The sequence below is a fragment of the Acetobacter thailandicus genome (genome assembly GCF_011516655.1).
Taxonomy (GTDB): Bacteria; Pseudomonadota; Alphaproteobacteria; order Acetobacterales; family Acetobacteraceae; genus Acetobacter; species Acetobacter thailandicus.
In genome coordinates, this window is record NZ_WOSV01000001.1 from 1 (window position 1) to 115,343 (window position 115,343).

Here is a 115,343-nt window from a genome sequence, read left to right on the forward strand (position 1 = left end):
CGCATGAAACAGAGAGGAGGCTTTTTGTCCGATAATACTGTTGATCACGCTTATTGTCCTGATCTGCTCCTGGATACGCATATCCAGACCCCTTGGGAAAATAATACCAGAGCTTTTTAGCTCGCTTTTTACTTCATCTTCTCTTTTGGGATCAGAAGAACTGAAATACTGCCCAGAAAGACCATGGCGGCAAACAGCCATATAACGCCTGCCATACCACCAGTCATGCTACGGGCATAACCCACCAGTGCTGTTGCAAAAAAACCTGCAATGTTAGCAACTGATCCGGCAAGTGCCAGGCCTACAGCGGCACTATTTCCTTTCAGCATAAGAGAAGGTAACACCCAGAATGGCGGCAACGCGCCGAGAATACCCATATTCGCAACGGTAATGCAGGCAATAGTCATTGCAATATTACCTGCACAAAATGGAATACAGGCCATAGAAAGACTGCCAAACAGAATGGGAAGAACAATATGCCAGCGACGCTCACCGTGCTTATCAGAGCTACGACCAATTACAAACATACTGATAACAGCGCCAATTTGTGGAATAGCACTCAGACAGCCGATTTCAAGTGTTGAGCGTATCCCTTCATCATGCAGCAAAGACGGTGTCCAGAAAGCAATGGTATATAAACCAAGCAGAAGTGTACCATCAACGACACCCAGCAACCACACCCATGGGTTACGAAACGCCGCAACAATGCTGCTTGTCATACTCACTTTTTCTAAAATTGCAGGGTTAGCTGCATACAGTGTATCTACATCCTGTTTATTTAACCATGAAGCTTTCTCTGGTGATGCTGGCAGCATCAGAAAAACAGCAATACCGATCACAACAGGAGGCGCAGCCTCCCAGAAAAACAACCAGCGCCAGCCTTCATATCCCCCTACACCATTCAGACTTTGCATTAACCAGCCAGACAGAGGACCACCAATCACACTGGCAAGAGGAATACCGGCCATAAAAACTGCTGTAACTTTTGAACGGTAATGCGGTGGAAACCAGACAGCCAGATAATACAAAACACCAGGCATAAAACCAGCTTCTGCAATTCCAAGCAGTACACGCAAAACGTAAAACTGCGTTGGTGTATGCACAAACATCATGGCACCAGAGCATAAACCCCAGGTAATCAGAATCCGGGCAATCCAGTTTCTGGCACCAAATTTAACCAGAAAGAGATTACTGGGCACCTCACACAAAATATAACCAAGAAAAAAAAGCCCTATACCCAGCCCATATGCGGCCTCACTCATTCCCAGGTCAGAAAGCATCCTGAGTTTTGCATAACCAACATTCACGCGGTCAAGATATGAGGCAAGAAAGCCAAGAAACAGCAAGGGCAGGATACGCTGCGCCATTTTTGCATATAGCCTGTCTTGTTTCTGATCAGAACAGGCCTCCTGTTCATAAACAGCTGTATTTTGCATGAGCGCTCCAGAAAATATCGTGTACCAGATTGGTCCGAAAAAACGACCTGCTACGCCCCAGGACTTATTGTTTCGGTAACGATATTATCTTAGCGTACACACGATTAATGTGAATAATATATTTTGATTATGAAACATTAATTTTTGTTACATAAAAACGAAATTTATTGAAAAATAAACTAAATGATAAATTTTATATCATCATGATAACGCGATAAACCCCTTTACCTGCTCTTAATATCGGCTGGTAAAGGGGTTTATCTTTATTAAGAGCTAAGTATATCCCTCGCCCTTAATCAGTAATTTTAATACGTACCCGAAAGCAGAGCGCCGCCACCTGGTGCAATTGCTTCAAGCCTGAGCGCTTTTAACATTGCATATGTTGTAGCAACAGCCGCACTTAAAGCTGGTTTACCGGTCAACGCTTCAACAGCAGAAATAACTGGCAGAGATGGCATCTGCACACAGGCCGAAACCACAACAGCATCAGCCTCCTGATAGCGTAACCCTTTAATAATTTCTGGCAGGCGCTGACAATCATGACGGCCAACATCAAGATTGTCGGGTATTTCAAGTGCTACGTAATCGATAACTTCAATACCCTCACGAGTAATATAATCGACAACAAGCTCCGTCAGGGGGCGCATATAAGGTGCTACAACTACAATTTTCTTTGCACCAAGCACTTTAAGACCATCAATCAAGGCACCCGCACTGGTAATAACCGGTGCAGGATGGCCATTTTCAACCGTTCTTTCATGCAGCCTTTTTTCTGAAACGCGATGATAACCAGGCCCCATCGACATTGTTGCAACAAGACAGGCATAACCCAGCACATCAAGTGCGGCATCACTCAGCTCAAGCGCACAACGATCTGACTGCCCATCCATCGCAGACAGCTCATCTTTACTCACTGTTTTCATACGCATACGTGACGAATGAAACGTAAAACGTTCAGGACGAATAGTTTCACGCAGACGAATCAGAGCAGGAATTTCAGTTTCCATTGTGATGTTAGAACTCGGAACAATCTGCCCGATACGGTAAACTGGTTTCATAAAAACACCTTAATTAATATGCAGGTTCCGGCTCTGATTCTCGCCGTTTATACCCACTTTCAACATTAACAGGTCACAACATGCAGGATTATCTGACAGAAACTGCCTTGTAAAAACCCTCTTCATTATCCCAGGGAATCATATGGCCGGCATCCGGGACGTGAACAATTTTAATAGCCGGATTCAGACCTGAAATTTCTTCTTCATCTTCTTTCTGAATAACACCACCGCGAGTTGCCACAACCAGAAGGGCCGGAACACTCAGATGTGGTAAATCCTGATGAATGTCTTCTGTGTGAAACTTTTCAAACGTAATACGCGTTGCCAGCTCATCACAGGTGTGCAGCCATTCAGCACGCAGCTGAAGCTGCTCATCTGTCCAGGTCTGACAGAAACGACGCATATCTTCAGCGCTCATTCCCAGACGTGAAAGACGAATAGACTCTGTATACCAGTCAAGTTTTGCAGGATAAGCACGACGACCAGGACCACTTACAGGTGGGTCAACAAGCACAAGCTGCTTCAGCTCAGAAGGTTCTTTACGCGCGGCACGAATGGCAATACGTGCGCCCATAGAGTGACCCATCAGCGTCACGTCTTTCAACCCAAGAGCTGCAATAAAAGCCAGGGCATCATCTGCATAACTATCGAGATCATAGTTCAGGTCAGGACCGGTTGAAGAAAGCCCCCGACCTCTTACATCAAGAATATATACATCATACTCTGCAGCCAGACGCTCCCCTACAAATCCCCAGGTGATAGCCGGACTGGTAATACCAGGGATAAGAACCAGCGGCTTACCTTTACCACCATAACGCAGATAATGCTGACGAATGCCATTAGCATGCACATTCGCGCCATACATCAAGTTAGATTCATTCATTATTCTGACCTTACTTTTTACTGAGCGTCAGAAATACGTGACAGTAAGGTCTCAAGCGACATCACATCACCGCATTTCTGCGCCATATCAAACAAATTAGCTTCATGCGGACCAATGGCTCGATCTCCTACACAATCGGAGACAATCACCGGGCGGAAACCTGCCTGCATGGCATCAAGCACACTGGCACGCACACAGCCTGAAGTTACGCACCCGGCGACAACCACTGTCTGCACACCATGCGTAACAAACCAGGCTGCCAGAGGTGTACCGGCAAACGCTGACGGTACCGTTTTACGCACAACATACTCACCCGGGAGCGGGGCCAGTTCAGGCACAATAGCTGATGCGGGATTATTTTCCGTCAGCCCCAGCATGGAAGGGACTTTCATGGAAAAAATATTTGCATCAGAGCCATCATCGGCAAAAACAATGCGCGTGTGAGCTATTTTCCAGCCATGATGACGGGCCTCTGCCAGCAAAGTGCGCGTACGCTCCATAGCCTGAGGGATGTTGCCCCCGCCAAAAGCATCAGGATCAGCAAAGCCATTTACAAAATCAACAATAAGTAAGCCAATACCACCGGCAATACCGATTTCGTTGCCAAAACCCTGTTTTTCATAACGGGCTTCATCACGCTGATGTCCGTTTGTCATGCGTAGTCTCCTGTCAGTTTGCCGTCCTGCACAACGGTTTCATCATCAATTTTTACTGTGCAGTTGCGCATTGGAATATCAATGTGACATGCCGTATCACGCTCACCACCAGCTTCGTTATTCGGGCCGGTTGACCACAGGAAGTTACCTGCACAGGCCCGCGGGTCCATACCAATGCTGGCTTCACCATCATAAAAGCCCATAACAGCCCAGTGCGCACGGTTTTGCAGGCCCCAGCCAATATGCGAAATCGCAAAAACTTCCGGGTCGTTAAAGCTTTCCATATAATCGCGCAGATGCTCTGCTTCAAAACCACCCTCAATGGCTTTTACGTAACCATTTTCCAGATGACAGGTGATAGGTGACGTAATGTAACTTTTCTGCGGCAGTAAAATATCACCTGGTGCAAGGATAATTTTACCCTGAGCAGTACCCTCATTTGCCCAGGTTGCCAGGAAGCCACTCGGCCAGTGATCCCACCGGCCGGGCTTATCAACAAAACCATATTCTTCAAGAATAGGATACTGCCCCAGAGCAAAAGTTGCATCTGTTCCGGCAGATGATGTCACCGTCATAGTCTTTGCAGCTCTCAGCCGGGCTGAAGCTGTTAACACTTTCGTGCGGTCCTCCTCTGTCGGAGTCATACGCACCAGAATTTCGGGCGGCTCTACAACGAGAAGAATACGCCCGCCTGCTTCGAGAATCTCATGCTGTTCTGCTGAAAAAAGCAGCGTCATCAGATCAAGAACCAGGTCACTGGCTTTCAGCATCTCTACAGCGGCACGATTACCGGTCAGTGGCGTTTTACCCACGTAAGCCAGTGGGTCACGTGACAGAGAAGTTCCGCCATTAGATGGTTGCAAATCAAGGCGATTTGCAAAAGCACCTTTCTCCTGCACGGCCAGAATAGCACAACGCAGTGTCTGCTCGTTCGTCGCACTTGACGTCAGCAGCGTAACACTCTGACCTGCCTGCAGGTTACACAGCCCCAGAACCTGACGCCAGGACTGGACGAGTTCATAATCACTTACTGGCATGGGCATGTTCCTTTTACAAAAGGCGTTTTCTTACAGAGCCATTTTATGAAAAACTGAGATGGCATTTTTCAATGCCCTCCCTGTGCGCGAATACGTGAAACCTGACCGGTAAGATCAGTCCATGCATTTTTATCAGGTGCCATCGTGCGCCGCAGAAAAGAGAGAATTTCTGCAATCTGCCGGTCAGAGAAGACATTACGATAAGCTGGCATAGTCGTCGCCGTCTGATGCGCCGGGTCTGGTGCACCATCAAGTAAAATACGAATAATATTATCAGGATTTTCAGCCTGTATGTTCGTATTCAGTGCAAGTTGCGGACGCGCCCCATAAAGATGAGCGGCCTCACCCTCATGACAGGCCGCACAGGCTGTTTTATAAATCCTCTCACCTTCACCTTTTTCCAGTGCCTGAAGCGAGGCTGAACGCGCCAGAAACTGCTCACGCTGGCTTTGCACAGGTATAGTTGTCTGACGTGTATCGAACGAAGCAATATAATGTGCAATCGCTCTGACATCATCATCAGGCAGCTCTGACATAGCATGCACCACAGGGGCCATCGGGCCGCCAGCGGGACCATGGTTCGGGCTGAAACCAGTGCGCAGATAGGCATACAGATCACCTTCGCTCCACGGCAGAGGGGAATCTGATAAGGCTGAAAGTGGCGGGGCACTCCAGCCCTCTGCCTCACCACCAGCCAGATAATTTTTCTGCCAGCGTTCAGCTCCCAGCGCGTTACGTGGCGTATGACAGGCAGAGCAATGCCCTGCACCCTCAGCCAGGTAGGCCCCCCTGTTCCACTGCTCTGAGCGGGCTGGATCCGGTACAAAAGGTGTTGTGCGATGAAAAAGAGTATTCCACCCGGCAAGGGAGAAACGCATATTATACGGAAAACGCAGTGATGTTACGGGAGGCTGCTTTTCAACAGGCTTTTGCGACATCAGGTAAGCATAAAGCGCCTGCATATCCGTATCGTTGATTTTTGCAAAAGACGTGTAAGGAAAAGCCGGATAGAGATGCCGCCCGTCACGGCTTATACCCTGACGCATTGCCCGCTCGAACGCCGCATAAGACCACTGACCAATGCCTGTTTTGGGATCAGGCGTAAGGTTGGTCGTGTAAATTGTGCCAAAAGGCGTATCAAGCGCCAGACCACCGGCATTTTCAACGCCACCATGTGCAGTATGACACACAGCGCAGTCACCCGCAGCGGCGACCAGCTTCCCTTTTGCAATAATTTCGGGGGAGAACATGCCTGGTACAGGGGGGGCAACCGGAGCAATAGTAGCACGCCATGGCATAAGCGTTGCCAGCATACCCCCGGCTACAGCAACAGCCGTACCAAGCCCGGCACGGCGCAACAAACCTTTAAATCCCAGCCCGGCCATGGCTGGTTTTGCGGGCTCGCCCCCAAGAGCCAGAGGCGGCACCGGTGAAAGTGGAACCGGCTTTAACGGGCCCAGCGCTTCGTCAAGGCGGGCTTTCACCTTTTCCGGAGTGAACGGAGCATCACGAAAGCGCACACCTGTTGCCGCATATAACGCATTTGCGATAGCCGCAGCACTCGGCACCGAGGCGGATTCCCCTGCACCAAGAGGCGGTTCCTCCGGCCGGTTCATCAGCACTGGTTCAATTTTTGGCACGTCAGGAAACTGGATAATGGGATAACCACCCCACTCCTGACTTTCAACACCACCTTTGTCGAACGTCACCTGCTCCTGCAACGTGCGGCTGACGGACTGAATGACATTTCCCTGTAACTGGTGGCGTACACCAGCAGGATTGATCATCAGACCGGCATCCTGCCCGACTACGGCGCGGGTTACACTGACCTCACCTGTAAGACGATCCACCTCAACATCCGTAACCCAGGCAGACCATGCCGCAGGTTTACCAGGGAACGGACCATGCACATACAGGGCATAGGCAAGACCACGTCCGCTTAATGTGCGGTCAGCCGGGTCAGGACGCGGCGCTTCGGTACGCGGCTGCCACTCTGCCCGTGCTGCGGTCGCTTTAAGCAGTTCTGCCGCACGTTTATCAGGCAGATAACGCAGGCGATATTCAAGAGGGTCAATACCAGCTTCGGCAGCCAGCTCATCAATATAGCTGTCATGTGCAAAGCTATTGGGCAGAGCGGACACACCACGAAACCACGATGCACGCGCTATTGGCGGCATGTCCTTTACCGTCACGCGGGCATTGGCATACTCATAAGGAGGAACTGATGTCCGGTCCCCCATCTGTGCAATTTCAGGCACCTCAGCAGGAACTACCCCGGTCAGCACCAGCGCCAGCAGGGGAGACACGTTAGAAGGGTAACTGGTATCAAGATTATACGCGACAGGTGCTCCGGTTTCGTCGAGCCCTCCCTTAATACTGACAAGCTGTGCAGCACCTTTAGGCTCCCACACATGCTCCTGCATACGGGTAAGCTGCACTCTGACCGGCCTGCCAACAGCACGCGATAACAGCGCAGCATCGCCCCCGACATCATCTGCGCAATTACGGCCATAACACCCGGCTGCCTCGTGACGCACAATGCGCACAGAAGCAACAGGCAGACCCATCAGCATAGCAATATCGGCCTGAAGCATGTGGGGGTTTTGCGTGCCAGACCAGACAGTCAGCTCATCCGCCTGCCATGACGCTACAGAACAGGATGGCCCTATTGAGCCATGCATCTGATAAGGCCAGAAATATTCACGGTCCATACGATGCGTAACAGCGTCCAGAGCACTATCCACATCACCACGATCCAGGACAACACGCGGCTCGTAAGGGTTCTGACGCAGGGCCTCTGCCGGATCAGATAAATCCGGTACAGCAACCGGGCTCCAGGTGACTTTCAGAGCCTCGGCAGCAGCAATAGCCTGCTCTTCACGCTCTGCGACCACACCAACAAAATCACCAATGACCACAACATCAACCAGGCCTGCGATATGCGCGACAGAGGCGCGATCAACATCAAGCAGGGCACGCCCGACGAATGGCCCATGGTCGAACCCGCCATAAGGCGGCCGAATAACACGCCCGTGAAGCATGCCATCAACACGCACATCGTGCACGTAAACCATGCGGCCTGTAACTTTGTCGGGAATATCAACACGTGGCTGATTTTTACCAACGACTTTATAGTCAGCCGGTGCTTTAACCGGCGTGCTCTCATCAAGCTCCACGCGCAGGGTCATCCCCCGCACAAGGTCGCCCAGTGTTAACGCGGGCTGATCAGCCGGGCCACCTGTCAGAACACCAGATGAAAAAGAAAGTGCTGCACTATCACACCCGGTCAGCTCAGCAGCGCGGGCAAGCAAAATTTTACGCGCCTGTGCTGCTGCACGCAAAATAGGGCGTGAGGAAATCTGTATTGTTTCACTGGCAATTGTAGCACCCTGATCAGGTGTACTATCAGTATGCCCCAGCACCATACGTACCTGTGAGGGTGCAGCATCAAGCTCTTCAGCAACAATCTGAGCCAGCGATGTTGCAATACCTGTACCCAGATCAACGTGCCCACAAAAAGCGGTAACCCGGCCATTCTCATCAATCTGAACGAGCACTTCATCACGCTGAATAAAATCAGCACGGGCAACCAGACCTGCAGGAGGAAGAGATTTACGAAAAATCTGGAGTGCAGAACCCATTTACCGCTCCTCTTCCTGTTCAAGGCCAGCAGCTATCCGTGCTGCACGCATAATTTCAACATGCGTACCACAGCGACACAGATTATAACGCAAAGCCTCCTGCAAAGCTTTTTCATCCGGGTTGGGAACAGCATCAAGAAAAGCACGCAATGTCATGACCATACCATTAAGACAATAGCCACATTGCGCAGCCTGAGCAGTGACCATCGCTTTTTGCACAGGGTCACTCCCATCGGGAGAAAGTCCTTCAAGGGTCACGATGTTTTTGCATCGGCCCGCAGCCTCGACCGACACAACGCAGCTACGCGCCGCCTTGCCGTCAAGCAGCACTGTGCAGGCTCCGCACGCCCCCAGACCACAACCATATTTGGGGCCATTCAGCCCCAGGCTATTACGTAATATGGTCAGTAAAGGCGTGCCGGCAGCAGCCTCTACCTCGCATTGTTTACCGTTTACTGTCAGAAAGACGCTGGCTGCCATAACGCCCTTCTCCTTTTTCTGAAGTTACCCGATCGTCAGATCATAAATGTTATCACCATAACACCAGTAGGGATCTTCAGGCTGACGCAGCCAGGTATTCGCATTAGAAATTGTCTGCACCTTTGTCGCGCGCTCTTTGCGTGCACTCTGGTAAATGCTGAATGTGTGTGTCAGGTCAGACGTGCCAATCTCACTCAGGCAACGCGCCAGAACAGCCGCATCTTCAACTGCCATAGCTGCGCCCTGTGCCATATGTGGCTTCATCGGATGACAGGAATCACCCAGCAGAACAGTGCGCCCCTGATGCCAGACCGGCAAAGGCGGGCGTGTATTAAGCGGCCATTTTGTGACTGTTTCTGTCGCATCAATATAGCCCTGCACCATTGGATGAAATCCTTTAAATGCGGCACGGAACTCATCACGCGTACTGGGCAGCTGCCCTACAGAAGACGTCCACTCAGCCGGCTCACCTGTCACGAGGTAGAACTCATCCTCATTACGATCGAGATAATAGCAGACGATGTGACGATCCTCTGACCACCATTTAGCATTCAGATCTGCACCCAGGCTTTTTGCAGCCGCACCCGGAATAATAGCACGATGCGCGATCCAGCCGGTAGAAAGAGGGGCTTCATACCCAAACATTTTTTCGCGGATACGTGAATTGATACCATCAGAACCGATCAGAAAATCGACTTTTTCGGTAACACCATTCTCAAACTCAAGCGTTACACTCTTACCGTCATCGGTAAAATCAACCAGCTTGTGGTTATATTTTACACGCTCTGGGCTAATGCAGTTCAGCATAGCCTGATGCAGGTCGCCGCGATGGATAGTGATGTAAGGTGCACCATAACGTTCACGCTCAGCATTAAGCGGAATTTTAGCCATGACGGTACCGTCATCCCACTTACGACTCACCCAGTAATCTGGCAGGCAGGAGACACTCTCAAGCTTTTCAGCCAGACCATCGAGGGTAGAGAGAATTTTGATAACATTAGGGCCAAACTGAATACCCGCACCCAGACGGGCAAAAGCTGGTGCCTGGTCAAACAGCACAACGTCAAAACCCGCTTTTTCCAGCAGCCCTGCTGCTGCGACACCGCCCAGCCCTGCGCCGACAATGCCTACACGACCTTTATCCGACATACCGCTTCTCCTGACAGACAACAAATAACATTATATGGTGTATACGCTATATCTGAATGTTCTGATATGAAAACAAAAAGGTCAAGATGATTCTTACTGAAAAGAACTGTCTTTATACCAAATTAAGATTAATTTTTCTTTAAATAAACGAAAATATCTTCTGCTTATAACGTAAAAAACCGCGTGTGCGTCATTGCCATAGCCTGTCTGCCAGGGCATTATAGCACCTGTATATTTCACGCTAAAGTCAGGTCAGACCGTGGCCCACACTCAGGGCCTGATCTGTTTTGTGCCCTGCCAGCCAAAAGTCACGTGTCATTTGTCTTTGTAAGGTGCACACGAGTATGGAAGATAGTAAACAGTATATTCTTGATGCGCAGATTGGCTTTCTGCTGCGGCGCGCTTATCAGCGTCATACTGCTATTTTTCAGGAACACATTCCTGATGACCATCTGACATCAGCACAATTTGCCGTTCTGGTCACAGTTCAAAAACTACATACTGCCTCCCTGGTGCAGATCAGCCAGCAAACCGCCATAGATCATGCCACATTACGGGATATTGTCTCACGCCTCAAAAAACGGGGGCTTGTAAAAGTAGAGCAAAGCAAACAGGACCGCAGACAAAAACTGGTCTCACTGGAAAAAGAAGGGGCTTTGCTTGTTGAAAAAACCATACCTGTTGCTCTGCAGGTAACAGAGTTAACCCTCGCCCCGCTGACAGAATGTGAACATGTTGCCGCGCTGCATATTCTGCAGAAATTATCACTTACGAACGATTAAGATTTTATATTCTGTAATGACCTGAAATATCTTTCACAACACTGTATACCTCTTCGAGAAGTGGCCGAAAATTTTTATGATCACTTAATTTTTGTACGACTTCATTTTCGACCTCAGATGCTATTTTAAGAACATACTCAATACGTTTATTACCCTCGTCAGTTATGACGATATAATGAGCACGCCTGTCATTTTTGTCCGGCACACGCGTAATCAAACCCTGCAGTTCAAGGTTGCGCAACGTTCTTACAACTGATGATTTATCAAGAAACAAAGCTTCAGCAATATCCTTCTGGTGCATGGGGCGGTTCTGTCGTTTTAACTCAAGTAAAGGCTGCCATGTTGCATCAGTCAGACCATAAGGCAGCAACCGTATATTCAGAATATGACGCCACAAACGGGCTGTCTGATTAAGCATACGCCCCAGAGTTATCGTGTTTTTACTGCCATTATGCATCAGTTTACCTTCTCCGTTATGCCCGATATCTCCGAACCGGAGACAAGCTCTCCTGTTGCATGAGCCAGATTAGCCGCTTTTGTAAAGGCATCCGTTGTGCTCACTGCAAAAGCAGCCTGTGCCTGATAGAGGGCTGCCACAGCAGCTGAAGCATCAGTAAACGTACCGACACCATGAGCATAAGCCTGCGATGCGCTGTTATAAGCTACCTGTGCTGCATCCCGCAGGGTCTGGGCTGAGTGTACCTGTGCCAGTGCCGTTTTAAGTTCATCCAGAGCATCTGCCACCTCGCGTTCCATGCTAATCTGATCTTTAGCAAGCGTCGCATCAGCCTGTGCCTTGCGCGATTCAGCAAGGCGCACAGTGTTGGCCCTCATGCCCCCCTGATAAACAGGCCAGCTGAGCTGAAGGAAAGCCTGCCCCTGAGGCTGAGCAATCGCTGACGCAGGGGCTGCCGAAGCCCCACCGTAGGTTTTAAGCTCACCAAGATAGGCCGATACATTGCTCGCAAGAGATATTCTGGGCTTCATCGTAGCTCTGGCACCTCTTAATGCGGCATCTTCAGCGCGAACTCTTGCAACATCAGCCATAATATCGGGCCGGGCCTGCAAGGCCTGATTAATAAGGCGCTGCAACTGCTGCTCAGGTATCTGCGGCAGGCGATGCTCTGTGACCGGCTGTAATGTCAGCTCAGTCGTAGCAGGCAAGCCCAGCACCGCAAGTAAGGCATGCCAGGTAGCATGCTCAGTATCCTCTGCTTTATCACAATCATAATTCGCCTGTGCAAGGTTACGCCGGGCAATAGCTACATCAACAACTGTTGCCTCACCATGGGCATGTCGCGCATCAGCAGAACGCAACAGAACAGTTGCATGGTCTGCCGCAGCGTGTGATGCTTTCAGAATATTACGTGCTGCCTCATGCGCATAATAAGCACGAATAACCGCAAGAATAAGAGCCTGATGCACTGCCGTAAAACCAAAATTTGCGGCAAGAGCTTTTTGTTGTGCCTCCTGCACAAGAGATCTGCTATGACCAAAATCAAGCAAAAGATAGTCCAGCTCAAGTTTTGGAAAAACGGCTGCACCGTTAGATGTCAGATACCCTCGCTTTGAGAGGTAATTAGGCAACGGCAGTGCCATACGCTGGTAACCGCCCATTGCAGACAATGTAAGCTGAGGCATAAAGGCTGCTCGCGACATGCCAATATTAATTGCAGCCTGACGTGCACTTTCCCACGCAAAACGTGTATCAGGGTTGTGACGCTCGGCAATATCAATCATATCAGCAAGCCCGAGAGGCAGCGCTTTTATATCATCACCGACAGCAAGTCGTTTCTGCACTGAACGAATTTCAGAAACAGTATTTTTTTCACCTGGGCTAACAAAACCTTTTATACCTTCAGGAATTTTAAGTCCTGTTGACGGAGAAGGATGCCATGGCAGATCAGCCCGCTCAGGAGCAAAGTTACGGGTGTCATTACATCCGCACAGAAACAGCGTCAGAGACAAACTATAAAAGAGAGAAGAGTTTTTCATCATACATTTTTCATATGATATTATAAGGAAATTTCTGAAGTATTCAAAAAAGGTTTTGACCCTTCAGATATACAGTCACTGGCAGGTAACAAATTGTGTAAAATATATTGTACCCGCTGATTTAAAACAAAAAACCAGGCTTCACGCTGAGGATCATCAGGCAGATACGGAGGCTTTGGCAACTGACTGTAAAGCTGCTCTGTGCCCTGCCCGTCACTGACCCATTGTGCAAAAGTATCAAACCAGTTTTTTAGTTTCTCCATATGACCAAAAGCATCATCACTCACCGGCACATAAATATCAGCGAGAATTGCGACGGGCACGGCCAGCATCTGAATATGTGTGATGATACGGGTATCAATTTGACACACACCATCTGTATTTCTGATACCTGAAAGCTCCATCGGGGCATTTGCCATAGAGCTGCGTACTGCAGCCAGAGCCTTACCAAATTTCTCGCGTTCAATCTCCTGGGCTATATCAACCAGTTTTTCAGGATTACTGCGACGACAGATAACAAGGTCGCCAAGACCACGTATTGCACTTACTAAATGACGACGAGCTCTGTCGGTCACACTTACAGGCCAGAAAAGTGTTGCAATAATATATACAACCACATTACCGATCAGAATACCGACAACACGATCACGCCCTGCTTCCATATCAAGCGTGGGGCCATAGCCGTGTAGCAAGGTCATAAAATAGGCCAGTGCAATCTGTACTCCTGCATAAGAAATGCGCGGACTACCACTCTTCACCCATCCGGCGAGAAACGTTACGGGAATAATGGCCAGCAAAAGGTCAGTGCAATCTGTCATATAAGGCATAAACACCAGAATCGTCACAATGCCCGATGCTGCCCCTATCAGTGCCCCGATAACCCGCAAAATCATTTTGTGAACACTGTCTCCCAGCGTCTCAAGAGAAACAAGAAAGCAGGTCACAACACATGTCTGAATACCGGGCCATGACGTAAAACGTGTGATGGCATAACAAACAGATACTGACAGCGCGATACGCATGGCTGCCTGCGTATATGCAGGGTTAGTAAACGCATCGGGTTTAAAATAAGCACGGGCAGCTGCTTTTACGTCAGGTGCAAATTCATGAGCTGAAACATCCGGTTTTAATAACAAAGCTCTTATTAAAGTCAGGCAACGAGCCATTTCGAGCGCCAGAGGATAGTAAAGAGGATTGTCACGAAAAACTTCTGCCTGTGCAATAAGATCTGTTGTTTCTCTCTCCAGTGCAGGAAGAAAAACTTTACGATTGCGCAACACATCAGCACAAAGACGGGCCAGACAGCTTATATCTCGCGTAAAATCCTTATTGTGGCCAGAATATAAACGCGACCATTCAACAAAAATCATAACCAGCCGCGCCATTGTACGAATTATGGCGATACCTGTACGATGTCGCGGCAACTCAGGATGAAGTCGCGCTGTCAGATCATGTGCCTGCCTCAGTCCGGCAACACCCTCTGAGGCAAACCTGTTGACCGCAGACAAACCTTGTTTTTTTTGCACAGGGTCATCACTGCATGCACTGACAATAGCACTCAGTCGGCCGGCAAGACCTGAACGTAGAGCAACGAGAGGATCATGCCCCGCAATTTTATTAATAAAAACAAGAAGAAAAAGGGCTATGAGAAATAATACGCCAATCCATAACAAAAGATGCAGTATCGCTTCCTCTGGCGGCATAAAAAGACTATCCGGCACCACACTATCTGTTGTGTTACCAACATAGCCATCAACCAGACTACCTGCTGACTGTAACAGATCAGCATTCATCGCCATATATACGATCCAGAAAAGTAAAATATTCAGGAGTGGCCCCATTGTTGCAGCCTGCGATAAAAAACCGGCCCCCAGTGTCAGCAACAACATACATGGCAGTCTGATTGCAGGTTCAGACAAACTCATCATCAGCAAAACAATTGTCAGGCCAGTACCCACAATCATCGTCAGCCCGCCCATAAGAGCAGTACTCGCATTAGATGCGGCATCATTCCCTGAAAGGAAAAAACTAATAACAACCAGAATAGGCAGTTCGGGCACACGAAACGTTTCACCAATTATAATGGTGAGCATCGCCTGAACTAATAACAGAAGCGTATTACGCAGGCGCCCTGGTGTGGGTACCATCTCCGCCAGTAAAAGACGTATTTTCTGAGGCGGATCTCCCTCATCAATCTGTGGCGGCAGCAGTTGCCCATGTGCTCCTGACGGGCTCATGGCATAACAACCACAACAACCGTAGCACCAATACGCATGAGCTGTTCTGGTGGGTTATCGAGCAAAATACGAACTGGAAAACGCTGTGCAATACGCACCCAGTTCAGTGTACGCGGCACTTTAGGCAAGCCATCTGCAACCGTGCCCTCATCTGGCACAACCCCGGCATTAAGGCTGCCTACCACACCATAAATCGGCTGATCTGGCTGAGCCATCGCGTATACTTTGACCTTCTGCCCCACTTTAAGGGCGGCAAGCTGCGTTTCACGAAAATTCGCAATAGCCCACCAGTGCTCACTATCTATCAGCGTAAAAACAGGCTTGCCGACAGAAGCATATTCCCCCGCGGCTGTGGTCAGGCTGGTCACAATACCATCACATGGAGCACGTACCGTTGTCAGGCGCAGGTCACGCCGGGCATTACGTAAAACTGCCTGCGCTGCGGCAAGGTCGGCCTTTAAAGGCGCAACACTGCGTACAGCCTGCCGTGAGGCCAGCGCAGAACGCAGAGCCTGCTCAAGGCCGGCCTCCGCGGTTTTTGTTTCTGTGCGGGCCTGATCCCGTGCTTCGTGTGTTACAAAACCCTGGCGGCTCAGAGGCTCAAGGCGGCTCTGTGTCATTTTAGCCAGTGCAAGGCGTGCGCGCGCACTGGTTACACTGCTGGCCTCAGCCTCAGCATGTGCAAGCTGAGAACTGACCTGACTGGTCTGCACATCGATCTGAGCCTGCAGGCTGTCAACCTGAGCCTGGGCCTGCTGCACCCGGTATTCGTAAGGTTCAGAATCAATAACGAACAAAACCTGATTGCGTCTGACATACTCGTTATCCCGCACCGACATAGAAACAATGCGCCCGCTGACCTCAGGTGCGAAATGAATAATATCGGCGGTCAGATAAGCATCTTCTGTACGGGGGCGGTGATGGAGACGATTCAGAACTAACAGTCCGAGAACCACGCAGCTGAACAACGACAGAATAAGCAGAGAGACGCCCCCTGCTCTTACCGGAGAGAATTTAAAGCGTGCCATGATTCAATGCCCAAAAATCAAAAGCCAGGTAAGAAAAGTAGCCGCCAGTGCAAAGGCGATATAAGTCAGAACAGGAACAGGAACAGGAACCGGCACTGCCTCATTGACCCCGAACGCCCCGATAACGGCGCGTAATAAAGCTGAAGCCACAACCCCGAAGACACCGCAGAGCATCCAGGATGGAAAAAAAGAACCAAGGACATCCTGTAGCGGTGCCCGGCTGCACCCACTAAGCAAAACAGGCATCAGACAAAGAAAATAAGGCTGATAAGAAGATTTCTGATATTTCACGACCGGATTACTCAAGAACAGGTTGATTAGCCCTGAGGGCAAAGAATTTGAAATACAGGATAAATAATAGTTTGTTTGCAAGTCAACTAAATTTATAGCAGCGATATCCTGCAGCAGAGCCCCACACGGTCTGATCAGGCAAATATATCCTTCACTCTGCATATGTGATGGCATGCCTCTCCTTCTGATGCTTTTATAAAACGTAAAAAATTTATAGGGTTTCAGTTCGTTATCCAGCGAAAGAGAAAAATAATGAAACTCGTCAAAACAACATTAGCCATAGGCGTATTAACTTTTTATGGCTGTCTTTCCTCATATGCGGCTGAACCTGCTATCGTCCTGGATACCGCACAAATTCCATGGCAACCCGCTCCGGCAGATTTCCCCTCAGGAATCAAAATCTCTTACGTTTATGGTAACCCTGCCCATAAAGGTCCTTTTGTTATCAGAGTGTGGATGCCACCTCATTCAGCCATTGCCCCACATACGCACAGCATGGACGAAACACTGACTGTCGTTTCAGGTCAGTTCACCCATTATGTTGGTAAAACATACGACACCTCTGAAACAAAAGAACTAACAGCAGGTAGTTTTGTACATCTGCCAAAAAATATACCGCATGCTCTGCGCACAACAGACCATGAAGCTATTGTCGAGGTTGTCGGTGTCGGCCCCTTTGGTATGACCTATGTCAACCCGAAGGATAATCCTGCAGCCTCCTTAAAATAATAGCCTGCCTGACAATCAGATACAGCTGAGCTTTGACGCTCTCCTTCATGTGATGCAGCTGATAAAAAAAGCTGCATCACCGCTCCGGCTAAGCCAATCAGCTACTCAGATCCTCACCGAACACGCACCAATATATAAAATAAATAAGATGTAATAAATTTACCTCTTTTTGTTAAGACGTTGAACTGATACCTCACCGATAATAAGAATGAATCGCATTTGCGTTTATCGGTAGGATAATCTTGTGATACGCCACCATATGACCTGTTTCCGGTCGCTTCTTTTGCTCGCATCAACCTCCCTCACGATCGGTGGCAGCATGTCAGCTGCCTGTGCAGCTGAGACCGCACCTGTTCAGTCAGTAGCTGACAGCACCATAAAGAAAAAACACTATTACAAAAAAAATCTGCATAATAAGGCAGCACATTCTGCGCAGGCGCACCATAAACACAAAACTGACGAGAGTATTCTCGTGCGAGGAAACCACTGGGAGAAAGGCAGCTACACCGCACAGGAAACCAGTGCCTCTACCGGCCTGCCACTGAGCCTGCGCGAAACACCACAAACTGTGACCGTGCTGACACGCCAGCTTATGGACGATCAGCAGATCAACACACTCGACGACGTTCTTACCACCACCCCAGGCGTTACCTCCTATGCCAATGATAACGCTGGCAGGACCACTTACCGCGCCAGAGGGTTCGATATAACAAACTATAAAATTGACGGTATGCAGGTCGATGCCACAACAAGTTTTGGTGGTGTTGGTTCATCAATGAACATGGATTTATATGACAACGTCCAGATTGTTCGCGGCGCAAATGGTCTGCTGGGCGGCACAGGCGACCCGTCAGCCACCATTTACCTACAACGCAAAGCACCACAAAAATATTTTTCAGCTAATAGCCTGCTCAGACTAGGTAACTGGAACGAGCACCGCGTTATGGCTGACCTGAATGCTCCGCTGAACCGCTCGGGCTCCATCCGCAGCCGTTATGTCTTTTCGTGGGATGATACTGATACCTTCAGGGTGCGTGAGCATGTAAATCGTATTGGCGCTCTGGCCAATTTCACAGCCGATCTTTCTTCCCGTGACAGTCTCAACTTCGGCTTTCAGTATGAAAGAACCCGTAATGACGGCGCCTCATGGGGCACTAACGTACCGATCTGGTATGCTGACGGCACAAAAACTCATCTGCCACGCAGCACAAACCCTGCTGCGAAATGGAGTCAGGCTACACGCGATCAGTATACAGCTTTTATTGACTATGATCATGATTTTTCACATGGCTGGCACCTGAAAGCAGGATATATGCGCACTCAGGGCAGCTCTTACAATAATCTTGGCGTAGCAAAGATAAATAATGCGGCAAAAAGTCAGGGAGGATATGCCGGTTTCTGGAATCAGGATGGTTCAGGAGCTTATCTGAACGCACTGCATGCAGAATATGAAGATGCACGTGATAATGCTGACGTACATGTTTCAGGGCCATTGCATCTTCTGGGGCGCACACATCAGCTGGTCTTCGGGTTTAACGGCTATAATGACGAACTGACACAATACACGTTTAGCAAAGCACTGGGCAACTGCTCTATTGCTGGTGTTACCCCATATTCCGGCTGTCAGTACAGAGCAACCGGACTGCCTATTTCCAACTGGCAGACATGGGACGGTTCATATCCTAACTTTGTCACACACCGCACAAAAGCACGCGAAGTCGATGTAACGCGTAATTATGGCGCTTATGCCTCAGGGCATTTCATTCTGGCTAAAGGGCTCTCTCTTATTCTTGGTGGTCGCATAAGCAGTTATCAGGCTTATACAGGCACATATAACAAAGCCAATCAGTATTCAGGCTCAACCAGTACCGGGCAGGAAAATGCTGTACTGACTCCTTATGCTGGTATGGTCTACGATTTTACGAGAAATATGTCTGTTTATGGCAGCTACACAAGTATATATACGCCACAAACCAGTTTACGAGATGAAAATAACAAACCACTCAGCCCTGTACAGGGTAAAAGTTATGAAACCGGCCTAAAAGGTGAATTTTTTAAAAAACGACTGAATACATCTCTCGCTTTTTATCTTAATCGTCAAAGCAATGTTGCACAGGCAACAGGAGCAACCAACCTGACGACAGGCGAGGCCATTTATGAATCCGTCAATGGCGTCAAGACAGAAGGAATTGATTTTGATGCCTCCGGCCAGTTACTCTCCGGCTGGAATGTCTTTTTTGGTTACAGTTATCTTTACGAAAAAGGGTTAAGCTACCGTCAGGATCCGCATCACCTGGTACGCTTTAGTACGACTTACACCTTTCCAGGGAAAATGCATCATCTGACCATTGGCGGGGGCATTTCAGCCCAGTCAAGCACACAATGGACAACAAACCCGGGCCGTCCACTTGGCAATGGCAAATATGACAAATCAAACCTGACAGTCAGAGGTTATACACTTATCAATATTATGGCACGTTACCGTATTAACAAATGGCTTTCTGTTGCAGGGAATATAACCAACCTCACAGACAAAACCTATGTCCGGCAGGCCGGGTTTTATGATGGTATGATTTATGGTGAACCCAGAACCTTCAACTTTACTATAAGAGGTCACTACTGAAACCAGGCAATCAGGGACTGACCTGCATGAAGTCAGCCCCTGATGATATTCTTACTGTACTACCAGTAATGCCAGACTTTCTGGCGGCAGGACTATTATATTACCTGTAGCATGCACAGCTATTTGCTGTGCTTCAGGAATATGCGCCGCATTAACAAGAGCCTGCGTCTGCACATCTGTGGGCGTCGCAGGACGGTTCATCGCATTGTAAAGATCCTGTGGTGTGCCATGATGCTCATCTATAATGACAAGAGATGCTTTTTTCGTTTTCAGCCCCTGCAGATCAAAGCTCATAACTTTTTTCTGATCATGGCTGCGGTTCCACAATGCAAGACTGATACCCTGATTGTTATTACGCGTTGCCAGAATATCTGAATTTTGTGGTGACACGGGCAAACGCATATTACCCAGCTGATGCAGTAAAGCAAAAGCATTAAAAGCAGGTTTAGGTATACCGCGTGAGCTTAGTAAACCATAAGCGCCCGGCAGCTCACGGTCGGCCACACCCTGCTCTTCAAAATCATCAGAAAAAGTCCAGTAAGACATGATGGGTGCCAGACCATCACAATCGCGGATCGTTTCAGCCAGCCAGGGAGAAATCCAGGAACGTTCTGCCGTACCATTCTTCATATCCCAGTCAGCACCAAACTCCGAGATATAAAGCGGCAGATGGTGCAGAGATGAACGAGTGAGCGTTGCTCGTGCAACGCGCGTAGCATCGCATACAGTATTACCTGTATTTTCAGGACTTTTAGGAAGATTCAGCAGATCTGGCGGATCATTGGCATAAATATGTGTTGAGATAAAATCGACCGGCACGTGATAACGCACAACATGATCAATAAAATCACCCACCCAGTGAATAGCTCCGGTTGACGGACCACCAACCTGCAAAGCAGGATCAACGGATTTTATTGTTCTTGCCGTATTATCATAAAGGGCGAAATAACTCTCCATACGCGGGAAACCTACCCATGTCGCCTGATCAGGCTCGTTCCAGACCTCAAAAGGCCATTTACGAACTTCATCTTTTCCATATCTCTGCTCAAGATGTGTCACAAGCGCACGAATCAGATCATTCCACTCCTCCATATGTGCCGGGGGAGTGACATTGGCACGATACCACAACGCACCTTTACTAAAATCAGTTACTGGTTTAGGCGGCTCTGAGGCAGTCATATTCATCAGAGGTTCGAGGCCACTATTGCGCCGCAGGAGGTCACTCCCGATCAGGCTCGGCATAAATGACAGCTCAACATAAGGACGAATATGTAACCGCAGAAGGTTATCATACACAGCATCAAACTTATGAAAATTATAATGCATATGACCCTGTGTATCAGGAGCCATAATACCCATACTGTCATCCAGAATACCGTGAAAACGTACGTATCGAAAATCTGTTGCTTTCTTAGTGGCTTTTGCATTTTCGACGTAAGAGTGTGTCAGAACCAGATCTGCTCTGCCAGAGCCAAAAGCCTGCTCCCAGAAATGAGGAAACGGTTTACCGGCTGCTGTCGTATCAATTACAACAGAAGAAGATGAAGCATTCTCTGCCTGCACAGACTGTGGACGGCAAAAAAATGCAACGGCAAAACATGCGGTAATGATAGTCGAAAAATGCAACGAAAAAGCTCCCATCACCAAAAAGCATATGAATAATATAAACGAATAAAAATCAAAAAACTCATATGTCTATCGTCATCTTTTGAAAGATAAAAGTGACATATGATATTTATTCCTAAAGCAGGGAATTATGGGAGTGATTGATTTTTATTCGCACCATTATAACTATTAAAAATGTCTTTTTTCAGTTTTTTATATTAAAATTATTTATTAATATAAAAAACCAAACATTCTGAATTTATCAGATTCCCTCTGCCTCTTTACGTGCACGATTAAGTGCCTCAGCAAGGCGGGCACGTGTTGCCTGCCCCATACGGCTCATGCCACAGGCACCCCGCATACGTGAAATGGCCTCATCATCTGAACAGTCTGTTGCTATTGCCAGGCTGGCAAGGTCGACCAGCGCTGCCAGAGGCACCTTAGCCGGGTCAACCGGCTTTTCCATTGTAAGATTTTTAAAAGGCAAACGAGAGGACACAGGCAGGCGAGGCGACCAGATGAACACTCCGGCCTCATCTTCCGTTCGTTCAAATAACGCTGGTATAACACGCTGAATGCGCTCACGTATCTCCCGGCCAGCACGGGCAAAACCATGCTCTCTGGAAATATGCTGGATAAGGATATCCTCACGAATGACCCCTGCTTTATCTACTGCCTGTATAACAAGCTGTTTTAAAACGGGATCATACTCAGCCTGAAAAAAACTGGCGCCATCGGCTATGACACTGTCAGATGGCAATGAAACAGTAGCCGCAGTTTCACTGGCATATAAAGGTTCCGATATTTCGGAAGAGGCACACATATCAGCCGGAGCCTCTTCAGCTATGCCTGATACCAGCAAAGCATCGTCAGCCGCTTTCTGGTCACGTTCAGCCTGCTCTGCACGCTGGCTGCGTAATTCTTCAAGCTTTTTTCTGAGCACAGCATCAATTCTCTCCGCTTCACGTGGCGCATTTGTCCACCAGTCCGTTGACCAGATACGCAGAATAGTCCAGCCCAGATTCTCGAGCACGGCCTGACGCAGCCTGTCACGATCACGCGCTGTAGCACTGCGATGATACGTCGCACCGTCACATTCGATACCAGCGAGGAAGGCACCGGGCAGATCAGGGTCAACAACACCGAGGTCAATACGAAACCCTGAGACGCCGATCTGTGTTGCGATATGCCAGCCTTTTGCTCGCAGCATTGTGGCAACCTGCACCTCAAATACGCTGTCATATCCGCCAACCGATCCCTCATGTGCACCGGCAAGAGCTTTTGTGCCACGCTCAGCAAACAAAAGGAAACGACGCAAGTCATGTACACCTGCGGCCGATGTCCGTTCCGTCGCAATCTGATCGCCGCGCAATGACCCGAAAACAATAAGTTGTTCACGCGCTCTGGTAATCGCCACATTAAGACGACGCTCACCACCATCCCGGTTCAGCGGTCCGAAATTCATCGAGATCTTTCCTGCCGCGTCTGGGCCATATGTCAGCGAGAACAAGATAATATCACGCTCTTCACCCTGAATATTTTCAAGGTTTTTAACCAGCAGAGGCTCTGACGCTCCTTCTCCGGTGAAACGCTCGAGTGCCGGGTCTTTTCTGACCTCAGCCTCAAGAAGCTCAGTAATCAGCTTTTGCTGCTCACTGTTAAAAGTCACGACACCAACAGAGCGATTAGTGCCATCACGCATAATCCTGACTGCTTCTGCCACGACCATACGGGCTTCTGTCGGGTTTGTGTGTGAACCTCCTCGCCCTGGTTCATAAACCCCCTGTGACACAAAACGGAAAGACACTGCCTGGTCTGTCGTAACCGGCGCGGGAAAGGTCACCAGCCCTCCGCCATAATAAGTCTGATTTGAAAACGCGATCAGACTTTCATGGCGGCTTCTGTAATGCCAGCCGAGACTAACAGATGGCACACCTGCGCCCAGACACTCATCAAGGATGGAATCAAGATCCATCATTTCATCGGGGAACAGATCGTCCTCCCCGCCACGCCCCGCAGTAAAAAAATCTGTTGGTGGCAGCTGCTTAGGGTCTCCCACCACGACAACCTGCCGACCCCGCCCGATAGCACCTATCGCATCCCAGGTTGTAATCTGAGAGGCCTCATCAAAAATCACCAGATCAAATGGCTCTGCATGAGGCGGCAGATACTGAGCAACCGACTGGGGGCTCATCATCAGGCACGGAGTTAATGTACGCAACGCACCAGGCATTTTTTCTGCCAGCCGGCGCACAGGTAAATGGCGCTTCTGTTTTGCAATTTCATGGGTCAGAATTTTATATTCCGGGTCATGCCGCCTTTCTGCCTCGCCTGGAATTTTACCAGCAAGCCGTGCCCTGATCAGTTTGACAGAAAGCTCTTTCTGTCTTTCATCAAGCTCACGAAAGCGCTGAATACGCCCTTCATGCGTGGCAGCCACAAACCCTTTCAGCACCTCTGAATTACTAATGGCGTGCATCATCCACCAGCGTGCGTAATTCGCTTCAAACACAGAAAAAATCGTCTCTCGCGCCACAAGCCCCTGCTCAATAGCGCTTACTAACGGTGCGAGACCAAGCTGCTCTGCCTGATGACGCGCCTGCTGCCACGAGCACCAGTCTCGCATTTCGCGCGAGGCCTCTTGCCACCCCTCCAGCCTGACACGAAGGAGCTCAGGCCAGTGCGGGTCGGCCGGGTCAGCCAGAGTCGCGATAACACCAGCACTCCGTTCTGCCAGCTCTTCCATTACTGCCTTCAAAGCCGCGAAGGCAGACTGATAAGCTGTAAGTGCCTGATAAATCGTCCCCCCAGGAGACAAAAGATCACGCCCCTCCGTCAGCAGATTTTTTAGTGACGTGCGCGCCGAAAGAAGAGTGGCTGTATCGTCTGTACATCCTCCCAGACAGGTCCTGACCATCTGCCCCCACCGGAAAGCAGCAGTAATCTGTTCAAAATCAGTCTCTGTACCACGCCATAAAGCCCCGATCTCCGCTTTATAGGGGGCCACATCAAGACGAGTGAAAATCTCCTCCCGTTCAACCAGCTTTTCAAGGTCACTTTCACACTCTTCAGGCAGGTCGAGCGCATGCTGTGTAAGGCGCTTACGCAGTGCTTTGTGCCCCATAGAGCGAGACAGCAGCCACTTCTCATTAAGAGCACGCCACTCATTCAGCAGCTCAGCCAGAGGCAGCGTTTTTATACTCTCTTTCCAGCGGGTTTTCAGATCATCAGAAAGAGCGTGATAACGGGCAACATTCTCTTTTTCAGCCTGCACCGTATCATGAATATCCTGAGCATTTTCACTCAGCCCCCACCCAGCAATATCAGACTGCAACAAATGGGCACACAGCACTTCAATGCGGCTGAGCCGTTGCAGCGACAAATTACCTGGCTCAAGGGACAGCTTTTCAAACACTCTCTCAGCCGCTGTGCAGGCAACTGTAAGTGCCCCCAGTGTTTTACTCACTGCATCAAGCAACCCTGCCTCCCACAGAGGAGACCAGTTCGTCTGCTCCATCCCGACCAGACGTGGGGACGTGACAATGTCACCAATACGCTCGTATAAGACAGCCAGATCTTCAACAGTCTGCACCAGTCTGTCATAATCCTGCTCTGAATGAATATCAGCATTCGGCCATAAGAAAGGAATATTCTGTACTGACGCCTGATCAGCACGCAGACTGACACCAATCCCTCTGTAAGGCGTCCAGCCATTACGACGCGGTGTATGCAGATCGCGTACATAAGCATTCAGCTCATTACGAAGAGTATCAACTTTTTGCTTTACCTGGGCATAGTCACCGGCCTGAAAATCCTCAAGAACAGCCTGCGCCGCCTGAAACTGCTGTAATACCTCCATTTTACTGGTTTTGGGCGAAAAGAGATCAAGGCAGAACTCCCCTATACCCAGCTTCACCAGTCGTGCTCTCACAACCTCCAAAGCGGTACGCTTTTCAGCCACAAACAGCACAGTACGCCCCTGTGCCAGGGTATTCGCAATGATATTACCTATCGTCTGACTTTTACCCGTACCTGGCGGGCCAATAAGCACAAAATTCTCACCCGCCGCAGCACGGGCAACGGCTTTAAGCTGCGACGAATCAGCCTCCATCGGGCAGACAAGATCAGCCTCCGCCAAAGCTGTATCCAAGTCATCATGACCATCAAACCCGACAGCCGGCCCGCTCTCACCTGTCTTACTCTCTTCCTTCACACCATTAAGCAGGCGGCTGGCCACATCATTAGCTGCCAGCTGGTCACGTCGCTCGAGCAGATCTTTCCACATCAGAAATTTCGAGAAACTCAGCGTTGTCAGACTTACATGATCGCGAATTTCCCACCCGGGAATATGCCGCAGATGCAGGCGAAAAATCTCGAGAATTTTCGTAACATTAAGCCCGGCATCATCTTCGGGCAGCATGTCAGGTTCAAGTTGCGGTATACGAATATCGTAGTCTGAACGGAGCATCTCAAGCAGCGTTGCGTTAATACGCGGCTCATCACTATGCGCACGTAATGTCAGCGGAGATTTAAGGCTGACACGCTCGAGACTGACAGGAACCAGAATAAGTGGCGCCAGATAAGGCTTTGTTTTATCCTGCGGCACCCAGGCTACGGCACCGATGGTAAGAAACAGCACATTAGAGCCGCCTTCCTGCTCGGCGGCTCTCGCCTGACGATACAGCTCAACAAGAGCATTCTGCAGGGCATCATTCTCACGCTGCACTATCAGCTCGTGTCTGTTCAGTGCTTCCAGAGCATAAGCGCGCAGGGTTTCTTCATGATGTCGCTGCTGATGGATATCCTGATTGCGCGGATCCTGAGCATCCATAAAGCCGGCAGAAGAAACAAAACGCAGAGGCTTTGTCGTGCCACCTACCCGCATATCAGCCAGAATATCTTCAAGTTTTTCGGGAGCGGGACAGTCAATTTTAATCAGCTGACGGTCAGACTCCGGCAGCCTGAGCAGGCGGTTACGCCCGGTCATGTCAAGCAGACGGTTACACCAACGCTGCACCCGATCTGCCGGGCGGTCAGGCAGCCTTTCCAGCTCTTTCTCTTCGCGCAGCACAGGAGCGGCTTCGAAAACGGGCTGCCCTGCCATATCGGGAGTAACAGCACCCTCCCCGTCAGCTGCCTGAGAAGGAACCAGTGTTGAAAGCGGCCTGATACGACGCAAACGCGCACGATAGATATCAATAACAGCGCGAAATGCCTCCTCATCATCATCGCTGATATTACGCAGTGTACTTTCACCACGCTCACAAGCTACAGAGAAGCTAGGTTTCTGTGCCGCTGTGACCAGAGTGGTTTCAAACACACGCAAATCATCAAGTTTCAGACGATTGCGTATACCAGGCAGATCCTGCACGACAGAGGTCACAGCATCCTGTCCTGCCAGCCACAGACCGGCAAAAGCGTGCCCCTGGGTCAGAACAATCACTGGCCTCAGGCCAGCAGCTTCAAGGCAGGCCGCAAAAAGCACTGTGGTATCGAGGCAGGTGGCAAGTCGCTCGTCATATATCTGTGCAGGCAGGCGAATACGCTGACCACTTTCAACAAATGACGCCGGCGGGTTAACATATGTCAGGTTAAGCCCGCATACTGCACACCATATAGCCTGCGCCTGAGCCCAGACCCGGGCTTTATCGCCCTGATATCCTTCAAGTGACGGTGACTGACCTGCTTCACGTAAAATATCAGAAGCACTGCGCAGAACACGGGCGACAGCGGGGTCATTAGGTAGTACAAAAGCTGCCAGAATATCAGGAAGCCCTGCCAGCCCCCCCCACTCATTACGTGCAAGAATACGAATATCATGCGTGGTTTCTGTCAGAATCTGACCATCAGCCCGGGCTGTCAGCGTAATTGTTGCCCGCGAAGCCTCAGTCTGTGCAGCGAGCAGCGCACCGTTCAGCGCCACGTCACGATCAGGCAGCATATACAACTGCTGCGCCCTTACCTGCTGAAGATGCCAGGTGCGCGGCATAAGAAAAGCCGGATCGCAGCTAAGGGTTATGTCAACCTGCTGATAGTCATGGTCCGTGGTATTATCAAAAATCAGCTCTTCGAGAACAGGCACGCTGTTCTCCCACAGGCTTGCATTCATTGCATCCTGCACTCTGACTGTAAGAGCCGGAGCCGGGACAGGTGGAGCTATATCAGCATTTTCAGAAATCTGCTTATGCTCAGTGTCCACCGCCAAGTCTCCTCTGCACGATATATGTTTATGGTGCTGTAACAAGGCATGTCGACAGCACCATAAAGAAAATAGTCAGCGCACATTATAGAGAATTGTCTCAGACTGACCATAGCCAGCGGCAGATAACACCTCAGAGACTGTCACACCCCAGAGCCAGCGCACCGGCCATAGCACATTCTTCATCAAGGTCAGCGCTGGCACCCCCAACCCCGACAGCCCCCAGCAGCTTGCCATGACGCAGCAAAGGCACCGCCCCTTTTGCGTAAATCATATTATCCCCTTCGAGCGATGAAATACGGTTCATCACAACTGAAGCGGGCGGAATGTCACCACTTTTGCACCGTGTTGCTGCTGCTGTCAGAGCTTTGCCCTGGCAGCCATATATGCTGGCCCAGTTTGACTGATCCATCCGGGCAAATGAAACCAGTCTGCCGCCTGCATCACACACCGCTACACACACATCTATCTTCAGCTCTTTTGCACGTAACAAAGTCGCTGTCAGGGCTGTTTGTGCCTCATCAAATGTTATCATCTTATTTTCCTTAACAGGTTATGAAAGCTGTACATTTAAACCCCACAGAAACCCGGCCAGAGTATCCTCACCCGAACTGTAACCATGCTGTGTTATAGGCCGCACCAGACGCAGTCTCTGCTCAGGAACAGAGTGAATGAGAGGGTAAAATTGCAGGAACTTTTGCCAGTCTTCTGATGCATGCCGATAACTGGCTGATTTCAGAAAAAAATATGACACTGTTGTTGTTTTTTCTTGAGCGTCATAAAAAATATCTGAAAAAAAATCAGAAGGAAATTCTGCGCTGACATAAGTAGCAAGCATCACGCCACATAAAAAATCATCACCGGCTGGTGTCAGACCCCGACCAAGACCAAGCCCCTGTGCAACACCTGCGGCAATAAGATTTTTATCGCCCAGCCTTAACCCCTGCCGTAAATCTGTGAGTGACCACCCTGCGACTTCCTGGCAAAAGGGATCATTCAGAACAGCAGCCAGATACTCTGAATGTCTCTGAACACAGGCACCGTCATATAAAGCGGCCTCATAACAAACCCGCTGCCGCCAGTATTGTTCTGTTACAGGGCAATCTGATGCTATTTCAGCAGCATCAGAAAGGTTTATTATAAGTTCGCCATTACATATTTTCTGACTGTTACAAAAAATTTCACAGTTATCATCAAAATATACAGGCCATGTTTCAAGGCGCACAGTATAAGGTGTCATACGCTCTGAAACAGGAGAAAAGATAAGCATAGACCGGGCGTCTCCCTCACCCGCAAGCGCATAGACATGCCTGTCAAACCGCGCCAGAACTCTGAGCCGCTGCTTATCATACCCCAGAGCAGTCATAGCGAAAGACGCAACCGATGAGGCCTGAATAACGCTCATGCAGTTTTCAGAGCTTTTTCATCCGGATAAATCCAGGTACCAGCCTCTCCTGCAGTAATCTCTTTAATCTGAGAGAGAGAACCTATTGCGGCACATTTACCCGTTTTGCGCACAAAGTTCACAGCAGCCTCTATTTTAGGTCCCATTGACCCGCGGGAAAAAGCCCCGGTCATAAGCTGTTCGGCAGTTACTTTATGCAGTAATTTCTGTTGTGGTGTATTATAGTTTTCATAAACACCAGGGACATCGGTTGCGATAACAAACAGGTCAGCAGGAATATGTGCTGCCAGCAGGCTCGAAGCCCGGTCTTTATCAATAACAGCCTCTACCCCCTCCATCCGGTTTTCGCCTGTATCAACAACAGGTATGCCACCCCCACCGGCACAAATAACGAGTGTGCCGTTATCAAGCAGCCACCTTATAGGGCGATGCCACAAAATGCGTTTTGGCTGTGGGGACGGCATAACACGGCGCCATTTGCGGCCATCCTGACGAAAAACCCAGCCATGTGCTGCGGCCATCTGCTCTGCCTGTGCCTCATCAAACACCGGTCCGACAAATTTGCTGGGGTCAGAAAATTCGGGGTCATCTCTGTCAACCTCCACACGGGTGAGCAATGTGGCAACCGGCACATCATACCCCAGAATATTGCCCAGAGCCTGCTCAAGCATGTAGCCAATCATACCCTCAGTAGCCGCGCCCATCACATCAAAAGGGTAAGGTTCTGCTCCTTTAAAAGCATCGGCCTGCATTGCCAGAAGCCCAACCTGCGGACCATTGCCGTGTGTCAGAATAACCTGATGGGTCCGCGCGACCGGGGCAAGAGACTGCGCAGCCACCCGGGCATTGTTCCATTGTGTTGCCATGCTTAGCGGTTCACCGCGCTGCATCAGGGCGTTACCGCCCAGTGCTATCACCAGTTTCATGATGACCCTTACGTTAAGGAGGTTCTGTCAGAACCGGGAAAGTTCACATAATGCACAATAGTTCGTATATAACAACTCATTTCGATACGTTATCGTTAAGAGTGTAAAAAAAATCATAGCCGGCTATCACAGCTGAGGTCGGGAAACTGCACATTATGCAAACATTTGTTTTTTTCTGAGTGAAACGCGCTATAACGCCTTAGAAATCACCATACCTGAGCTCAGACGTCAGGCCCATCAACCTGCGCCGCCTTTTAGTCGCGCTAAAAAACGGAATGTGTTTGTGAGTAATTCCAGTGCAGCACCAGCTGACAAACCAAAAGGTGTTGTTGGCTCTCTGGCCCACGGCCTGAACATCATTATGGCGTTTAGCAAAGCGCATCCGCGCATGACGCTCTCTCAGGTGTCAGAGAAAACAGGCATGGACCGTGCCGGAGCACGTCGTTATTTGCTGACACTGGTGCATCTGGGTTTCGTTGTGCAGGACGGCAGATTATTTCAGCTCACACCAAAAGTACTTGAACTGGGATACTCTTATCTCTCATCCGTCCCTCTGACGGATAAAGCTCAGTATTACCTCGATCGAATCCGCGATCAGACCGGCTTTCCCGTCGCTCTGGGTGTGAGGGATGAACTCTATGTTGTGCATCTTGCCTCAGCCAACAGTGACGAATTTAACTCCCCCGGGCTCACTATTGGCCGACGCTTTCCCATTGCCTATGCATCAGCCGGTCGCTGTATTCTTGCAATGATGGAAAAAGCTGAGCGTGAAGCTTTACTCAAAGACATTAAGCTGGAGCCTATGTCAGACATGAGTGTTGCGACAATCAGTGCTCTGAACAAGCAGCTCCAGATCATTCGCAAGCAGGGCTATGCATTAGTCGATCAGGAAATGCAGACTGGCATACGCTCACTTGCTGTGCCTGTTTTTAATGCCAGAGGGCAGATTGCCGCAAGTTTTAACACTTTTACCTTCAGCAACCTTGTGCCTGCTGCGCAGCTCATCTCTGACGCTTTACCCGTTATGCAGGCTGCTGCTGAAGAACTTCAGGCGACTCTCATTTAATATCTTCCTTACCCTTGCTGCCCATGTGACGGCAAGGGACTCCTTTTTCCTCTGAAAATACTAATATTTTCTCACCCGGCGGGGCAAACTTCTGCCGGGATATATGCGCTTACGGTAGTCATATTTTCTCTGTTGTTCAGCGCACCATTCAGAGATTCAATAAAAAAGTTTCGTATTCGACACATTTTCTCTCTTGCAATAAATGCGTAAAATGTTTCAAATTCGCACATATGTTCACATTAAGAACTTTAGCGGAGAGTATAACCTTTGAAACAGCTTCGCGTCGGGGTTCATTACGAACCATCTAATATCGACCCCCATCTGGGCGCTGCAGAGCTGGCCCTGCAAATGACCAATGGTGTTTTTGATACGCTGGTAAATAAAACCACTGATGGTGAGTATCTGCCTGGTCTGGCTGAAAGCTTTCAGATTTCAGAAGACCAGTGCAGCTATATTTTTACCCTGCGTCGTGATGTTCTGTTTCATGATGGCACCGCTTTTACTGCTCATGCCGTTCAGGCCTCGTTTGAGAGGGCTCGTGACCCTGCCAGCAAATCACAGCTGGCAGGCAGTCTGCTGGGCAGCTACAGGTCCTGTCATATTATCAATGATTACTGCCTCGAAATTCTGCTCGACAAACCTTATGCCCTCTTTCTTGATGCTTTGAGTCAGGCATGGCTTGCCCCTATGTCAGTCAAAGCCATGCAGGAAAATGGTCCTGGTTTCATGCGGCACCCCGTTGGGACAGGTCCTTTCATCTTTGACCGCTGGGAGGCCGGAAACTGTCTGGTCATCAGGCGTAACCCGGCTTACGCCTGGGCACCACCAGTGGTAAAAAACCAGGAAAAGGCTCATCTTGATGAAATCGTCTTCAAATTTATCGCTGATGATAAAAAACGAAGTGAAGCTTTTGAGAAAAATGAAGTTGATCTGATTTTTGCTGCAAACCCGGGAGATGCAGCTCCTCTGCGTGCGCGCCAGGATACAGATGTAACAGTCTGGCCCATCCGTGGTGTGCCTGTCTGTCTTATGCTCAACATAAAGCGCACCCCCACAGACAGTCTGGCGGTCAGACAGGCTCTCAGCCACGCCATTGACAGAGACGCCCTGGTTACAGAAGTATTTAAAGGAGAATTTACCCGCGCATATGGTCCGGTCTCACAGTTTACGCTGGGTTATGAACCAGATGTGGAGACATTTTATCCTTATGATCCAGACAAAGCTGTCACCTTACTTGAACAGGATGGCTGGATTATACAGGCAGATGGCAGACGTTATAAAAATTCTGTTCCGCTGGAAGTTATTTTTTACGCTTTACCGGTTAATTTCTACCCTGAATTTGGCGATATTATCACGCGTGAACTCGCCCCTCTGGGCATAACAGTCAAAATAGAACTTTGCTCACCCCCTGCATGGATTCAGGCCGGCATGCAAGGACTGCACAATATGATCCCACAGGGAAAATATGCCAGCTCATCGCAGCTTCTGGGGTTTGTCTATCATTCCCGCAACAGTGGTGCGGGCGGTTACGGCTGGAGCAAACGCGGCCCTGAAGATTATCCCGAAATTGATACTCTCATTGAGCAGTCTGACACCTGTATCGATAAAGCAGGATATGTCCCTTTATTTAACAAGGTACAGCTTGCGGTTATGCAGGCGGCTCTGGCTGTTCCCCTGCATTGCAATGCTAATATTGTTGCTGCCCGCACAACAGTCAGCGGCCTGACTTTTGATGCCATCGGGGCCTACCCCCTGTTTCATGACACAACCATTCAGAAAAGTGAGGGCTGACTGATGACCTCCCGTATTCTCATTCGCCCGCGTGAATATCATGACTCTGTACGCCTGATGCGTGCTTCAGAAGCTATTCGTCAGGAAAGCGGCGTCACTGAAGCCATGGCTATGATGGCAACAGTTAATAATAAAAAAATTCTTGATACATCAGGCCTGTTAACTGATGCCGTTAAAGCTGCAAACCCCGATGATCTGATTATCGCTGTTATCGCAGATACGGAAGAGGCTGCTGAACGCGCCGTTGCCGCAGCTCAGTCTTTCCTGTCACAAAAAGTGCAGAGTGGGCAGCAAACACTCCAGCCGCGTTCGGTTGACGCGGCCTGCGCTCTAAACCCGGCCATTAATATGGCCTGCATTTCTTTACCTGGTGTTTATGCGTATCGCGAAGCAAAACGCGCTCTTGAGCTGGGGCTGAACGTCTTTTTATTCAGTGACAATGTCAGTCGCGAAGATGAACGTAAACTCAAAGAGCTGGCCCAGGAAAAAAACCGCCTGCTTATGGGCCCCGACTGCGGCACAGCCCTGATTAACGGTGTGGGTCTTGGCTTTGCCAATGCTGTGCGCAAGGGAAAAGTTGGCCTTGTTGCCGCATCCGGCACCGGCACCCAGGAGATTTCTTCTCTGCTTGACTGGCTGCACTGTGGTGTAAGCCAGGCCATTGGCACGGGCGGACGCGACCTGCAACACGACATTGGCGGCCTGACAATGTTGCAGGGGCTGGCCATGCTTGCCGCAGATCATGGTACAGATGTTATTGTCGTCACATCAAAGCCACCCAGCCCGGAAATTGCTGAGAAAATTATTGCATTCTGCTCACGTCAGACCAAACCTGTTGTAATTAACTTTATCGGGCAGAGTATAACCGGGCAGAAAGGCAATATTACTTTCACCTCAACCCTGGCCGAAACAGCCCTGACAGCTGCACGCCTGCTTAACTCCTCCTGCGAGCTGCCGCATCTGAGCAGTGCTGACACAAACAAGTTTATGCAAACCGCACGTGCTGCACGCAAACCATCGCAACGTTACCTGCGTGGCTTATATGCTGGTGGTACCCTTTGTTATGAAGCGCTGTTTCTGCTTCGTGAACAACTGGGCGGTATCTACTCCAACCTGGAGCACGGCGCATATGAACTGAAAGACCTCTTTAACAGCAAAGAGCATACCATTATCGATATGGGTGAGGATGCCTATACCGAAGGGCGCGCTCACCCGATGATCGACCCCTCGCTCAGAAATCAGCGTATCCTCAGAGAAGCTCAGGACCCGGATGTGGCACTCCTCCTCCTCGATCTTGTTATCGGCTACGGCGCGCATGAAAACCCGGCTGCACAACTGGCAGAAACCATTACACAAGCCCGCGCCATCACACAGGCAGACGGGCGTGATCTGCCAGTGATTGTTACAATCTGCGGTACAGAAAACGACATACAAAATTATGAAAAACAAGCCGAGCAGCTATGGGCTGCCGGTATTCTTGTCGCAGGCAACAATGCTGAGGCCGTCACACTGGCTGGCCATTATCTGGAGACACTCAATGACTGAGCAGCAACCCTCTCCTTTATTCGAACAAACTCTGAGTGTGGTGAATATCGGCATTGACCTCTTTGCCGAAACACTCAGGCAGCAATCGGTCGATGTTGTACAGGTGCAGTGGAGCCCTCCTGCCACGCAAAATGAAGACCTGATGAACCTGCTCGACTCTCTGCTCTGATTCACTCTCCTCTGTTTGCGGAAAAAAATACCATGTCTGCCCTGAAAACTCTGATTGAAGATGCCAATGCCAAAACGCTTGATATTATTCTGCGAGGCAAACCACGGCTGATTGACGTTGCCCCTGCACTAAACGTAGTGCCTGGTATGACGCCCAACCTGATTATGCACGCAGGGCCTGCTATTGAGTGGGATCGTATGTGCGGCCCCCACAAAAATGGTGTCACCGGGGCTGCCCTGTGGGAAGGGCTGGCCAGCACCCCCGAAGAAGCCGACCAGAAAATTCGTAGTGGTGAAATTCTGATCGCCCCCTGCCACCATCATGTTTCTGTTGGTGCAGGTGCAGGCATTATCTCAGCCTCCACTCCCATGCTGGTTGTCGAAAATGCAACATTTGGCAATCGTGCCTATAGCTGCATCTCTGAGGGGGGAGGGCTGCGCCTGCTGAAATGGGGAGCGTATGACGAAACTGTCTTTAAAAATCTGACATGGCAGGCGAAAGTTTTTGCTCCTGTGCTGAGTAAAGCACTTCAGGCCTCGGGTCCGATAGATATTCGTAATATTATCTCTCGTGCTGTGGAAATGGGCGATGAATGCCATAACCGCTCTGTCGCGGCGACGGCACAGTTTCTTAAAGAAATGTATGCCTATCTCGTCGCTCTTGATATGCCCGGAGAAGATGTCAAGGCATCAATAAAATTTCTTGTAGAATCAGAGCATTTTCTTCTTCATGCCATTATGGCTGCAGCAAAGGCGATGCTGGTTCCGGCCGAAGGCATTGACTACAGCACGATCGTCACAGCTATGTCGCGCAATGGTGTCGATTTTGGCATTAAGGTCAGTAGTCTGGGCGACCAGTGGTTTACCGCACCAGCCAACCCTGTCACGGGGCTTTTCTTCAGAGCAGAATGGAACGATTCAAACGCAGCTCCTGACCTGGGTGACAGCGCCATCACAGAAGTCATCGGTCTTGGTGGCTTTATTCAGCCAGCGGCTCCGACTGTTACGCAATATGTACAGGGAACGGTGCAGCAGGCCATTGCCAACACGCTCGAGATGCAGGAGATTTGTGCAGCCTCTAACCCTGACGTTCGTATTCCTGCCATGGATTTTGCACCAGGCCCCATTGGCATTGATATTCGTAAAGTGGTGCAGACAGGCATTCTCCCTCTGCTTGATACCGCCATTACTCACAAAGAAGGCGGGTTAATTGGTGCCGGTGAAGTACGTGCACCCATGGGCTGTTTTGAAGCTGCCCTTAAAGCATTTGGGCAAAAAGTAGCAGGGGCACAGGCATGACCTCACTCATTGACAAAATTAACGCTGCAAACGAAGAAGCTTTTTCTCGCCTGGTTTCTGCTAAACCGGTGTGGGTCGATGTGCAGCCTGCCCTCAGTGTACTGCCTGGCATGACCCGTCATACAGTACTGCATGCAGGTCCACCCATTGCCTGGCAGAATATGTGCGGCCCGCAAAAAATGGGTGTCGTGCAGGCTGTTCTGCATGAAGGTCTGGCCGCAGATGAGGCTGATGCTGAAGCAATGATCTTGTCAGGGCAGGTTACTGTTGCCCCCTGTCACGAATATGGTGCTGTTGGTGGCATGGCTGGCATTACCTCTGCCTCCAGCCCTATGGCTGTTGTGTATGATAGTGTGCATGATCGCTATGGTTATTCACAGCTCTTTCAGGGGCCGGCCTCAGGCCTGCAAAACCGCGACGACTATAACCGCGAAGCCCGCAAACGCTGGACCTGGCTTGAAACCGTGCTTGGCCCGGTGGTGGGCAAAGCTGTTCGCAGCACACAGGGCATTCCGGTTAAACCTATGATTGCCCGCGCCCTTGAAATGGGCGATGAGTGCCACAACCGCAACAGCGGCGGCAGCCTGGTTATTCTTAACGCTCTTATTCTGCCACTTTATGAAACCTGCACAGACCCCGCTCTGCTGCATGAGGTGCTCGACTACCTGAAAGTAAATGAGCAGTTCTCACTCTGCCTTTCAATGGCGGCAGGTAAAGCCATGGCAGATGCCACAAAAAATATCCCCTACAGCACAATGGTCTCTGCCATGTGTCGTAACGGTGTTGAGTTTGGCATTAAAGTCAGTGGCCTGGGTGAACAGTGGTTCACCGCCCCTGCCAGCCGGATTGAAGGATTATTCTTCTCCTCTGAATGGAGCGATGCCGATGCTGTGCCCGACATTGGCGACAGCAGCATTATGGAAACGATTGGTCTTGGCGGGCATGTTCAGGCTGCAGCACCAGTGCTGCAGCAATTTGTTAATGGCTCATTTGCCCGTGCAACATCGGTAGTGGAGAGCATGCAGCTGATTACACTGGGTCAGGTTACTGAGTTTAAAATTCCGAATATGAATTTTACCGGTGCACCTACAGGCATTGATATTCGCAAAGTAGTGCAGGCAAACCTGACACCTGTCATTGATACTGCCATTGCTCATAAAAAAGGTGGGGTCATCGGTGCAGGGCAAACCCGCGCACCCTTTGACTGTTTTGCTCATGCGCTGCGGGCTTTCAGTGCACGCTATATGCAACAGAGTCAGTAAAAAAGAATATCCCGCTTCTTTCCTGCAAAGAAGCGGGCAGGAGATCAGGCGCAGCGCAGACGAAAACGCGTCATTTCTGACGGCACACCAAGACGCAGTGCAAAACCTGGCCATAACCCTGTACCGTTGCTGACATAAAGCGTCATCCCGCCAATCTGATAACGACGGGAGACAAACCCGTTATTACCTCGCGCAACAAGCCAGGACAATAAAGGTAACATACCGCCATGAGTGTGCCCTGAAAGCTGAAGAGCCACACCACGCTCTGCAGCATTGTGCGCTTCACCAGGCTGATGATCGAGCAAAATAACAGGGGCATCAGCAGGTTTTCCGGCCAGAGCGGCCTCAGGGTCGGGGCCAGCTAAATGATGCCCGGATGCAGAGCGGTCTGTCACACCGGCAATCACAAGCCGGGCGTCACCACGCCTTACGGTATCATGGCTGTTTAAAAGCATCTTAAACCCAAGGGATGATAAATGCTTCATCCACGCATCATAATCAAAAAAATACTCATGGTTGCCAGGTACAGCGAGCATACCATCAGGCGCACTGAGATTTGCAAGTGGTGCAATATCATCACGGCGCATGGCAACAGAGCCATCAATAAAATCACCTGTGATGACTATCATATCTGCCTGAGCTGCATTTGCACGCTCTGTAACTGCCTCTGTCCATGTGCGAGGAAAAAGCCGGCTGATATGCAGATCACTCAGCTGAAGGAGCGTATAACCGTCAAACGCCTTATCCAGCCCAGGGATAACAACTGTTACATCTTCAACCGGTGGCACACGTAAAGCATTTACCAGAGCAAACGCCGCCAGAAAACCAGCAAATCCTCCGGCAGCTATACGTACCACCGGAGGAATATGTAGCCACTGCCCTTTAACTACAGCAGCGACCACTACACCACCATCAAGCAACAGCTGAAACAGAAAGAGAAATACAAGTGTGCCAAAGCCCCAGTTAAACAATATAACAACCGGGCGCGGAAACTCAGGGGCAAACACGGAGCCTGAAGAACAGCGACACCAGAAATGATACAGCGCTGCCACGATAATCAGCACTGCGCCCCCCGGTTTCACCAGCAAAGGCAATGGTAGCGGAAGCAGCCAGTCAGCAATGACAAACAACGGTAAAAACATAAAAATAAGCATGCGCACAGCTTCTGTTCCTTCGCTGAGATCACGCACGACACTCAGCGTCACACGTCGAAGATACTTCTCTGTTACACAATTTTTCTCATAAACCGAATGACATCTGCTGAGTGACCTTTACCCGGGATAAAACTCAGACAACACCTGCCCAGCTATTGCGCCGCCAGTCACTCACCGCAAAAGGTTCCCCTCCGGCCTCCACACCGGCACAGGCAACGGCTCCGAAACACAAAGCTCCCGATGACCGCAGAGCAATATCATGCCCCAGAGCCCGCAAGCCTGCTTCTGACAGATGTCCGTCCTCAACCAGAAGCTGTCCGCCTTCACTACGCCAGCGCGGAGCCGCCACAGCCGAAGCAATATCTTCTCCGCGCCGCATCATCCGGTCAATCACCTGCAGTAATGTCTGCACCTGCCCGTCAGCCCCTGGTGTTGCCAGTGCCATCACCCCATTTTGTGAACGCACCATAGCCGGGGCCAGTGTATGCACAGGCCTGCGTCCTGCTGCCCAGCTATTTGCGCCTGTGGTAAACCCGCCGGCTCTGTTGTTGAGCATAATCCCCAGCTCAGGCACCAGCAGACAGGAGCCAAAATCATCAAACACGCTCACAAGGGATGATACCACCATGCCATGACAATCCGCGACAGAAACACCGGCTGTATGCAGGTAAGCACGAGGGCCACCCCGCCGTGATGCACGGTCAGGATCTGCCTGCAACGCTATATCAAGAAGGGCTGCCCCCTCAGCTGCACGGTCACGGTAAGCGAAGGAGGCCTCTGTCAGTTCAACCGCAATATGATCAGCCTGCACGTCTGTCTCAGGTGACCAGCGACTAAAATTCTTCAAAGCCATGCCGAGCAACACACCCTGTGCAGGGGGCGGCTGCACAAGCACCGTTGCTTCCCCCAGGCGGATAGCGAGTGGCTGCATGATGTCTGTCTGATGGGCAGAAAGGTCGTGCTCATCCAGGGCACCACCATATGCGGCAACACGACGCGCCACGTCTGCTGCATAATCTGTGGTATAAAAACACTCAGGCCCCCGCTCAGCAAAACGCCGCAGTACAGATGCAAGTTCGGGCTGCACCCAAAGCTGCCCGGCTTTGAGGCTCATCAACGGCCAGATGCTGCTCCCGTTACGTTCCAGCCTGGGCGTATGCGCCTTAACGACCTGAGCAAGAGACTCCGAGAGCACAATACCATCTTCAGCCAGGCGAATAGCCTTCTCAAAAATAATAGCAAATGGCAGCCGGCCCCAGCGCGCATGCATGCGCGCCCAGGCACCAGCAATACCAGGCACGGTGATGCTGTTAGCCCCTTCATCAGTGCAGCGTGTCGCTTTAGCCGGAAAAGCCCCGGCCCCGCTAACGGCAAATGTCTGCTCGCCCTCTGCAACGAGTGCAAATAAATCACCGCCAATGCCGCAGGCATCAGGTGCGACAACGCACAAAACAGCCTGTGCCGCAATGGCGGCATCTGCCGCACTGCCGCCTCGTGACAGGACATCCTGCGCAGCGAATACGGCAAGCGGATGCGCCGCAGACACAGCCCCTGCCGGACCGGAAATAACCGGTCTGACAGGCGATGAAAAACCATCAGCAATATGCCAGTGCCTGTATGTCATGTCTAAACCGCCGTATACCCGCCATCAACCACAAAGGAGGTGCCCGCCATATAGCGACCACCCGCAGCAGCCAGAAGCAGAATAAGTGCTGCGACCTCATCTGGTGTGCCATGTCGCCCGAGCGGAATTTGCTTATCAATCACCTTACGTTTTTCATCAGGGTCATGCTGATAAGACCAGAACGGATCATTAAAAGGGGTCTCGATCCAGCCAGGCAGCACGCAGTTAATACGAATACCCTGAGGCGCAAGCTCTGCGGTCAGACTACGGGCAAGACCAGGTAAAGCCGCTTTGGTCGCCTGATAGGCAGACATACCGGCATGCCCTCTGATCGCCCCGGTTGAAGACGTAAACACCACGCTCGCATTGTCAGACATGGCCAGATAAGGCGCTGCCGCCTGAGTAAAGAAAAACGGCATTTTGAGATTAAGGGCCACGGTGCGGTCCCACATCTCCTCTGTCCAGTCTGCCAGAGAAGCAGAGACCATAAGCGCTGCGGTAATAATTACCGTATCAACTCCGCCAAACTGCTTGACAGCAAGAGCGACAGCCTCCTGCGGGACAGCAGGGTCAGACAGATCACGCTGAAGAAACAGACATTCCCCGTTGCTCTCTTCATCAACCACGCTCCGGGCCTCAGCCCGGTGGTCAATCAGCACAACATTATCGCCCTGTTCGCGAAATTTTCTGACACAGGCGCGACCTATACCTGTAGCACCACCTGCTACAATCACTGTTGCCATGGTGTGTGTCTCCTTATTGTTTGCCGCCAAGAACAAGTGGCAAAGATGTCAGCCCGCGCAGACCAGGGTGCAGCCTCAGCTCTGAAGGGCCATCTGTTTCAAGGCGGTCAACTTTTTCTGCCAGAGTACGGAAGAAAACCTCGCCCTCAAGGCGGGCCATCATCTGCGCCACGCAGGCATGTGGGCCGGCGCCATAACCAATCTGGCGGGTTATTCTGCGGCGAATATCAAAACGATCAGGCTCTTCCCACGCAAGCGGATCTCGCCCGGCTGAACCTATCAGAACCAGTACTTTTTCATGCTTACCCAGTCGCTGCCCTTCGAACTCGAAATCTTCAGTCGTAGTGCGGAACAGACTTTGTGATGAACTGTCGTAACGCGTAGCTTCTTCAAAAGCAGCACGGGCAAGGGATGGATCTTCACGCAGCAATGCCCACTGCCCGGGGTGCTCAGCCAGCGCACGCAGGCACAAGCCTATTGAGTCAATCGTGGTATCAACCCCGGCAGAAAGAAAAGACCTCACAAGCAGCTTTGCCTCAGCGTGCGTGATCTCACCCCTGTCAGCAGCGGCATACATCGCAGCGCCCAGGCCATCATCCGTCAGAGCCGAGCGCTCACAATGAGCATCAACCCAGGCACTCACTTCTTCAGCCCGTGACAAAAGCTGATCATACCATGGTGTACGCGGCCCGAATGCACCAAACACCATACCGCCATAGACGAGCATCATGTCACGGTCGAGAGGAGGCATACCCACAGCGTCAGGAAACACCTTCATGGGAAAAGGCAGAACGAGCTCTGACACAGCTTCAATACGGCCACGCTCTGTTGCTCTGCTTATCAGGTCATCTGCCACACCGGTAAACTCGGTACGCATTTTTTGCAGAGCACCCGGGGTAAACAAACGCATCAGTACCTTGCGGGTGCGGTCATGGTCGGGCGGGTCAACCTCAAGAATAATGCTGGGCTGACGCCAGTTTTTATCTTTAAAATAATTCGTCAGCCCACCCCCACCGGCGTTGCTGAAACGCTGCCAGTCGGTCAGTACTGTGCGCACCTGGTCATAGTGGTGCACCACCCAGATATTATGCTTTTCAAGCCAGACAACAGGCCCAAGAGCACGCAGCTGTGCATAATAACGATAAGGATCAGCCCTGAACTCTGCTGAAAACGGATCGAGGTCTGAAACAACGCGTTTATCCGTAATAATAGTCATGAGTGTTGTCCTCTCATTCTGGCTCTGTAGGCACGGGTTTCGCTCTCATCCACATCCAGATCAGCTGTCAGAACCACTCCGTAGGCAGACAAAGCTCCGTCACGTGTCACACGACCGTCCCGCACATCCTCCAGCACATGCACGGGGTCACGCTCTAAGGGGTCGCCATAGCCACCACCACCCGCCATGACATGACGGTAAACATCACCCTTACCAAGTATAATCGGATCAAGCGGCATAGCCGGCAGAGTGCTCTCCTGCCCCTGCGAGATCAGAATATTTGAAGCTGCCGCACCAGGCTTGCCACCAAACAGGCCATGTGGCGGATATTTCACTTTATCAGAACGCACACCAAAATAGACGTTATCCTGCAGAATACGATATTCGCGCAGAATACCGAGGCCACCACGCTGTTTACCCGCTCCGGCCGTATCAGGCACAACACCATAACGCTCAATACGAATGGGATAGTCTGTCTCTATAATTTCGACAGGAACATTTGCCTGGTTAGAGGCCATATGAGGTACACCCTCCTGGCCATCATGCTGTGCTGTTCCGCCCCACACACCCATTACGCACTCAGAAAACACAAAGGTACGGCCACGATACACGCCACTGAAACTGGGCAAAGTAGACCCGCCTGCACCGTCAGCTGCCACACTCTCGGGCAGACACGGCGCCAGTGCCCCAAATACACAATCAACAATACGATACCCTGTAATACCCCGGCCACCGCAGGCCGCGGGGTAAGTACAGTTTAACACAGTACCTTCTGGCGCAACGACTTTAATAGGACGGGTATAACCGTGACAGTTGGGAACGTCAGCCCCCATAACTGAACGCAGTGCCGCGTAAACATTCGACTTACAAAAAGAGACAGGCGCGTTGATACCACCAGCAACCTGCTCTGAAGTTCCTGTCCAGTCAGCGGTTACTTCATCACCCTGCACATGCAGGGCCAGGCGAAAAACAACCGGGGATCCCTGCTCTCCCAAACCGTCAATATGGTCTTCAAAAGTATAGATACCATCAGCAATTGAACGAATAGACTCACGAGCCAGACGTTCAGCATAGTTATGTAGCGCCGCGGTATAAAAATGCAGCTCCTCACGACCATAACGCCGCAGCATATCAGCGAATGCACGATCACCGGCCTGAACTGCCGCACATTGTGCTGCAATATCGCCCAAAACCAGGTCGGGTGTACGCACATTTGCCGCAATAATAGCGTGAATGGCGGTATCAGGCACATTTTTACGAAACAGCTTTAAAAAAGGAAGACGCAGCCCTTCCTGATGAATGCTGACAGAACTGAGAGAGTTACTGCCAGGCACCAGCCCGCCCACATCAACATGATGCGCAATGGTAGCTGCCCATCCACACAAAATGCTTTCATGAAAAAGAGGTTTTACAACATAAATATCTGGCAGATGCTGCCCTGATGCCAGGTAAGGGTCATTGCCAACAAAAACATCACCCTCATCAATATTCCCGGCATACTCTGTGATCAGATGCTGCATGGCATCATAAAAACTACCAAGATGCATGGGAGTTGTAAGGCCCTGGGCAATGTTCTGCCCCTGCGGGTCGCACAAAGCAGTGGAAAAATCCATCGCATCGCGCACAATTGGCGAATGAGCTGTGCGCATGAGAATAATCGCCATCTCATCAGCAATAGCTTCAAATCCGTTTTTTATAATCTCAAGAAGAGCCAGGTCACACTCAGCCATCATGCGCCTCCCTGTTCTGGCAGATCAATCACCACGTTATTATAAGCATCACGCCAGACCATGCAGTCAGGCGGCACAATGGTGGTGCCTTCATATTCCTCAATAATCATCGGCCCCTGACGCGGTTTATCGTTCAGCAGGTAACGGTGGAGCACAGGTGTGGACAGCAGGCCATGCTGCGCGCCAAAATAGGCCATACGTGTGCTTTCCTCAGCCAGATGGCCACCAGCTATCACCTTATTAATTTCAGGCGGACGTGCAGGCGGGCGTGAGGCCACCACACGAATACTGACAAGCTCCATGTGGCCATTATCATGCACATAGCCGTAGCTGCGTTTGTGCTCAGCCATAAAGTCCTGCGCTGCCTGCTTAATCACATCAGCGGTAACCGTGGCTGATGAAAGTGGTACACTCAGCTCATACCCCTGCCCCTGATAACGCAGCTGCGCAAAACGGGTAATAGTCAGCCCGGCATTATCGTCTTCACCCATTTCAGAGCAAAGTGCAGACTGCAAGGCATGATAAGCGGCTTCAAGAGCACGTCGTGCCTCTTCCCCGGCAGGCAAAGGCGCGGCATAGGCAATTGTACGGCCCATTTCATAATCAGCAAAAAGCAGACCAACAGCACTGAACACACCTGCTCCAGGTGGCACAATCACTCGTCCGATATTCAGCTCACGGGCAAGTAACGCCGCATGCATGCCACCATTGCCGCCAAAAGCCAGCATTGTGAAGTCACGTGGATTACGACCACGATAGGTCGAAACAGCCTTAACCGCACGCATCATCGTCGCATTAGCAACACAATGCACACCATAAGCTGCCTCGAGCAAACTCATATCCGTTTTATCGCAGACAGCAGCCCGCAAAGCATCTCTGGCACACTGTGCATTAACAGGCACTGTGCCAGAAGCGAGAGCGTGAGGATTGAGGTAACCAAGCACAAGGTTGGCATCCGTTACGGTAGCCTGTGTGCCACCATGACCATAACAGGCAGGCCCTGGCATAGCCCCCATACTTTCGGGGCCAATTTTCAGCCCGCCGCCCGCATCTATGCGCACAACACTGCCGCCACCTGCGCCAACTTCTGACACATCAATAATAGGCAGCTTCAAAGCATAGCCACCACCCTTTGCCAGAGCACTGGACATAGAGATACCGCCACCGACCTCATAATCATCAGTGGCAGTCAGGCGACTATCCTGAATAAGGGAAGCTTTTGCTGTGGTGCCTCCCATATCAAACGTAATAATATCGGAATAACCGGCGACATGCCCAAGCCGTGCAGCCCCCACCACGCCCGCAGCCGGGCCACTTTCAACCACAGTAGCAGGGCGGGCAATCACCTGAGAAACATCAAGCAGTCCACCGCTGGACTGCATCATCAGCAGGCGGCCATCGAACCCCGCATTCTGAAGAGTCTGCACCAGCCCTTTAAGATAACGGCTGACAACCGGCCCGACGTAAGCATTAACAACTGTTGTACTGGTGCGCTCATATTCACGTACCTCTGGCAACACATCATAGCTTACAGAGATAAAACAATCTTCCGGCAGCTCTTCCCGTAAAATATGCTCTGCCTGCTTTTCGTGTCCAGGATTAACGTAGCTATGCAAAAAACAAACAGCCACAGCTTCAACTCCGGCTTTAGCCAGCGTCTTAGCAACAGTACGTACGTTCTCTTCATCCAGCGCCTGTATCACATCGCCACGGGCATCAAGGCGTTCAGGCACTTCAAGGCGCAAGCGCCGCGGCACTAAGGGCTCCGGCTTCTGATAAAGAGGCTCATATAAACGTGGCACACGAATACGACGCAGCTCCAGAACATCTCTGAAACCTTCAGTTGTTACCAGGCCTGTCCGCGCACCTTTTGCTTCAAGAATAGCATTTGTCGCAATTGTCGAGGCATGCAGCAGCTGCCCAAAAGTTGAGGCCGGCGCCTGTAACTGTGCAGCGATCTGACGCACACCGGTCAGAATACCCAAAGCATAGTCATGAGGGGTAGACGGCACTTTGGCCGTAACCAGAACACCATCAGCGGAAAGGCAGGCGATATCTGTAAAAGTCCCGCCTATATCAGCAGCTATACGATAATGTGGTTCCATCACTTATCACACCTGAAAGCAGCCAGTTTCTCTTCATCAACCGTAATGCCGAGACCCGGAGCATCAAGCGGCAGAATAGAACCATTACTAACCTGCATAGGTTCTGTCAGAATATCATCATCGTAATAATGCCCGGCTACACGATATGGATGCCGCCCTGCCGGTCCGCTGATTGCAATAACAGCCCCGAGTGACACCGCAGGCCGTGCCAGCGCAAAATGAACGTTAGCTGCTGTACCAATAGCTGATTCAATCGAGCCATTAACATCGCATGGTATCAGAGAAGCTTCGGCCACATCAGCAACTTTACAGGCACCACTTATACCACCTGCCTTAGCCAGATAAACTGAGATGCAGTCTGCTGCTCGTGTTGACACCACATCAAGCGCATCATTCACATCCCAGCAGCTCTCATCAGCGATAACAGGCACAGAAGAAGAGGCTGTCACCTCTGCCATATAACGCAGACCTTCTGAAGGCTGCTCAACCATGCTGACGCCAGCCTCAACCAGACGACGCACGGTCTCCATCGCAGATTTTGCGTGACCATACCCCTGATTTGCATCAAGTCTGAGAGTTATATCGTCGCCCAGGCGCTTGCGCAGAACACCAATCAGGCGAATATCACGCGCTGCATCTGTTCCGCCTTTGATCTGCAAACAAGAGACGCCATCATCTATTGCGGCAATAGCTTCTTCAAGCGCATCCTCTTCAGGCATCAGGCCGACCATATGTGCGACAGGCACGCTGTCACGCACCTGACCACCCAGCAATTTATAAACCGGAAGACCCGCACACTTACCCCAGGCATCATACAGCGCAATGCTGACAGCACATTTGGCATAAACATTGCCTACTGCAACACGGTCCATAATCTGTGCCGCACGGGTTACAGCCGTTACGTCCTGCCCGATCAGAGCCGGTCCGATAACTGTGGTAACCATATTGATAACCGTGCCTATGGTTTCACCCCCATGACGGGCAAAATCCCCTCCCCAGTCCGGCAAAGGAGTAGCTTCACCATAACCTGTCACACCATTTTCTGTCGTGATACGCACAGCAACAAAGTTACCAAGCTGACCAAGCATACCAGCCCAGCGAAAGTCACGCCGTGACGGCAGAGAAAACGGAAAAGCCTCAACAGAAATAATCTTCACAGTATCATCTCCATAATCACAGACTGATTAAAAAATATACAGTTCTGCAATCATAATTTTATACAGATCATGCACTGACAGAAGTTTTGCGGTAAGGCACCAGACAGGCGGCTACCAGCAATACACAACAGGAAAGCCCCCAGAAAGAAGACCACTGTGTCAGCGCGAGATAAACGGGAGGAGCAGCCAGGCAGATAAGTGACGTCAGCTGCCCGACAAGGCCTGAGACAACACCAATATCTTCCTGTCTGCTAACGAATGTCGGCAACTGCGCCATTGTGCCCCCTGCCATGCCACCAAAAGCCAGCAACCAGCAGATGAGCGCAACGAGCGCCCAGCCAAAACCACCGCCTGGAAAAAACAAAACAAACAAAGCGGCCAGGCCCAGGCAAACAAGCGAACGATACATTATTCTGTAATGCACCTGCTTGGTCAGAATATAACCGGTAACAAAGCCACCGAGCATCATGGCAAAAATTTTTGCTGCTGCTATGCCACTGTTAGACATACCCACCTCAACCCCGTAAGCACGAGCGAGGTAAGAGGGGGTAACAACACTAACGCCATAAGCAACCGCATTAGGTAAAGCGAGCGAAAAACCAAGACGTATAATAGCTTTGTCTTTAAACAATAAAGCCAGGCCACCATTACCAGTATTGACATTTACCTGTTCTTTGCGACGCGGCAGCTGCATAACAAAACAGGTGAGTGCTGCAAAAATAGCCGCATGCCACAAAAAAACATGCTGCCAGACACCACCGATGGTAAATGGCACGGCCAGCAACAAGCCGAAAGCATAACCAACAGGCCCATATGTAGACCAGAAAGACAGGGCGCGTGTACGGGCGTCGCCTTCAAGCCAGGACACAAGAGCCGATGGGCATGTCACGGTCAGGGCACCAAAAGACGCCCCTGACAAACACATACCAAAATAAACAAGTAACCAGCTATGAGCCTGACTTAAACAGACATCGCCTGCGATCGCGAGCAAGCCTGCCAGCACCATACCTGAACGAATACCAATACGATCAACCAGGCGCCCTATAGGTACGCACGCCAGAGCAGAGGGTAAAGAAAAAAGCGAAATTGCAAAACCAGCCTGTGGCGCTGCAATTGAAAGATCGTGGATAACATGAGGCAGAAATGAAACAAAAACACCAATGCTGGACATTGAAGCCACGATCATCGCGTAGCAAAAAAGCAAAAGCCAGAGCGCTGAAGTGTTGCCAAGAAACGGGCTGACATTAACAGGTTCTTTCATATCACCCCTCCTCCTCCAGTACGCGGTTGTTCATTGCCTGCCCCAGCAAAACAAGACGATCATAATGATCGATGTTGCTTAACCCCTGCGCGTGGGCATCCAGGCTAAAAAGCAGACGCTTTGCAGGCTGATAAACAGGCCAGTGTGTTAAACTACTGCCGTTAGGCGAGCCTGTTTTTGCAAAATTGAGCCAGTAGCCAGAGACAACCTGCATCAGATGTTCCTGTTCTGAGCGACGGACGGGATCTTCATACTGATGTGTTTTAAGTACAAACCCTATTTCAGCACCATGAAAAGCACCTGCATCTGCCGGCTGACCTGGTGCCGGGCGTGGGTTAACTGGTTTTGTATGCGCATAATCAAAGCGATAGGCATAGCTGGGCACATGCCGCGACATCACCTGTGACAATACGATGGTATTCCAGTTAAACACGACATCACCAAATATCTGATGTCCCATAGCCGCAGGCGTCTTATACCCTTCCTGACGCAAAACCTGCAGCAGTGGATCACGCTGCTGACCATAAAAATCTGATACAGCAGACTGGAGCCCGGTTTGTGTGCCGCCACCCATTGGTGGAAAAAGGCTGCCTTCATCATGGTTATGCCCGGCCATAACCGGCACCCGGGCACAGTCACCTTCTGCCATCATGCTGTAAGGCGAGCGTGGAACAAGCCAGCCATCAACAGCAGGATAAAACAGCCAGTTAAAACCATACGACTTGATAAGATCTTTTGCCGGAATGCGGCGTAATGCCTCGAGCGATGGCGCTTTAAGGCTCTGAGCATAAGCCGCCCCCACCTGCTCCATCTGCTTTGTGTTACCAAGCAGAATATAAGAACTGGGTTTACCAAGTGGTGCGCCACTTTGCGCAACGGCCCGATGAAACAGACCACGTGAAGCCGGCATAACAAGATGATAGGCAACACTAAAGGCACCAGCTGACTGGCCAAAAATCGTGACATTATCAGGGTCACCGCCAAACCGGGCAATATTGTCACGAACCCACTGAAGGGCAGCAACCTGGTCCATCAGCCCATAGTTACCTGACACACCATGAGGAGATTCCTGCGCCAGCTCCGGATGAGCAAAGCTACCTAAGATCCCTACACGGTAGTTAACAGAGACAAAAACAACACCATCAGCAGCCAGGCGCGCACCATCATATTTTGGGTCCTGCGACGCCCCCATGATAAAGGCACCGCCATAAATCCAGACCATAACCGGGCGTAAACGCCCGTCTGATGGAGGGGCCCATACATTAAGATTCAGGCAATCCTCATCCATATGCGACGGAGTGAAGCTTTCCATTGGCCCGGACGGTGCCCAGGGACTGCCACCAAACTGTGTGCACGACCTGACACCTGCCCAGGGTGTAACAGGTTGCGGTGGTTTCCAGCGTAAATTGCCCACAGGAGGCGCTGCATACGGAATACCAAGCCAGGCGGTTACTCCCGGTTGCATCGTGGCACAACCAGAAACCTGCCCGGCCGTCGTTTGACGCACCGGAGCCGGAGCTGCAGCACCCAGGCCACCGGCGAGACAGGCACCTCCCGCCAGCAGAAACGTTCTGCGACCGAAACCATATTCCGTCATGTGCACTCTCCTGCGTATCAGATATCAGAAACCTGCTGATACCGTTGCCATGGCCATAAACGGTGTAGAAACGTAATAAGACGGTGTGCCACTTTTTGCGACAGTGCCACCATTGACGCCTTTTGTTGCCACAGCATTAGACTGGACGCTATAGACCCCGGAAAGATAGTGGTTATTAGCAAGATTAACGATATTTAAGCGAATTTCAGGATGCTTGAGAAATCCGATATTATGCATACGATACCCTGCTGTCAGATCAGCCTGCACATAGGATGGTATGGATTCATCATTCATAAATGTTGAATACTGCTTACCAACCCATTTAATACCAGCATTGCCGAACCATGTACCATCATCATAATCAAGGCCAAAGCCAAGCTGATATTTTGGTGCCATAACAGCATTTTTACCTTTTGTTGGCAGTGCATTATTCCCGACATAAAGGTTGTTATCAATTTTAGCATCGAGATATTCAGCTGACATATAAGGGCGGAAATGATGAATAGGTGCTGTGCCAAGCTCAAAATCTACACCACGCGCATGCTGTCCACCACCATTCAGCTGAGATGGAATTTGCTGGTTACCACGGTAAATCATTGTACTGACAAGGCGATTGGTCATATTATAATTAAAGAATGCAATACGGGCCATTACCTTATCTGAGGTATAACGATACCCTATTTCTTCAGAAATCGTATATTCAGGCTTAAGGTTGAGGTTAGCTGCGCCGGTTACAGCACCATTATAGGTACTTTCATACATTGCATTGGTCGTAGGAAGACGAAAGGCCGTGCTACCATTAATGTAAAACTGATGATGTGAATTAATAGTATAAGTCATACCAACATTTGGAAGAGGCTCAGCCGTATTAACACCCATATGATAAGGAGTACCAGGAAGTGAGTTTGTCCCCTGGCGGTTAACCATTGCCTCACGAAAGCCTGCTGTAATTTTCAGCTTATCATGAAATAATGAGAGTGTATCAGCAATATATAATACATTAGTCGTAATATATGAATGAGACGCCATCAGATAATACGGACTGCCATCAGCCTGCCTGTAATAGTGGCTGTCACCCCATGGATTCATTGGCGAACCATTTGCTTTTACACGACCATACTGTGAAAAAAGATTATCATTTTCATATTGAAACCAGTAACCAAACGTCAGAGTGTTATGCCGTGTGGCATAAGCCATGTTTGTATTAAACCCGGAGCGTGATGTTTGCTCGATATAAGGTTCATACACCATTGATGAACCACCAATTTTTCCATCGCCGTTCAGGTCAACCTGGTATTTATTCAAACCACTGTAAACAGCATCTTCTGATACAACACCCCCAAAGCCGGTTGTGCCATAGTTATAATATGTATAAGGCGTAAAATTGAACGTCAGCTGATCTGTGAGCTTCAGTTTTGTCGGCGCAGAAACAAGGAGTGCTTCATAGGGGTTCTGGTGAAGCTTGTAATATTTTGAATTTGTACCATTGTCATAGTCTTTAGTATAATTATATCCAGGCCCTGCTTTAAACTGTGCGGCCGTAGGATAATTATAGTTAGAAATATTAAAGTTACCGTAAGTGATTGTCAGCTTTGTATTGCTTTGTTTTCCCCAGTCTTTAACAACACCAACGTCAACATGTGTTTTTGAATCATGACCGGCACCACGCGTATGATCTGCCTCTGTCTGCGACACAGAAACAAACATACGGATTCCCGAACGCCCAAGGTCACCGCTATCTACACGCATAAACCCACGCGCCATGTTATATGACCCACCGGTTGCATCGGCCATCACATGAAAATTATGTGAAGGGTTACGTGTAAACAATGTCATCACACCGCCGGATGCGTTGACTGTTGGGGTTGTCACATCGGGAGAACCCTGCTCCAGACTTATTTTTTCAAGATTTTCAGTATCAGCCCACTCAGAGGGGTTAACAATACTGTTATATGACCCCGTAACCGGAATACCTTCATAAACAAAGCCCATCTGTGAAGCATCAAGCCCACGGACTGAGAAACCACCACCACCAAACTGCATACCAAATGGATCAGATGAAGCCGCATTAGCACCAGGTGTCAGCTTCATCAGCTGAAAAGCAGACTGAGTAGGCGACTGTTTAGCAATAAAATCCCGCGTCACAGTACTGACAGACTTATCGCCTGTTTCTTTGGTCATCAGACCACCGCCAAACTGCTGACCAGTTACCCCACTTGCCGAAATACCCCCTGAACCATGTACTTCAAGATACTCGTTATTGCGACTTCCTATTTCTTTTCGAGGAACTTTTTTATTCTGATCAACCGGCACCTGTATTTTTTTACGCGGGCTAACCGTTTTATGCGTAACCGCTGCATGTGCCTTTTCGGCTGCAACGTGCGTTACCAGAGAAACACAACTAACCAACAAAACGAACTTTCTACTGTAACGCATCACTGACCCTTCCCCCATGACAGAGTGAAAAACTCATCTCCTGACAAACACAAAAACCGCAATTTATTTTGAAAACGAAACAATTAACGTTATCAAAAACAAATAAATAAAAAAACAAATATTCTATTTATTAAATTAAAAACAAAAAATAACGTAATATTAAATGAGAAAATTCAAGTATTAATTACTTATACTTTATTTCCCAATAAGCCCCTTCAGATCGAACTGAACGTCACCTGCCTGCTGCATATCCGGGCTTATCTCAGCAGCCAGTAATCTTCGGGCAAGCATATGCAACGCAGGCTGATTTATAGTTTCAACTGCCCCAAGTCGACCATTGCTATAAAAATGAAAAAGCGCATATTTTCCTGAAGATTTTTCTCCTCTCACAACGCAGGTCATACCATCCTCTATGATACCTGCCGTCTGAAATTTTACTCCAAGCTGATCAGACCAGAACCACGGCACAGCAGCATATTCTTTCGCCTCGCCGACAATAACTGAAGCCGCAACCCGCGCCTGATCCATCGCATTTTGCACACATTCTAATCTTAATGTCTGAGCATGGTGTGCGACAGGAAACCTGCTGCAATCACCAATTGCGAATATAAATTCGTCGGAAGTTTTACAGAATTTATCAACAACAATACCATCCTGGCACGCTAAGCCCGCTTCACCCGCCAGTGTCTGTTCTGGCACAATACCTGTGCCCAGAATAACCATTTCTGCATTAATGACAGTATCATCATGCAACACGACATCTATTGTTGTTTTATGTCCTGCATTAATGGCTTTTACCGGACATGACAAATGGAGAAAATTGCCTGCTTTTTTATGTAGCTCTGCAACATATTCAGACAACTCTGCTGAAGCGGCACGGCGCAAAAGACGTGGCGCCATTTCAACAATATGCACCTCTTTTTTAAAGTGCGTTCGTAATGTTGCGGCAAGCTCAAGCCCGACATAACCGCCGCCAATAACAACCACTGCACCAGAAAGAGAAGCTGCTCTTCTGGCTATATTCGAGGCATCCTGCACGGTACGCAACGTATAAACGTGCTCTGGTAAATCAGCTCCATGCCATGGCCTGGGTTTGCTCCCTGTCGCCAGAACAAGATAATTGTAAGAAACTATCTTACCATTACTCAGCACAACATTTTTCTGCCCGGGGTTTACTGCTGTTACCTTTACTCCTGTCAGAAGATCAATGTTATCCTCCTGATAAAAAGACGCGCTTTTTAAAGGAAGGGAATCTGCACTGACAGCACCGGTCATATACCCTTTTGACAAAGGCGGACGATGACAGGGTATACCTTCTTCTTCACTGACAAGAAGAATACGATCAGTATAACCTGCTTCCCTCAGGGCAGCTGCACAGGTTACCCCTGCATGCGATGCACCAATAATGACCGTCCCCGCCGACATCAGAACTGCCTGTCGGGCACTTCTATGCCCATACCATCCATACTGTCATCAACCATGACCTGACAGGCCAGACGGCTGTTGGGGCGGCGTTCAGCTGCAACGCCTTCAAGCATTTCAGATTCTTCGTCTGTCAGGTCCGGCAAACGATCAGAGTAACTCTCATCAATATAAACATGGCAGGTCGCACAGGCGCAGGCTCCGCCACATTCAGCGTCTATTCCACGAATATTTGCCTGAATGGCAAGCTGCATGACACTGACACCACTTTTGGCATCCACTTTACGAACGCTTCCATCACGCTGGTGAAAAATCAGTTCTGGCATACTCAGGTGTTCCATAACGTGAAAACAACAGTAACGCGATAACCCCGATGAGACTCAGTTCGTCGCGATATCAAAACAAACTTGCATCCTTTCCGTATTTCTTGCAAGCATAATGTTCGTATAAAAAAAATATGTTCACATAGAAAACATTTCATTTTACTCATCAGCCACAGGAGAACGTCCACATGATGAGCGCAGAACAAAATGCAAGGATCACGCGTATCACGGCAGATCAGCCGGCAGGCAAGCTGTTACGCCAGTACTGGCAGCCTGTAGCCCTTTCAGTCGAGCTTGACGGTCCGCGTCCTATCCGCCCCGTCGAACTGCTGGGGCAGCATTTTGTCATTTTTCGTGACGAGAGCGGCACGCTGGGCATGCTTGACCGCGACTGCCCGCACCGCAATGCTGACCTGGCGTTTGGTCGCCTTGAGGATGGCGGGCTACGCTGCCCGTTTCATGGCTGGCTTTTCGATGTTAACGGGGACTGCCTCCAGACTCCGGCGGAGCCAAAAGGCAGCACCCTCTGCAAACGCATTAAGCAAAAATCCTATCCGGTTATTGAAAAAAGCGGGATTATTTTTGCTTTTCCTGGTGAAGGTGAGCCTCCGGCTTTTCCTGATCTTGACTGTTTTATTGCCCCTGACAACTATGTTTTTGCATTTAAGGGGCTGATGGAATGCAACTGGCTTCAGGCACTTGAAGTCGGTATTGACCCGGCTCATGCCAGCTTTCTGCATCGTTTTTTTGAAGATGATGAAGCCGAATCTTCTTACGGGCGTCAGTTTCGTGCAACATCTGCCAACAGCACAATGCCCATGACCCGCGTTCTGCGTGAGTTTGACTGCCCCGATATTACAGTCGACACAACCGACTATGGCCTGCAGCTTATTGCCACACGCGCTATGAGCGAAGAGAACACACATGTGCGCGTCACAAATGTTCTGTTCCCACAGGCTTTCGTTATTCCGCTCTCAGGCGAAATGACCATAACTCAGTGGCATGTACCTGTTAATGATACCAGCTGTTACTGGTATGCTATTTTCACCAGCTTCTCAGAGCCGGTCGATAAAGACCATATGCGTGAGCAGCGCCTGAAGCTTTATACGCTGCCGGACTACCGCCCGCGTGTAGGGCGCGCCAACGACTATGGCTTTGATCCTGGCGAACAGGCCAGCAAAACCTACACCGGTATGGGAGATGATATTAACGTACACGATCAGTGGGCCGTAGAATCACAGGGGCCGATACAGGACCGTACCCGTGAACATCTGGGTCAGACGGATAAAGGAATTATCGCCTACCGTCGCATGCTTAATCAAGCCATTGATCAGGTCGAGCGCGGTGAAAAACCACTGATGGTACTAAATACCACTCAGGCAGCAGCCATACAGGGCCCTGCAACGATGGATGGCGTAGGCCCCGCCAGCAACACAGAGGACTACTGGAAAGACGTTGATGCCCGCCGCCGGTCTGCGGCTCCATGGCGCCAGGCCGCCGTTCAGATATAAGGGGGTTCGACGATGAGCTTTATTCAGCAGCATGGACTATGGACTGAAAAACAGCAACGCACGGCCAAAGAGGTAGCAAACAAGGTGCGTGCAGAAAACATTCAGGTTATTCGTTTTTGCTTTCCTGATCAGCATGGTATTTTACGCGGCAAAACACTTGTTGCTGACGCCCTGGGCAGCGCTTTTAGCAGTGGAATCTCTCTTGCCTCCTCTCTGTTGCTGAAAGACACAGCTCATCGTACTGTTATCTCTGTTTTTTCAGCACAGAATACCATTAAGGATTCTGCGGTTCAGGGTTCTGCTGACATGTGCATGATACCTGACCCGACCAGCTTTAAGGTACTACCCTGGGCACCACATACCGGCTGGATGCTGTGTGATCTGTATTATAAAAATGGTGAAAAAGTACCTTATGCAACACGACATATTTATCGTGATGCGCTGCAACGCCTGGCTGAGACGGGCTATGAATTTATGGCCGGGCTGGAGGTCGAGTTTCACCTCACCCGCATTGAAAATCAACGCCTGCACCCTGACGATGCAGGTCAGCCAGCGGCCCCACCTGACGTTTCCCTGTCTCACCGGGGCTATAACTACCTGACAGAACTGAATTACGATCAGATCGACCCGATGATGGAGGTCATGCGTAAAACTGTTCAGAGACTTGGGCTCGGCTTGCTTTCGCTAGAGGTCGAATTTGGACCAGGGCAGGTCGAAATAGTTTTTAAAGCCGATAAAGGCCTGCAACCAGCCGATGACATGATTCTGTTTCGCTCTGCTGTAAAACAGGTTTGCCGCAGACACGGCTACCATGCCAGCTTTATGTGCCGGCCTCGTCTGCCTTCTGTCATGTCAAGCGGGTGGCACCTTCATCAGTCTCTGTGCACGCCTGACGGGCAAAATATTTTTATGCCCGAAAAAGCTGAAGATCAGCTTTCTTCAACCGGCATGGCATGGCTTGGAGGACTTTTAAAACATGCTGAATCAAGCAGTGTTTTTTCTACACCAACAATTAACGGATATAAACGCTACCGTCCGTTCTCTCTGGCCCCTGACCGGGCCATATGGGGTATTGACAACCGTGGTGTTATGCTACGCGTTCTTTCTGCACCTCACGATAAAGCCTCACGCATTGAAAATCGTGTAGGAGAGCCAGCGGCAAACCCCTACCTCTATATGGCATCACAAATTATTGCCGGGATGGACGGTCTGAAAACCAGCGCTGACCCTGGACTACCCGCCGATGCACCATATGAAACACAGGCTCCGCTACTACCCACCACACTGGCACAGGCTACGGATGCGCTCGATAAAAGCACTCTCTTTCGTGGGGCTATGAGTGATACTTTTATTAATTACCTGATTGCAATTAAACGCTCTGAAATAAGGCGGTATGAACTTGAAGTTTCTGAATGGGAACAACGGGAATATTTTGATATATTCTGATATCGTAACTTTTACCCTCTCTCCGGCCTCTCTGTCACCTCACAGGATCTGACATGAAATTTCCATCGCTGTTCTCTTCTCTTCTGATGCTTTCCACAATCTGCCTGCCGGTGCAGAGCATGGCTACACCTCCTGCACCGTTTTATGACTGGTCTGGCCCGGTCACAGATGCCCCGGGTACAATGCTGCGCTCAGAACCTCTCAAAGCAACCTGGCTGCCAGCTGATACAGGCAAAGCTTTTAAAATTCTTTACAGCTCAACCGATGGAATGAAACCCGAAAACAAAGTGCCGGTCTCAGGGTATATCCTCATCCCTTCCGGCCCGGCTCCCAAAGGCGGGTGGCCACTGGTTATCTGGGCACATGGCACAACAGGAGTGGCTGATGTCTGTGCACCATCATGGATGGGCCCTGCAGCCAGAGACCAGGCCTATCTGAATGTATGGCTGAAACGAGGCTTTGCAGTTGTCGCATCCGACTATCAGGGACTGGGTACACCAGGCACACACCCTTATCTGTTATACCGCCCCGAAGCCTATAGCCTGCTTGATGCCGCACGAGCTGTGCTGAAGCAGCATCATTTCGATATACAAAATAAAGCAATGATTGTTGGCCAGTCACAGGGAGGGGGCGCAGCACTTGCTGCAACATGGGCTTTTCCACACTATGCACCTGACCTCAATGTCAAAGGAGCTGTGCTGACAGGCTTAGTTACTGCAATACATCAGGACACACCAGAGCTAAACGAAAAACGCTATACAACTGTTGATGCGATGGACCCTGCTTTCGCTACACTACGCCTTGCTGGCACAGACCAGGCTATTCACCCGGAGACTGACCCTTCATCTCTCTTTTCTGAAAAAGGAAAGAGAATGCTTGAAGTTGCCCATAACGGGTGCCTGCATGATCTCTTCCGCGAAGCTAAAAAGCTGAATATCAAAACCGGTAAAGAACTCGTATCACGCGACATCACAGCCTATGACCGCGACATGACCCGTTATTTTGAACTACCTGACGGGCATCTCACTGTGCCGGTTTTCTTAGGCACCGGGCTTGCTGACAACATGGCCGGTACAACTGGTCAGTACGGTGCAGCTCTCGCCCTTTGTAAAGCCGGCAGTGTTGTACAGTGGCATAAATACCCCGGCATTACGCATAGCGGTGCAGTCAACTACTCACTGCCTGATTCAGAGCAGTTTACGCATGACATTATGAACGGCAGCCCGGTTGCCTCATCATGCAGCGACATGACCCCTCCGGGGCCCATTCAGAAACCAACCCCCAATATTCCTTTTAACCAGTAAACCATTAAGAAAAGACAGCGGAACATGAACCACTCATCAGCACCATCTTCTGCAACACAAACTGAAGAATGGTCAGCAGAATTTGTGCTGACACGGCCCGGTCATGATGCTCCGCTGTTTAACCAGCGTATTACAACCCGTGATGGTCGCCTGTGCGCGCTACAACCCGAGATATTACCTCAACAGGGGGCTGGCCGTGTCGCCATACCCGCCTTTGCCAATGCACATGATCATGGTCGGGGCGTGCCTACCCTGTCAGCTGGCATTCCTGACGGGCCACTGGAACTCTGGCTGTCGCGCCTGGGGGTTGAGCCACGTATGCAGGCTTACCTTAATGCGGCCTGTGCCTTTGCAAACATGGCTGAAGCAGGGATTGGCGCTGTTGTGCACTGCCACAATACGCAAAATGGTCGGGCCCTGCTGGAAGAAGCAGAAGGCGTCGCTGCTGCTGCCCGTGATGTCGGCATCAGAGTCGCTTTTGCTGTTCCGTTTGCTGGTGAAAACCCTTTTGTCTACGGCGATAATGCAGCTCTGGGCGGGTATATGCCTGATCTCTCCCGCTATCCCCAGCTTTCTGCACCGCGACACAAACGTTCACTGGCGGAAGGTCTCGCCATCACTGATGCACTGACCCACCTGGAAAGCCCGACTTTTACCGTACAGTATGGCCCTGTCGGCCCGCAATGGACTAACCGGGAGACACTCGAAACACTAAGTGCTCTTTCAGCCTCGATCGGACGCCGGGTACATATGCATTTTTTTGAAACACGCTTACAGCGTGAATGGGCCGACGCACAATTTCCTGAAGGTCTTATCCCCTGGCTTGACAAAATCGGCCTGCTTTCACCCCGCCTCACTCTGGCGCATTGCTGCTGGCTGCGCGAGCACGAGCTTGAGCTGCTGGCACAGCGCGGGGTGCTGATTGCGTGTAATACCTCTTCAAATTTTCGCCTCTCTTCAGGTCTCCCTCCCATCGCTGGCGTACTGCGCCACGCTATTACGTTCGGAGTCGGGCTGGATGGCATGTCACTGGAAGATGACCATGATATTTTACGAGAAACCCGTTTGCTGCGTGGTGTTGCACAGGCACTTGATGCTGGCATAGACGGTGTTGCCGACAAAGGCATGTTGTTAACGCACTGTTGTGACGCCCTTCTGCGCGGTGGTCGTGAAGCCGTTCTGGGCCCGGATAGCGGTGGAACTCTCCTTGAAGGCGCACCGGCCGACTTTGTTATTGCACGCACAGATCGCATTATGAGGCATACCGTGCCTGATGCCGCCTTACCTGACCTGCTGCTGACACGGCTGACACGCCAGGACATCGACACGCTGGTCGTTAATGGCAAAACCATTGTAAAAAATGGCCAGTGCATCACCGTCTCAAAACCCGACCTGGAGCGGACCCTCAACGACCTGATCAAAGCTGCTCTGGATAAAAACCATGGCACCTCACCGGTCGACCCTGAATGGGAGAACGGGCTACGCCGGTATTACCGTGCCGGAGAACACCGCAAAGCAGGGATTACGCACGTATGACAGCGATAAAGCGCCTCTATGTGCTGCTATGCGGCTACGAAACCATACCCAAATATATTTCTGTCAGCGGTGCCGATAACCGCTTTATGATCAGCGAACCTATATGTGCTTACCTGCTCGACACGACACAGGGATGGATTTTGCTCGACGCAGGCATGGACCCTCAGCACGTCACAGACCCACAGAGGCTGCACACATATTTTACATCACAGGGTATGATCCCTCCGATCGTACGCACTCAGCATGACCTGAAAAATCAGCTGGCTGAAATTGGTATTACACTGGCTGATATCAGCTGGATTATTCTCTCTCACCTGCATTTTGATCACACCGGTTACATCAAACACTGCCCACAGGCGCGGGTTTCAGTACAAAAGCGAGATTATGATGCTGCTATGGGCGCTGACTATTTTGCCAGTATTGCCGAAGATTTTAACAGCCCCACGATCAGATGGGATTTCAGAGAGGGAGACTGGGACGCCTTTCCTGGCCTGACTCTGCTCGACACCCGAGGGCACACGCCGGGGCATCAGTCTGCTCTGGTGCAGTTGAAGCATAGTGGTGCATTGCTCCTGACCTTTGATGCTGGCGACCTGATGGAAAATTTCAATCAGTCTCTGCCTCCGGGCTCATGCGCTGACCAGAATGAAGCTCTGTCCTCTCTTCTGCGGATCAAAACACTTGCTGAAACGCTGCCAGCTCAGCTTATTTTATTTCATGACCCTCAACAGATACAGCAGCTCCGTTTATCTCCCGAATACTACGAATAAAATATACTCTGACCTGCAAAATGATGTTAATCTTGCCGATTTTCTGTAAAAATGCATAAAGCAGATAATAACTGTTTTTATTTTATCAGAATTCCGGTGCCCGCGATGAAAAAGAAATTTATAGCAATGAGTATCGCCTGCCTTATTTCAGGCGGAGCATCTTATGCAAAACCACCACAAAAAGATAAAATCAACACGCCTCAGACTTCTCCTGATGCCTCAATTGATATACCGCCACCTGCACCAGTTTTTGAACAAAACCCGGCACATACGCTCGAATGGTATACACAGCACAAACAGCAGCGCTCTGAAACAATTCAGGCCTGTGCAAGCAACAGCTCCATACAGGTCAGCACAAACGACTGCACTAACGCCATTAACTCTGCGGTCGCCAACCCCTGACTTCAGAGCAGCGACACAGGGTTACCTGCTGTTACTCAGACGGAGTAAGAACAAGCTATTTTTCTGCTCCGTTCTCCATGACGCTTTCTATATGGAAACGAGGTCTGTGTTTCGTTTCAAGATAAATTTTACCAATATACTCACCGATAATACCCAGTGAAAGCATCTGCACCCCTCCCATAAAGAAAATTGAGAGAACGACTGAGGACCAGCCTGCGATGGTATGTCCGGTTATTTTTATCAGTAAAATGTATAAAATAGCGAGCAAAGACAAAATACAGATCAGAAAACCCAGTGAAGCAATAAGACGCAGCGGCGCAACAGTCATGGAGGTTATACCCTCCAGCGCCAGCGCCAGCATTTTACGTAACGGGTATTTCGACTCACCGGCTATACGCACACCACGGTCATAGCGCACTTCAAGAGAAGGAAAACCGATAAGGGGAATCAAACCGCGAATGTAGATATTGCGCTCATTATAATTGAGCAAAGCTTTGAGCGCACGACTGCTGAGCAGACGGTAATCAGCATGATTAAATTTCTGCTTAACGCCCATCAGCGCCATCAGATGATAAAACCCTTCAGCCGTTGTCCTTTTAAACCATGTATCTGTCTGACGACTGTCACGCACACCATAAACCACATCATAACCGGCACAATAAGCCTTCACCATCCTCCTGATAGCCTGAACATCATCCTGCAGATCTGCATCTATACTGACGACAGCATCTGAGTGCTGACCTGCCACATGCAACCCGGCCAGCAGAGCAGCCTGATGCCCTTCATTACGCGACAGCTTAACACCCTGAATGCACTCTCCCTCAGCACAGGCCTCACGGATACATCTCCATGTCTGATCACAGCTGCCATCATCGACAAATAATAAAAAACTATCTTTTTTTATAAGGTTATCCTGCACCATTTCTTTAATGCTGTTTCTCAGCTCTGTCAGACAGGAAGAGAAAACCTCTTCCTCATTATAACAGGGCACGACAATAACCAGCCGTGGCGCCGGGCGGGACATAACTGACATTCAATACAACTTTTAAAGGCTAATAAAATTTATCCGGTTATAATATTAACATTTATTCATAAATTTGGCGATAAATTTTATTATCAGATTCATGTTCAAAAAATCAAAAAGACCGGAAACAAAGCACGCCAGCAGACTCCGGCCAGATAAATCCTCTGACCTGAATATTATCTCATTGTAAATAATATGTCTTTATTTTAATGACATTTTGTTCATAAGATTGACCACCCCCCAGGCGGTGTTTGCTTCGCTATGCACTGCAACACATTAAAGAGAAAAAAGCATGAGGCCTGTTGAACTGTCTAAACTTGTACAACGTTTAGACGATACATGTCGTCGTCAGCTTGAAAACGCCGCTGGCATGGCAGTATCACGCACGCACTACGATGTAGAGGCCGAACACTGGTTCAGTTTCCTCCTCCAGGCTGAAAACAATGATATCCTCAACATTACCAGAACACTTGGCCTGGACCCGGCACCTCTGCTTACCCACCTTGAGAAAATTCTCACGGGTCTGAAAACCGGCAATGGCAGAGCACCTGGCCTTTCACCCGATATTGTTCGCCTGATAAAATCAGCCTGGCTGGGCGCATCGGTTAACAGAAGTACCACCGCAATACGCTCAGCCGATCTGCTTCTTGCTCTGGCAGCAGATACTGATAACTGCCTGAGTCTGCGCAACGCACTTAAGCCACTACTTGGTGCTGTGTCTCGCTGCACCGAAGCTGAAGTCTGGTCTTTTTGCCAGGCAAGTGCCGAAGTGCCCCCTGCCCCGGCACCCCGGGAAATATCAGGAGATACGCAAGACGCGGTGCATGACGATAAACGCTTTGGAGCCGCCTTATCACGCTACGCACAGGATCTTGTCACTCAGGCTGAAAAAGGAAAAATTGACCCTGTCCTGGGCCGCGACAGTGAAATACGACAAATGGCGGATATTCTTCTGCGCCGTCGTCAGAATAATCCCATTCTGGTCGGTGAAGCCGGTGTTGGTAAGACAGCTCTGATCGAAGGACTCGCCCAGCGTCTGGCAGACGGTGATGTACCACCAGCTTTAAAAAACGTCCGTATTTTCACCCTTGACCTGGGCCTGCTACAGGCCGGAGCCGGTGTGAAAGGTGAATTCGAAAACCGCCTGAAAGACGTTATTGCCGACGTTGATGCCGCTCCTGTCCCTGTCATTTTATTTATTGATGAAGCTCACACTCTGATAGGTGCAGGTGCCGGAGGTACAACAGGCTCAGGTGATGCTGCTAATCTTCTCAAGCCGGCTCTCGCCCGGGGCAACCTGCGCGTTATCGCAGCCACCACCTGGGCGGAATATAAAAAATACTTCGAAAAAGATGCTGCTCTGACACGCAGGTTTCAGCCCGTAGCAGTAAACGAACCGAGCATCCCGGTAGCCACCGCAATGTTACGTGGCCTGACCAAAACACTCAGCGGGCATCATAACGTATTGATCCTTGAAGATGCCATCCACGCCGCTGTCTCTCTCTCAGCACGCTATATCACCGGACGACAACTGCCAGATAAAGCCGTGAGCCTGCTCGACACAGCCTGCGCGCGCGTCGCCATGAGTCAGAATACCACTCCGGCTCAGCTTGAAGACAGCGAGCGCAGACTAAGTATGCTGAACACAGAAATCAGCGCTCTTGAATCAGAAAGTATTTTCGACAAAGCCAGTCAGAAAGAACATCTCGCTACATTACAGGAACAACGTATAACCGAAGAAAATCGTCGCGCTGCTCTGGCTGACAAAGCTGCACAGGAATATGCCCTTGTTACAGAACTTGAGGCTCTTCAGACCCAGCTGAGCAGAGATTCAGAAGAAGATAAATCCGCTCTGAGCACAGCCTATCGTGATGCAATGGCCCGCCTTGAAATCGTTCAGGGTGACAATCCAATGATCTTCCCCATGGTAGACCATAATGCGGTTGCCGCCGTCGTTTCAGAATGGACCGGTATTCCGCTCGGACGCATGCAAAATAACCAGCTTCAGGCTGTGCTCTCTCTCGAAGAGACAATGAAACAGCGCATCATCGGGCAGGACCATGCTCTTCACGCTATTGCTCTTGCCGTACAGACCTCACGCGCCGGTCTGAATGACCCACGTAAACCCGTAGGTGTTTTCCTGATGGCCGGCACATCCGGTGTGGGCAAAACAGAAACCGCGCTGGCTCTGGCAGACCTGCTCTATGGTGGAGAACAAAGCCTCACCATTATCAATATGTCTGAGTTTAAAGAGGAGCATAAAGTCAGCCTGCTGATGGGCAGCCCCCCCGGCTATATTGGTTACGGTGAAGGCGGCATTCTGACTGAAGCTGTGCGCCGCAAGCCATATTCTGTGCTACTTCTCGACGAAATGGAGAAAGCACATCCCGGCGTGCAGGAAGTCTTCTTCCAGGTGTTTGACAAAGGACACATGAAGGACGGCGAAGGACGTGATATTGATTTTCGCAATACCCTGATCGTTATGACCTCTAATGCCGGCACAGAGTTAATTTCGAGCCTGTATGCTGACCCTGAAACAGCCCCGCCACAGGAAACAGTTGATAAGCTGGTTTATGAAGAACTGCAAAAATCCTTTAAACCTGCTTTCCTCGGGCGGACAAAGGTTATCCCCTACATCCCTCTGAGCCGCGAGACATTACTGCGTATTGTTGACCTGCAACTGACCCGCGTGCGCGACCGGGTTAAGACACGCTTTGGCGTCACCGTTGAAATTGCAGAATCGGTCAGAGAAATGCTGATTAATCGCTGCGAAGAAGGAAGTGCCGGCGCACGTGCACTGGAAAGAGTTATTGCTGACACGCTCCTGCCAGCTCTTTCACGATATATTCTTGAAAGACTTACCGCCCGTGAAGATGAAAAAAACTTCATAATAGGGCAACTTTTTATTGACTTAAATTTAGAAATGCGGCCTTTTATAACAGAACTTTAATTTTTAATCAGGGTGAGAGACGGCCGTGGCTATCTATATGCAGTACGAAGGCGTTGAAGGCAACGTTACCGAAGCCGGACACGAAGGATGGACCGAACTGACCGGGTTTCAATGGGGTGTCGGTCGAGGCATTTCCAGCAGCGTTGGTTCGACAGCCGACCGTGAGTCAAGCGCACCAAGCGTTGGTGAAGTGATCGTTACAAAGAACAATGATATGTCGACCGGTGACCTGATGAGCGAGGCTCTGTCAGGTCATGGTGATAAAGTTATCAAAATCGACTTTACACGTACCTACAAAGATCAGCAGCAGGTTTACCTGTCGCTGGAACTTCAGCAGGCCATTATCAGCTCTTACTCTCACTCTTCAAGCGGCGACCGTCCTCACGAATCGCTGGCCTTTAATTTCAACCACGTCACGGTCAAAACCTATCAGATGAATGCTGATGGCAGCCAGGGCGGTCAGAAAGTAATCACCTACGATCTGGCGACAGCAAAAGCAAACACCTGATTATAAAATTCTGCACCTTCTGGTTCAGATATTTAAAAACCGGAAGAAATATTTTTTATTTCTCTCCGGTTTTATTTTAAGACAGTCATCATGTTCTGGAAAAATAAACAAAAGCGAACATAATGCACACCAGAATACATATAACTGATTCTGTCGAAACTTAAATAATACTCCAGAATGAGGTAATCATATGAGCGGCAGTGTGCATGATAAATTAAAGAACGTTCGTAAACCGCGTGTCCACATTACCTATGATGTGGAAACAGAAGGTGCCGAAATTATAAGAGAACTTCCTTTCGTCGTTGGCGTTATGGGAGATTTTTCAGGCGACCCGCGCAAACCATTACGCCCGCTGGCTGAACGTAAATTTGTTCAGATTGACCGGGATAATTTTGATGAGGTTATGGCCCGACTGGCCCCGGGCCTTCATATGTCAGTACGCAATACCCTGACAAATGACGGTTCTGACCTTGTTACTGATCTGAAGTTTAACTCCACAGCTGATTTTGAACCTGCACAGGTTATCGACCAGGTGCCAGCACTTAAGGCCCTTCTCGAAACACGCAACAAATTACGTGACCTGATGAGTAAAGCTGATCGCTCTGAAGAACTTGAGCAGCTGCTCGAGCAGATTCTGCAACAGAATAATAAATTAAATAGTGTAACTGAAGAACTTGCCGGTAAAGAGAAGGGCTAACTGATGTCTGAAACCACATCACACTCAAAGTCAGCGACTTCAGGCAAAACTGAGGAGACCTCAGCATCCTTTCTGAGTCAGGTTGTTGCTGCAACAAAGCAGACAGAACCAGATCGTGCTGAAGAGCTGGTTCGCACACTGGTAGAGCAGGCCGCGGCAGGCACGATCAGATTTGACCGTAATATGAACCGCACGATTGAACGGGCTATTAAGCAGATTGATCAGAAACTCTCAGAACAACTTAATGAAATCATACATGATGAGCGCTTTCTGAAACTTGAGGGTTCATGGCGTGGCCTGCATTACCTGGTCAACAATTCCGAAACCAGCTCCAATCTTAAGATCCGGCTGCTCAACGTCTCCAAACGTGAGCTGAACCGTGATCTGACCCGCGCGACTGAATTTGACCAGTCCTCTTTGTTCCGCAAAATCTACGAAAGCGAATTCGGAACACCAGGAGGTGAACCTTATGGTGCACTAATTGGTGATTATGAATGGAATAACCACCCGGATGATGTCGAGACCCTGCGTCAGATATCCAACGTTAGTGCAGCAGCTTTTGCTCCTTTCATCTCGGGAGTGAGCCCGGCGATGTTCGGTTTTGATGACTGGTCTCAGCTGGCGAAACCGCGCGATCTGAGCAAAATCTTTGATAGTGCCGAGTATATCAAATGGCGTAGTTTCCGCGACAGCGAAGATAGCCGCTTTGTTAACCTTGTCATGCCCCGCGTCATGGCACGTCTGCCCTATGGCAACACAACCCGCCCGGTTGACGAGTTCGACTATGAAGAAGCCCCGCAGGATGCAAACGGTCGCTCCGAGTCCATAGCACACAACAACTATTGCTGGATGAACGCCGCCTTCGTCATGGGGGCTCGTATGACAGATTCATTCGCGCGCACAGGCTTCTGCACCACGATACGAGGTGCAGAAGGCGGTGGCAAAGTGGAAAACCTGCCTTCACACACCTTCATGTCTGACGACGGAGACCTCGACACTAAATGCCCGACTGAAATTGGCATTACTGACCGCCGTGAACACGAGCTGTCTCAGCTGGGCTTCCTGCCACTTTGTCATTATAAAAATCATGACTACGCAGTATTTTTTGGCGCGCAGAGCACACAAAAAGCAAAAGAATACGAACGCCCTGAAGCCACAGCCAACGCCCGTATTTCAACCCGCCTGCCCTGCGTTATGGCAACCAGCCGCTTTGCTCATTATCTTAAAGTGATGGCACGCGACAAGCTCGGGTCTTTTACAGAAGCTGAGGATTGCGAAATCTGGCTAAACCGCTGGATTATGAACTACGTCAATACCAACGAAAATGCCGGAGCCGAGAATAAAGCAAAATACCCTTTGCGTGAGGCTCGTGTTCAGGTGCGTGAAGTTCCTGGCAGCCCAGGATCCTACAACGCGGTTGCCTACCTGCGTCCGTGGCTGCAACTGGAAGAACTGACCACCAGTCTGCGTATGGTGGCACGGGTTCCTCAGAAAAGCTGAGAACATCCCGTGACTGAACCTGCTTCCGACTCACCTCCTGCATTGCGTGATACGATCCTTTCAGGACGTTTTGTGCTTCAGGAAACAGGGGCGGAATCTTTTATCGCCTTTCTTTCAGCTCCTGGTTACCAGGGGCTGAAAGAGTGGTTCAGCATTGATACGCTAAGTCAGGCACGTCATGATCCACAGCTGATCTGCGACATGATTGATTACGACATTACGCGTATCGACCGTATGCTGAGCACACAACTTGACATCATACTTCACGACGAATCTTTTCAAAAACTTGAAAGCGCATGGCGCGGTCTTTTATGGCTGACAGGAGGACTATCTCCCGAGTCACGGGTTTTTGTAAGAATGCTGTCTGTCAGCTGGCCGGAAATCTGCCGTGATCTGCAACATGCCGTTGATTTTGATAAAAGCGCACTATTCAGACTGATTTATGAAAAAGAATTTGGTCAGGCCGGGGGCGAACCTTTTGGCCTGATGGTTATCGACCATGAGTTTCGTCATACACCACCCCCACGCAGGCCGGGTGCCCCCCCTTCAACCGACGATATTGCCGCACTTAACAGCCTAGCGGGCATTGCTGCGGCCGCATTTTGTCCTATGGTTCTGGGTGTTTCACCTGTGTTATTTGGTGTTGAACGCTTTTGCGATCTCGCGACTGTTGTTGATCTTGTCGCCTCTCTTAAAGAAACAGATAAACGCCGGTGGGAAATGCTGCGTCGTCAGGCTGATGCGCGTTTTTTATGTGCCTGCCTGCCGCGTGTACTGGCGCGCCTGCCCTGGGGTCATGACCCGGCACGACGTGATGGTTTTTTCTACAGAGAGCGGGTTGTCCATAATAAAGAACGCCTCTGGTCCTCTGCTGCTTATGCCTTTGCATCAGTCGTTATTCGTGCACAGATGACCTATAACTGGCCGGCAGACATTCGTGGTGTTCCCATCGGCCGCACAGGTGGTGGTCTGGTGCCAGACCTTATAAGTGAAGCGTCTGCTACTGACAGACACCAGGTGTGGCACTACCCGCCGCTTGACCTGCAACTCTCCCCCGGGCAGGAGCGCGCACTGAGCAACGAAGGCTTTATGCCTCTTGTTTCTCTGCCTTTCGGTCCGGAAGCCTGCTTTAGCTCGGTCAGTAGTATCGCCAGAGCACAAGGCGGAGAAAGTGCTGCATCAGTCAATCACCACTTATCTCTGCAAATGAATATGCTTCTCTGTGTCTCACGTTTTGCCCATTACATTAAAATTCTCGGCCGGTCAGCAATCGGCAGCATAACCAGTCAGGATGCCCTGCAACGCCGTCTGCAAAACTGGCTGATGAGCTACACCAACAATAGTCAGCATGCTTCAGAGCAAACCCGAGCCAGATATCCTCTGATCGACAGTAAAGTAAAAGTTTCTGAAAAACCCGATAACCCGGGACACTTCTTTTGCGTGGTTCACCTTAAGCCACGCTACCAGCTTGACCAGATGAACATTGCTTTTAGCCTGACCACCGAACTCACCGGTCCAGCAGCCTGATATATTTTAGTGATTTATTACCGGAGTTTCTCATGACGTCTGACAGTATAAGCACAACTGCTACTGAAGCTTTTCGCAGCGGCAATCCGGAACATGCTGTTGAGCTGGCCACTGCCGCCGTACGTGCAGCCCCGACACAAAGCCAGGCGCGCTTCAGACTGTTTGAAATGCTTCTGTTCAGCAACCAGTTTGAGAGAGCTGACAACGTTCTTGACGCTTTACAAAAACTCGACACTAAAGCAGCATTATATATTGCTGAGTGTCGACAGTTACTCAGGGCTGAGGTTTCGCGCCAGAGTTACTGGAGCAGTGGCCAGCAACCAGAATTTTTGCAGGGCTGCGAGCCCGCTCAGGCACTCTGCCTGCGTGCTCTGACCGAACTTCATGCACAGGACAACGTAGCGGCAGCAACCACACTGGAAGAAGCCGAAAACATACGTCCGCACGCTCCGGGAGAAACTAACAAAGCTGAATTCTCTGACTTTCGGGATACTGATGACCTGTGTGCCGGCGCCCTTGAAGTGCTGACAACAACGGGACGCTATTTTCAGGTACCACTCTCACGCGTTGAAAGCGCCTCTTTCCTTCCGGTAAAATGTCACCGTGATTTGTACTGGCGAGGGTGCCACCTGAACATCACAAACGGGCCTGATGGTATTGTTTACATCCCCGCTATTTACGGAGCGACCGCGACTCTGGCCGAGCACTTGCCAGAACGCGGCAAACTATTAACCGGACAGATGACAGAATGGACTGATGGAGATGTTGCTCGCGGTATCGGGCAGCGCCTCTTCCTCGCTGGTGATGAGGGGCTGACCCTGTATGATATCGGGGAGCTGACGTTTAAAGTATGAATAAGCGCAAAGACCGCATAAGACAGCCGGCAAGCCAGAACTCACGTCAGTCTGACACACAAAACACGCCTGTCAGACTCTCCGTTTTTGACCGTCTTATTGCACCAGAATCAGCACAGGCCAGTATTACAAACTCACGTACAGGCATTAAAACACTACAAAATGCTGTGTTACGCGATGTATCTCTCCTGCTTAACTCACGACGTTGCTGGTATCAGCCATCACGAGAGCAAAAAGACCTGCGCCGCTCTTTACTAACCTATGGTGTACCTGACTTCACCTCTGGCGAGCTGGGGGAGCAGGACAACCGTGAAATGCTGCGTGCTGCTATCGAACAAACGATCACACGCTTTGAAACGCGGCTGAATAATGTGCGGGTCGCACTCAGAGAAGAACGTGACCGTAGTCACGGAGTTCTTAAATTGCGAATTGATGCTTTACTTCACGTGGAGCCTTTGCAGACACCGATCTGTTTCGACACGGTTATTGACCTGGCCTCAGCACATGCTGATGTTTTGCTAAACGAAGTGGTCTGACACTATGGATGATCTTCTTTTTCGTTATTATAATCGTGAACTTTCAGCACTGCGTACACTTGCCGCTGATTTTGCACAGGCTAACCCCAAAGCTGCCGCTCACCTGCGCATTAGTGCTGATACTGTTGATGACCCCCATGTTGCCCGGCTCCTCGAGGGCCTGGCTTTTCTTTCTGGCAGAGTGCATCAGCGACTTGATGATGAATTCCCCGAGCTGACAGAAGGATTGCTGGGGATATTATACCCGCATTATTTTGCGCCCGTTCCGGCGGCCTCCATTATCTCTCTGACTGCACGCGAGGGCACTAATACGCACGGACAAATTGTACCACGCGGCACCCTTGTCGCAACAGACCCGATTGGTGGCAAACCCTGCTTTTTCTCCACCACATCTGACACTTCTCTGTGGCCTGTAAGGGTATCACGCCTGACCCTGTCCGGACTGCCACTGGCAGCCCCGGCCAGCCCACTCACCCGTGGCGCCAGGTCTGTTTTACGTATTGTTCTGGAAACAACTGAAAAAGACATCTCTTTTTCTGATCTTTCCCTTGATAAGTTAAAATTTTTTCTGCGTGGATCATCGCCAGGACAGAGCTTCGCTCTTCTTGAACTGTTATGCCGACATACAATATGTTTTGCCTGTGCAGCCTCCCCCAACGATCCGTCAGCAACTTTTTTACCTAAAACAGATTTACAGCCATGTGGTTTTGAGCAGAACGATGCTCTTTTACCATGGGAGGCAAGATCCTTCTCAGGCTTTCGCCTTCTGACAGAATATTTCGCATTTCCCGATAAATTTTTATTTGTGGAATTTGACAGACTGGATGCCCGCACCCTCGTCCATGACAGTCGGCAAATGGAAATTTTTGTCTATTTTGATATTTCATTACCTGAACTTGAGCGGACTCTGCCACAGGAAGCTCTGATACCAGGATGCGTACCCATCATTAACCTGTTCCCGCACCATTGTGAGCCTGTTTCGCTCACGCATGAAAATACTAACTATCACGTATCAGGCAGCCTGCACGATCCACAGCATTACGAAATCTGGAGCGTGCAACGCGTCAGAGAAATACAGGGGAATGGCACTGCACAGACCTGGAGCCCGCTCTATCAGCGTAATCCCCACGAAGCAGAGCTGACAAATCAACACTCAATCTCTTATACCCTCAGCCGCAGGCCCGCACCGGCTGACATAACCGGCAGTGAGGTTTATCTTGCTCCTGTTTTACCAGACCTTGACCCCAATTCACCGGCAAATTCAATTCTGATGATTGATGCTCTGTGTACTAACCGTAACCTGCCTGAACGTCTGCCTTTTGGTGGTGGAGAACCTGCGTTACGTATGCCAGCCATGACTGATATTATCAGACAGGTTACCTGCCTGATGCCTTTTTCAGCGACACTTCGCCCCTCCCTTGAGGGTGATAATACCTGGCGGCTGATTTCACACCTGGCTCTGGGACATATCTCTCTGACAGAACATGATGCCGGACCACGTATTCTGCACGACCTGCTCACACTTTATGACTGCCGTGATACGCTGGAAACACGCCGTATTATCAGCGGCCTTGTTGACGTCAGTACCCGCCCTGGTCATGCCCGCCTGCCAGGCACACGTGCCGGTGGCTTTGTACGCGGCATTGATGTTACACTGACCTTTGATCCGGTCGCCTGGAAAGATAGCAGCTCTTATCTTCTTGCCAGTATTCTGGAGCGCTTTCTGGCCCTGCATGTCAGCATCAACTCATTTGTGCGCACATGCGTCATGCTTCAGGGCAAGCCTGGCATTGTTACGCAATTTCCACCACGCTGTGGCACACGGTCGCTATTATGAACAGCTCTGGCATTCCGTCAGGAACCACCACACAGGTCATCTGCCTGACAGAAGAAGATAATGTAAACACGCAGGAAGATCTGAAACCACAGACACCCCTGACAACTTCACCTGTTGTCCGGGCAAATACACAACCAGCTGTGATCACAGAGCCCCCCGAAGCACCTGATAACGGGCTCATGGCTCAGTTCATAAAACAGCCCGGACAGTTCAGTTTTGATGCCGCGGTATTACTGATGCTGCGCGACAGAAAAAATGCTCCCATACAAAGTACTATCCGGTTTCACTCTCCCCAGGGCACCGCGTACCCGACAACTGACATCACCGCGATACAAAAAAACGATACAACGTTTCATACAACAGTTACCCCAATTGGCTTAACTGGCCCTACCGGGGTATTACCGCTACACTACACTATGGAGCTGACAGCCGAGCATCGCCGGCGCGCTTCAGCTCTGAGCGATTTTTTTGAACTCCTCATACAACGCCCGCTCATACACTACGCAGAAAGTGGCATTAAATACCGCCTTGCCAGTGGGCATACCCTTCCCGAAAATTCAGGCAGCGCACCTTATGCCGCTCAGATATCTAAAGTTCTTTTAGCGATAGCTGGTTTTCAGTCATCAGCGACTGCGCGGTCACTCGGAGTAAATGCCGATACTGTTAAATTTTACTCGGGGTATTTTTCTTCTATGCCTCGTTCAACAGAGTGTCTTCGCTCCCTTTTAAGTGACTGGTTAAAGCTGCCTGTACGCATTGAAGAATTCACCCCACTCCGCATTAAAATAGAACGAGATCAGCAAAGCCGTTTACCTGTCACAGGATATAGCAGGGAAGATCTGAACAATTTCAGTCAGCTGGGCGTTAATGCGACTATCGGGGAACGTTATCTCAATTATCAGTCGCAGTTTACAATGTGGATTGGACCGCTTGATCTGACAACATTTCAAAGTCTGATACCAACAGGTCAGTTATTTAAAAAAATAATAAATATGTCAAAGGCTTATACCGGACCTGAATTGCAGATTATTATAAGGCCAATCCTTAAAAAAACTGGTGTCCCTGCTCTGCGTCTTCCTGCGAAGATCAATACAGACAACGAATTTCAACCTCGACTAGGCTGGAACAGCTGGTTAACACCTGCGAAGCCTCGCACAAAAGATGTATCAGATGCTATTTTCACTGAATAATACCCTGAAATATTTTGATTGTTTGTTCTTTTATAATTTCTCTAAAATAGACCGGATATAATTCGTATACTGCCAACGCCCCTGGAACCATCACCACATATTGTGGATATTAATTCATAATTATTTACAAATATTACAAAAATAATTATTTAAAAAAATCCATATTATATAGTTTTAAATCTCAAAAAATAAAAATAAAATATTTTAAAAAATTATTTTATTTATAATAATAAAATAATTACCTATAAAATAAATCATAAATTATTTTTAATTCTTCTTTCTTGATTAATTATACATATAAAAACATATAATTAATATTTTTTATTTTTATATAACAATTTATTTTTTTGTTAAATTATCATTGCTGACATAACAGCAACAAAGTATAAACTATAATTCATAATATGAAATTGCATTTATAATAGTCCGTTTTTAAAAGGCATGCAGGCATATCACTGCACAGGTCAGCGTGTCCGGACTGAATGGAGAGAACCAGCCTTGCCGACGTACCTCAGTATTTGCCGGAGAAGCATTGCAGCTATTATGCTGGCATCGGTAGCATCAGGTCAACCCGGTGCGCAGGCTCAGTCCATAATCCCACCACCAACTTTCCTGATTATTGGAAACGGACACACAGAAGGCAGTAGCACAATGCTGCCTTCATGTTCAGAAACAGCCCATCGCCTCTCGGGTCAGCTAAAATCTCAGAATTACAATGTATTTGAGGTCCTGAACCCATCAAGTGTTGAACTGCGCGTTAGTTTATCCGGGTTTGCAAGACACGTTGATAATAAACGACCTGTCATTGCCTATTGCGGCATGGCATGGGTACAAAACGACCGTATTTTCCTTTCCCGTGACGAACAAAAAAGTGATCTTCTGCGCAATGCTGTTGTCGCTGACTCACTCATTCGCGCAGCGGATAAGCAAAACGGTTTCGTTTTTCTCGAACTACACCCTGTCCCCGGACAAAGTCAGGAACTTTCACGCGCTGTCGCCCTGCTTAAAAGCCGCACTGATACCTCACCATCTCTTACAGCAACGATTGTGCAATCCCCGGCAGCAGACCCGGTCATAGATGAGCTGACTTCCGCCATGCAACCAGGCTGGCAGTGGAATGATCTGGCTAATCTGACGCATGATAACGGATTAAATCAGAAATCAAATCCTACACCAGATACTACAATCCCTTCTCCCCCTGCAGCATCGCCAGTACCCCCCTTACAGGCACCCCTCCCGTCAGTACCAGATAGCCAGGACCCAGCCCCCACCCATTCTTCTGTAACTGCTACCGATACCTCCACAGTTAAAGAAGTTTCTCCCTCTCCTTCTGCCGCAGTAAATAATAATACGTCTCAGCAACCCGCAGCCGTAACACCTCCCTCGCCTCCTCCGGTTAAAAAAGAAAATACACAGGTTGTAAAAGCGCGGGAAAAGGCTGTCAGGCAACTACAGGTAAACCTGCTGGCAAGAGGGTACTACAGTGGTGTTATCAATGGGATAAAAACACCAGAAACTATTAATGCGATCAAAAAATTTCAAAAATCCATGCATGCGCCTCAGACAGGAAACCTGACAGATTATCAGGCTGCAGCTCTTTTCAGTGCGGTACATTAAGATGACACTCAGATTAAAACTCAACCTGACTCTCGTAACAGGCTTTCTGATAACACTGGCCGTTCTCGTACCTCTGCTGCGTAGCACCCTAAGTCAGACAGCCTATGATGCTGCGATAAGTCAGGCACAGCTCCTCAATCAGGTAAGTCAGATTACCGAACAGTATAACGAAAAAGAAATTACACCTCAGCTCCTTCAGAGCACCAGCATTGACTTCCCCCCTCAGAGTGTACCTTTTTATGCTGTCTCACATCTTGGTGCACTTCTCAGACAGGATCACGTTGGCCTGAACATCAGGGCCACTGCACTCAACCCGACAAACCCGGCTGATGCCCCAACCCCGGTTGAAAGAAACCTTATCGAGCGGCTGCGTAGCCCTTCTGCACCAGCTATGCTGCTTTCGAACTCTACTGACTCAACTGGAAAACCGACTCTTTTACTCGCAACTCCCATTCGTGTGACAAACTCAGGATGTCTCACCTGCCATTCTGATCCGGCCGTTGCTCCTGGAACAATGATTGATACCTACGGCAGCCAGAACGGCTTTGGCTGGAAACCAGGGGAGACTGTCGGCGCCAGCATTATCAGTATTCCTGTTGGCGCACTTCAGGCCGAAGCTACGGGCAAAATCTGGAAAATTATTCTGTGCCTGAGCGCCTTATTCCTGATCATTCTTGCCGTAATCAATATCATTATTGAAATCGCCTTTCTGCGGCCGCTACATGAAATGTCAGCCATTACCGGTCGGGTAAGCCGCGGTGATATGACCGCACCAGAGCTGGCCATTAATGATCATAATGAACTTGCACCTCTCGCCAGCGCCTTTACGCGCCTGCGGCGCAGCCTTGAGAGTGCCTTCAGCATGCTGGACGAATAATGATGACACCTGATCTTCCAACAAATGCCGGACGATATTGCATTGAAGCTTTGCTTGGGCAGGGTGCAATGGGTGTGGTCTATAAAGCATGGGACCCTCTTGTACACCGTCATGTCGCAATTAAAATGGTCCGCGATAACCTGCTGGAAGGTCAGGAACGTGCTGACTATCTTGCTCGCTTTCTCAATGAAGCACGTCTTGGCGGTTTGTGTGACCACCCCAATATTGTCTCCCTTTATGATATGGGTGGATCTGACGAAGAACCTTATCTCGTATTACAATATGTTGACGGACTGGGGCTCAATAAAGCTCTGCCAAAAGGAACAAAGCTCCCCCTGGACGAAGTAATCCCTATTGCTTTGCAGGTACTGGCTGCACTTGAATACGCACATATGCAGGGCATCGTTCACCGCGATGTCAAACCTGCTAACATTATCCTGACCTATCAGGGGCGCCTGAAAATTACTGACTTTGGTGTATCTCACAGTGCTCTGCTCTCTGAGGCTGAGACCACACCGCTACTCATCGGCACACCTAACTATATGTCTCCCGAGCAATGTGCAGGCCGCCCTGTCGATTCACGAAGTGATCTGTTCTCTTTCGGCAGTGTCCTTTATGAAATGCTCAGTGGCAAAAAAGCCTTTGAAGGCCGTGAATATAGCGACACCTCACTCCTGATCCTTAACACTGAACCAGAACCATTATGTGATCTGAGATCTGACCTCCCGGCAGGAATCGCAACAGCACTTAGTCGCATTCTGGCAAAAGATCCCAATGACAGGTTTTCATCTGCCCGTGAGTTTTCTGATGTTCTCAGGCGCGCGACACCACAGTTTGACCTAAGCTCTCCACTGCCTCTGCCTCAACAGCAGTTTCACTCTGCACCAGAGCAAACTGTTTCTGATGATACAGCTGAAAATACATCTTACCATAAAGAAATATCTGAAAATGATGCATCTCTCGTTCCGGATGATAACGATGATGATTATGACGGAGATGCAACTGTTATAATAGCCGCGGAAGATAACCTGCCTCCGTTATCACATCCTGTAGCAGAAACTGAATGGCTGAACGCCCTGGAGGCACATTTGCTGAACCTTTATGGCCCGGCAAGTCGTCAGTCATTAAGGAAGGCCTGTGAACAGGCAGAAACAAAAGAAGAAATCCTGGCATTAGTACTCAAAAACAAACGCCGCAAAAAAGATCTTCTCGCTCTGTTTTTGCCGGCACAACCTATAAATGAACAGGCTATTCACTCAGAAGAAAACGAAACGCCCACTGAAAATATAGTTGAATTACAAAATACCGCTGAAGAGACACCTCTTCCTCAGACTGAGATCATACCTGAACACCAGAATGATCAGCATCCTGAAGAATTATCTTATGAGGAACCTCCTTACATTCAGCAGGAAGAAGATCCGCCCCTTACAGATGAAGATATTATCCAGGTCAGTGCCGCACTGTCTGATGTGCTTGGACCTGTTGCTACACCGGTCCTGCGCAGAGCCTCTCTCCGGGCCAAAAATTATCCGTCATTTGTCGCGCTGTGTGAGACTTATATCAAACATCAGGGAGATCAGGAGCGTTTCCGTAATCTTCTTGCTGCGACTACACGTACCTGAAAGGGATAATGCTCTATGTCTTCAACAACCCCTACATCGATATCAGGCACTGCAAACAAAGCCTCGCAGGCACGTGATGCTGTTCAGGGGGTGCGAAGTGTACTGGACAGCATATCGGGAGCTGATCCGCTCTCACCCCTTATGGAAACCAGCTCACCTCTGGGTGAAGATTTTTTGCCTAATCAGTCAGGCTCATTACATGCCATTGCCCTCAATGCACATGAAAGCATAAGCCAGCCTTTTCATGTTTCTCTGACCATTGTCACAACAGCAGGGCAGCTGTCTCCTGATCTGCTGCTTTACAATCCTTTTTGTGTGACCATTAAACGCTCTCCCTCTGCAGATCGTCATTTTAACGGCGTTGTGCAGCGTATGACGCCGGTCGGAAAAACTGAGCGCGGACGCTGGACATACCAGCTGGAGATTGTACCAAGATTATGGTTTCTCTCGCAGTCTGAGGATTGTCGTATTTTTCAAAACCAGTCTGTTGACCAGATTTTGACCACTTTGCTGTCTGAGCATGGGGTTCAGCCTTTTGAATTCAAAATTTATGGCGATAAACCTGTACGTGAGTACACCACACAGTTTAATGAAACTACACTCGGCTTTATGCACCGTTTATTGCAGGAAGAAGGCTGGTTTTACTTTTTTGAGCATAGTAAAAGCGAACATAAGCTTATTATTACCGACCGTAACGAATCATTTCTTCCTGTTTCCAGGCCGCTGCACCGGGTTGTACCCAAAGGTAATAATGTCGATATCATCGACCAGTGGGGCGGGGGTTCAGCCACAGCGCACGGTCAGGTCACTCTGACCGACTACGACCCCTCCCGCCCCGCGGTACCTATTCATGCGCAGGAGGTCACACTTTCAACAACAGCAGGCGCTGCAACCCGCAAAGTAGCACGCTGGCCGGCCCTGACAAAAGATCAGAAAACCGCAGATCGCCGGGCCAGAAGCCATATAGAGCATGCTGAGGCTTCCTCATCCCTTTGCCGCGGGCACGGGTACGATCCTGAGTTTATGCCCGGCCGACGTTTTCAGATCGAAAGCGACCCTCTGACTGGTAATGAAATGACAGAATATGCTTTGCAGTCTGTCTCACACCTGGCCAGTGATAATACCTGGGCGGGTCAGTCTTCAGGGGCACATTACGATTGCAGTTTTTCCTGTTTTCTTCAGGCCACTCCCTGGCGCGAGCCTGCAAACAACGCACGTCCTGCCATGACAGGTATTTTCTCAGGCGTCGTCATTGGCCCTAAGGGGCAGCAAATTCACGCAGACTCTCTGGGACGTATCAAAGTACGGATTATATTTGATCACCGCAAAGAAACATCATCAGGCTTTGCAACCTGGGTGCGTGTCATTCAACCCTGGGCTGGCGATAGCTGGGGCTGGCAGCATTTACCCCGCGTTGGCACTGAAGTCGCCGTTGCTTTTATGAACGGTGATCCGGATGAACCCGTTGTTATCGGTGGTTTATATAACCAGTCAATGCAGCCGGTTTTTGCTGTACCCAGCGAGCAGACAAAAAGTGGTTTCCGAAGTCGCTCTGTGCATGGAAGTTCATCAGAATTTTCCGAACTCTCTATCGATGATAATAAAGGTCAGGAAAAAATATACCTGCGATCCCAGCGTGATTTGCAAACCTACGTTCTGAATGATCGCAAAACTGATATCGATGGCTATAGTACGACAAATATTGAAAAAGATGTCAGCCTGACAACAAAAAAAGGATCGATGACAGTTACCTCTGAAACCGGAGCGGTAACCATCCAGGCTGAAACTGAAATTACACTTAAGGTTGGTGCGTCAACATTTCGGCTGACGCAGGATGGTATTACCCTTAACAGCGACAAAATAACGGGCACAGCCGGCAACACAATTACCTTCCTCGGCTCGACTATTCATCTAAATGGCTAATCTGAAAAACAGAGCATTCTCCATGACCGCACTAACACTCAAAGTTATTTCTGCACCAGAAGGAATATCTTCAAAAGACCAGATTATAAAAGATGAAAAATTTATAATCGGCCGGGATCCTGGCTGTAACTGGTGCCTTGCAGATACAAACCGTGTTTTATCAAAAAAACACTGCGTTATTGAACGCCATGGTGAAGGATGGTGCCTGAGTGACACCAGCACAAACGGAACGTTTGTTAACCAGGATACTATGCCATTAAAAAAGAAAAAACATGACCTGCAGGATGGAGATATTATTGAATTTGCATCATATAAAATTAAAGCCATAATAAGTGGGCCAGACAATATCACTATAAAGAATGAAAATTATCCTTCATTATCAGAAAATACTCATAATAACTCTTTTACAGGAAACGAGTTCAGTAGCTCACTAGCAAATCTTACCGATGATTTCTCTGCTTTTCCACCAAATGAAAATCTCCTGATATCAAAGGATAGTATCTCTATTAACGAAATTCCATATATTGATACAACACCATCTGAGCGAGAAAACAGCCCGATACACGAAGCATATAAACCACCCAATGTTGTAAATGAAATTATCAGTGACAACTGGGATGAAGATCCTGTAGATGATAAAGTTATTAGTAAAAAAGATGATTTTTCTGATAGCGATGTCATAAAAAACCATCTCTCTGATGAACATGATCTGACACCCTCTGAGGCTGAACAAACATCCCCTTCTGATCAGGATATTTTTTATTATCCAGATACACAAACCTCTGTTTCTGCCAGTTCTGTAACAGAATATGAACAGGCCCCTGCCTATGAAGATATCCAGGCAGAATACAGGGCATCATCTGTGTCAGATACATTTATCCACGAAGAAGTTTCACCTCATGCTGAGGAAAACATACAAGCGGGTATATTTACTGACTCTGCCACTCCTGATTCAGAGCAATGTGATGACAGTATATCTGGTTACAATGCATTTTCTCTGAAGGCTTTTTTACAGGGAGCCGGGATGGAAAAGATTATTGATCTCTCTGATCTGACCCCTGAGATCATGAACGAACTTGGCAAAAGTTTTCGGGCAATGATTCATGGTCTGCGTCAGATCATGATTGCAAGAGCAACCATCAAAGGAGAGTTTCGCATTGAGCAAACCATGATTCAGGCAGCTGGCAATAATCCTCTGAAATTCTCATCAGATGATGACGATGCCCTCATGGCCATGATTGGTATAGGTCGCAGGAGCGGTATGCCACCGTCGCAGGCCATTACCGAATCTCTTAATGATATGAGCTTACATGAATTTGCGGTGATTAATGCAATGCAAAGCGCCGTATTACATATGCTGACCCGTATGGAACCTGCACGTTTTACGGAAGATGCCGGAGACCGCTTTTTCGACTTCCTTCCGGCCAATAAAGCCGGACGCGCTTTTGCATTCTATGCAGATACACATAAAAATCTGACTTCTGCCCTGAAAGACGATTTTGACAGTAGTTTTGGCAAAGATTTTGCACGTTCTTATGAAAAAGCACTGACCAGTGCAGAAAAATCACTAAAAAATACCACCCATAAAGCTGAAAAAAATATTCCTTCTGCCGATGGAGATGCACAGTGAGCTGGAACAACCGTGTCGCCTGGGAGGAGGGCATGTTCCTCCGCGCACAACATTTCCAGCAACAGGACCGCTGGACAGAAGAACAGATACGCCAGACATTACGTTTTGTCAGACCCGATGGATGGGGTTTTGTACACCTGCAAATCAGCCAGGACCTCCTGACATCCGGGCGCTTCGCCCTGACATATGCCTCCGGAGTATTTGATGATGGCACCCCTTTCAGCATGCCCGGAGAAGCTGATCTGCCTCCACCGCTTGAGATACCAGATACAACACGCGATGCGCTGATTTATCTCGCTCTGCCTGTTCGTCAGGCAGGCGCAATGGAGATGATTGCCGACGGCCGAAAAGACGGGCGTTATGCTGTATCAACCTTCGAAGCATTTGACACACAATCAGGCTCCTCCCAGCCAAGTGAAATTGATATCGGGCGTCTGAGCACAATACTTCTGACAGAAAACAGTGATCACGAAGGGTATCTGTGCCTGCCTGTCGCACGCGTACGCGAAGTTCTGCCCAGCCAGCAGGTCGTGCTTGACCAGGGATGGATCCCTCCGTCTCTGACCTGTTATGCAACGACACAGCTCTCTGCCCTGGCTATCGAGCTGACTGGCATGCTCAACCAGCGCGGCAATGCTATTGCGGCCCGTCTGACATCACCTGGCGGCAAAGGGAGTGCTGAAGTTGCAGATTTCCTCCTGCTTCAGTCAATCAATGGCTGGCAAAATCTGATGTCACATTTTGCTGAAACAGGCACTGTTCATCCCGAAGATTTTTATCGTTTTCTGATCTGTGTTGCCGGAGAGCTCTCAACATTTACAGCTCCTGACAAACGTCCTTCACAATACCAACCCTATCGCCACAAAGATATCCAGGCGAGTTTCGCACCTGTTGTTGCTGATATACGCCGTTCACTTTCTGCTGTGTATGAACAGACTGCCGTAATGATCGAGCTCAATCTGCGTCGTCATGGCATTCGCACGGGCACTATTCATGACCGCTCGCTTCTGGCTAAAGCCAGTTTTATCCTTGCTATTACAGCAGAGATGCCAACAGAAGAACTTCGCCGCCTTTTTCCTCATACTGTTAAAATTGGTGCTGTTGAGCATATCCGTGAGCTTGTTAACGTTGCTATGCCAGGCATCGGCTTACGACCACTTCCTGTTGCTCCGCGACAAATGCCATTTTATGCGGGCGCAACCTATTTTGAGCTTGATCGCAACTCTCCCTCCTGGCAGAGCCTTAACAGTTCAGGGGGTATTGCTCTTCATGTTTCCGGTGACTTTCCCGGTCTGAAAATTGAACTCTGGGCAATTCGTTCATGACCGGCAACCCTTTTCTTGAGCCCGATGATAACGAGCAGACCATTATCCGCCCTTTACCTGGAGGGCGCCCTCCCCAGCCCGAAAAAACTGAGCCAGAGCAACCTCTCAGTCCCGCACAGCAGCAGATAAATGTACAACCGGCGAATGCGCTGCGTTTTGAAGATATTCAGCATTCGTCACAATCCATCATTGTCGCCGCTGCTGCCGGGTGCCTGAGTTTCCTCAGCCGTATTCATAACACCTACACTGCCCCTGACCCCACGCAACTAAGACAAAATGCAATTGCTGCCCTGAAACAATTTGAACAGGTTCTGCGTGATAATAATGTGCCAATGGATGAAATCCGCCCCGCACATTATGCGCTCTGCGCAAGCATGGATGACGTAGTACATTCTACCCCCTGGGGTAGTCAGGGAATATGGAGCGCAGCCTCCCTCGTCTCCACCTTCCACCAGGAAGTGCAGTCGGGTGAACGTTTTTTTGACGTGCTGGTACGTATTTCGCGCAGCCCTGGTCGTATGCTTGGTGTGCTGGAGCTGATGTATCTCTGCATCTGTCTCGGTATGCAGGGGCGATATCGCCTCTCACCCCGCGGCCCGGCTGATCTGGACCGTATACGCGAAGAAATATTCATTCTCATTATGCGCAACAGGCCAGCAGTAGAGCGTGAACTTTCACCGCACTGGCAGGGAGTCAGCGCACCCTACCGCCCGCAACGATTTGGCGTGCCGGTATGGCTTGCTGCCGTGGCCGGCCTGACCCTGATTAGTTTTATTTATGTGTGGGTCACACTGGGAGCGGCACGCCTTTCATCAAACCTGTTTGCCTCAGCCCTCTCCATCCCGCCAGGGCAGCAGCCTCAGATTGCCCGCGTTGCACCGGTTGAAGACCTGCCTCCTCCTCCTGAACCCGTTCACGGGGAACGCGAACGCCTGGAAACTTTCCTTGCCCCTGAAGTGCAGCAAAAACTAGTCTCTATTGAAGGCACAGACGCCGTTCCTGTTATACGCATAATGGGTAAAGGCATGTTTCTGTCTGGTACTGAACAGCTTGACCGTAATACGCTACCACTCCTGCACCGTATTGGTCTGGCTCTGGCCACAGAAAAAGGCTGGGCTGAGATTATCGGCTATACAGACAGCCGGCCTATTCACACCATTCGTTTCCCGTCCAACCTTGAGCTTTCACGCGCCAGGGCAGAAACCGCTGCTACCTTCATTCGTGAAACCGGAGGCACTGGTATGCCACTCCATATTCAGGGTGCCGGTGCCTCTAACCCCATCGCTTCCAATGATACACCTCAGGGGCAGCAAATGAACCGCCGCATCGAAATTGTTCTGCATCGCCAGACGCCAGACCAGGACAAGCAGCCGTGAGCCTTATTTCAGACGGTAATATCCCTCCTTTCCTCTCAGCCATAGCCGGACGCTGGAGTATGAGCTTTATGGGAGCAGCAATGGCTGGTGCTCTCATCTGGTTCCTGGGAGAGCTTGTCCCTGGCCTGCGTACACCTGCAGCCCGCATTATCTGTGTTATTATCGTTCTCATCATATGGGCGGGAGTAAACAGCCTGCTGTCATGGCGCGCCAGACACAAAGATAAAACCCTGATGGCAGGCGCCACAGAAGGTGATAACTCTGATGACGCGATGGCAGCACAGGCAGAGGCCCAGGAAGAAGCCCGTAATCTGCGTGAGCGACTTCAAAAATCACTCCAGATTCTGAAAAAAACACGCAAAGGGCGCGGCTATCTTTACGAGCAGCCCTGGTTTGTTCTGATCGGCCCTCCCGGCAGCGGCAAAACAACCCTGCTCACTCAATCGGGCCTGCGCTTTCCACTGGCACAGCCTGATGGTATCGGTGGCCTGGCACCTGGCGCAGTAGCTGGTATTGGCGGCACGCGCCTGTGTGACTGGTGGTTTGCCGATGAAGCTGTACTGATCGATACTGCCGGTCGCTTTACCACACAGGATTCCAACAAAACAGTTGACCGTTCAGGCTGGCTGAACTTCCTGGGCCTGCTAAAGCGCACCCGCTCACGACAGCCGCTTAACGGGGTCATTGTAATGATCTCGCTGGCCGATGTGGTCACAGTCTCACAAAGCGAACGGCTGTTTCATGCCCGCATGATTCGTGACCGTATCCGTGAACTGACCGAGCGCCTTGGCGTACGTATCCCGGTTTATGCTATTTTCACCAAAGCAGACCGCATTGCTGGTTTTACAGAATTTTTTGATGATCTCGACCGCGACTATCGCCGTCAGGTCTGGGGCATGACATTTCAGCTTCAGCATGGCATCGAAGACTTTACGAACGAATTTCATCTCCTGACAAACCGCCTGAATGACCGCCTGTTTGAACGGCTTCAGCAGGAACGCATTCCTGCAAGGCGTGCCATTATTGCTTCTTTTCCATTACAGATGGAAACACTCAATGATGCACTCAACGAATTTCTGAATGCTGCTTTTGGCAGCACACGTCTCGACCCGGCCCCTTTTATTCGTGGCATTTATTTTACCTCCAGTGCACAGGAAGGCACACCGGTTGACCGGCTAAGCAGCATGCTGGCCCGCAGCTTTGGCATCGACCAGCGTCGTATGCCGGCCCTCCGTTCAGATACAAAACGCGCCTATTTTGTCGAACGTCTGCTCAGCGAGGTGATTCTTGGTGAAGCACGTCTCGTCTCGTCTTCTCCCACACGGCAACGCCGCCGCCTGATGCTGCGTCGCTCAGGTTTTGCTGCTGTAGCGCTTGTTACTGTCTTATCCTGCATCTTTTTGTGGCAACGTAATATTGAAAACCGACAGATTATTGCCCACAACGAAGACGCAATTAACATTTATCGCAGCAAGCTGGAGAACCTGCACCTGGACCCTGTGGCAGACGATAACCTGCCAGCCGTCCTTCCTGCTCTCAATGCCGCCCGGGCCCTTCCTGATGCCCGTACACTGGCATCCCGTCATCGTGTCTGGCCAGGAATGGCCTTTAACGAAGATGCTGACATCGGCATGACGAACCACCTGATTTATCAGGCGGCGCTCCAGCGGCTTCTACTGCCTCGTCTGATGTGGCGCCTGGAAAATCAGATTCAGGAACATTTCAGCCAGCCAGCCTTTCTTTACGAAGCAACCCGTATTTACCTTATGCTCAGCAACCAGGGTTCACTTGAACCTGAAATGATCAGAGACTGGATGCTGCTCGACTGGGAAAGTCGTTTTCCTGGCCCAAGTGCAAAAATACAGCGCGACCAGCTGATGGAGCATCTCAATGCTCTGCTTGAAACGCCTCTCCCAAGCCTGCAGGTTAACGGGGGCATGGTAAAACAGGCTCGTGCTGCCTTTAGTCGTGTCAGCCCGGCTGAACGGGTCTATGGCCGCATCAGAGCCAGTGCCATGTCGGTTCCCGACTGGTCACCTGAGACCGTACTGGGCCACGGGCAAAAGCAATTTACGCGCCTGTCGGGTCGTCCCATGACAGACACAATCCCCGGTTTTTACACCAGTGCTGGTTTCAGGCAGATTCTTCTGCCGGCTCTGCCTTCTGCCGCGCAGGATGTCGCAAGCGAAAGCTGGGTACTGGGCAGCAGTGACCATAGTCTCAATGGCACAACACCTGCGAGCCTGGAAAACGGCGTTCTTGACCTGTATACTGCCGACTACATTCGCCACTGGGATGATATGCTGAACGACCTGGCCCTTGTACCCTTTTCGGGTCACTCAGACCTGGTACAGAGGTTATATGTTCTGTCATCACCACAATCACCCATGCGTGACTTCCTGGTCGCAATCACTCATGAACTCACACCGGCTACAGATGCACAAAATGAACAGCGTGGTGAAGATAAACAAAAAGCTGACCCCGAAAAAAGCCGTCTTGGAGCATTTTTCAACAGATCAAAAGGCAGTAACCCTGCAGCCCCTGTGCCTGGCACAGAGATTGATCTGCACTTTGCTCCTCTGGTGATCTTTACCGGACGTACTGGCCAGGCTCCTCCAATTAATGGAGTGATGCAAATCCTGAACCAGTTCGAGGGAGCCATTGCCCAATTACCTAATGCCGATAATCCTGCGCAGCTGCTACAGTCAACACAAAACCCTGTACAATCTATTCAGGCAGAATCTCTGCGGCAGCCACAGCCTGTTTCCCGCTGGCTTAACCAGATCGCAACGGCAGGTGACAGCACAATGGCAGGTGATGCAAAACGCACAGCAGCCGCTGCCTATAGCAGCGCGCAGGGGCCTGCTCAGTTATGTATGGCAGTCGTAAAAAATCACTACCCGTTTGACCCGAATGCCGAGCAGGATGCACCTCTTGATCAGTTTATTCGTCTGTTTACACCCGGAGGTGTGCTGGACACGTATTTCACAACACAGCTTGCTGCCTACGTCGATACAAAAGGGCCTGTCTGGCGGGCTCACAACCTTGGCAACACTCCACCTCCGGTTTCGGCTGCGGCACTCGCTCAGTTTCAGCAGGCAGCCCGAATTCGCTCCCTTCTCTTCCCTGGTAACATGGCAGTACCTGCAATACATCTGCACATCACGCCTCTGGCGGCTGACCCGCTGTCAAAAATAGTGAATTTCAGATTTGGTTCACTCAATGTCGTATGGAAAGCCGGCGTCAACGGCACTCTTGGACAGGCGCTTGGTGCATCAATGACATGGCCTGGTGATAATATCTCCAATATTGCACTCGACTTTGTGCCAGAGGCCGCCTTTCCTCGCCGCCAGCAGGGCAGCTGGGCATTCTTCCATCTCCTCGACAGCGGAGTAATAACCCCGACAGGCAAACCTGATCATCTCGACATAACCTTCCGCTCAGGAGACCGAAGCGTTACCTATGATCTGGAAACATCAACACCTGAACAGGTTTTTGATCATACCCTTTTCTCACATTTTCACTGTCCGATACTGCAATAGTTCATGCAGAACCTTGAGGAATACCCACCTATGCCTGAACAGGCCGGATTTTGTGGCAAACTCCCCGCCAGAGGAGACTTTATCCGGCGAGGGCTTTCAGAAACACTGGTCTCATGCTGGGATAACTGGGTAGCCCGCAACCTGGCCTATACTCACACTGTTATTACTCAGGATGAGTGGGTAAAAGGCTGGGTTATCGCGCCGCTATGGCGTTTATCTCTTCCTGCCGGGCATTTATCTGAGCAGCCCGTAAGTGGTCTGATAATGCCCAGTATTGACAAAGCCGGTCGCTATTTCCCATTTTTTGCCGGAGTGGAAGGTATTTCTGCGGCTATCAACACCGGCTCTTTCTGGCATGAGATGGAACATGCCTGCCGTGATGCTCTGATGCATACTATAGAACCTGATGAACTTTTTCTTCAGCTACAGAATATTCCTGCTCCCGAGGAAACATCCTGTATGACGGAACAGGGGCTGTGGATGACAGAAGGTAATAACACTATCCCTGCCCAGACTCTGACATATCAGGAGCTCCCCGAGCAGGAACTTTTTGCAAAGTTGTTCTGGGCATGACTGAAACAATACGATACTCCGCATCAACACATCAGGGTGTTGTCAGAGCTGAAAATCAGGATGCCTATCTGTGCCGTCCTGATCTGCAGATTTTTGCCGTCGCAGATGGTGCAGGCGGGCATGATGACGGACAGTGGGCGGCACAACGGGTCATTGACAGCCTGGCGTCACTCCCTGCTGATCTCCGGCCCAGCGAACTTTTACAGCGTATTCGACACCGCCTGACAATGGCACATGAACAGCTGAAAATGGAAGCACTGCGACGTGACAGCCAGAAAGGTATGGCTTCGACTATCGTTGTTCTAATTTTAACGGAAGAGTATTTTGCCTGTCTCTGGCTGGGAGATTCCCGTATTTATATGATGCGGGATGGTGAGTTAATTCAATTAACAAAAGATCACTCCCACACACAGGCTTTAGTTGATGCAGGCCTTCTGCGTGTTGAGGAAATGGAATTACACCCCCAGGCAAATGTCATTATCAAAGCCATTGGTGCGGGGTCACAGCCACTTATGATTGATAAATGCACAGGCCCGCTTCTGCCTTACGACAGGTTTTTATTATGTTCTGATGGCCTGACAAAATCGGTTAATGACAGCAACATTCTTAAATGCCTTGAAACAGGAGTGAACTCTGCAGATCTTCTGGTAAAAACTGCTCTGCAAAACCATGCACGCGACAATGTTACAGCCATTGTTGTCAGCATTGAAGATGAAGAAAAATGGCCTTCAAATAACGATATTTAAAAATTATTATATTATTTTTCATCGGAAGCTGCCGGTGTAATACCAAGTTTAGACAGAATAGCAGCGCGTGTGCTCCCGTCTTCAATCAGGTCAACCAGAAGCTCACGCCATGATAGTCGTGCACGCCTTACCGCTTCATATAATGTTCCTGAAATTGGTGACTGAGGCTCATTTTTTTCAAAATACTGTGCTACATAAATAAGATGATTAAGCATATCATCACGCGTTGGCTCTTTAGGATTTGTCATACACTGCGCCTCAGAAAGACACTCAGAAGAAGTCTCTCTTCCTGTTGTTATTGCAATACTCTCTTCCTGTTTCAGCTCCTGCTCAGTTAATATAGCCTCCTGCACAACAGGAAGTGTAATATAACGAGCTGCTATTTTCTCAGCTTTTGTCAGAAGAGCCATAATCCGACTGGTAGGCGGTGAATCGTGACCAAGACGTTCAGTCATTAGTTTATCAAGCATTTTCCAGCTTTTTAAAGCCCGTCTGCTACCATGATAAACCTCCGACAAAGTGGTTTGCCCTAAACGGGCAGCTTCATCTTCAACCTCAGAAAAAGGCAGAATACCTGAAGCAAGACGCTGTTTGCGTCGTGCCGTGTCACCTATACCCTGCACCTCTTCTGACTGTTCATACTGCCATAATAAAAAAGGGGTTCCATCTGCGCGAGCAAACAAAGGAGTTTTTCGTAAAGCCTGCATCAAACTCCCATCTGAACTCACACCATTCAGCCCGGTTAGTGCTGCAAAACGCGCCTCAGGTCCATCCTCATCGTTCCTAGGGAAGAAGTCAGGCCAGTAATCAGTAAATAATCCAAGTGCAACATCTATGCCGTCAGCCAGTCCGTTCAGGCCATCAAGACGAATCAGCGCCTCAATCAACCAGGAAGAGACTTCAATATCTTTCCCTACCGACCGGAGGATTTTCGCAGAAAAATTACGTACAGCTATCCAGTGCTGCAAAGCCGCAGCACTTTCAGCCGGATCATACTCCCCTCGTCTTTCTGCCGCTCGGGCATCTGACCGTGCATCACGCAGCTGAAAATAAGGCGACGATGGTGAAATATCGAGGCGCGGGTCTGTACCCTGTGGAAGTTCTTCCGTGACAGGTTGCAATAAAGCATGTGGCGTATAGTCTTCTCTCTGAGCCATCAGGCGACTGCTCCGGATTATTTCAGATTATTTTCATCGCGCTTTTACCTGGCGACAGAAGAGCTGTCTTAAGCTTACACAGATAACATGTAAAATATGTAATGTATAAAAATTCATTTTTTACACGTATTATCAAAAGAATACCTTCAGGTGCGACCAGGAAACAACACTCTGACACACCCCCTTACCGAACCCGCCCGTAAACCACCATTATGTAAAAAATAGAAACATTAGTTTTCTATTATTGTTATTTATTACATTATCAATACCCCGTAAAAAAGACACAGAAGGAACAGACCTCACATTCACTGTTCCGCCAGAACATCGCGTTTTTTGTCCTGCCACTTTCTGTTTTACGGAGTAATTTCCTCATGAAACTCTCTCTGCTTTCTCTTCCCGCTGCTGCACTTGCACTGGGCCTTACCGCTGCCCCTGCTTCTGCTCAGGTTGTAACCAATGCCTCTCAGGTTCAGTCCGGCACCTATGCTGTTGAGCCTGGCCACACACAGGTTGGCTTCTCTGTGCTGCATTTTGGCTTCACTAACTATCAGGGTGTTTTCTCAAACGTTTCAGGCACTCTGCACCTCGATGCCAAAAAACCGGCAGAATCGACATTGTCAGTAACCATTCCTGTCAGCTCTGTGCAGACAACCAGCACAAAACTTGATGAAGAACTGAAAAGCGACCAGTGGTTTGATGCTGCAAAATTCCCTGATGCCACATTTGTCTCAACATCTGTGCATACGAATGGTCATAACGACGCCACTGTAACCGGCAACCTGACCCTGCATGGTGTAACAAAACCAGAAACCCTGAAAGTACATTTCATTGGTGCTGGCGTTAACGCACTCGACAAAAAATACACAACAGGGTTTGAAGCAACAGCCACCATTAAACGCAGCGACTTTGGCGTAAAAATGTATGTTCCTTACGTTTCTGACGAAGTACGCCTGCATATTGCCGGCGCATTCGAAAAACAGGACTAACAGCCATGACGCTCCCTGCACACTTAAACGCCGGGAGCACACGCTACTCAACGGTTGCGATCATCCTGCACTGGATGATCGCCTTCGGGATACTGGTCCTGATCGCAATGGGGCTGATCATGGATCACCTTCATCTCGACCCCATGCGTGTGTTCCAGCTTTATCAGCTTCATAAATCTATCGGCATTACAGTTCTTCTGCTCGTTATCATACGTATTGGCTGGCGCCTGTTACACCGTGCTCCTCCCCTGCCTGACACGATGCCGGTGACAGAGAAAAAATTGGCGCATCTGGCGCATCTGGCTCTCTATGTATTGCAGATCATCCTGCCACTCAGTGGCTGGGCAATGGTTTCAGTATCGGTGTTTGCCATACCAACAGTACTCTTTAGTGTTGTGCCATGGCCTGACCTGCCTGTTCTGCCAACACTTGAAAATAAAGCACCGGTTGAGGACGCGCTAAAAACAGTGCATCATTGGCTTGCCTGGGGGCTTTTGGCTCTGATCACAGCACACGTTGCAGCCGCACTCCGGCACCGTTTTATTTTACACGATTCAGTTCTTGCACAAATGCTTCCCTCACTGAAGAAATCAGTGCCTCTATCACGCCGGAAGGATCACACATCATGACGTCTCTGCGCACTCTTCTCCCCGCGTTCATAGCAGGAGCAACACTGTTCTCTGCTCCGGCTATGGCCGCAGACTGGATACTTCAGGATGGCAGCGGCGTTGTAGGCTTTTCCGGCACACAAACCGGCAAAACTTTTCATGGCCATTTCACCCGCTATCATGGCACGATCTCTTTTGACCCCGCACAGCCTGAAGCAGGACATGCCAAAATTATCATAGAAATGGCCAGCGCTGTTACCGGAGATAAACAACGTGACGAAGCTTTACCTGGCCATGACTGGTTTGACATAAAAGCCTTTCCTGATGCTGTGTTTGACGTAACCACCTTCAAACACCAGAGTGGCAATCACTATAATGCCGAAGGCACCCTCACCATTAAAGGTGTCAGCAAACCTGTGACTCTGCCTCTTTCTATCGATATCGCAGGCACAAGCGGTCTGCATGCAAGAGGCAGTCTTCAACTGGCCCGCACGACCTTTAATGTTGGTTTAGGACCATGGCAGTCACCTCAGTGGGTAGCGCTTGAAGTCAACGTTGATGTTGACGTTACGGCTCACGACCGCTGAGAAAACGGTCTTATCGTCTTCAGAGGCAAGCCTCGGCCTGCCTCTCCTCCTTTGCCCATGGCGGATGTTCAAACGCCTTCACGAGGTAATCAAGCAACGCTGTTAGCCGGGCTGGCCTCACGGTACTGGCTGGTGTTACAAGATATAACGTAATCACAGGCCCTTCCCACCCAGGCAGCAAACGTTCAATGCGGCCGGTGCGCAGGCCCTCCCACACCATAAATTCAGGAAACAGCCCGTATCCCAGGCCTGCCTCAAGAGAAGGTAAAAAAGCCTCAGAGTTATCTGCGCTGAAACTCGATTTCTGAGCCAGAACATACTCTTTTCCTGATTTACTTTCTCTTAAACGCACCATACCTGGCGCTGCATTATTTGTATAAACAAAGCTCTTACGGGTTTCGAGGTCGCGCGGGTGCTCTGGACGCTCACTCTTTTCAAGCCATGATGGCGCCGCAACAAGCAAAAGCCTGACATCACATAACCGCCGGGCTCTCAATGATGAATCTGCCAGCGAGGCAATACGCAAAGCCGCATCATATCCATCTGCTACCAGATCAACAACAGCATCACTAAAATCGACTGACAGATTAATAGCAGGATACTGCTCCAGAAAACCAGGCAGCACCGGTGCGAGATGGCGCACTCCAAATGTTGTAGGTGCGGCAAGACGAAGACGCCCTGAAGGGCGCTGCATATCGCCACGCGCCTGCACCTCTGCCGCTTCGGCCTCTGCCACGATACGACTGGCATACCCCAGCAGGCTACGCCCTGTTTCTGTCAGTGACATATGCCGCGAATTACGATTAAACAGCGATATCCCCAGCGAACGCTCAAGACGACTCACCGCTTTGGAAACTGTAGGTTTAGAAAGCTGAATTTCTTCAGCAGCACGGGCAAAAGAACCAAATTCTGCCACTTTTGCAAACACAGCCCAGGCTTCAAAATCTGGCAGACGCATCTTCTCTCCCCTGCACCACAAACAATAGAGCCAGCCTAAGACAAAAATACCTGTTTGGCAAAAATCAGAAACAATCCTTTTCCATAATTTCCATATACGCACCCATCACCCTGGAGGTATATTTTCAGACAACAGCTCTCAGATCTTTTTAAATAAGAGGCTTACATGATCGATATTCGCCCCCATAACCAGCTTGGCCACGCTAACCACGGCTGGCTTGATGCCAGACATCATTTTTCATTCGCTGACTACTATGATTCTGCACGTATGCACTGGGGTGCCATACGTGTGTGGAATGATGATGCGATTGCGCCCGGCACAGGTTTTGGTAAGCATCCGCACAAAAATATGGAGATCATTACTTACATTCGGGAAGGCGCTATTACTCACGAGGACAGCCTGGGGAACAAAGGCCGCACTGAAGCCGGAGATGTACAGGTTATGTCAGCTGGCACTGGTATTTTTCATAGTGAACATAACCTGGAAGATATCACCACCCGCCTGTTTCAGATCTGGATTATTCCTGACCGTTCAGGACATGCGCCCTCATGGGGTACACGTACCTTCCCCAAAGGAGAACGGGCCGGAAAATTTGTTGCTCTTGCCTCTGGATATCAGGAGGATAAAGAAGCTCTTCCCCTGAATGCACAAGCTCGTGTTATGGGGGCATCACTTAAGAAAAATGAAAGCCTAGAGTATAATTTTCCTGATAAAAACTTAGGATATCTGGTTGTCGCAAAAGGCTCAGTCGTTATCGACGGCAAGACTGCTAACGAAGGGGACGGCGCAGCGATCTCACAAACTGATACCATCACCGTTACTGCAACTGAAGATGCAGAAATAATTCTCGTAGAAACCAGGCCTGTCACAGACTAAAATAAACTTCCATAACCAGACCACAGTTTTTTAATATTCTGTGGTCATGCATGCAACGCTGACAAAAACCTCTCAGCTGTTATCGGGCTGCCACCCATATTATAAAATTTATAGTGAATACCACGATTAGCTGCGATAAGATAAAAGCAGTTTCTCAAATGATTCTGGTTATCCAGTCTGCGATTTAATTCCAGAAGTTTTGTACCTTTTCTGGAAAAAACCAGATTAGCAAGCCCTGCACCATGAGGAGCTATAATGCTTGTGGCCTGCCGGAAAAGAGCAACCTGAGTCCTGAAGTCCATTCCCTCCAGAAACACTTTTGTATACCCTTCCTGTTCAAGGATCGGGTCAATCAAAGCCTGCTCATCTGGTGTAATACGCCCGCTTCCGTCCATAGCACGACCGACATAAAAGCGCTCTGGCAATTCGGGGTTATGGGGCACATCGAAAAGATCAAACAAGCGATGCGGAGCTTCCATATTCAAATAAAGCTCTGGCATTGTAGGTGAGTGCCAGAGGTAGTGAATACGTCGTGCTCTATAAATGCCATCTTCAAGCGGCGTCACCCTATCACTAAGACCAGCAACGGCCAGAGAGCTGTTAAAAACTTCCTGTGAAAATGCCGGGTTACGCGTAGCAAAACTTTTTATAGCATCAGGAATAATAAATTTTACAAAATCCGGCAAAATTCTTTTTGCTATCTGCATTTTTGAAACAGCATATAAAAGCCAGTGATAATAATTGCGTGCTGCGCCATCAAAGCTCAGAAACACATCGTCATTCAGTTCATGATAAGGCAAATCAGGAAGGCGTTTTGAAACATTATAAAGGCCATGATTACAAAAGCAGGATGGCTCTGACATCACCCGGTCCTGATTATCAATAATCATTCCATCCAGACCATGACCTATAACAAAACGCCCGTTCTCAACAGTGAGCAGCCGTAATACTGTCTGCCTGATGCTGATATATTCTGAATCACCAACAAGGCGCGCACCGTAAAAACTCAGGCCACACCGAAAATCATCCATATTCTGAGAGGGGTAAGCCTCAGCGGGTGGAATAAGTTTTGTGTGACCAGCCTTCATAAGGTCTGTTTTACGTGCGGCATGAAAAGAAGAAATTGTATTCTTAATATGAAAAGGGTCACTCTGAATCGATGGCATCACATTATTCCGCATCCATAATATCACGCTCTTATATTTCTGGTTGTATCAGCTAGCAGCATCCAGCGCAAAGAGACATGCTACGTGTACATCTTAAAAACTGATTTTTAATAATTAATATTTTATAATAATTGTTCTTTTCTCTCTTATGTAATTTTCAATATAATAAAAAATATAGAATTATTATACTTTAAAATACTGTTTCTTTAATCCAAATAAAAAATATTTACTCCGTCAGAAAAACAAAACTTGAAGTAAAAACCCAACATAAGCTCTGATACGCTCTATTCCCCGGAAAAAAGTCGGGAGGTTACCTGCGCGCTTCATATGAAAAAGCAACAGGACACTCTTCAGCGCCAGAAAAATCATGCGACTTTATACCATCCTTCCCAGGTAACCACAGGAATTAGCAAATTGCTGCACATCAATCAAAACGAGAAGATTTTCACAACCAGTCAGGCACTTCCGTTCCCACCTGACGGGGCACTCTTACGATACAGAAGCTAAAGAAATACATATCCTGTCTTTTGCATTTATCCACAGATTTCGGGGATGAATATGTGGGCACCCTTGTGGAAAACGGGTACCCACACTCTGAACAACTGAAAAGACTAAACTAATTAATCCTGGAAACCAAACGGCCCTATACCGGGATCCCAGTTACCCCATGCAGGATTCCATGAGGGATTCCAGTTATTCCAGGCCGGACCAGCCTGCCAGTCTCCCCAGTTCCACGAGCCATCCTGATACTCAACTGCAGTATCCTGCTGCTGATTAACCAGAGCCTGCTGCTGACGATACTGCTCATAAGCGTCATATGCTTTCTGGTCACCGACATACAGGCAGTCACAAATCGTCGGATCAGCGTAAACATAGAAAACCTTACCATCATGCATACGCCTGATAAAGCGGTGCGCTGGCAGTTTATCGAGCATTTTCTGACGCTTAACTGTATTAGCCGGGTGAAAGGCAAAGCCTGCCGCTGCCAGATGATCTTCTTTATGAGCAATTTTAAGAGGCTGACTGGCACAGGCGCTTAGCAGCATAATACCTGCGCAGACTGCACCAGATTGCACGAGAAAACGAGAAAACATCATTTTTTCCTTATACTCACGTAAGCCTTTACCCTATGGCTCTCCGTGTCTTGTTCTCTGTTTCAGACAAGAATTCATATCATGACCATTTTTTTTGTCATTAAAAACCGAACAAGGATGATAAGCAGAGTTCTCTCCCCTGAAATTATTTGTTAGGTTATAATAAGCAATTCGGTCTAGTGTTATACAACCCTGCTTCAGGACATAATACCCTGATCCTGACATTTCCGGAGAGAATGCGTGAAAGTAAAACCCTTATTGAACCTGCTTCTCCCATCACTACTGCTCATGCCATTACCCGGGAAAGCATGTTCCAGTCTGGCAATTACAGATAGCAGCGGGCACGTCTTTCACGGCCGCACACTTGAACTGTCTGAAGATCTGCCTTCATGGCTGACCTACTACCCTAAAGGTACAGCCTTTCAGAAAAAAGCACCTGATGGCAGCAATGCGGCAAGTTACCAGGCATTATACCCTGTATTGTCCGTCACAACCGAAGTCTATCAGGATGGTGATGACCATAATATGCTTGAAGGTGTGAACGGAGCCGGCCTTTCGTTCAGTGCCAACATGGTACCCGAAGCCAACCTGACACCCCTGACCAAAGATGAATATAAAACATCTGTTCCTGTCACCTCAATTGGGGAGTGGGCACTGGCAAATTTTGCCACTGTTGAAGAAGTCAGAGAAGCCGTAAAAAAAGGTCATTTCTGGTCCCCCGTGCTGACACGTCTTGGCGGCGTGAAATCACCATTCCACTTTGCTTTTTACGACAAAAAAGGCGGCAGTATCGTTGTTGAGGCCCTTAACGGCACATTTCACGTCTATGATAACCCGACAAAAGTTATGACCAATGGTCCTGACTTTCCGTGGCATCTGCAAAACCTGAATAACTACACGCAACTTACAAACAAGGACCGGTCAGAGGCCGTGCTGGGCACCCTGAAACTGGTTCAGCCTGACAGTGGCATTGCAGCAGAAGCACTTCCTTCCTCTGACACATCAGTCGGGCGTTTTATTCGTGGTGTGTATTATACAACGTACGCACCGGTTGCTAAATCCACCGGCGATTCATTCAATGTTCTGGCACACATTATGAACCGCTTTGACCGGATGAAAAACATCACAACCGATACGCTTGGCGGCGAATCAACCATAAAAACAGGTAAAACACTGTCAGAATATACTGTCTGGACCTCTCTCACAGACCTGAGCGATGGTATCATGCTCATTCGGGGTTACAGTGATATCGGTTACAAAAAATTCTCTCTCGAGGCATTTCACGACGTGAAAAAGCCCGTCTTTGAAAGAATAAATGACGCGAATACGGCCCTCTCTTACTAATTGTTTTAAAGAGGACGTTTTGAAGAAAAGCGTCCTCTTTTTTGAATTTTACTGATAAGCGCTCTCACATATTCAATAAAGCATGAAGACATCAGGTAAGATAAATACCTTGCCTACCTCATGCACAAACCTGACTGCCTGAACACTCACATTACGTTTCTTAAAAGTATAAAATCAGGCAAACCGGAATATCTCCCAGTCACAGGGTCATTTTAATTAAATGCTCATCCTGCTGACACAAAGGAGAGAGCCCACCCTGCCCTGACTTTCTTTCATTATAATTTTACTGATATATGTCAGAAAAACTAACCTGCCCGATACGAGTGGTTCGGGCACATTATCTCCTGTTTCCCCGCATAATATAATGCGCTGATCACACTCGTTACCGCTCTTAGATATAAGGATAAACATCATGTCAGCTTCAGAAGATTTAGCATGGTCTTTACCTTTACGCTGGGGCGCTCTGCTGCTGCTCTCTCTTATTTTTTCTGTTTTCCTTGAATGGCTCGGTTTACCTGCGGCTCCGCTCCTTGGCCCACTCGCCGCAGCAGTGATGCTGTCTATGCGAGGTCAGAAAATTAAACTCCCCAAGCCTGCTTTTGTATATGCCCAGGGCGTTGTCGGGGTCATGATCGCCAGCTATCTTCCGCACACAATCTTTCAGCAAATTTTGTCTGACTGGCCCGTCTTTCTGGGTGGCACGTTATCAACCCTTTCAGCTGCAGCATTTCTGGGCTGGTTCCTTACACGGTCAAAAATGCTGCCGGGCACGACTGCTATATGGGGATTTTCACCAGGGGCAGCGACAGTCATGACGCTCATGTCTGCCTCCTATGGTGCTGATATGCGGCTTGTTGCCTTCATGCAATATCTCAGGGTTGTCTGCTGCGCTGTAATAGCAGCCTGTATGACGCGTATACTTGGCACTCCGGCTGTTGCACAAAGTGCTGCACATGTCATTTCACCGGCCACTATACTAACAGGTCTGGGGCTAGTGCTTACGGGCAGCACTATAGGGTTATGGCTGAACATTCCCGCCGGGGGGCTTTTGCTCCCCATGGCACTGGGCATGATTGCGCGACTTGGTTTTTCGATACACCTTGAACAACCATTCCTTCTGCGCGTCGTCGCTTATGCTGTTGTCGGCTGGGCTATAGGCATGCGTTTTACACCTGATATTTTATTGCATGCTGCCCGGGTGTTACCACGTCTGCTGAGCACAATTATTGCTCTTATTGTTATTTGCTTCGGCTTTGCCGTGGTTCTCGCTCATATAGCACATGTTGATCTGCTAACGGCTTACCTGGCGACCAGTCCGGGAGGGGCAGATTCTGTAGCAATTATTGCTTCAACTACGCAGGTTGATATGCCGTTTGTCATTGCAATGCAGATTGCCAGGTTCTTTTGTGTTCTGATCACCGGGCCAACTCTGGCACGATTTCTGTCACGCCGGACCGAAGACAGTTAAGCACCTGACTACACAACCAGCCTTTTAAAAACGTCCCAGCTTTGTATAGCCGCAGGCCAGAGCAAAACGCTGCGCCAGCCTGCGTGTCCGCCTGACAGGCATTTTGCGCAACACAACGTCACAATACATATGGTCGTGCAACGCGAAAGCGACCATCTCCCATCCGTGATGCAGCATAAACTCGTGCCCGGCCTGGATAACACCATAAGGGCTGGCACCGTCACTCATGATATAATCGTTAAGAATAAGAAGCCCGGTGTGAGGCTTCATTTTCTTACGGGCAATCTCCAGGTCACGCACCACAGCATGGTAATTATGGTCGGCATCAAGATAAACGACATCCAGGCTCTCATCCGCAAGGGATGCAAGCATCGTTCCGCTATCACCTTCCATAACCACAACCTGACCACTGGCGACCTGCGAAGCAAACCGATCTTTAAAAAACTGCCCGTGCGTTTTATTTTCAAACAGATCTGATGTCTTCTGCCCCCATACTTCCGGCAGCTTATGAACCATGAATTCGTCAATGGCATAAAACTTAGAAGGCTTGCAGATTTTTAGAAATTTCTCTGAAAAATCACCCTTCATCACGCCAACTTCAGCAATGTGAGCATGACGTGGCAGAAGAGGCAGAATATCATCACGCGATGACAGGAGCCGGGCGTTTCTTAACAGACATGAAGGTAATGCCGCTACTGCAGGAACCGCCTGAGACATCAAAACACCTTTCTTGACTGAGAATGAAACACCTTTAAATGCCTTACCAGTACTGAGCAATAAGCGTTTTATAAAGCGTGATACACGACGCACATATGAAAACAATAACCGTGATATTTATCAGAACATCAGAAAGAAACGAAATATTATACTCATAACGGGTAAAAGGCTTATCTGACATACTTAACAAAGCCGGCAACAAAGACAATGCCATCAGCACAGGTAAAAAATAACGCCCCTGAACCCCCTGAACCATGGGCGCCTGCACAGCTGTCCAGGTCACGTACAATGCAACGAAAATACCCAGACACACCATCGCGAGAACAACAAGCAACCCCAGGCTACGAGCGAGCCCCGAGCGGCTCAGGCCGACTGGCCACCTCAAAAAAAAGGACAACACAAACACAATACCCGACACCCAGTATGCCAGCGTATAAAAGCCCACAGGCAACAGCACATTGAGCCACCCCAGAACACCAACACTCTCACGCAGCATAATCCACCAGCGTACATGCACGGTGTGCAATACGACATGGAGTGTAAACGGGATATGATGAAGCACAAAAATCATCTGGTCAGCTGCCATCACGCCAGGCACCTGAAAATTAATGATAACGGGGCCGCTGCCAAACAATGCCCACAACGCAAAAACTATAAACCCGGTGAGTGAGGCCAGTAATGCTGACAAAAAATTCTTATGCCCTGCACATAAAAAAGGAAGACACAGAAATAAAGCATACGGCATTTTTGCTGCCGCCACACACCCTGAAACCAGCCCGGCAATAATGAGAATTTTCCCCTGACAAAGACGGGCCTGTGCAGATAACCCGCAAAAATATGACAACAGCGCAACGGCAAGAGCCATCAGCGCCAGCACCATACCATCCTGAGAGCAGGATGCCGTCAGACTCACACTCATTGGCAACGCAAGGATAAGAAGCAGCAAAACAGCCGTACAATCCTGTGCAATACATAATGCCAGTGTGCCAACTGCTGTATTAACGAGAAGATTGCCCGCACGTGCCAGATAAAACATGCCCAGCATACTCGAGTGCAGCTTTTTCCCCACTAATACACCTGCAACTGCACCTGTATAAGAAACCGGGGGATAAAGCACACTGTTTGGAAAGCCTGCAAACTCCGTTGTTTTATTAAAGGGAAGCACCATAGAAGCAGCAATCTTCCCCGCCATAATCTGTGTTTTATCTGTGCCGCCACTGTCCTGAAATATGTTGATCAGCTGCCTGACAGAAACAGGCAAAACACCACCACTCTCAGACGAGGAGCGCTTCACACCAACAAGCCCTCCACCCGCAATCTGAAATGTACGCATAAAATGAGCAGGCTCATCCGCAACCTGAAAAGGGGGAGTAAGAATAATACAAAATAAACCTGCCACAAACATATAAGCAGCATATAAAAAAGGAAGAAACCTGCGCTGCATCAGCATGAAAAATCACCTGAAAAATGCTTTTTTAAATCTTTATTATCCACAAAAAATATTCCTTCATTTTATAATTTTTCAATAATGTATTAAGATACGACCTTAGGATGATTAACGCGAAGAAATATCTTTATCTCAGTCGTCATACATTTTTTAAATACCTCTGACCTCCATTATGAGCGCCACTTAATGAGTGTTACTCCCCCCTCATCGCATCTGACCCGAGCCGTTCTGAGCGCTATGATGACATGCGTCATGATTTTATTTTCACTGTGGGTCATACGGCCGTTTTTACCCGCAACAATCTGGGCCATGACAATTGGCATCACCACCTGGCCTTTATTGCTAAGCCTGCAAAAAATACTGTGGGGCAGCAGGCCTCTTGCCATCGCTGTGACCACTTTATTTGCACTTATGGTTTTTGTTTTGCCTTTTTTTCTGGCAGCTCTCACTGTCATACAATACAGCAGCACTCTGATTGCTTTCGCGCATAGCACCGCCTCTTTTCGCATCCCCCCTGAGCCCGCATGGCTGACCAACATGCCTTATATCGGGCCATATACACACTCAGCATGGCACCGGATAGAAAATACCCGCCTGCCACAACTGCTAACCGGGCACCTGCCTGGCACAAATGAAATTCTTCGCTGGCTGCTCAATAACCTGGGTGGCTTTAGCATGCTCACCATTCAGTTTTTACTTATGCTGGTCATTATGGCGTTTATGCATGCAAAGGGAGAAAAGATTACGCAGGTTATGCTGGGACTGGGTTACTCCCTGGCAGGAATAAAAGGCCAGAATATGATGCTTCAGGCCGGGCATACCATTCGTGGTGTTGCTATTGCTGTAACAATTACTGCCCTGGCTGAAACAGCCGTAGCCGGCGCCGGGCTGATTGCAACTGACGTACCAGGAGCCACGGTATTAACAGCTATTACCTTTATGGTCTGCCTGCTTCAGGCTGGTCCAGGCCTGACACTTATCCCTATTGTTATCTGGATGTTTATCGCCGGGAACCCACTGAAAGCGACCATCCTGATGGCCATAACGATAGTAACGATCGCAATTGACAACCTGCTGCGCCCCTACCTGATTCGTAAACAGGCCAGTATTCCACTCATACTCATTATGGTTGGTGTGATGGGTGGACTTGCAGGCTTTGGTCTGATTGGTATTTTTATCGGCCCTGTTATTTTATCAGTAACCTATACTCTGATAAAAAGCTGGCTGGAGACTTCAGCTCCGGTTACTCCTGCATCTGATGATACACACGACACAATGGAATCAGGTTCACCATGATAAGAACAGAAACAAAACAGAAAACCAGTCTCTTTTCGGTCTCTCGTTTCTTTGTTCTGCACGCGGAGAGCAGGCCCTGTAAGGTTAATATTATATTACAGAAAAACCACAAAGATTCTTAAAAATGAGATTTCTTTATATAAAAAATGAAAAAATTTCATTATTTTCAATAATTTATATTATAATAATATCAATTCAGGCTGTATCGATATTATTATACAGCATTAATTTAATAACGAAAGAATTTTCAATATTTATAGGGATAATAACATCCCTTGCCAGCCCGATATTAAGCCTTGTTGTTGGCACAAGGCTTTTTACAAAACATAATCCACCCAAGATCGTCGCTTCATTTTTTACTTTTATAACTTATTTATTTACATGCGTTTCTTTCGCTATAATATATCTTATATTAAACGACAATATAGATCATTCTTTTTCCATTCCCTCATCGGAAACATATTTCTCTCTTCCTATCGCTCTTTATTTCAGCCTTATCACCATTACAACAACAGGATATGGAGATATATATCCTACCGCCGACCTGTCACGGCTTGTTGTCGGTTGTGAGATTTTTACAGGGCTGCTCTATCAGTTCTCAATTTTTTCTTTACTCACAACCTTTATAGCCTCATCAAAATCAAACCATTAGTCAGTGCTCTTTCTCTGCCATGACACCAGGCATAAACCTGTCACTTTCTCTTACGCCGGTTACCCGGCGCTCTGGCCGCGATTTGCGCTGATGGGTCAAAAACAGGTGGTGGTGGTTCAATACCCAGCTGCAAAGCCTCCAGCCGCTTAACTTCGTCGCGCAGGCGGGCCGCAGTTTCAAACTCCAGATTAGCCGCTGCCTGACGCATCTCTTTCTCAAGCCGGACAATCACCACACTCAGCTCCTGCCCGGTGGGCATGTGTGGTGTCGTTACTTCTCCTGCCCTGGTGGTTTCTGCCTCAGCTTTTTCAAAAGCAGCTGCTACGGGCTCTCCTACGGTTTTCTGCACACTGCGGGGGGTAATGCCATGCGCTGTGTTCCAGTCAATCTGCTTCTCACGCCGCCTTGCCGTCTCTTCAATCGCATAGCGCAGGGAATCAGTCATTTTATCAGCATAGAAAATAACGCGCCCGTTCACATTACGGGCTGCGCGCCCTACGGTCTGAATCAGAGATGTACGGGAGCGTAAAAAACCTTCTTTATCCGCATCAAGAATAGCGACCAGAGCACACTCGGGGATATCAAGCCCTTCACGCAGCAGGTTAATACCTATCAGCACATCAAAAGTGCCCATACGCAGGTCACGGATAATCTCAATACGCTCAAGTGTATCAATATCAGAATGTAGATACCTGACTTTGACACCGGCCTCAGACAAATACTCGGTCAGGTCTTCTGCCATGCGCTTGGTCAGCGTCGTCACCAGAATGCGCCCGCCGGCTTCAACCGTAGTACGGCACTCGGCAAGCAGATCATCCACCTGATGCTCAACCGGACGAATATCTGTGACCGGATCAACCAGCCCTGTCGGACGAATTACCTGCTCTGCGAACACACCACCGGTACGCTCCATCTCCCACGGACCAGGTGTCGCACTGACAAAAATAGTCTGCGGCCTGAAAGTATCCCATTCAGCAAAATTCAGAGGCCGGTTATCCAGGCAGGAAGGCAACCTGAAACCAAATTCAGCGAGTGTTGACTTACGTGCATTATCCCCTCGCTCCATACCACCAATCTGCGGCACAGTGACATGACTTTCATCAACAATCAGCAGAGCATCTTCAGGCAGATATTCAAATAACGTAGGGGGCGGATCGCCCGGCCTGCGCCCTGAAAGATAACGGGAGTAATTTTCGATACCTTTACATACGCCCGTGGTTTCAAGCATCTCAAGGTCAAAGGTTGTGCGCTGCTGCAAACGCTCAGCCTCAAGCAGCTTGCCCTGCTGGTTAAAAAGATCAAGCTGCTCACGCAGTTCATCCTTAATCCCGACCATGGCCTGCTTCAGCGTGGGTCTGGGCGTGACATAATGGCTGTTCGCGTAAATAGCGATATGTTGCAAATCAGCCGTTTTTTCGCCTGTCAGAGGATCAAATTCAGTAATACCGTCAATTTCATCTCCAAACAGCGAAATACGCCAGGCACGATCCTCGTTCTGCACAGGGAAAATATCGATCGTCTCACCCCGCACACGAAAGCACCCGCGCGCGAAAGCCATATCATTACGACGATACTGCAATTCGACCAGCCGCTGTATCAGCTGCTCACGGTTCAGTTCGTCACCATTGACTACTCTGATAACCATATCCGAATATGTTTCAGGTGAGCCGATACCATAAATACACGACACCGAGGCAACGATAATAACGTCGTTACGCTCAAGCAAAGCCTGCGTCGCAGCATGGCGCATACGGTCAATCTGCTCGTTAATCTGACTATCTTTTTCAATAAATGTATCAGAGCGCGGCACATAAGCCTCAGGCTGATAATAGTCATAATAACTGACAAAATACTCGACTGCGTTATGAGGGAAAAACTGCTTCATCTCGCCATAAAGCTGAGCTGCCAGTGTTTTATTAGGAGCAAGAATAAGCGTTGGCTTTTGCGTAGCCTGAATGACCTGAGCCATACTGAAGGTTTTACCCGACCCCGTAACCCCCAGCAGAACCTGATCGCGCTCCCCCTGTTCAACGCCGGCCACAAGCTCACCGATAGCACGCGGCTGATCACCGGCAGGCTCGTATTCAGACACAACCTCCATTCTGCGCAGCCTGGGACGAGGTGACTGCTTTTCCGGCGCGAAGGTAACCGGAGGAAGAGCTGCGGCTCTCTCACTCAGAGAAGAACGCCGGGACGCTGCACGGGGAGAGGATTTTGTTGCCATGTGCCAAAGATGGCGCTTAACCAGTTGACCTGCAAGGGTGCATGAGCAGGCGTATATTTTTATGCGTTTGTCTTTACGACTATATTAATAAAAGTTAATATTAAATGATAACCAGACAATATTTCCATTCAATATGCTGATTTATAGCACCGTTTTTTAAATGTAGTGTGATTCATGAAATATCAGAGACTTTCTCCGTCATCCGCCTACAGTCAGTCGACTCGTATAACGCCAGGCGAAACCCAGACGAATACGCGCTCAGAAATAAAGACTGAAGCTCAGACAAAAGCGAAAGCTACCTCAAAAACCCATGCAGACCCGACAAAGCCACCAGTCGTGCCGCGTGCTGGCGTGATTTCTGTTGTGCGCAGACAAAACCTGTTTTTGCTTGTCCGACGCCTGAATGCGCCTGACGCAGGGCTATGGGGCTTTCCCGGAGGAAAAGTCGAGCCGGGCGAACGTTTGTTCAGCGCAGCAGAGCGCGAGTTAAAAGAAGAAACCGACCTGACCAGCACAGCGACCCATATCGCTGATATTATCGAAACCATACGCCATGCCGCTGACGGCACACTGCTCTTTCATTATGTGATTACGGCTATCTGCTGCATCGAGACAGGAGATGAACAAACACCCGTTGCAGCCAGCGACGACGCCATGGAAGCACGCTGGTTCTCTCTTGCTGAGATTGGCCAGCTTGGCACCCAGGCAAGTTCAGGCCTGTATAATCTGGCCATACGTGTTGCTGAACAGGACAGAACAAACACTTTAATTCGCTAAGGCACTATCAAACAGGCTGAAAAAGATTTTTCAGCCTGCCAAGAGTATCAGTCAGCCGGGTATTTTACAGCCAAAAACTTTTACAAATTACTAAGCGTACTTTGCAAAAAGCAGATAAAGCAAGATTGTTATTCCAAGCCAATGTTGTTCGGTTAATGAATAAAGAAGGCCTGTCACCAAGGTTAACAGCATACGGAGCAGAAAGCATGACCAGCGATGCACCAGCCCCTACCAACAATGACATGATTGCACGAAATATTAAAAAACATCACTTCTCTTTTATTTGTAATAATAAAAACAAATTAAAAGAAAATAACACTTACAATCGCTCGGATATCAGATTGATATTACAGCAAAAGAGAATTTTATTCTTACATTCGTAATGGTAATAACTAGCGGACTGAGAATTTAATCTTTTATTATATCTTTTATTGAAGGCTTTTTCTCCAGAATATGCAAAACATGCAATGACAATAGGCATATTTACAGCATTTGTATTTGCATATTATGTGCAGAAAAACTCACGAAAAGCATTAAAAACAAAAGACAACGAAAAGAGAATTATTTTATTAAAGAAAACGAAGAAATTTATCAATTTATCAATTTATCAATTTATCAATTTATCAATTTATCAATTTATCAATTTATCAATATTTTTATATATTAAAGGCTTATTTTCAACAATAATTGTTTATAATTTCCCACCACATTTTACAGAGAATTAAAGTAGTGAATTATTAGATTTTCAGGTTAGCTGTTTTATGTCGATAATATTCTGTGCTGGCAGTACTTTTTTCATCCCACTTGCTTTAATGGGACACCGTGTCAGCTGGTTGAAAAACCCGAGGTAACCACACGTCAGGCTTCCCCAACAAAGAGCCTGACGCAAATAATTTAACGAAAAACCCGCTTTTTCATCAGTTTGAGTTTTACAAATATCAGCAGAACAACAGCCGCATATCCTCCCCCCATAACACTCATAGAAACAGGCAGGTCAGGAATAAGATATGTTGGTGCATCACACGGTTTAGACGGGAAACGTGGCATCGAAGCCAGCCGCTCTGCCATTGTAGTGCCTGTCACATGCGGAGCCCGACACGCCGGGAACGGACTTGGCCACCAGTGCCACTCTACCCCGGCGTGACAAACAGCCAGAGCGCAGGAAGCAAGCAGAACCGGAGCGGCAAGCCACAATACTACCCCTCCTGCGGCTCCAGGCAACAAAACATCAACCAGACCAATAACCAGCAGAATACGCCAGGGCCAGCGTTCAGCCAGGCAAAGCTCGCACGGCATAACTGACATCACATGCTCAACAAACCACGCCACCCCCAGCGCCATACAGGAGGCAGCGATCAGAAACAAACCTGTTTTACGTGACATCAAAACCTCTCACTCAGGCCTGTCTTTTGACAATTCCTCAAGAAAATCACGTGCCCAGCTGCTGGCAGTGACACGCCAGACGCTCTCTCTAAGCTTTTTACCGCGTGCAAGTCTTTCAGCCTTAGGCATAATCAGCGCACGATGAAGCGCATCCGAAATTTCTTCCGGATCATGCGGATTAACCAGTAAAGCATCTTCCATCTCGGCTGCAGCACCGGCAAAACGCGACAAAATTAACGAACCGGGGTTATGTTCCTTCTGCGCAGCAACAAACTCTTTTGCTACCAGATTCATCCCGTCACGCAGCGGTGTCACCAATGCTGCATCTGCCAGGCGATAGAACCCCGCCAGAAGATGGCGCGGCACTGACTGTGTCAGGTAACGAATAGGCGTCCAGTCAAAATCACCATACATGCCGTTAATACGGCCTGCAGTTTCATCAAGGTCACGCTTCAGTGCTTTATAATCCGCCACATTCCCGCGAGAAACAGGCGTGATCTGCAAATACATCACCTTACCTTTATGCTCCGGGAAACGTTTAAGAAACGCCTCATATCCCAGAAAACGCTCAGGCAGACCTTTAGAATAATCAAGACGATCAACCCCGATAACCAGAGGACGACCGCGCAGACTGGCCTTCAGGCGGTGTACTTCGGCATCATGCTCACCGGCTTCAGCCTGCCGGGCAAAACTGTCAGGATCAATACCAATAGGAAAAGCCTGAGCACGCGGGCCAAACCCGCACTGCATAAACCCGTCATTCATGTTGCGGGCATCATCTTCTGTCTGCAAACCGATGACATCATATGCCTGCATATTTTTCAGCAGCGAGACAGCACTCGGCAGGGACTTCATCAGGCTCCATGGCGGAAACGGAATATGCAGGAAGAAGCCAATTTTATTCTTCACACCCAAATTGCGCAGAGCCTGAGCAAAGGGAAACAGGTGATAATCATGCACCCAGATAATATCGTCAGGTCGCAGAAGGTCCCTGAGCTTACGGGCATAAAATTTATTCACATCGAGATAAATTTCCCGGTCTCTGCGAATAAAATCCATCAGGCCGGCCCGATAATGACACAGAGGCCAGAGAATGCCGTTTGAATATTTCTGATAGAACCCATCAAACTCAGAGTGTGTCAGGTCAATTGTGGCATATGTTACATTCTCCACCTGTTCCTGACTTACCGTGCGGCTGTGCTTTTCTTCCTCCGCAACCTGTTTGCCAGACCAGCCAAACCAGAGCGATTCGCCACGCCGTAATGCGTCCTGCAACGCAACAGCGAGCCCTCCGGCCGGATGGTGGCGATCAGATGAAGAGGGAACTCTGTTAGAAACAACAACAAGACGCCCCATAACTCCTATCCCTCCTCTTTAACAAGGGCTGATAACCAGGCGCGTAACGCAGCAGGATTTGCAAAATTGGTCGGAATACGCAAACCAACACCGCCCAGTCGTTTTGCAGCGGCAATACCATCCTCATCAGTTACATCATCGCCGACAAAAACCGGCTTACGCCCGGCGAACGGGAAATGTTCCATCAGAGCGGCAACAGCATAACCTTTATCAATACCGGTGGGCCTTACCTCCCACGCCATCTTGGCTGCCTGCAGGTGAAATGCTCCCTTTGCGCTCGTAAGCCAGTTTGAAGCCTCTTTCTTCAGTATGTTACCGGCTTCAGGTGCCCCACGGTAATGCAGCACAAAACCAGCCTGCTTATGCTCGAGGCGTGTGCCAGGCCAGGCATCAGTCAGCTTCTGTGCTTCTGCCAGCCACAGTGGGGGCACAACAGGCAAAGCTGCTTTCTCAATTTCTCCGCCCGGACGATGACGAATAGCTATGCCGTGTTCACCCGCAACAGCAAACGGAATATCACCCAGAAAATGATCTATCTGGTCAATAGGCCTGCCAGACACAACAGCCAGGGCATCACCACACAACGCACGCAATTTACGCAAAACCTGCGGTAATGTCTCAGGCACAATGACCGATTCAGGGGTCGGGGCAATATCAACAAGAGTTCCGTCAAAATCCAGAAGAAATGCGGCCTGACTCAGTGCAGGGATCTGAAGGGGGCTTTCGTGTTCTGAAACTGGACCACTCACGTGCTATACCTCTTTATTGCATATCGCATGTCGGCTCCACGCGACATCTGTCACACAAAACCATCTTCTCCGAGAAGATACCGACACATCCTGTCTTAAAAATGGTCTGCCTGCACAATTGTAATCACAGATGAGTGACAGACCCTTAATATTCACCACCTGTTTCCGGCCCCGCTGACGGAGAAGGAAGCGCTTCGGCAGGAGACTGCAAAGCTGAACCTGACGATGATCCGTCGAGTGTCGGTGGCGCAGCTCTCAGTGACGGAACTGCCGGCACAGGCAAAGCTGGCAGAGCCGGCGACGCGTCCTGCCCTTCACAACGCACCATACGCACGTCATAGCCAGCACTCTCAAATACACCAGCCCATGGCTCTGCCTCCAGCATCCAGCCATTAAAGACTGCACCCTCTTTGCGGGTATCATGCAGATCCAGCCATGCAGCTGAATCAGGTGACAAAGTTGGCGGCCGCTGCAGGCAGCGACGCGGCGTTATATCGAGACTTTTATAATGCCCGGTCGTGCCAACAGGCACAGTGACCAGCTCGACATGAGCATCAAGCCTGTCGAGTACCCTGACAACTGCAACTGACTTACCCTGCCACGTATCAGCGGGGTAAATCGCAGGCGGGGCCAGTGGCGTCAGCTGCGCCAGTGCAGCGGATACAGGCGCAACAGCTGTTATAAAACAGCCTGCTATGAACACCGTATTTTTGTGCAATACAGAGCGCCTCATACGTCGCCTGACCTCTGAGGCGAAGTCAGTGAGGATACAAGATTTATCAGGTGCTCGCGCATAACCTGTTCTCCGACACCCATCAGAAGGGCATCATCGAAGGCATCCTGCATGACATCCCTGAGCTCTGACCAGTTCTCTTGCAAAACCCGTATCTTTTCAACACATGTTACAGGGTGTCCGTTCTCCTGCAACCAGAGCTCAGGCGCGACAGTCATTGACTCTTTTATCTCCGGCGTCATGAACTGATGAGCAGTCAGGGCGCATCAGCTCCGTTTTTATTTGCAGCATCTTTATTAGCGCGCGTCAGTGTATCGGTTACAGAAAAGATAAACTTACTCAGTAACTGTTCAAGACTGATCGCACCCTGTGTCTGGGTCAATGTGTCGCCAGGTTTCAGGTTTTTGTCATCCCCCCCCGGAGAAAGGGCAATATACTTACCACCCAGCAGGCTGTCGCTTGTGACAATCGCCCCGGTATCTGCCGATAATTTAATATCCGGCCTGACCGTAAAAGTCACTTCTGCCCTGTAGTTAGCGGGATTCACCCGCTCTGATGTAACCTGACCGACCGTGACCCCGGCCAGACGCACATCTGAACCAGGACCCAGACCGTCAATATGGTCAAAACTGGCATGCAGCACATAACCTGTACTGTCTGTACTACGCCCTTCACTGACAACAGCAACAACCAGCATGATCGCCAGAGCGAGCAAAACGATTACACCGGTCAGAAGTTCTGCCGCACTGCGCCGCCCCTGCACTTTTACTACCGAAGCCATGACTACTCCGCACTCCCTGTCTGTCTTATCTGAACTCTCTAACAGAGAGTGCCTGTCAGATCACGTCTCTGGTGACCAGGCGTCATATTCTCCCGTACCCGGCGGGGTTACCCCTGTCTTATACAGGCTGCCCGGCGGACGATAGGCCTCGGCTGTGCCCGTCAGATTCGGCTCATGCGGCAACTGCCAGGGCTTACGCTCAGCCTGAGGAATCGGCGCATCAAAGGTATGATGCAGCCAGCCCCACCATTCTGCCGGCACGGCTGAAGGATCTTCCCCCTTAAGGTAGATCACCCAGCGCTCAACACGGTCGGTGCCACCACCGCGCCGCGCCGGGCCAGTCGATTCGTAATAACAGCGCCCATGGTCATCTTTGCCAACCAGGCGTCCTTTGCGGCGTGTGTAAAGCCGTGTTCCAAGATTTGCCATGTCTGAACTTTAATGCGCTCACGGGGGGAAGGTCTACTCTCTTTTAACTTTTATTCTCATCACCATCTGCTGAGCTGAAAAAAGTTATCCCCCATATCCTCGTAATACCCGATATTATGGGGACAGAATCTGCCTCCTGACGGGTTTCACTGCCCCATACAGGGGGCGTAAACTTAACCTATGACAAGAGCCAGACATCACTGGAATGGTGTTCTCATGAACACACACCAGACCGCAGCTGACCCGGATGCCCCTCTCCGCTCCGTTACGCTGCCCGCAGAATGGGACACCGATGCCGCCGCTGCTCTGGCACAGCTTGTGCCTGGACGCGGAGCCGTCAACATTTCAGCTGCAGCATCATGCTGGGTTGAGGCACTGACTCATGATGAAGCAACGGCCCGCTCTCTCACCTGGCTCTTACTTATGAGGCAGGCTGCCCCCACTGAAAGCCTGTGGTCATGCAGTTTTGACCGTTCTCCCGGTTTTGTTGTCAATCTCGCAGCTTTTGTCACACCAGGCGAAGGGTTTGCATCAGAAACATTCGTAGCGGCACTGCGTCTGCTCTGCTCAATTCTGCGCGAAACCACACGCTCAAAAGCAGAACTGCGTAATGGTGAGCTGCCCCTGCCTGAGATGTTCCCCGCTCATCGCCAGAGCGAAGAAAAAGAAACTCTGCCGGAAGCTCCTGCCACAGCAGGCACAATCCTCCTGACCAACCTGGACGCCTGCCTGGCCGGAGTCGGTCTTGGTTATGACAGTGAGGACGGACGTGCAGCCGCCTGTGCCATTGCCGCCCTGGCTACACTGACAACCCATTGTGGCTGTGGCCCCGACTCCCTGCCTCTACCGCCGGTACGTACTGTTTTACCTGGCCTTGACCAGAGCCTGCGCGCAGTCTGGAATGAGGCAGCAACAGAAACAGAAACTCCTCTGCTTCCTGTCGAGACAGGTTTTTCTGCCCCAGGCCCGGTTGATGGCCTGCTCGGCGCTGAAGCCTGCGGTCTGGCACCGGTCTTTTCACTGCTGCGCCCCAGCGGACAACTGGCAAAAAGCACGCTCGACCGCCTGCGTGCACGCAATTTCACAGCCGAAACAGCTCTGGCTGCGGCTCTGGCAGGCGAGGAAGTTCTGCCCCTGCCCGCGGCCTCTGCCCATATGGCGATGTATCGCGCCCTGACCGGCTTTGTAGACCATATGCCTGCACGCCCCGACCCGGAAGCCCCGCCTCTTAACCGCCACCTTGAGCGCGGTATGAGACGGGCTCTGCCTCACCGTCATGGTGGATTCGTACAAAAAACCACGATTGGCGGACACCGGCTGTTTTTACGCACCGGAGAATATGATGACGGCACCCTGGGTGAGTTGTCCCTGACCCCCACCCGCGAAAGTGCTATGGCAAAAGGTCTGATGGAAAGCTTTGGTGAAGCTGTCAGCATTGGCCTGCAATATGGTGCCCCGCTTGAGGAATATATCAACAGCTTTGCCTATTCCTGCTTCGGACCGGCCGGTACAGTTGAGGGTGACCCTGTGGCAGAATATGCAACGTCAATGCTCGATTATGCTTTTCGTGCCCTGTCAGATGCTTACCTGGGCAAACGTATGCCCGACAGCCCGCCTGATGCCCATGAAACTGACCCTAATCCGCTTCTTCCCCTTGATTTTGCCGACGATGACGGCAACCCTCCACCACACCGACGGGGGCTTCGCCTCGTCGTAAGCTGACGCACACCGCACTTCCTTTTCCGCGTCAGCCACCTGAACGGAGTCTAAAATGAGCACCACACCTGAAGAACGTCTTGCAGACTTACATATTACTTTACCTGTCCCCGCGACGCCGGTAGCCAATTACGTTTCTTACGTACAGAGCGGCTCCCTTCTGGTTGTTTCAGGGCAGCTGCCTCTGGTGAATGGCAAGCTGTTTGCCACAGGCAAACTTGGCGGTGCAGTCTCTGTCGAAACAGCCGTTGAAGCAGCTTATCACAGCATGATTAACGTCATTGCCCAGGTAAAAGCCGCCACAGGTGACCTGAGCCGTGTTAAACGTGTGGTGCGCCTGGGCGGGTTTATTGCCTGCACTCCTGAGTTTACAAACCACGCAGCTGTAATGAATGGTGCATCAGACCTGGCGGTTAAAGTTTTTGGTGATGCCGGCCGCCACGCACGCTCAACAGTTGGTGTACCCTCGCTGCCGCTTGACGCACCTGTTGAAGTTGAAGGTATGTTCGAAATAGGCTGACGACAAAAGGAGAGACACAAAATGTCCGACTGGTCTGTCAAACTCCACGAGGGCATTCATGCCATCCCCGCAAAAATATGGGATGGCTGTGCGGGGGCTGATAATCCATTTATCAGCCATGCTTTTCTCTCCGCCCTGGAAGACAGTAAATCTGTCTGCCCTGATGCCGGATGGATGCCACGGCACATTGCTCTGCATGCGCCAGACGGCACTCTGGCTGGCCTTTGCCCTGCTTATTTCAAAATGCACTCATGGGGCGAATATGTTTTTGATCAGAGGTGGGCTCAGGCGTTTGAAGCTGCAGGAGGGCACTATTACCCCAAGCTTCTCAGTGCTGTGCCCTTCTCGCCTGTAACCGGCCCGCGCCTGCTTATACATCCCGATGCTCCGGCAGAAACATCCGTCATCATGACAGATGCCATACGTCAGATTTGCGAAAGCCTGGAATTTTCATCCGCTCATATTACCTTTTGCACCGTGGAGGAAAGTAACATCACGACAGGCCGTGACTGGCTGCCCCGCCTTGGTGTGCAATATCACTGGCATAATAACGGATATAAGAGCTTTGATGATTTTCTGGCCGCTCTTTCCTCACGCAAACGTAAAACTATCAAACGTGAACGCCGTGATACTACTGCTGACCTGACTTTTCATGTGCTGCGAGGCACGGACATTACTGAAGCTGACTGGGCCGATTTTTACCGTTTTTATGAAAACACGATCGACCGCAAATGGAGCAGTGCTTACCTGACACCAGAGTTTTTCACCCTCCTTTCTCAAAGACTGGGGGAGCGTGTAGTTCTGATGCAGGCACGCTCAGGCACACGTACTGTTGCCGCGGCACTCAACCTCATGGGCACTGACACACTCTATGGTCGTAACTGGGGCTGTGAAGGAGAGTGGCCGTTTCTGCATTTTGAACTCTGTTATTATCAGGCAATCGACTTTGCCATTGCCCATGGGCTCAAACGTGTTGAAGCCGGTGCGCAGGGTGAACACAAAATACAACGCGGCTATCAGCCTGTGCTGACACACTCGGCACACTGGCTGTGCAACTCTTCCTTTCGCAACAGTGTTTCGACCTTCCTTGAGCATGAGCGTGCGGCCATAAAAGAGCGTATTGCTGAGCTTAATACGCTCTCTCCCTATCGCAGTGACGAAAGCTGACCATTGTCGTCACTGCATTTTTTGCGTATGCGTCACCCACTAAAAGGTGCACCCTCTCCCTCTGTTTCCCTTGTATAGCAGGAACGATGAGCACAACTCTTTCTTCTCCCTCCTCCGACCACGCTTCTCTCATTGACGGCAAGGCCTTTGCTACCGGCCTGCGTGAGACCATTCGCGAAGACGTGCGCGTCTTTCACGATAAGCATCATGTCACCCCGGGGCTTGCTGTCATTCTGGTGGGCAATGACCCTGCCAGCGAAGTATATGTAC

92 protein-coding genes (1 of these 92 running past the window's edge) are annotated in these 115,343 nt (G+C 49.6%); 47 read left to right on the forward strand and 45 right to left on the reverse strand.

All coding sequences use genetic code 11. The features are described from left to right. Positions 1-128: 128 nt before the first annotated feature. From GOB58_RS00005 to GOB58_RS00040, 8 genes are all read right to left on the reverse strand, one after another. A complete protein-coding gene (locus tag GOB58_RS00005) occupies positions 129-1,367 on the reverse strand; it encodes an MFS transporter (protein ID WP_369822932.1) in 1,239 nt (412 codons plus the stop codon). A gap of 374 nt (positions 1,368-1,741) precedes the next feature. After that, on the reverse strand, positions 1,742-2,494 hold the full coding sequence (locus GOB58_RS00010; protein WP_086554725.1) for a maleate cis-trans isomerase family protein: 753 nt from the start codon (positions 2,492-2,494) through the stop codon (positions 1,742-1,744). Positions 2,495-2,582: 88 nt separating this feature from the next. Continuing rightward, positions 2,583-3,377, reverse strand: a complete 795-nt coding sequence (locus GOB58_RS00015) for an alpha/beta fold hydrolase (RefSeq protein WP_173558962.1) — start codon at positions 3,375-3,377, stop codon at positions 2,583-2,585. Positions 3,378-3,394: 17 nt separating this feature from the next. Then, on the reverse strand, positions 3,395-4,033 hold the full coding sequence (locus GOB58_RS00020) for an isochorismatase family protein (RefSeq protein WP_086554723.1): 639 nt from the start codon (positions 4,031-4,033) through the stop codon (positions 3,395-3,397). After that, the gene (locus GOB58_RS00025; protein ID WP_173558963.1) at positions 4,030-5,070 is read right to left on the reverse strand and encodes a 2,5-dihydroxypyridine 5,6-dioxygenase; all 1,041 of its coding nucleotides are present in this window, start codon (positions 5,068-5,070) and stop codon (positions 4,030-4,032) included. The genes GOB58_RS00020 and GOB58_RS00025 overlap by 4 nt, the downstream gene beginning before the upstream one ends. 68 nt (positions 5,071-5,138) lie before the next feature. Beyond that, positions 5,139-8,711: a molybdopterin cofactor-binding domain-containing protein gene (locus GOB58_RS00030; protein ID WP_173558964.1), complete on the reverse strand. Its 3,573-nt coding sequence runs from the start codon at positions 8,709-8,711 to the stop codon at positions 5,139-5,141. Further along, positions 8,712-9,191 (reverse strand): (2Fe-2S)-binding protein, encoded by a 480-nt coding sequence (locus GOB58_RS00035; RefSeq protein WP_086554720.1) that lies wholly within the window; start codon positions 9,189-9,191, stop codon positions 8,712-8,714. It abuts the gene before it with no gap. Positions 9,192-9,215: 24 nt separating this feature from the next. Continuing rightward, entirely contained in the window at positions 9,216-10,340 is a 1,125-nt protein-coding gene (locus GOB58_RS00040; protein ID WP_086554719.1) for an FAD-dependent monooxygenase, read from the reverse strand. Positions 10,341-10,684: 344 nt separating this feature from the next. On the opposite strand from GOB58_RS00040, the gene GOB58_RS00045 reads away from it, so the two are divergent. Then, the gene (locus GOB58_RS00045) at positions 10,685-11,122 is read left to right on the forward strand and encodes a MarR family winged helix-turn-helix transcriptional regulator (RefSeq protein WP_086554718.1); all 438 of its coding nucleotides are present in this window, start codon (positions 10,685-10,687) and stop codon (positions 11,120-11,122) included. A gap of 4 nt (positions 11,123-11,126) precedes the next feature. Here the strand turns inward: GOB58_RS00045 and GOB58_RS00050 are convergent, their stop codons facing one another. The 5 genes from GOB58_RS00050 to GOB58_RS13010 are packed head-to-tail and all read right to left on the reverse strand — an operon-like array spanning position 11,127 to position 16,673. After that, positions 11,127-11,579, reverse strand: coding sequence for a MarR family winged helix-turn-helix transcriptional regulator (locus GOB58_RS00050; protein WP_173558965.1), 453 nt, complete (start codon positions 11,577-11,579; stop codon positions 11,127-11,129). After that, positions 11,579-13,120: a TolC family protein gene (locus GOB58_RS00055; protein ID WP_173558966.1), complete on the reverse strand. Its 1,542-nt coding sequence runs from the start codon at positions 13,118-13,120 to the stop codon at positions 11,579-11,581. The genes GOB58_RS00050 and GOB58_RS00055 overlap by 1 nt, the downstream gene beginning before the upstream one ends. A 17-nt stretch (positions 13,121-13,137) precedes the next feature. Then, positions 13,138-15,354, reverse strand: coding sequence for an FUSC family protein (locus GOB58_RS00060; protein ID WP_173558967.1), 2,217 nt, complete (start codon positions 15,352-15,354; stop codon positions 13,138-13,140). Further along, complete coding sequence (locus tag GOB58_RS00065; RefSeq protein WP_086634982.1) at positions 15,351-16,382, reverse strand: HlyD family efflux transporter periplasmic adaptor subunit; 1,032 nt, start codon at positions 16,380-16,382, stop codon at positions 15,351-15,353. The genes GOB58_RS00060 and GOB58_RS00065 overlap by 4 nt, the downstream gene beginning before the upstream one ends. 3 nt (positions 16,383-16,385) lie before the next feature. Next, positions 16,386-16,673 (reverse strand): YtcA family lipoprotein, encoded by a 288-nt coding sequence (locus GOB58_RS13010; protein WP_173558968.1) that lies wholly within the window; start codon positions 16,671-16,673, stop codon positions 16,386-16,388. Positions 16,674-16,925: 252 nt separating this feature from the next. Here GOB58_RS13010 and GOB58_RS00075 point away from each other — a divergent pair, with 252 nt between their 5' ends. Together GOB58_RS00075 and GOB58_RS00080 are read left to right on the forward strand one after the other, a co-directional pair. Continuing rightward, positions 16,926-17,402, forward strand: coding sequence for a cupin domain-containing protein (locus GOB58_RS00075; protein WP_173558969.1), 477 nt, complete (start codon positions 16,926-16,928; stop codon positions 17,400-17,402). A 244-nt stretch (positions 17,403-17,646) separates the two neighbouring features. Continuing rightward, positions 17,647-20,025: a TonB-dependent siderophore receptor gene (locus GOB58_RS00080; protein WP_265792569.1), complete on the forward strand. Its 2,379-nt coding sequence runs from the start codon at positions 17,647-17,649 to the stop codon at positions 20,023-20,025. Between the two features lie 51 nt (positions 20,026-20,076). Here the strand turns inward: GOB58_RS00080 and GOB58_RS00085 are convergent, their stop codons facing one another. The 5 genes from GOB58_RS00085 to arcC form a co-directional block, all read right to left on the reverse strand. Next, positions 20,077-21,666, reverse strand: coding sequence for a GH39 family glycosyl hydrolase (locus tag GOB58_RS00085; protein WP_173558970.1), 1,590 nt, complete (start codon positions 21,664-21,666; stop codon positions 20,077-20,079). A gap of 226 nt (positions 21,667-21,892) precedes the next feature. Then, positions 21,893-27,829, reverse strand: coding sequence for a DUF3320 domain-containing protein (locus GOB58_RS00090; RefSeq protein WP_265792571.1), 5,937 nt, complete (start codon positions 27,827-27,829; stop codon positions 21,893-21,895). A gap of 133 nt (positions 27,830-27,962) precedes the next feature. After that, positions 27,963-28,364 (reverse strand): GlcG/HbpS family heme-binding protein, encoded by a 402-nt coding sequence (locus GOB58_RS00095; protein WP_086634979.1) that lies wholly within the window; start codon positions 28,362-28,364, stop codon positions 27,963-27,965. Positions 28,365-28,382: 18 nt separating this feature from the next. Further along, a complete protein-coding gene (locus tag GOB58_RS00100; RefSeq protein WP_173558971.1) occupies positions 28,383-29,234 on the reverse strand; it encodes an oxamate carbamoyltransferase subunit AllH family protein in 852 nt (283 codons plus the stop codon). After that, the gene (arcC, locus tag GOB58_RS00105; protein ID WP_173558972.1) at positions 29,231-30,160 is read right to left on the reverse strand and encodes a carbamate kinase; all 930 of its coding nucleotides are present in this window, start codon (positions 30,158-30,160) and stop codon (positions 29,231-29,233) included. Before arcC ends, GOB58_RS00100 begins: the two co-directional genes overlap by 4 nt. Positions 30,161-30,443: 283 nt before the next feature. Here arcC and GOB58_RS00110 point away from each other — a divergent pair, with 283 nt between their 5' ends. From GOB58_RS00110 to GOB58_RS00135, 6 genes are all read left to right on the forward strand, one after another. Next, on the forward strand, positions 30,444-31,226 hold the full coding sequence (locus GOB58_RS00110) for an IclR family transcriptional regulator domain-containing protein (protein WP_233133365.1): 783 nt from the start codon (positions 30,444-30,446) through the stop codon (positions 31,224-31,226). A 267-nt stretch (positions 31,227-31,493) separates the two neighbouring features. After that, entirely contained in the window at positions 31,494-33,017 is a 1,524-nt protein-coding gene (locus GOB58_RS00115) for an ABC transporter substrate-binding protein (RefSeq protein ID WP_242005170.1), read from the forward strand. A gap of 3 nt (positions 33,018-33,020) precedes the next feature. Further along, positions 33,021-34,562 (forward strand): acyl-CoA synthetase FdrA, encoded by a 1,542-nt coding sequence (gene fdrA / locus GOB58_RS00120; RefSeq protein ID WP_173558973.1) that lies wholly within the window; start codon positions 33,021-33,023, stop codon positions 34,560-34,562. Further along, complete coding sequence (locus GOB58_RS00125) at positions 34,555-34,731, forward strand: hypothetical protein (protein ID WP_173558974.1); 177 nt, start codon at positions 34,555-34,557, stop codon at positions 34,729-34,731. Before fdrA ends, GOB58_RS00125 begins: the two co-directional genes overlap by 8 nt. A gap of 32 nt (positions 34,732-34,763) precedes the next feature. After that, a complete protein-coding gene (locus tag GOB58_RS00130; RefSeq protein ID WP_173558975.1) occupies positions 34,764-36,029 on the forward strand; it encodes a YlbE family protein in 1,266 nt (421 codons plus the stop codon). Then, complete coding sequence (locus GOB58_RS00135) at positions 36,026-37,291, forward strand: YlbE family protein (protein ID WP_173558976.1); 1,266 nt, start codon at positions 36,026-36,028, stop codon at positions 37,289-37,291. The genes GOB58_RS00130 and GOB58_RS00135 overlap by 4 nt, the downstream gene beginning before the upstream one ends. 44 nt (positions 37,292-37,335) lie before the next feature. Here GOB58_RS00135 and GOB58_RS00140 read toward each other — a convergent pair whose 3' ends face one another. The 12 genes from GOB58_RS00140 to GOB58_RS00195 form a co-directional block, all read right to left on the reverse strand. Next, positions 37,336-38,445: a metallophosphoesterase gene (locus GOB58_RS00140; RefSeq protein ID WP_173559246.1), complete on the reverse strand. Its 1,110-nt coding sequence runs from the start codon at positions 38,443-38,445 to the stop codon at positions 37,336-37,338. Between the two features lie 133 nt (positions 38,446-38,578). Then, complete coding sequence (locus GOB58_RS00145; protein ID WP_173558977.1) at positions 38,579-40,069, reverse strand: gamma-glutamyltransferase; 1,491 nt, start codon at positions 40,067-40,069, stop codon at positions 38,579-38,581. Between the two features lie 2 nt (positions 40,070-40,071). Then, positions 40,072-40,812 carry an SDR family NAD(P)-dependent oxidoreductase gene (locus GOB58_RS00150; RefSeq protein WP_086554702.1) on the reverse strand — a complete coding sequence of 247 codons (741 nt, stop codon included), beginning with the start codon at positions 40,810-40,812 and terminating at the stop codon, positions 40,072-40,074. 13 nt (positions 40,813-40,825) lie between these two features. Next, entirely contained in the window at positions 40,826-42,028 is a 1,203-nt protein-coding gene (locus tag GOB58_RS00155) for a cytochrome P450 (protein ID WP_086634972.1), read from the reverse strand. Then, positions 42,025-43,761, reverse strand: coding sequence for a hydantoinase B/oxoprolinase family protein (locus tag GOB58_RS00160; protein WP_242005171.1), 1,737 nt, complete (start codon positions 43,759-43,761; stop codon positions 42,025-42,027). Before GOB58_RS00160 ends, GOB58_RS00155 begins: the two co-directional genes overlap by 4 nt. Further along, positions 43,758-45,863: a hydantoinase/oxoprolinase family protein gene (locus tag GOB58_RS00165; protein ID WP_173559248.1), complete on the reverse strand. Its 2,106-nt coding sequence runs from the start codon at positions 45,861-45,863 to the stop codon at positions 43,758-43,760. The genes GOB58_RS00160 and GOB58_RS00165 overlap by 4 nt, the downstream gene beginning before the upstream one ends. Beyond that, the gene (locus GOB58_RS00170; protein WP_173558978.1) at positions 45,863-47,020 is read right to left on the reverse strand and encodes a mandelate racemase/muconate lactonizing enzyme family protein; all 1,158 of its coding nucleotides are present in this window, start codon (positions 47,018-47,020) and stop codon (positions 45,863-45,865) included. The genes GOB58_RS00165 and GOB58_RS00170 overlap by 1 nt, the downstream gene beginning before the upstream one ends. Before the next feature lie 67 nt (positions 47,021-47,087). Further along, positions 47,088-48,281, reverse strand: a complete 1,194-nt coding sequence (locus GOB58_RS00175; protein ID WP_086634968.1) for an MFS transporter — start codon at positions 48,279-48,281, stop codon at positions 47,088-47,090. A 1-nt stretch (position 48,282) separates the two neighbouring features. Next, a complete protein-coding gene (locus tag GOB58_RS00180) occupies positions 48,283-49,878 on the reverse strand; it encodes a carboxylesterase/lipase family protein (RefSeq protein WP_173558979.1) in 1,596 nt (531 codons plus the stop codon). A gap of 24 nt (positions 49,879-49,902) precedes the next feature. After that, the gene (locus GOB58_RS00185) at positions 49,903-52,314 is read right to left on the reverse strand and encodes a TonB-dependent receptor (protein WP_173558980.1); all 2,412 of its coding nucleotides are present in this window, start codon (positions 52,312-52,314) and stop codon (positions 49,903-49,905) included. Between the two features lie 195 nt (positions 52,315-52,509). Then, positions 52,510-53,739, reverse strand: a complete 1,230-nt coding sequence (locus GOB58_RS00190; RefSeq protein ID WP_173558981.1) for an NAD(P)/FAD-dependent oxidoreductase — start codon at positions 53,737-53,739, stop codon at positions 52,510-52,512. Further along, positions 53,739-54,062 carry a 2Fe-2S iron-sulfur cluster-binding protein gene (locus tag GOB58_RS00195; RefSeq protein WP_086554693.1) on the reverse strand — a complete coding sequence of 108 codons (324 nt, stop codon included), beginning with the start codon at positions 54,060-54,062 and terminating at the stop codon, positions 53,739-53,741. Before GOB58_RS00195 ends, GOB58_RS00190 begins: the two co-directional genes overlap by 1 nt. Before the next feature lie 185 nt (positions 54,063-54,247). On the opposite strand from GOB58_RS00195, the gene GOB58_RS00200 reads away from it, so the two are divergent. From GOB58_RS00200 to GOB58_RS00225, 6 genes are all read left to right on the forward strand, one after another. Continuing rightward, positions 54,248-55,570, forward strand: a complete 1,323-nt coding sequence (locus GOB58_RS00200) for an aromatic ring-hydroxylating dioxygenase subunit alpha (RefSeq protein ID WP_173558982.1) — start codon at positions 54,248-54,250, stop codon at positions 55,568-55,570. Between the two features lie 12 nt (positions 55,571-55,582). Next, positions 55,583-57,016, forward strand: a complete 1,434-nt coding sequence (locus GOB58_RS00205) for a glutamine synthetase family protein (protein WP_173558983.1) — start codon at positions 55,583-55,585, stop codon at positions 57,014-57,016. Positions 57,017-57,069: 53 nt separating this feature from the next. After that, positions 57,070-58,320, forward strand: a complete 1,251-nt coding sequence (locus tag GOB58_RS00210) for a lipase family protein (protein ID WP_173558984.1) — start codon at positions 57,070-57,072, stop codon at positions 58,318-58,320. A gap of 24 nt (positions 58,321-58,344) precedes the next feature. Continuing rightward, positions 58,345-59,856 carry an amidohydrolase family protein gene (locus GOB58_RS00215; RefSeq protein ID WP_173558985.1) on the forward strand — a complete coding sequence of 504 codons (1,512 nt, stop codon included), beginning with the start codon at positions 58,345-58,347 and terminating at the stop codon, positions 59,854-59,856. Next, positions 59,853-60,626, forward strand: a complete 774-nt coding sequence (locus GOB58_RS00220) for an N-acyl homoserine lactonase family protein (RefSeq protein ID WP_086554688.1) — start codon at positions 59,853-59,855, stop codon at positions 60,624-60,626. Before GOB58_RS00215 ends, GOB58_RS00220 begins: the two co-directional genes overlap by 4 nt. A gap of 105 nt (positions 60,627-60,731) precedes the next feature. After that, complete coding sequence (locus tag GOB58_RS00225) at positions 60,732-61,028, forward strand: hypothetical protein (protein WP_086554687.1); 297 nt, start codon at positions 60,732-60,734, stop codon at positions 61,026-61,028. Between the two features lie 55 nt (positions 61,029-61,083). Here the strand turns inward: GOB58_RS00225 and GOB58_RS00230 are convergent, their stop codons facing one another. Further along, positions 61,084-62,061 carry a glycosyltransferase family 2 protein gene (locus GOB58_RS00230; RefSeq protein WP_173558986.1) on the reverse strand — a complete coding sequence of 326 codons (978 nt, stop codon included), beginning with the start codon at positions 62,059-62,061 and terminating at the stop codon, positions 61,084-61,086. A gap of 283 nt (positions 62,062-62,344) precedes the next feature. Here GOB58_RS00230 and tssH point away from each other — a divergent pair, with 283 nt between their 5' ends. The 19 genes from tssH (at position 62,345) to GOB58_RS00325 (ending at position 88,882) form a co-directional block, all read left to right on the forward strand. Further along, positions 62,345-65,002, forward strand: coding sequence for a type VI secretion system ATPase TssH (gene tssH, locus GOB58_RS00235; protein WP_173558987.1), 2,658 nt, complete (start codon positions 62,345-62,347; stop codon positions 65,000-65,002). A gap of 25 nt (positions 65,003-65,027) precedes the next feature. Continuing rightward, positions 65,028-65,510 (forward strand): Hcp family type VI secretion system effector, encoded by a 483-nt coding sequence (locus GOB58_RS00240; protein WP_086554684.1) that lies wholly within the window; start codon positions 65,028-65,030, stop codon positions 65,508-65,510. 190 nt (positions 65,511-65,700) lie between these two features. After that, positions 65,701-66,207 carry a type VI secretion system contractile sheath small subunit gene (tssB, locus tag GOB58_RS00245; protein ID WP_173558988.1) on the forward strand — a complete coding sequence of 169 codons (507 nt, stop codon included), beginning with the start codon at positions 65,701-65,703 and terminating at the stop codon, positions 66,205-66,207. A 3-nt stretch (positions 66,208-66,210) separates the two neighbouring features. Beyond that, on the forward strand, positions 66,211-67,707 hold the full coding sequence (tssC, locus tag GOB58_RS00250) for a type VI secretion system contractile sheath large subunit (RefSeq protein WP_086554682.1): 1,497 nt from the start codon (positions 66,211-66,213) through the stop codon (positions 67,705-67,707). A 9-nt stretch (positions 67,708-67,716) separates the two neighbouring features. Continuing rightward, complete coding sequence (tssC, locus tag GOB58_RS00255; RefSeq protein WP_173558989.1) at positions 67,717-69,234, forward strand: type VI secretion system contractile sheath large subunit; 1,518 nt, start codon at positions 67,717-67,719, stop codon at positions 69,232-69,234. A gap of 32 nt (positions 69,235-69,266) precedes the next feature. Continuing rightward, positions 69,267-70,088 (forward strand): type VI secretion system accessory protein TagJ, encoded by an 822-nt coding sequence (locus GOB58_RS00260; protein WP_173558990.1) that lies wholly within the window; start codon positions 69,267-69,269, stop codon positions 70,086-70,088. Next, complete coding sequence (gene tssE / locus GOB58_RS00265) at positions 70,085-70,624, forward strand: type VI secretion system baseplate subunit TssE (RefSeq protein ID WP_173558991.1); 540 nt, start codon at positions 70,085-70,087, stop codon at positions 70,622-70,624. Before GOB58_RS00260 ends, tssE begins: the two co-directional genes overlap by 4 nt. Positions 70,625-70,628: 4 nt before the next feature. Further along, positions 70,629-72,461, forward strand: coding sequence for a type VI secretion system baseplate subunit TssF (gene tssF / locus GOB58_RS00270; RefSeq protein ID WP_173558992.1), 1,833 nt, complete (start codon positions 70,629-70,631; stop codon positions 72,459-72,461). Next, positions 72,458-73,651, forward strand: a complete 1,194-nt coding sequence (gene tssG / locus GOB58_RS00275) for a type VI secretion system baseplate subunit TssG (RefSeq protein ID WP_173558993.1) — start codon at positions 72,458-72,460, stop codon at positions 73,649-73,651. Before tssF ends, tssG begins: the two co-directional genes overlap by 4 nt. A 498-nt stretch (positions 73,652-74,149) precedes the next feature. Beyond that, positions 74,150-75,268 (forward strand): peptidoglycan-binding protein, encoded by a 1,119-nt coding sequence (locus tag GOB58_RS00280; protein WP_173558994.1) that lies wholly within the window; start codon positions 74,150-74,152, stop codon positions 75,266-75,268. Position 75,269: 1 nt separating this feature from the next. Beyond that, positions 75,270-76,145, forward strand: a complete 876-nt coding sequence (locus GOB58_RS00285; RefSeq protein WP_173558995.1) for a c-type heme family protein — start codon at positions 75,270-75,272, stop codon at positions 76,143-76,145. After that, the gene (locus GOB58_RS00290) at positions 76,145-77,767 is read left to right on the forward strand and encodes a serine/threonine protein kinase (RefSeq protein ID WP_173558996.1); all 1,623 of its coding nucleotides are present in this window, start codon (positions 76,145-76,147) and stop codon (positions 77,765-77,767) included. The genes GOB58_RS00285 and GOB58_RS00290 overlap by 1 nt, the downstream gene beginning before the upstream one ends. A 15-nt stretch (positions 77,768-77,782) precedes the next feature. Next, positions 77,783-79,690, forward strand: a complete 1,908-nt coding sequence (locus GOB58_RS00295; RefSeq protein WP_173558997.1) for a type VI secretion system Vgr family protein — start codon at positions 77,783-77,785, stop codon at positions 79,688-79,690. 22 nt (positions 79,691-79,712) lie between these two features. After that, complete coding sequence (gene tagH / locus GOB58_RS00300) at positions 79,713-81,320, forward strand: type VI secretion system-associated FHA domain protein TagH (RefSeq protein WP_173558998.1); 1,608 nt, start codon at positions 79,713-79,715, stop codon at positions 81,318-81,320. Further along, the gene (tssK, locus tag GOB58_RS00305; RefSeq protein WP_086555162.1) at positions 81,317-82,645 is read left to right on the forward strand and encodes a type VI secretion system baseplate subunit TssK; all 1,329 of its coding nucleotides are present in this window, start codon (positions 81,317-81,319) and stop codon (positions 82,643-82,645) included. The genes tagH and tssK overlap by 4 nt, the downstream gene beginning before the upstream one ends. Further along, positions 82,642-84,021 carry a type IVB secretion system protein IcmH/DotU gene (icmH, locus tag GOB58_RS00310; RefSeq protein WP_173558999.1) on the forward strand — a complete coding sequence of 460 codons (1,380 nt, stop codon included), beginning with the start codon at positions 82,642-82,644 and terminating at the stop codon, positions 84,019-84,021. The genes tssK and icmH overlap by 4 nt, the downstream gene beginning before the upstream one ends. Then, positions 84,018-87,563 carry a type VI secretion system membrane subunit TssM gene (gene tssM / locus GOB58_RS00315; RefSeq protein ID WP_173559000.1) on the forward strand — a complete coding sequence of 1,182 codons (3,546 nt, stop codon included), beginning with the start codon at positions 84,018-84,020 and terminating at the stop codon, positions 87,561-87,563. The genes icmH and tssM overlap by 4 nt, the downstream gene beginning before the upstream one ends. 30 nt (positions 87,564-87,593) lie before the next feature. Further along, positions 87,594-88,136, forward strand: coding sequence for a type VI secretion system-associated protein TagF (gene tagF / locus GOB58_RS00320; RefSeq protein WP_173559001.1), 543 nt, complete (start codon positions 87,594-87,596; stop codon positions 88,134-88,136). Further along, positions 88,133-88,882, forward strand: a complete 750-nt coding sequence (locus GOB58_RS00325; protein WP_086555166.1) for a PP2C family protein-serine/threonine phosphatase — start codon at positions 88,133-88,135, stop codon at positions 88,880-88,882. The genes tagF and GOB58_RS00325 overlap by 4 nt, the downstream gene beginning before the upstream one ends. A gap of 11 nt (positions 88,883-88,893) precedes the next feature. Here the strand turns inward: GOB58_RS00325 and tssA are convergent, their stop codons facing one another. Next, the gene (tssA, locus tag GOB58_RS00330) at positions 88,894-90,039 is read right to left on the reverse strand and encodes a type VI secretion system protein TssA (protein WP_173559002.1); all 1,146 of its coding nucleotides are present in this window, start codon (positions 90,037-90,039) and stop codon (positions 88,894-88,896) included. 371 nt (positions 90,040-90,410) lie between these two features. Between tssA and GOB58_RS00335 the strand changes: the two genes are divergently transcribed. The 3 genes from GOB58_RS00335 to GOB58_RS00345 are packed head-to-tail and all read left to right on the forward strand — an operon-like array spanning position 90,411 to position 92,220. Further along, positions 90,411-91,025, forward strand: a complete 615-nt coding sequence (locus GOB58_RS00335) for a YceI family protein (RefSeq protein ID WP_086555168.1) — start codon at positions 90,411-90,413, stop codon at positions 91,023-91,025. Positions 91,026-91,030: 5 nt separating this feature from the next. Next, entirely contained in the window at positions 91,031-91,654 is a 624-nt protein-coding gene (locus GOB58_RS00340; RefSeq protein ID WP_086555169.1) for a cytochrome b, read from the forward strand. Further along, entirely contained in the window at positions 91,651-92,220 is a 570-nt protein-coding gene (locus GOB58_RS00345; protein ID WP_173559003.1) for a YceI family protein, read from the forward strand. The genes GOB58_RS00340 and GOB58_RS00345 overlap by 4 nt, the downstream gene beginning before the upstream one ends. A gap of 19 nt (positions 92,221-92,239) precedes the next feature. Here GOB58_RS00345 and GOB58_RS00350 read toward each other — a convergent pair whose 3' ends face one another. Beyond that, positions 92,240-93,178, reverse strand: a complete 939-nt coding sequence (locus GOB58_RS00350; RefSeq protein WP_173559004.1) for a LysR family transcriptional regulator — start codon at positions 93,176-93,178, stop codon at positions 92,240-92,242. 165 nt (positions 93,179-93,343) lie between these two features. Here GOB58_RS00350 and GOB58_RS00355 point away from each other — a divergent pair, with 165 nt between their 5' ends. Beyond that, a complete protein-coding gene (locus tag GOB58_RS00355) occupies positions 93,344-94,054 on the forward strand; it encodes a pirin family protein (protein ID WP_173559005.1) in 711 nt (236 codons plus the stop codon). Between the two features lie 44 nt (positions 94,055-94,098). On the opposite strand, the gene GOB58_RS00360 is transcribed toward GOB58_RS00355, so the two are convergent. Both GOB58_RS00360 and GOB58_RS00365 read right to left on the reverse strand, forming a co-directional pair. Then, on the reverse strand, positions 94,099-95,220 hold the full coding sequence (locus GOB58_RS00360; RefSeq protein ID WP_158092817.1) for a glycosyltransferase family 61 protein: 1,122 nt from the start codon (positions 95,218-95,220) through the stop codon (positions 94,099-94,101). 620 nt (positions 95,221-95,840) lie between these two features. Next, positions 95,841-96,317: a hypothetical protein gene (locus GOB58_RS00365; RefSeq protein WP_233127538.1), complete on the reverse strand. Its 477-nt coding sequence runs from the start codon at positions 96,315-96,317 to the stop codon at positions 95,841-95,843. Positions 96,318-96,554: 237 nt separating this feature from the next. Between GOB58_RS00365 and GOB58_RS00370 the strand changes: the two genes are divergently transcribed. Continuing rightward, positions 96,555-97,658, forward strand: a complete 1,104-nt coding sequence (locus tag GOB58_RS00370) for a linear amide C-N hydrolase (protein WP_198911767.1) — start codon at positions 96,555-96,557, stop codon at positions 97,656-97,658. Positions 97,659-98,070: 412 nt separating this feature from the next. Continuing rightward, on the forward strand, positions 98,071-99,126 hold the full coding sequence (locus tag GOB58_RS00375) for an AbrB family transcriptional regulator (protein WP_173559007.1): 1,056 nt from the start codon (positions 98,071-98,073) through the stop codon (positions 99,124-99,126). A 24-nt stretch (positions 99,127-99,150) separates the two neighbouring features. Here GOB58_RS00375 and GOB58_RS00380 read toward each other — a convergent pair whose 3' ends face one another. Then, positions 99,151-99,843 carry a class I SAM-dependent methyltransferase gene (locus GOB58_RS00380; RefSeq protein WP_173559008.1) on the reverse strand — a complete coding sequence of 231 codons (693 nt, stop codon included), beginning with the start codon at positions 99,841-99,843 and terminating at the stop codon, positions 99,151-99,153. 43 nt (positions 99,844-99,886) lie between these two features. Continuing rightward, positions 99,887-101,293 (reverse strand): DUF2142 domain-containing protein, encoded by a 1,407-nt coding sequence (locus GOB58_RS00385; protein WP_173559009.1) that lies wholly within the window; start codon positions 101,291-101,293, stop codon positions 99,887-99,889. Between the two features lie 183 nt (positions 101,294-101,476). On the opposite strand from GOB58_RS00385, the gene GOB58_RS00390 reads away from it, so the two are divergent. Beyond that, the gene (locus GOB58_RS00390; RefSeq protein WP_173559010.1) at positions 101,477-102,586 is read left to right on the forward strand and encodes an AI-2E family transporter; all 1,110 of its coding nucleotides are present in this window, start codon (positions 101,477-101,479) and stop codon (positions 102,584-102,586) included. Positions 102,587-102,710: 124 nt separating this feature from the next. Next, the gene (locus GOB58_RS13305) at positions 102,711-103,238 is read left to right on the forward strand and encodes a potassium channel family protein (protein ID WP_173559011.1); all 528 of its coding nucleotides are present in this window, start codon (positions 102,711-102,713) and stop codon (positions 103,236-103,238) included. Between the two features lie 40 nt (positions 103,239-103,278). Here the strand turns inward: GOB58_RS13305 and uvrB are convergent, their stop codons facing one another. Beyond that, a complete protein-coding gene (uvrB, locus tag GOB58_RS00400) occupies positions 103,279-105,462 on the reverse strand; it encodes an excinuclease ABC subunit UvrB (protein ID WP_173559012.1) in 2,184 nt (727 codons plus the stop codon). A gap of 174 nt (positions 105,463-105,636) precedes the next feature. Here uvrB and GOB58_RS00405 point away from each other — a divergent pair, with 174 nt between their 5' ends. Next, a complete protein-coding gene (locus GOB58_RS00405; protein WP_173559013.1) occupies positions 105,637-106,239 on the forward strand; it encodes an NUDIX hydrolase in 603 nt (200 codons plus the stop codon). Positions 106,240-107,133: 894 nt separating this feature from the next. Here the strand turns inward: GOB58_RS00405 and GOB58_RS00410 are convergent. The 7 genes from GOB58_RS00410 to GOB58_RS00440 form a co-directional block, all read right to left on the reverse strand. Further along, positions 107,134-107,622, reverse strand: a complete 489-nt coding sequence (locus tag GOB58_RS00410; protein WP_173559014.1) for a disulfide bond formation protein B — start codon at positions 107,620-107,622, stop codon at positions 107,134-107,136. 9 nt (positions 107,623-107,631) lie between these two features. Next, the gene (locus GOB58_RS00415; protein WP_086634933.1) at positions 107,632-108,978 is read right to left on the reverse strand and encodes an alpha,alpha-trehalose-phosphate synthase (UDP-forming); all 1,347 of its coding nucleotides are present in this window, start codon (positions 108,976-108,978) and stop codon (positions 107,632-107,634) included. Positions 108,979-108,983: 5 nt separating this feature from the next. Further along, complete coding sequence (gene otsB / locus GOB58_RS00420; RefSeq protein ID WP_086555184.1) at positions 108,984-109,727, reverse strand: trehalose-phosphatase; 744 nt, start codon at positions 109,725-109,727, stop codon at positions 108,984-108,986. Positions 109,728-109,872: 145 nt separating this feature from the next. Further along, the gene (locus GOB58_RS00425) at positions 109,873-110,460 is read right to left on the reverse strand and encodes a DUF2155 domain-containing protein (protein WP_086555185.1); all 588 of its coding nucleotides are present in this window, start codon (positions 110,458-110,460) and stop codon (positions 109,873-109,875) included. Then, on the reverse strand, positions 110,457-110,678 hold the full coding sequence (locus GOB58_RS00430) for a hypothetical protein (protein ID WP_086555186.1): 222 nt from the start codon (positions 110,676-110,678) through the stop codon (positions 110,457-110,459). Before GOB58_RS00430 ends, GOB58_RS00425 begins: the two co-directional genes overlap by 4 nt. Before the next feature lie 38 nt (positions 110,679-110,716). Next, positions 110,717-111,241, reverse strand: coding sequence for an outer membrane lipid asymmetry maintenance protein MlaD (gene mlaD, locus GOB58_RS00435; RefSeq protein WP_086555187.1), 525 nt, complete (start codon positions 111,239-111,241; stop codon positions 110,717-110,719). Positions 111,242-111,301: 60 nt separating this feature from the next. Next, positions 111,302-111,670: an NADH-ubiquinone oxidoreductase subunit NDUFA12 family protein gene (locus GOB58_RS00440; protein ID WP_086634931.1), complete on the reverse strand. Its 369-nt coding sequence runs from the start codon at positions 111,668-111,670 to the stop codon at positions 111,302-111,304. 216 nt (positions 111,671-111,886) lie between these two features. Between GOB58_RS00440 and GOB58_RS00445 the strand changes: the two genes are divergently transcribed. The 4 genes from GOB58_RS00445 to folD all read left to right on the forward strand — a co-directional run. Then, positions 111,887-113,392, forward strand: a complete 1,506-nt coding sequence (locus GOB58_RS00445) for a TSCPD domain-containing protein (RefSeq protein ID WP_242005172.1) — start codon at positions 111,887-111,889, stop codon at positions 113,390-113,392. Between the two features lie 49 nt (positions 113,393-113,441). Beyond that, on the forward strand, positions 113,442-113,906 hold the full coding sequence (locus GOB58_RS00450) for a RidA family protein (RefSeq protein WP_173559016.1): 465 nt from the start codon (positions 113,442-113,444) through the stop codon (positions 113,904-113,906). A gap of 21 nt (positions 113,907-113,927) precedes the next feature. After that, on the forward strand, positions 113,928-115,073 hold the full coding sequence (locus tag GOB58_RS00455; protein WP_173559017.1) for a GNAT family N-acetyltransferase: 1,146 nt from the start codon (positions 113,928-113,930) through the stop codon (positions 115,071-115,073). 86 nt (positions 115,074-115,159) lie between these two features. Then, a protein-coding gene (folD, locus tag GOB58_RS00460; RefSeq protein ID WP_173559018.1) for a bifunctional methylenetetrahydrofolate dehydrogenase/methenyltetrahydrofolate cyclohydrolase FolD crosses the window boundary here: on the forward strand, positions 115,160-115,343 show its beginning. It continues 725 nt past the right edge of the window; only the first 184 of its 909 coding nucleotides appear in the window; the start codon lies at positions 115,160-115,162; its stop codon lies beyond the right edge, outside the window.

Excerpts from the sequence above, each read along its gene's own strand:
- GOB58_RS00260 (WP_173558990.1), top strand. The coding sequence starts at position 69,267 with ATGACGTCTGACAGTATAAGCACAACTGCTACTGAAGCTTTTCGCAGC.
- GOB58_RS00180 (WP_173558979.1), bottom strand. The coding sequence starts at position 49,878 with ATGACGGAATATGGTTTCGGTCGCAGAACGTTTCTGCTGGCGGGAGGT.
- GOB58_RS00350 (WP_173559004.1), bottom strand. The coding sequence starts at position 93,178 with ATGCGTCTGCCAGATTTTGAAGCCTGGGCTGTGTTTGCAAAAGTGGCA.
- GOB58_RS00025 (WP_173558963.1), bottom strand. The coding sequence starts at position 5,070 with ATGCCAGTAAGTGATTATGAACTCGTCCAGTCCTGGCGTCAGGTTCTG.
- tssC (WP_086554682.1), top strand. The coding sequence starts at position 66,211 with ATGTCTGAAACCACATCACACTCAAAGTCAGCGACTTCAGGCAAAACT.
- GOB58_RS00010 (WP_086554725.1), bottom strand. The coding sequence starts at position 2,494 with ATGAAACCAGTTTACCGTATCGGGCAGATTGTTCCGAGTTCTAACATC.
- GOB58_RS00020 (WP_086554723.1), bottom strand. The coding sequence starts at position 4,033 with ATGACAAACGGACATCAGCGTGATGAAGCCCGTTATGAAAAACAGGGT.
- GOB58_RS00130 (WP_173558975.1), top strand. The coding sequence starts at position 34,764 with ATGTCTGCCCTGAAAACTCTGATTGAAGATGCCAATGCCAAAACGCTT.
- GOB58_RS00295 (WP_173558997.1), top strand. The coding sequence starts at position 77,783 with ATGTCTTCAACAACCCCTACATCGATATCAGGCACTGCAAACAAAGCC.
- GOB58_RS00380 (WP_173559008.1), bottom strand. The coding sequence starts at position 99,843 with ATGTCTCAGGCGGTTCCTGCAGTAGCGGCATTACCTTCATGTCTGTTA.
- GOB58_RS00230 (WP_173558986.1), bottom strand. The coding sequence starts at position 62,061 with ATGTCAGTTATGTCCCGCCCGGCGCCACGGCTGGTTATTGTCGTGCCC.
- GOB58_RS00365 (WP_233127538.1), bottom strand. The coding sequence starts at position 96,317 with ATGATGTTTTCTCGTTTTCTCGTGCAATCTGGTGCAGTCTGCGCAGGT.
- GOB58_RS00035 (WP_086554720.1), bottom strand. The coding sequence starts at position 9,191 with ATGGCAGCCAGCGTCTTTCTGACAGTAAACGGTAAACAATGCGAGGTA.
- GOB58_RS00210 (WP_173558984.1), top strand. The coding sequence starts at position 57,070 with ATGAAATTTCCATCGCTGTTCTCTTCTCTTCTGATGCTTTCCACAATC.
- GOB58_RS00155 (WP_086634972.1), bottom strand. The coding sequence starts at position 42,028 with ATGACTATTATTACGGATAAACGCGTTGTTTCAGACCTCGATCCGTTT.
- GOB58_RS00285 (WP_173558995.1), top strand. The coding sequence starts at position 75,270 with ATGACACTCAGATTAAAACTCAACCTGACTCTCGTAACAGGCTTTCTG.
- GOB58_RS00190 (WP_173558981.1), bottom strand. The coding sequence starts at position 53,739 with ATGTCGGCGGGGACGGTCATTATTGGTGCATCGCATGCAGGGGTAACC.
- GOB58_RS00325 (WP_086555166.1), top strand. The coding sequence starts at position 88,133 with ATGACTGAAACAATACGATACTCCGCATCAACACATCAGGGTGTTGTC.
- GOB58_RS00015 (WP_173558962.1), bottom strand. The coding sequence starts at position 3,377 with ATGAATGAATCTAACTTGATGTATGGCGCGAATGTGCATGCTAATGGC.
- GOB58_RS00340 (WP_086555169.1), top strand. The coding sequence starts at position 91,031 with ATGACGCTCCCTGCACACTTAAACGCCGGGAGCACACGCTACTCAACG.
- GOB58_RS00050 (WP_173558965.1), bottom strand. The coding sequence starts at position 11,579 with ATGCATAATGGCAGTAAAAACACGATAACTCTGGGGCGTATGCTTAAT.
- uvrB (WP_173559012.1), bottom strand. The coding sequence starts at position 105,462 with ATGGCAACAAAATCCTCTCCCCGTGCAGCGTCCCGGCGTTCTTCTCTG.
- GOB58_RS00185 (WP_173558980.1), bottom strand. The coding sequence starts at position 52,314 with ATGCGTTACAGTAGAAAGTTCGTTTTGTTGGTTAGTTGTGTTTCTCTG.
- GOB58_RS00160 (WP_242005171.1), bottom strand. The coding sequence starts at position 43,761 with ATGATGGCTGAGTGTGACCTGGCTCTTCTTGAGATTATAAAAAACGGA.
- GOB58_RS00045 (WP_086554718.1), top strand. The coding sequence starts at position 10,685 with ATGGAAGATAGTAAACAGTATATTCTTGATGCGCAGATTGGCTTTCTG.
- GOB58_RS00145 (WP_173558977.1), bottom strand. The coding sequence starts at position 40,069 with ATGACATACAGGCACTGGCATATTGCTGATGGTTTTTCATCGCCTGTC.
- GOB58_RS00060 (WP_173558967.1), bottom strand. The coding sequence starts at position 15,354 with ATGAGCCCGTCAGGAGCACATGGGCAACTGCTGCCGCCACAGATTGAT.
- tssB (WP_173558988.1), top strand. The coding sequence starts at position 65,701 with ATGAGCGGCAGTGTGCATGATAAATTAAAGAACGTTCGTAAACCGCGT.
- tagF (WP_173559001.1), top strand. The coding sequence starts at position 87,594 with ATGCCTGAACAGGCCGGATTTTGTGGCAAACTCCCCGCCAGAGGAGAC.
- tssH (WP_173558987.1), top strand. The coding sequence starts at position 62,345 with ATGAGGCCTGTTGAACTGTCTAAACTTGTACAACGTTTAGACGATACA.
- icmH (WP_173558999.1), top strand. The coding sequence starts at position 82,642 with ATGACCGGCAACCCTTTTCTTGAGCCCGATGATAACGAGCAGACCATT.
- GOB58_RS00165 (WP_173559248.1), bottom strand. The coding sequence starts at position 45,863 with ATGGAACCACATTATCGTATAGCTGCTGATATAGGCGGGACTTTTACA.
- GOB58_RS00360 (WP_158092817.1), bottom strand. The coding sequence starts at position 95,220 with ATGCCATCGATTCAGAGTGACCCTTTTCATATTAAGAATACAATTTCT.
- GOB58_RS00450 (WP_173559016.1), top strand. The coding sequence starts at position 113,442 with ATGAGCACCACACCTGAAGAACGTCTTGCAGACTTACATATTACTTTA.
- GOB58_RS00125 (WP_173558974.1), top strand. The coding sequence starts at position 34,555 with ATGACTGAGCAGCAACCCTCTCCTTTATTCGAACAAACTCTGAGTGTG.
- tssA (WP_173559002.1), bottom strand. The coding sequence starts at position 90,039 with ATGGCTCAGAGAGAAGACTATACGCCACATGCTTTATTGCAACCTGTC.
- GOB58_RS00040 (WP_086554719.1), bottom strand. The coding sequence starts at position 10,340 with ATGTCGGATAAAGGTCGTGTAGGCATTGTCGGCGCAGGGCTGGGCGGT.
- tssE (WP_173558991.1), top strand. The coding sequence starts at position 70,085 with ATGAATAAGCGCAAAGACCGCATAAGACAGCCGGCAAGCCAGAACTCA.
- fdrA (WP_173558973.1), top strand. The coding sequence starts at position 33,021 with ATGACCTCCCGTATTCTCATTCGCCCGCGTGAATATCATGACTCTGTA.
- GOB58_RS00220 (WP_086554688.1), top strand. The coding sequence starts at position 59,853 with ATGACAGCGATAAAGCGCCTCTATGTGCTGCTATGCGGCTACGAAACC.
- GOB58_RS00085 (WP_173558970.1), bottom strand. The coding sequence starts at position 21,666 with ATGGGAGCTTTTTCGTTGCATTTTTCGACTATCATTACCGCATGTTTT.
- GOB58_RS00215 (WP_173558985.1), top strand. The coding sequence starts at position 58,345 with ATGAACCACTCATCAGCACCATCTTCTGCAACACAAACTGAAGAATGG.
- GOB58_RS00205 (WP_173558983.1), top strand. The coding sequence starts at position 55,583 with ATGAGCTTTATTCAGCAGCATGGACTATGGACTGAAAAACAGCAACGC.
- GOB58_RS13305 (WP_173559011.1), top strand. The coding sequence starts at position 102,711 with ATGAGATTTCTTTATATAAAAAATGAAAAAATTTCATTATTTTCAATA.
- GOB58_RS00225 (WP_086554687.1), top strand. The coding sequence starts at position 60,732 with ATGAAAAAGAAATTTATAGCAATGAGTATCGCCTGCCTTATTTCAGGC.
- GOB58_RS00005 (WP_369822932.1), bottom strand. The coding sequence starts at position 1,367 with ATGGCGCAGCGTATCCTGCCCTTGCTGTTTCTTGGCTTTCTTGCCTCA.
- GOB58_RS00355 (WP_173559005.1), top strand. The coding sequence starts at position 93,344 with ATGATCGATATTCGCCCCCATAACCAGCTTGGCCACGCTAACCACGGC.
- GOB58_RS00425 (WP_086555185.1), bottom strand. The coding sequence starts at position 110,460 with ATGAGGCGCTCTGTATTGCACAAAAATACGGTGTTCATAGCAGGCTGT.
- tssG (WP_173558993.1), top strand. The coding sequence starts at position 72,458 with ATGAACAGCTCTGGCATTCCGTCAGGAACCACCACACAGGTCATCTGC.
- GOB58_RS00345 (WP_173559003.1), top strand. The coding sequence starts at position 91,651 with ATGACGTCTCTGCGCACTCTTCTCCCCGCGTTCATAGCAGGAGCAACA.
- GOB58_RS00150 (WP_086554702.1), bottom strand. The coding sequence starts at position 40,812 with ATGGCAACAGTGATTGTAGCAGGTGGTGCTACAGGTATAGGTCGCGCC.
- GOB58_RS00445 (WP_242005172.1), top strand. The coding sequence starts at position 111,887 with ATGAACACACACCAGACCGCAGCTGACCCGGATGCCCCTCTCCGCTCC.
- GOB58_RS00065 (WP_086634982.1), bottom strand. The coding sequence starts at position 16,382 with ATGGCACGCTTTAAATTCTCTCCGGTAAGAGCAGGGGGCGTCTCTCTG.
- GOB58_RS00385 (WP_173559009.1), bottom strand. The coding sequence starts at position 101,293 with ATGCTGATGCAGCGCAGGTTTCTTCCTTTTTTATATGCTGCTTATATG.
- GOB58_RS00335 (WP_086555168.1), top strand. The coding sequence starts at position 90,411 with ATGAAACTCTCTCTGCTTTCTCTTCCCGCTGCTGCACTTGCACTGGGC.
- GOB58_RS00455 (WP_173559017.1), top strand. The coding sequence starts at position 113,928 with ATGTCCGACTGGTCTGTCAAACTCCACGAGGGCATTCATGCCATCCCC.
- GOB58_RS00200 (WP_173558982.1), top strand. The coding sequence starts at position 54,248 with ATGATGAGCGCAGAACAAAATGCAAGGATCACGCGTATCACGGCAGAT.
- GOB58_RS00390 (WP_173559010.1), top strand. The coding sequence starts at position 101,477 with ATGAGTGTTACTCCCCCCTCATCGCATCTGACCCGAGCCGTTCTGAGC.
- GOB58_RS00095 (WP_086634979.1), bottom strand. The coding sequence starts at position 28,364 with ATGATAACATTTGATGAGGCACAAACAGCCCTGACAGCGACTTTGTTA.
- GOB58_RS00100 (WP_173558971.1), bottom strand. The coding sequence starts at position 29,234 with ATGAGCGTTATTCAGGCCTCATCGGTTGCGTCTTTCGCTATGACTGCT.
- GOB58_RS00030 (WP_173558964.1), bottom strand. The coding sequence starts at position 8,711 with ATGGGTTCTGCACTCCAGATTTTTCGTAAATCTCTTCCTCCTGCAGGT.
- GOB58_RS00375 (WP_173559007.1), top strand. The coding sequence starts at position 98,071 with ATGTCAGCTTCAGAAGATTTAGCATGGTCTTTACCTTTACGCTGGGGC.
- GOB58_RS00135 (WP_173558976.1), top strand. The coding sequence starts at position 36,026 with ATGACCTCACTCATTGACAAAATTAACGCTGCAAACGAAGAAGCTTTT.
- GOB58_RS00075 (WP_173558969.1), top strand. The coding sequence starts at position 16,926 with ATGAAACTCGTCAAAACAACATTAGCCATAGGCGTATTAACTTTTTAT.
- GOB58_RS00140 (WP_173559246.1), bottom strand. The coding sequence starts at position 38,445 with ATGCTTATTTTTATGTTTTTACCGTTGTTTGTCATTGCTGACTGGCTG.
- GOB58_RS00195 (WP_086554693.1), bottom strand. The coding sequence starts at position 54,062 with ATGCCAGAACTGATTTTTCACCAGCGTGATGGAAGCGTTCGTAAAGTG.
- GOB58_RS00175 (WP_086634968.1), bottom strand. The coding sequence starts at position 48,281 with ATGAAAGAACCTGTTAATGTCAGCCCGTTTCTTGGCAACACTTCAGCG.
- GOB58_RS00290 (WP_173558996.1), top strand. The coding sequence starts at position 76,145 with ATGATGACACCTGATCTTCCAACAAATGCCGGACGATATTGCATTGAA.
- GOB58_RS00440 (WP_086634931.1), bottom strand. The coding sequence starts at position 111,670 with ATGGCAAATCTTGGAACACGGCTTTACACACGCCGCAAAGGACGCCTG.
- GOB58_RS00415 (WP_086634933.1), bottom strand. The coding sequence starts at position 108,978 with ATGGGGCGTCTTGTTGTTGTTTCTAACAGAGTTCCCTCTTCATCTGAT.
- arcC (WP_173558972.1), bottom strand. The coding sequence starts at position 30,160 with ATGAAACTGGTGATAGCACTGGGCGGTAACGCCCTGATGCAGCGCGGT.
- GOB58_RS00055 (WP_173558966.1), bottom strand. The coding sequence starts at position 13,120 with ATGATGAAAAACTCTTCTCTCTTTTATAGTTTGTCTCTGACGCTGTTT.
- tagH (WP_173558998.1), top strand. The coding sequence starts at position 79,713 with ATGACCGCACTAACACTCAAAGTTATTTCTGCACCAGAAGGAATATCT.
- mlaD (WP_086555187.1), bottom strand. The coding sequence starts at position 111,241 with ATGGCTTCGGTAGTAAAAGTGCAGGGGCGGCGCAGTGCGGCAGAACTT.
- tssF (WP_173558992.1), top strand. The coding sequence starts at position 70,629 with ATGGATGATCTTCTTTTTCGTTATTATAATCGTGAACTTTCAGCACTG.
- GOB58_RS00430 (WP_086555186.1), bottom strand. The coding sequence starts at position 110,678 with ATGACTGTCGCGCCTGAGCTCTGGTTGCAGGAGAACGGACACCCTGTA.
- GOB58_RS00405 (WP_173559013.1), top strand. The coding sequence starts at position 105,637 with ATGAAATATCAGAGACTTTCTCCGTCATCCGCCTACAGTCAGTCGACT.
- GOB58_RS00410 (WP_173559014.1), bottom strand. The coding sequence starts at position 107,622 with ATGTCACGTAAAACAGGTTTGTTTCTGATCGCTGCCTCCTGTATGGCG.